Raw genomic sequence first — 112,486 nt, forward strand, 5'->3', positions numbered from 1 at the left:
GACGACGCTCCACCGGGGCAGCCGCGCCACCGAGCCCGCCCGCAGGGCTGAGCGAGGGGGTGAGGCTACTTCGGCCGCATGTACCACCGGCGTTGCTGACCCCCGTCATGAGGCCTCCCGCTCAGGTGTGCGTGACGTGTGCAGCCACTCGGCGGGACGGCCCCCCTGTTGGAGGCCCCGCCCTCTCACAGGGCGAGTTTGAAGCCCACATGGCTGGCGGTGAAGCCGAGCCGCTCGTAGAAGCGGTGCGCGTCCTCACGGGTGATGTCGGAGGTCAGCTGCACCAGTCGGCAGTCCTGGCGACGGGACTCGTCCACCGCCCATTGGATGAGCCGGGTGCCGAGGCCGTTTCCGCGTTCGTCGCCGTGGACGCGGACGCTTTCGATGATCGAGCGGGTCGTGCCGCGGCGGGACAGACCCGGGACGACGGTCAGTTGGAGGGTCCCGACCACGCGGCCCTCGCGCACTGCTACGACGACGTGTTGGTTCGGGTCGTCGGCCACCCGTTGGAAGGCCGCTCGGTACGGCCCGAGGTCGTCCGGGGACTCGCGCTGAGCGCCGAGCGGGTCGTCGGCGAGCATGGCGACCACTGCCGGCAGGTCGTCCTGGGTCACCGGGCGTATTTCAAGATCACTCATGAGCGGCATCCTAAGGCGGCGGCCCCAGCGCCCCGGGGCCTTGAGCTCTTCGACCGTCCTGCCCAGAGGGCGTGTCCGGGTTCCGCTCCGCTTCGTCCAGGGCCGCTCGCGGGCGCTGCCCCGGCTCGGCCGGGCCGCTTCGAGCAAGGTGCGCCCGGCCTCGGTGAGGCCGGGGCAGATGCCTCGCCGATCGGTACGTGCCAGCTCGTCCCCGTGATGCGGCCGCCCCGGATCGGCCCGCCTCGGTGAGCGCGGGGGAGCCGGTGACCGTCGCGACCCCGCGCTGAGGTCCTGCTGGCCAGGGGGTGGCGACGGCACAGGTGCGGCCGTGCGGCCGTGCGGCGTCAGCCTGCCGCGATGGTGAGAGGAGCGAACCGCCGACCGGTGTCGCCCGGGAGGTCCGGGATGCCGTACGTCATCGCGGTGTTCCAGGAGGTGGGCTTCAGCCCGCGGTCCGCCAGCCAGTCGAGCAACTCCACGTGCCGGGCGTCGACATCGGCACGCAGAGGCCGGTCCGTCGTCGCGGCCAGAGAGCTGACGAGCGCCTGCGCGGTGGCCGTGTCGCGCGCGATCAAGGGGCCGATCACATGGTCCTGGCCGCTCGGCCAGAGCGCCGCGTAACCGATCAGCGCGCCATGCTCCTCAGCGACCTGGAGCCGGTCGGAGAAGGCCGGCAAGCGGGCGAGCAGATGGGTCCGGTCCGCGCCGAACACGGACAGGTCGAGCCTGACCATGGCCTGCAGATCGTCCGCCGCCGCCGGGCGCGTGGTCACGGACCGGGGCGGGGAGGCGGCAGCTGCCCCGGGTGTGGAAGCGCTGCCGCCGACGGCATGGAAGCGGCCACCGACCCGGTCGGCCCGGCCCACGACGGTGAAGCCCAGCTTGTCGTACAGCGGCTGTCCCTGCGCGGTGGCGTACAGGAACAGCGGTGTGTCGCCCGCTGCCTCCATCACCTGCCGCATGAGCTGCCGGGCGAGCCCCCGGCCCGCGTAGCGTCCGGCGACGAGCAGCATGCCGACGGCGGCCGGGCCCGGCTCGTACGAGGTCAGCAGACAGGTTCCCGCCAGCCCCGCGCCGTCCGGGGCGTCGATCCCTAACCCCGTGCCCGCCGAGAGGAGCAGCCCCCACCGGCGCTCGTCGCGTGGCCAGCCGCGGTCCTCGCAGAGATCGGCGCAGGCGACCAGATCTCCTCGGTGCAGGCGTCTGATGGGCAGGTCGACGGAGAGGCGGGGAGAGGGGCTGCGCATGGGGCCAGGCTGTCCGACGGGATGATCGCCCGTCCACCGATTTGGCGGAACTGGCCGAGAACCGCAGCCCCCGCAGCGGTGTCCTGAGCGATCAGAAGCGCTCGACCTCCGGGGCGGGCCAGCTGTTTCACGTGAAACACGACCCCGAACGAGGTCTCTGGGCCGGCCGTCGTCGGGAGCGTTCGCGGGCGCCGTCCGGGGAGCGCGCACCGGGCGGGGACCCGGCACCCGGCCCCCGTGTGCGTCAGCCCAGGTCGGGCGCGTGCATCGCTCGTACGCCCTCGATGTTGCCGTCCAGGTAGTGGCGCAGGGACAGCGGTACGAGGTGCACGGCCGCGATCCCCACCCGGCTGAACGGCACCCGGACGATCTCGTACTTCCCGCAGGGCTTGTCGACCTCCGGACCGTGGCGCAGGGAGGCGTCCATCGCCGCCAGTCGGCAGACGAAGAAATGCTGGACCTTCACCCCCGTCACGCCGTCGTCCGTGATGTGTTCGACGGTGTCGACGAAGCACGGAACGACATCGATGATCTTGGCGCCGAGTTCCTCGTCGATCTCTCGGTGCAGGGCGTCGACGACGGTGGCGTCCTCCGGTTCGACCCCGCCGCCGGGCGTCACCCAGTACGGGTCGACCCCCGGCTTCGTGCGCTTGATGAGGACGAGATCGTCCCCGTCGAGCAGGATGGCGCGTGCGGTGCGCTTGACCACAGGACGTTCGGTCATGGCAAGAGAGTGGCCCGTGAAGCACAGTCTGAAACGCCCTCGGCACACCGGGTCATCGGTCGACGGCAGCGCGTCGAGGCCCGTGGGGTCCGTGCGGGCGGGAGGAGGGGAGAGAGCCGCCCCGCACGGGCTCGTAGCGGTGCGCTCCCGTCCTACCGGTGAGCCGCGTCCAGCGCCTGCCCGATGTCGGCCAGCAGGTCCTCGGGGTCCTCCGCACCGACCGAGAAGCGGATGAAGCCCTCTGCCACGGCGTCACCGCCCCAGCGGCCCCGCCGCTCGGCGGTGGAGCGGACGCCGCCGAAGCTCGTCGCGTCGTCGACCAGGCGCAGGGCGGACAGGAAGCTCTCGGCCTTCTCCCGGTCGGCCAGCTCGAAGGAGACCACCGAACCGAACCGGCGCATCTGTCGCTCGGCCGTGGCGTAGGACGGGTCGGTGGACAGCCCCGGGTACCGCAGCCCGGTGACCTCGGGCCGCAGGGCCAGCGCCTCGGCGACAGCGAGGGCGGTGGCGCACTGGCGGTCGATGCGCAGGGCCAGCGTGGCCAGCGAGCGGTGCGCGAGCCAGGCCTCCATGGGGCCCGGAATCGCGCCGACGACCTTGCGCCAACGCCGGACGTCGTCCGTCAGCCGGGGATCGCGGCAGCTCACATGGCCGAGCAGGATGTCACCGTGTCCGGTCATGCCCTTGGTGTCACTGGCGACCGAGAAATCGGCTCCCAGCTCCAGCGGACGCTGGCCGATCGGTGTGGCCAGAGTGTTGTCGACGGCTACCAGAGCACCCGCCGCGTGCGCGGCCGACACCAGCCGCCGGATGTCACAGACGTCAAGCCCCGGATTGGACGGGCTCTCGATCCAGAGCAGCTTCGCCCCCTCCAGCAGGTCCGCCTGGGCGTCCCCTCCGGTCGGTGCGGTCCGGACCTCGACGCCGTACGCCGCGAGTTGCTCCCGTACGAGCGGCAGTGCCTGGTAGCCGTCGTCCGGCAGGACCACGGCGTCGCCGGTGCGGACCTGGGACAGCAGTACCGCGGTGATCGCCGCCATGCCCGAGGCGAACACCGTTGTGCTCACCTGGACGCCGGGTGCTTCCAGCTCTCCGACGGCCTCCTCCAGATGGGTCCAGGTCGGGTTGGTCTCCCGGCCGTAGGTATAGGGGCCCACCGGTTCACCGGAGAGGTGGAAATGCGCGGCGAAGACCGGGCCGGGCAGGGTGGGTTCGAACTGCTCCGGTGCGGGAAGTCCGGCGCGTACCGCGCGTGTTCCGTCGCCCAGGGTGCTCATGCTGCTCCGTACGTGGTCGGACGGCCCGGCAGGTCCGGGCCGTGTACTGCGGGGGCCAGGATCAGTTCTCGTCGGGCAGGACGACATTGAGCGCCCAGGACACGACCGAGATGATGAGGCCGCCGAGCACCGCCGTCCAGAAGCCCTCGACGTGGAAGCTGAGATCGAAGACGCTGGCCAGCCAGGACGTCAGCAGCAGCATCAGGGCGTTGACCACCAGGGTGATCAGCCCGAGCGTCAGGATGAACAACGGGAAGGTCAGCAGCTGGACCACCGGCTTCACCAGGAAGTTCACCAGACCGAAGATCAGCGCGACCAGGATCACGGTGAGAGCCTTGCGGCCGGTGCTGCCGCCCTCCAGGGTGATGTCGCCGATCAACCAGATGGCCACGGCCAGCGCCCCCGCGTTGGCGATCGTCTTGACTACGAAATTCTTCATGTGTCTGATCGTGGCAGACACGGTCGGCGCTGGACACCGGCGGCGACGGCACAACCGGCAGCGTGGGCGACAAGGGGCGGACGGGCCATGAAGGCATTCAGACTGGACGAGCTGGAAGCGGAGCGGGCGGCCAACGACGGCGCGTATCTGCAGTTCGTGCGGGAACGCAACATGTCCGTCGGTCTGTACGCCCTGGACGCCGGAGCGCTCGACCCGCAGCAGCCGCACCGGCAGGACGAGGTCTACCTCGTCGTCAGCGGCCGCGCGTCGATCACCGTGGGGACGGAGACGACTCAGGTCGGCAGGGGGAGCGTCGTGTACGTGCCCGCGGGTGTGGCCCACAAGTTCCACCACATCACCGAGGACCTGAGAGTGATGGTCGTCTTCTCGCCGCCGGAAGGCTGAGGCCGCCGCCCGGTCGCGCTCGCGGTGGCAGGGTCCCTAGGGGCTCGATCAGGGGTCTCCAAGGGCTGCGGAGCCCCCGCCGGGCGCCCCCGCGCGCTTAGCATCGAGGCAGGAACCCAGAGAGACGAGGTAAAGGCGATGGCCGTGCGGGAGATATTCGCAGGAATGCCCTGGTGGGTGAAGTGGATCGCGGTGCCGGTCATGGCGCTCTTCGTGTTCGGCGGTCTGATCGCCAGTGTGGTCGGCTTCGTGATCGGCCTGCTGTTCAAGGTGTTGATGTTCGTGGTGCTGGTCGGCGGGCTGGTGTTCGTCGTCCGCAAGTTCATGACGTCGTCGTCATCGCGCGGTGACTGGTAGTACACCCCCGGGGGACCGGTGCGGGAAGCGGGAGGATTAGCCCAGCCGAGCTAAGTCCCGGAGGAAACCACCCGTCTGCCGGAAGCGGCCGATACAGTGCATACCGCTGCCGCCATCCGGAATGTGACCTTCTGTCACCGAGCTGACCGAACGGTCAGTGGTGGGGACGACAGTCCGGTCGTCGCCCTCCGATCACCGACGCCCGGCCCGGTCCTCACCGGTCGTGGGCCCGGTGCTCCGGTTCCCTCCGGTCCCCGGGATCGCGGCAGGCCCGTGGGGGCGGCCCCCACGGGAGGGCTGATGGCCCGTCACCATGCCTGGGGGTGACCTTTGACCACGGCATCGAGCACCGCTGTCCCGACGTTGATCGGTTCGGTTCAGCGGGCGTTGAGGCTGCTGGAGGCTGTGGGCACCCATCGGGACGGGGCGCCCGCCAAGCAACTCGCACGTGAGGCAGGACTTCCGCTGCCGACGGCGTACCACTTGCTGCGCACGCTCACCCACGAGGGTTATCTCCGCCGGGAGAACGGCGTCTTCCACTTCGGCGCGGCCGCCGAGAACCTGACCGCGGCCCCGGGGAGCAGGGGCCGGCCCGCTTCCGTCGCCGACTCCCTCGGCCACTGGCGGGACGCCATCGGGGCTCCGGTCTACTGCGCCGTCTACTGCGACGGCGAGATCGAACTCATCGGGGTCGCGGACGCCCCCGACACCCCGGCGGTCGAGGAGTGGGCCTCGTTCCGGGAGACCGGTCACGCCCACGCGATCGGTCAGTGCCTGCTCGCCCAACTCGATGAGAGGGCCCGGGAGGACCACCTCGACCGGCACCCCGTTCGGCCCCTCACTCGTTACTCAGTGCGAGATCGCGCGACCTTTCTTGAGCGATTGCGGTCACTCCGGAGAGGTGAACCGGTCATCGAACACCAGGAATACGCACTGGGGACCGTTTGCGCCGCGATTCCCGTCATGGCCGGTGCCACCATTGCCGCCATGGCCATTTCCGTACCCCTGGACCGCCAGGAACAGTTGCTCCCCGCAGTCGAACAGTTACGTGGCGAAGTCGCCAGCCTCTTGCGTTCGTTCGTGTTCTCTATCAGTATCTGAAAAATCACTCCTTGTGATCTGCTATCGCGTGCACCACGATGGCGTCAATGGGGCCATGGGGGATCATTCCTGGCCAGTTTCATCTACTGCGGGGTTGAACGATGCGCGAGTCGGTTCAAGCAGAGGTCATGATGAGCTTCCTCGTATCCGAGGAACTCTCCTTCCGTATCCCGGTGGAGCTCCGGTACGAGATCAGCGATCCGTATGCCATCCGGATGACATTCCACCTGCCCGGCGACGCCCCTGTGACCTGGGCGTTCGGCCGGGAATTGCTGTTGGACGGGCTCAACAGCCCGAGCGGCGACGGAGATGTTCACATCGGTCCGACCGAGCCGGAGGGATTGTCGGACGTCCATATCCGGCTCCAGGTCGGTGAGGACCGGGCGTTGTTCCGGGCGGGCACAGCACCGCTGGTGGCGTTTCTCGACCGGACGGACAAGCTGGCGCCGCTCGGTCAGGAGCACACGCTGGGTGACTTCGACGGAAATCTGGAGGACGCCCTCGGACGTATTCTCGCCGAGGAGCAGAACGCGGGCTGACCGGGAGAGCCCGGCGTCCGCCCACCGGCCCGTCCCGGTCGCGTCGGCACGCCTCCGTCGCTCCGTCCGAGCCACCCCGCACCCCGGGCCGGCCCCGAGGTCCGTCATCCCGCCTTGCGGCGACGGCCCCGGCCGGCCCGCGTGGGTGCGGCCGTCGCCGCCTGCGCGCCGTCGGCCTTCTGCCGGTCCGCGGAGACGACCAGGGCCGCGAGCACTGTGGTCACCGGCACAGATGCGACGAGCCCGATCGAGCCGACCAGCGTCCGCACGATCTCCTCCGCGACCAGCTCGCTGTTGGCCACCGCCCCCACGCTGCTCTGGGCGATGGAGAAGAGCAGCAGCAACGGCAGCGCCGCGCCCGCGTACGCCAGCACCAGTGTGTTCACCACCGAGGCGATGTGGTCCCTTCCGATGCGGATACCTGCCCGGTAGAGCCCCTTCCAACCCATTTTCGGGTCGGCCTGGTGAAGTTCCCAGACGGCGGAGGTCTGGGTGACCGTCACATCGTCGAGCACTCCGAGCGAGCCGATGATGACACCGGCCAGCAGCAGACCGCTCATGTCGATGTCCGGGTACAGCCCGTGGATGAGGCCGGTGTTGTCGTCGGTGTTGCCGCTGAGGCTCGCCCAGCCGATGAAGAGGGAGCCCAGCAGCCCGATCAGCAGCAGTGAGATCAGCGTGCCGATGACGGCGACCGAGGTGCGGGCCGTCACGCCATGGCACATGTAGAGCGCGCCCAGCATGATGGCACTGGCCCCGATCACTGCCACCACGAGCGGGTTCGAGCCCTGCAGGATCGCCGGCAGGATGAACAGGGTCAGCACGGCGAACGACACGGAGAGCGCCACCAGCGCCATCAGCCCGCGCAGTCTGCCCACGAGGACCACCGCCAGGGCGAAGATGCCGGCCAGCAGGGCCATCGGAATCTTCCGGTCCACGTCGGTGACGGAGTACTGGAGGTCGCGCGGGGCGTCGGGGGCGTACGCCACGACGACGCCCTGGCCCTCGCGCAGTTGGCGGGGAGCGTCCGGCTGGACCACCTCGACGAAGGTGCGGCCCCGGTCCTCACCGGTGGTCACCTCGATCGTGGCCTTCGCGCACTCCCCCTCCTGCTCGTTGACGGCCTCGCGGCCCGAGGGGGTCGAAGTGTCGCCGGTAGGGGGGACCTGCGCGGCGTTGACGTCCGCGCAGTCGACCTTGTCGACCCGGACGACCCGGCCGTCCTGGGTCTGCCGGTCGAAACCGACGCCGGTGCGCTCGTGGTCGGGCGCACCGCCCGGCCAGAACGCGATCAGCCCGACGACGACCGCTGTCGCGAACGGGATCAGTACGGCGGCGATGACCTTGCGCAGGTGCTTGGAGACCGGGGCGGCCGGCCCGTGACTGTGCGAGTGGCCGTGAGTGTGGCCCTGGGGCGGCTGGGGTGCGGGGTCGCTTTGGGGGGAGGTCACAGGGCGATCATCGCAAGAACCGGAGGGCCCTCTGGTCAGCTCGCCGGGAAGGACGCTAGCGTGGAGGCACCTTTTGCACACGCGGGAGCTCGGAGCACCGGGCTGAGAGGGCGCTGACCGCCGTACATCCGTACGGGACACGCTGCGCCGACCGCCGAACCTGTTACCGGGTAATGCCGGCGTAGGGAGTAGGTCTCATGACCACATCGGACGCACGCACGCCTGCCTCGCAGCAGAACGACGGGGCCGGGAAGTCCATCGGCTGGCACAAGGGATACGTCCAGGGCTCGCGCCCGGACCTCCGGGTGCCGGTCCGACAGGTGCACCTCACCAACGGCAAGGACGTGACGCTGTACGACACGTCGGGGCCGTACACCGACCCCTCCGTCGACACCGACGTCCGCCGGGGCCTCGCGCCCCTGCGGGAGAACTGGATCATCGCCCGCGGCGACACCGAGGAGTACGCGGGACGCCCGGCCCGCCCCGAGGACGACGGCCTCAAGCACACCTCTCCGCGCGGCGGCCTGCGCAACCTCGACGCCGTGTTCCCGGGCCGCCCGCGTCAGCCGCGCCGCAGCCGCGACGGTCGCCCCGTCACCCAGCTCGCGTATGCGCGGCGCGGCGAGATCACTCCGGAGATGGAGTACGTCGCGATCCGGGAGAACGTGGAGCCGGAGGTCGTCCGCGAGGAGATCGCCGCGGGCCGGGCCGTGCTGCCGGCCAACGTCAACCACCCGGAGATCGAGCCGATGATTATCGGTAAGCGGTTCCTGGTGAAGGTCAACGCGAACATCGGCAACTCCGCGGTCTCCTCCTCCATCGAGGAGGAGGTGGACAAGATGACGTGGGCGACGCAGTGGGGCGCCGACACGGTCATGGACCTGTCCACCGGGCGCAACATCCACACCACCCGCGAGTGGGTGCTGCGCAACTCCCCCGTGCCGATCGGCACCGTGCCGCTCTACCAGGCCCTGGAGAAGGTCGACGGCCGGGCCGAAGAGCTGACCTGGGAGATCTACAAGGACACCGTCATCGAGCAGGCCGAGCAGGGCGTGGACTACATGACGGTGCACGCCGGCGTGCGCCTCCCGTACGTCCCGCTGACGGCCCGTCGGAAGACCGGCATCGTCTCGCGAGGCGGCTCGATCATGGCGGCCTGGTGCCTCGCGCACCACAAGGAGTCGTTCCTCTACGAGCGCTTCGAGGACCTCTGCGAGATCCTCGCGGCGTACGACGTCACCTACTCCCTCGGCGACGGTCTGCGCCCCGGGTCGATCGCCGACGCCAACGACGAGGCGCAGTTCGCGGAACTGCGCACGCTGGGCGAGCTGAACACGGTCGCCAAGCGGTTCGGCGTCCAGACGATGATCGAGGGCCCCGGGCACGTCCCGATGCACAAGATCAAGGAGAACATCGACCTCCAGCAGGAGATCTGCGAGGAGGCGCCGTTCTACACGCTCGGCCCGCTGACCACGGACGTGGCGCCCGCCTACGACCACATCACCTCCGGCATCGGAGCGGCGATGATCGCCTGGTGGGGCACGGCGATGCTCTGCTACGTCACGCCCAAGGAACACCTCGGGCTGCCCAACCGGGACGACGTCAAGACCGGAGTGATCACCTACAAGATCGCCGCGCACGCGGGCGATCTCGCCAAGGGGCACCCGGGCGCGCAGGAGTGGGACGACGCGCTCTCCGACGCGCGGTTCGAGTTCCGCTGGGAGGACCAGTTCAACCTGGCCCTGGACCCTGACACGGCCCGGGAGTTCCACGACGAGACGCTGCCTGCCGAGCCGGCGAAGACAGCGCACTTCTGCTCCATGTGCGGGCCGAAGTTCTGTTCGATGAAGATCTCCCAGGACATCCGCCGTCAGCACGGCGGCTCGCAGGAGGAGATCGAGGAGGGCATGGCCGCGAAGTCCAAGGAGTTCGCGGCGAACGGCAACCGGGTGTACCTGCCTCTGGCGGACTGACCGGTTCGCGTCCCGGGCCGGGCGCGAGCGGCGGCGGGCCCGGGACGGGGCCGCCGCCCCGCGGCTCGGGGCGGCCCGCTGGGCGGTTGCACGAACTGTGCGTGACACCGGGGCGTGGGGAGGCGGGGCTGGACCACTGGTAAGGGCCGGATACGGGGGTCGTCCAGCGGTTTCGCTCGTACGCGCCGAACCGCCGGGGTGAGGTCGGGCTCGTGCGCCGGCTGCGCGTGGTGCTGCTGCGCTCCTTCGCCTGCCTCACCGCCGCGATGGCGCTTTCGTCGCGGTCGTCGAGCACGACGGGCTGACCGACCGGAAGGGGTGGACGATCGCCGCGGTGCTGCCGGCCACAGCGTCCTGGGTCTGGCGGTGCTCGCTCATCAGGGTCGTCCCGCGCCCCGGCGAGATGGTGCGGTTCGGCGTGTTCCGGCGGGCCGTCGTCCCCTGTGCCGCGGTCGCAGAACTGCACCGGGAGTCGTCCCGGGGCGGTCTCGTGCTGGAGACGCACCGAGGGGGCTCCGTCGACTCACTCTGGTTCGGGAACGCTCCGTGGGACCTGGCCTACGACTTCTCCGCGGTGTGCGAGGATGCCAAACGCCTGCATGGGCGCAGAACCGGTGCGACCCGGAGAGCGGCGGACGAGGCCGGCTGGAGCGTCGGTTCACGTGGTCGATCGGCGCGGAGGCGCTCCTGGCGGGCTCGGCCGTCTGCGCGGTCACCGGGCTCGTCGTGGCACTGCGCGGCTGACTCCGGCCGGTCCCCCCGGGGTTCCGCCGGGGCGCCGGAGGCCGGTGGTCGGCATGCCCGCGGAGGTTGTCGGGAAGCTCTGCCCTTGAGGCCGCCCACAGATACGTCGCCCTATAGGTGACTTCGGGCTGTCCGCTGTCATCTGGTCTGATTTGGCTGCTTGTTAAGCGACAGTATGGACACAGTCGTGTGGCGGCTCTATGTACGTTCTGCCAGCGGCTCGTCCCAGCTTGACCCCTTCCTTATCTGTCGCTTACTTTCCGGCGTGACTGGCTGAATCTTGTAGCCCTCGCACGGGGGCCCGGGGAGGGAACGCAGTGAACTGGTACCTGGCTGTACTCAAGAACTACGCAGGCTTCAGCGGACGCGCGCGCCGCAAGGAGTACTGGATGTTCACCCTCTTCAACGTGATCATCGCGGTGGTGCTCTCGGCCATCGGCACGGCGATCGACACACAGATCCCGTACTTCATCTACCTCGTCGCGCTCATCGTCCCGTCGCTGGCGGTCATGGTGCGCCGGCTGCACGACACCGGGCGTTCGGGCTGGTGGTTCTTCATATCGTTCATCCCGCTGGTCGGCGGCATCATCCTGCTCGTCTTCCTCGCCTCTGAGGGCAAGCCGGAGACGAACGAGTACGGAGCCAACCCGAAGCTGGCTCCGCAGGCCGGCTGAAGCACCGCTCCGGTCCGCCGGAGCGTCCACCGGGCCGGGCGCGGCACTCGCCGCCCCGGCCCGTGGCGTGTCGCGTCGCCCTGAATCCGCTCGCGTGCGGGGCGGCCCTCCGCCGACGGGTGCGGAGTTCTCACGGCACGGGGTGACAGGGTGCTCCCGGCAACAGTCCCGGAGACAGTCCCAACACCGGGTCCGCTCACCGGCGTGGTGGGAGCGGGTGGAGTCGGGCGTGCCTTCCCCGCTGGGGGTCAGTCATGCAGGGGCAGTTGGACGACCAGCAGCTTTCCGGCCATGGTCACGCCGCCGTCCATGGCGATCGCGAGCCCGTCGGCGTACACGTGCGGTCCGGTGACCACGGGCCCGGAACCGTCGCCCCCGTCCTCCGAGCCGACTTCACCCAGAAGGTACGGGATGGGGCTGTGACCGTGGACGACGCGCTGCCCACCGTAGGTCGCCAACAGCTCGCGCACCGCCTCGGCGCCTTCGTCCCGGAAGGCGAACCGCTTGGTGAGCTTGCGGAACAGGTCCCAGCACTCGTCGGCGTCGTGACGCGTGAGAATGGCGTGGACCGTGTCGTTGACGTCCTCGATGGTGGAGCCGTAGTCGAGGTAGGCCGTCGTGTCGGAGTGCATCAGCAGATGCCCGTCCTCCTCGACGACCGCGTCGAGCCGGGACATCCACTGGAGGTGGACGTCCTGGAGGCGGTCCATGTCGCTCTTCTGGCCGCCGTTGAGCAGCCAGGCCGCTTGGAAGGTGGCGGTGCCCGCACCGGAGTTGACGGGAGTGTCGGAGAAGCGCTTGGCGCCGATCAGCAGCAGTTCGTGGTTGCCCATCAGAGCCTTGCAGTAGCCCCCGGCGGCCGCGGCCTCTGCGGAGAGCCGCATGACGAGGTCGATGACCCCGATGCCGTCCGGTCCGCGGTCGGTGAAATCGCCGAGGAACCAGAGCCGGGCGTTGCCCGCGGCCCAGTTCCCCTCGGCGTCGACGAGGCCCTGCGCGGCGAGGGCGGCCAGCAGCTCGTCCAGGTAGCCGTGGACGTCGCCGACGACGAAGAGCGGTCCGCGTCCGTCCTTTGACCCTGCCTGCGGCTCGGGGACGGCCCGCACCTGGGCCGTGTCCCCGCGGTTGATGACGGGCAGGTCCCGCTCGGTCGGGGTATAGCCCTCCGGCGGCTCGTCGTCGGGGGCGACGTTGCCGGGGTGCGGAGGGTGGGGTGGAGTTGGCGTGTGCGGCGGCACGGACGTCTGAGGCAGCGGCGCCCGCTCGGGCGGCGCCGGATGCGGCGGCGCGCCGGGCGACTGAGGTGGTACGGGCGTCTGCGCATACGGCGGAACCCGGAAGTCACGCAACGTCGCCGTCCGCACCACGGGTTCCTGACTGGCCCCCTGAGTCATCGACCCCTCCACCACCGTCGCGCCGCCGTACACCTGACGGGCCCTGCCTGGTAGAGGTGGTCCGCGGTGTCGTGCGCCCATCATAGGAATGCGGATCGGTGTGTGTGACGCACCAGGGGTGGTGAATCCGGGCGCACGCGTGGTTCACCGGCCGGTTTGTCCGAAAAGGGTGGATCAGTCCCTACTGGGGGAGCGTGGCGCGCTGACGGTCGTGCGCGGCGGGCGGCGTTGCGAGGAGGTCCGGACGATGAGCTCCGTCGGTATGACCTGCTCGACCGGTCCGTCGTGCTCGACGCCTTCGATGGCGTCGATGAGGAGCTGGACGACGGCCGTGCCGATGCGGCGGGGCTTCAGGGAGAGGGTCGTGATGGGGGGCTCGGTGGTTCCGTAGACCGTGGACTCGCTGCAGCAGACCAGCAGCAGGTCCTCGGGGACCCGCAGTCCGTAGCGGCGGGCCGCCGCGAGGAGATCGGTCCCGTTGGGGTCGAAGAGCCCGTAGACGGCGTCGGGGCGGTCCGGGCGGGCCAGCAGCCGGTCGGCGGCGACCGCGCCCGCGCACGGGTCGTGGGCCGGGTAGGACTCGTAGACGGGGTCCTGGCCGACCCGCTCGCACCAGTGGAGGTAGGCCGTGGTGGACAGCCGGGTGTAGGTGTCGGTGGTGGTGCCGGTCAGCAGTCCGATGCGGCGGGCCCCGGCGGCGGCGAGGTGGTCGAGAAGGTCGAGCACGGCGGCCCGGTGGTCGTTGTCCACCCAGGCGGTGACGGGGAGCGTTCCGGCCGGCCGGCCATCCGAGACGACGGGCAGTCCCTGGCGTACGAGTTCGGTGACGACCGGGTCCTGGTCGGAGGGGTCGATGACGACGGTCCCGTCGAGCGCGACGTTCGACCAGACGTCGTGCCGGGAGGTGGCGGGAAGGATGACGAGGGCGTAGCCGCGGGCGAGCGCCGCGGAGGTCGCGGCTCTCGCCATCTCCGCGAAGTACGCGAATTCGGTGAAGGTGAAAGGTTCATCCCCGTAGGTGGTCACGGTCAGGCCGATCAGCCCCGACTTGCCCGTACGGAGGGTTCGGGCCGCGGCGGACGGGCGGTAGCCCAGGCGCTCGGCGACCTCGCGGACATGGCGGCGGGTGGCGTCCGGGAGCCTGCCCTTGCCGTTGAGCGCGTCGGAGACGGTCGTGATCGAGACTCCGGCCGCGGCGGCCACGTCACGAATTCCCGCGCGTCCTGGCCGGCCGCTGCGCCGGGGTGTCTCCGTCCGGCTCACCTGGTGCTTCCCTGCTGCTGTCATGGCGAGCCGATAGTAGGTGCCCGAAGGGTGGTCGGTCCGGTCGCATATGCACCAGTTGGCAGGCACGTTTCTGCATGGTCATTCGCCTTCAATACCCTTGTAAAGCAAGGGCGTTGAACCGTTCTGCTTCAGTGTGTCAGGTGCTAGTGGGTGGCAGCCTGCTAAATGTGCGATGTCTCGAAGAGGTCTCAACTCACCACTTCGAGGGACGCGCGCCAGGGAGTGAGCCACCGGCGTGCGGCAGAAGAGGAAAATGCGCCCCCCGGAGGCGCGGCCTTGAGCCCCCTTGCGGGGGCCATTACCGGGCACTGCGGTCGATATGCCGCTCGCGCCATTCGCAGCGGAGGCCAATCCTCATAAGGTGAGCAGTATTGCTGTGAACGGACGGTCGAGGAGGACCCTGCGGTGAGCGAGACGAGCCCCAAGCTGCGTGCGGAACTGGACGGCGTTCCCGCCTACGTGCCGGGCAAGCCGGCGGCGGCCGGCGGACCGGTCGCGTACAAGCTGTCCTCCAACGAGAACCCCTATCCGCCGTTGCCCGGCGTCCTGGAGTCGGCGCTCGCCGCGGCGGAGAACTTCAACCGCTACCCGGACATGGCGTGCACCGGCCTGATGAACGAGCTGGCCGACCGGTTCGGGGTGCCCGTCTCGCACATCGCCACCGGGACCGGTTCTGTGGGCGTGGCCCAGCAGCTGCTGCAAGCCACCTCCGGGCCGGGGGACGAGGTCGTCTACGCCTGGCGCTCCTTCGAGGCGTACCCGATCATCACGCAGGTCAGCGGTGCGACGTCGGTCAAGGTGCCGCTGACCGCTGGGGAGGTGCACGACCTCGACGCGATGGCGGAGGCGATCACCGACCGGACGCGGATGGTCTTCGTCTGCAACCCGAACAACCCCACGGGGACGGTGGTGCGCCGGGCCGAGCTGGAGCGGTTCCTGGACCGGGTGCCCAGCGATGTGCTGGTGGTCCTCGACGAGGCGTACAAGGAGTTCATCCGCGACGCCGAGGTGCCGGACGGCATCGAGATCTACCGGGACCGCCCCAATGTGGCGGTGCTGCGGACCTTCTCCAAGGCGTACGGCCTGGCGGGGCTGCGGGTCGGCTTCGCGGTGGCCCACGAGCCGGTGGCCGCGGCGCTGCGGAAGACCGCCGTCCCCTTCGGTGTCAGCCAGGTCGCCCAGGACGCGGCGGTGGCCTCGCTCCGTGCCGAGGACGAGCTGCTGGGCCGGGTCGGGTCGCTGGTCGCCGAGCGCTCCCGGGTGAGCGAGGGGCTGGTGCGCCAGGGCTGGACGGTGCCGGAGTCGCAGGCGAACTTCGTCTGGCTGCGGCTCGGTGAGCGCACCCTCGACTTCGCCGCGGCCTGCGAGCGGGCCGGTGTCGTGGTGCGGCCCTTCGCGGGCGAGGGCGTGCGGGTCACGATCGGCGAGAGCGAAGGCAACGACCTGTTCCTGAAGGCGGCGGAGGCATACCGCGCGGAGCTGTAGCGCGAGCGCTGTGGCGTAGCGGCGGCGGCGCCGTGGCCTCGCCGCCGCTACGCGGGTGCGATCCGGTGGCCCCGGACCTCGAACGACGAGGTCCGGGGCCCTTTGCGTGGGCCTCCGGAAGGAAAGGGGTACCCCCGGCGAAGGGTCCGAAAGTGTGTGCGCCATAATTGCTTGTGAATGTGAACGCGTTCACAAGCGTGCCCCGCTTTCTCCTGTAATCAGGCGGATCAAAGGGGCGAAGCCGGTGTGACCACGGCGATGTAAGGAGACTGACGACGTGGACCTCGCTCTGGCGCCGGAGACCCTGGCGCGATGGCAGTTCGGCATCACCACCGTCTACCACTTCCTCTTCGTCCCGTTGACGATCTCGCTCGCCGCGCTCACCGCGGGCCTGCAGACCGCCTGGGTGCGGACAGAGAACGAGAAGTACCTCAGGGCGACCAAGTTCTGGGGCAAGCTGTTCCTGATCAACATCGCCATGGGCGTCGTCACGGGCATCGTCCAGGAGTTCCAGTTCGGCATGAACTGGTCGGACTACTCGCGCTTCGTCGGTGACGTCTTCGGCGCTCCGCTCGCCTTCGAAGCGCTCATCGCCTTCTTCTTCGAGTCCACCTTCATCGGGCTGTGGATCTTCGGCTGGGACAAACTGCCGAAGAAGATCCACCTCGCCTGCATGTGGATGGTCTCGCTCGGTACCGTCCTCTCCGCCTACTTCATCCTGGCGGCCAACTCCTGGATGCAGCATCCGGTCGGCTACCGGATCAACGAGGAACGCGGCCGCGCCGAGCTCACCGACTTCTGGCGGGTGCTCACCCAGGACACGGCGGTGACCCAGTTCTTCCACACCATCACGGCGGCCTTCCTGGTCGGCGGGGCCTTCATGGTCGGCATCGCGGCGTTCCACCTGGCGCGCCGGAAGCACATCCCGGTGATGCGTACCTCGCTGCGCCTGGGGCTGGTCACCGTCGTGATCGCGGGCATGCTCACCGCCGTCAGCGGGGACAGCCTGGCCAAGGTCATGTTCCGGCAGCAGCCGATGAAGATGGCCGCCGCCGAAGCGCTGTGGGACGGGGAGAACGGCGCGCCGTTCTCGATCTTCGCCTACGGGGACGTCAGCGAGGGCCACAACTCGGTGGAGATATCCCTCCCCGGCGTGCTGTCCTTCCTCGCCAACAACGACGCCGACTCGTACGTACCCGGCATCAACGACGTCAACGAGGCCGCGCAGGAGAAGTACGGGCCCGGCGACTACCGCCCCAACATCCCGGTCGCGTTCTGGAGCTTCCGGTGGATGATCGGCTTCGGCATGGCCTCCTTCGGCCTCGGCCTGCTGGGGCTCTGGCTGACCCGGCGGAAGTTCCTGCTGCCACCGGCGCTGCGGACCGGTGAGAACGACGTGCCGAACCTGGTCCTCTTCCGGAACAAGGCGCTGAGTCCGCGCCTCACCAAGCTGTACTGGGTCGTCGCGCTCTGGACGCTGCTCTTCCCGCTGATCGCCAACTCCTGGGGCTGGATCTTCACCGAGATGGGCCGCCAGCCGTGGGTGGTCTACGGAGTGCTCCAGACCCGCTCGGGCGTCTCCCCCGGTGTCTCCCAAGGCGAGATCCTCACCTCGATGATCGTCTTCACCCTGCTCTACGCGGTCCTCGCCGTGATCGAGGTGAAGCTGCTCGTGAAGTACATCAAGGCCGGGCCGCCCGAACTCACCGCGGCCGACCTCGACCCGCCCACGAAGATCGGCGGCCACGACGAAGAAGACGCCGACCGGCCCATGGCCTTCTCGTACTGAGCGCAGGAGCTGAGAGATGGAACTCCACGACGTCTGGTTCGTGCTCATAGCGGTCCTGTGGACCGGCTACTTCTTCCTGGAGGGATTCGACTTCGGCATCGGCGTCCTCACCAGGCTGCTGGCCCGCGACCGCAAGGAGCGGCGGGTCCTGATCAACACGATCGGCCCTGTGTGGGACGGCAACGAGGTGTGGCTGCTGACCGCGGGCGGTGCGACCTTCGCCGCCTTCCCCGAGTGGTACGCCACCCTCTTCTCCGGGTTCTACCTACCCCTGCTGATCATCCTGTTCTGCCTGATCGTGCGCGGCGTCGCCTTCGAGTACCGCGCCAAGCGGGCCGAGGAGCGGTGGCAGGCGAACTGGGAAACCGCGATCTTCTGGACCTCCCTCGTCCCCGCCGTCCTGTGGGGCGTGGCGTTCGGGAACATCGTGCGCGGCGTGAAGATCGACGCGGACATGGAGTACACCGGGAACGTCCTCGACCTGCTGAACCCGTACGCGCTCCTCGGCGGCCTCGTCACGCTCTCCCTGTTCACCTTCCACGGCACGGTCTTCGCCGGTCTCAAGACGGCCGGCGACATCCGGGTCCGGGCACGCGCCCTGGCGCTGAAGCTGGGACCGGTGACCGCGGTGCTGGCGCTGGGCTTCCTCCTCTGGACCCAGGCCGACAACGGCGACGGGTGGAGCCTGGTGGCCCTGATCGTGGCGGCGGTGTCGCTCGTGGCGGCGATCGGGGCCGTCGCCAAGGGCCGCGAGGGCTGGTCGTTCGGGCTTTCCGGGGTGACGATCGCGGCCGCGGTGGCGATGCTCTTCCTCACGCTCTTCCCGGACGTCATGCCGTCCTCGCTGAACGACGCATGGAACCTCACGGTCACCAACGCCTCGTCGAGCCCGTACACGCTCACGATCATGACCTGGTGCGCGGGCATCGCCACGCCCGTCGTGCTGCTCTACCAGAGCTGGACCTACTGGGTCTTCCGCAAGCGCATCGGCACCCAGCACATCGCCGACGCGCACTGAGTCCGGTGGACCGCTTCGGCCCCGCGCCCTGTGCGGGACCGGGGCGGACACCGATCCCGCAGAGCTCACCGACCCCGCCGGGGGGATGTTTCACGTGAAACCGATCGATCCGCGCCTGCTCCGCTACGCACGGGCCACCCGCCTCTTCCTGGCGGCCGTGGTGGCTCTCGGCCTGGTCGGCGCCCTGCTGGTGATCGCTCAGGCGATGCTCATCGCCGAGGTGGTGGTGGGCGGGTTCGAGGGCGGCCTCACGGTCGCCGCGCTGCGCACCCCCCTGCTCCTGCTCGCCGCGGTCGCCCTCGGGCGGGCCCTGGTCGCCTGGCTCACCGAGCTGGCGGCCCACCGGGCGAGCGCGGCCGTCAAGTCCGAACTGCGCGGCCGGCTCCTGGAGCGGGCCGCCCGGCTGGGGCCCGGCTGGCTGGGCGGGCAGCGCACCGGGTCGCTCGTCGCCCTGGCGACCCGCGGGGTCGACGCGCTCGACGACTACTTCGCCCGGTACCTGCCTCAGCTGGGGCTCGCGGTCGTCGTCCCGGTGGCGGTGCTCGCCCGGATCGTCACCGAGGACTGGGTCTCGGCGGCGATCATCGTCGTCACACTGCCGCTCATCCCGCTCTTCATGATCCTCATCGGCTGGGCCACCCAGTCCCGGATGGACCGGCAGTGGCACCTCCTGTCCCGGCTGTCCGGACACTTCCTCGACGTCGTCGCCGGACTGCCGACACTGAAGGTCTTCGGCCGGGCCAAGGCCCAGGCCGAGTCGATCCGCACCATCACCTCCGACTACCGCCGCGCCACCGTGCGCACCCTGCGGATCGCCTTCCTCTCGTCCTTCGCTCTGGAGCTGCTGGCGACGCTGTCGGTCGCCCTGGTCGCCGTCACCATCGGCATGCGGCTCGTCCACGGCGAGCTCGACCTCTACACCGGTCTGGTGGTGCTGATCCTGGCCCCGGAGGCGTATCTGCCGATCCGGCAGGTCGGGGCGCAGTACCACGCGGCGGCCGAGGGGCTCTCGGCCGCAGAGGAGATCTTCGCGGTCCTGGAGACGGAACCCCCGGCCCCGGGCGGCCAGGGCCTCCCGGAGACGCTCCGTCTGGAGCTGGCGGACGTGACCGTGCGCCATGAGGGCCGCGCAGAGGCCTCGCTGGACGCGGCGTCGCTCACCGTGGAGCCGGGGGAGACGGTGGCCCTGGTCGGACCGAGCGGCGTCGGCAAGTCCACGCTGCTGAACGTGGTCCTCGGGTTCGCCGTGCCCGATGCGGGAAGCGTCCGGGTCGGCGGCCGGGACCTCGCGGACCTGGACCTCGAACGCTGGCGGAGCCGTATCGCCTGGGTCCCCCAACACCCTCACCTCTTCGCGGGGACCATCGCCGAGAACGTCCGGCTCGCCCGGCCCGGCGCCGACGACGAGGCGGTCCTCGCGGCCCTGCGGGACGCGGGGGCGTACGACTTCGTCGCGGCGCTGCCCGACGGGGTGCGCACGCGGCTGGGTGAGGACGGGTCGGGGCTCTCCGCCGGGCAGCGCCAACGGCTCTCCCTCGCCCGCGCCTTCCTCGCCGACCGACCGCTCCTGCTGCTGGACGAACCCACCGCGAGCCTCGACGGCGAGAGCGAGGCGGGCATCGTCGACGCCGTACGCAGACTGGCGGACGGGCGGACCGTGCTGCTGGTCGTCCACCGGCCGGCGCTGCTGTCGGTGGCTGACCGCGTGGTGACGCTGGACGCGCGCCCCGCGGGACCGGGGGGGCCGGAACCGACCACGGACGCCGCCGCCCCGGCCGTCCCGCTGCCGCTCGCCGGCGGCGAGCTCCTGGACGCCCGCCGGGTGAAGGAGCCGCGTGCGGCCGGCGGTTCGCCGCACGGGCCGCGCTCCGGGCGGGTCCTCGCCCGGGTCCGCGCGTCCGCCGGGGCGCAGCGCGGTCAGTTGGCGCTGGCCCTGCTGCTGGGCAGCCTGGCGACCGGGTCCGCCGTGGGGCTCATGGCGGTCTCCGGCTGGCTGATCTCCCGGGCCTCGGAACAGCCGCCCGTCCTCTACCTGATGATGGCGGTCACCGCGACCCGCGCCTTCGGCATCGGCCGGGCCGTGTTCCGCTACGCCGAGCGGCTGGTCTCCCACGACGCCGTACTGAAGCTGCTCGCCGAGTTGCGCGTCGCCGTCTACCGGGGCCTCGAACGCATCGCCCCCGCCGGTCTGCGCACCACGCGCCGCGGCGATCTGCTGTCCCGGCTCGTCGCCGACGTGGACGCGCTCCAGGACTACTGGCTGCGCTGGCTGCTGCCCGCCGGGACCGCCCTGGCGGTGGGAACGGCGGCCGTGGGGTTCACCGGGTGGCTGCTCCCGGAGGCGGGTCTGATCCTGGCGGCCGGGCTGCTGGCCGCCGGGGTCGGCGTACCGCTGGTCAGCGGCGTCTGCGCCCGGCGTACCGAACGTCAGCTCGCGCCCGCCCGCGCCGCCCTGGCCACCCGGGTCACCGATCTGCTCGGCGGTACCGCCGAACTGACCGTGGCCGGCGCGCTGCCCGCCCGGCAGGCTCACCTGCGGGCGGCCGACGCGCTGCTCACCCGGATCGCCTCCCGCGCGGCCGCGGCGACAGCGCTCGGCGGCGGGCTGACCGCCCTGGTCTGCGGGCTCACGGTGGTGGCCGCCGCGGCCGTCGCGGTGCCCGCGGTGGGCGACGGGCGGCTGTCCGGCGTCGCGCTCGCCGTCGTGGTGCTGACCCCGCTCGCCGCGTTCGAGGCTGTTGCCGGGCTGCCGCTCGCGGTGCGGTACCGCCAGCGGGTGGCGCGGAGCGCGGAGCGGGTGTTCGAGGTGCTGGACGCGCCCGTGCCGGTCCGGGAGCCCGCGTCCCCGGCGGAGGGGCCCGCCTCCCCGTTCCCGCTGGAGGTGCGGGGACTCACCGCCCGCTACCCGGGGGCCGGAAACGACGCCCTGGCGTCGCTCGACCTGACGTTGACGGCGGGGCGGCGTGTCGCGGTCGTGGGGCCCTCCGGCTCGGGCAAGACGACGCTCGCCCAGGTCCTCCTGCGCTTCCTGGACGCCTCCTCGGGGACGTACCGGCTCGGCGAGGTCGAGGCGGCCTCGCTGGAGTCGGACACCGTCCGGCGACTGGTCGGACTGTGCGCCCAGGACGCGCACGTCTTCGACAGCTCCATTCGGGAGAACCTGCGGCTGGCGCGCCCCGGGGCCACCGACGACGAACTGCGCGACGCGCTCTCCCGGGCCCGGCTGCTGGACTGGGTCCTGGCCCTGCCGCAGGGGCTCGGCACCCCGGTCGGCGAGCACGGCGCCCGGCTCTCCGGCGGCCAGCGCCAGCGGCTCGCCCTGGCCCGCGCGCTGCTCGCGGGCTTCCCCGTGCTCGTCCTGGACGAGCCGGCCGAGCACCTCGACCTGCCGACGGCCGACGCCCTCACCTCCGATCTGCTGGCCGCGACCCAGGGGTGCGCGACCGTACTGATCACCCACCGACTGACCGGTCTCGACGCGGTCGACGAGGTGCTGGTGCTGGACGCGGGCCGCGTGGTGCAGCGCGGGCCGTACGCGGAGCTCGCCGCCGAGGACGGGCCGTTGCGCCGCATGCTGGAGCGTGAACGGGAGACGGTGGGGGCGGGGGTCTGAGCAGCGCATCGCCGGCAGCGGGACCTTCCGGCAGGCGCACCGCCTGCAACGAGGCATCCCGACAGTCAAACGGAACATTTCCGACTTTCACCTCTTGCCGGCACTCATTAGGCTCGGCCCATGGCAGAGTCCGACCCGCAGGACGCACTCGACGCCGCGACCCGGGCCACCCGCGGCCTCCAGTGCCTGTCCGCCGAGCTGACGGCGCGGGTCCCGCGGCTCCTGGAGGCGATGCGCTCGGTCGGTGCGGGGCTGGAACTCCACTCCACCCTTGACCGGATCTGCGAGACGGCCGCCGAGCTCACGCAGGCCCGGTACGCGGCGATCGGCGTCGTCGACGAGCGGGGCCCGGGGCTCTCGGACTTCGTCACCCACGGCGTTCCGCAGGAGGTGGCCGAGGCGATCGGCCGATGGCCCGACGGGCACTGCAACCTGCTGGGGGCGCTGATCCACGACCCCGCCCCCGTCCGGTCGGCCGACCTGTCCGGAGATCCGCGGCCCGCGGGCTCCCCGCCCGGCCACCCCCGGATGCGGTCCTTCCTGGGGGTCCCCATCCAGGTGGAGGGGGAGGTCTTCGGCAACCTCTGTCTGGCCGAGAAGCAGGACGGGTCCGCGTTCACCGACGACGACCTCCACATGGTCCGCGTGCTCGCCACGGAGGCGGGAACCGCGATCGGCAACGCCCGGCTGTACGAAGCGGCGCGGCAGCGGGAGCGTTGGATCGACGGTTCGGTGGCGGTGACGACGGCGCTCCTGTCGGGCGGCGACGCCGACGACGCGCTTTCCGTGGTCGCCGAACAGGCGCGTCGGCTCGCCGATTCGGGCGCCGGGGTCGTGCTGCTGCCCGCGGAGGAGGGGGGCCTGGAGATCGCCGCTGTGTCGTACGAAGACCCCGCGTCCCTGCTCGGTGTGATCATCCCGGCCCGGAGCCCGGTGGTGCGCCGGCTGCTGGCCGGCCACGCGGTGTTCGTCGACGACGCGGCCACCGACGGCCGGATGGTCACCCAGCTCGCCCGCCGGTTCGGCCCCAGCATGCTGCTGCCCCTGCAGAGCGGCGGCCGGGTGCTCGGGGCGCTGGCGACGCCGCGGAGCCGGGGGGCGCGCCCGTTCACGAAGACCGAGCGGACACTGGCCGCCCAGTTCGCCTCCCAGGCCGCCCTCGCGCTGATGATGGCCGAGGCACAGCGCGACCGGGAGCGGCTGGCGGTGTACGAGGACCGTGACCGGATCGCCCGCGACCTCCACGACCTGGTCATTCAGCGGCTGTTCGCCACCGGGATGATGCTGGAGAGCGCCCAGCGCGGGTCACCGGTCCCCGAGGTGCGAGACGGCGTCGGCCGGGCGGTCGACGAACTGGACGTGACGATCCAGGAGATCCGTACCGCCATCTTCGCGCTCCAGCAGGAACCGGCCGAGGCCCCCACCGGGCTGCGCACCCGGGTGCTGCGGGAGATCAACATGGCGGCCGTCCCGCTCGGCTTCAAGCCCTCGCACCGCTTCGTGGGCCCGGTGGACTCCCTCGTCGGTGAGCTGGCCGGGAAGAATCTCGTCGCCGCGCTGCGGGAAGCCCTCTCCAACGCCTTCCGGCACGCCGCCGCCTCCCGGATCGACGTGGTCGTCGACGCGACGGTGACCCTGGGGGACGGGCGGGGCGCGGTACGGCTCTCGGTCGCCGACGACGGGGTGGGCATCCCGGAGGGCGGCCGACGCAGCGGTCTGCGCAACCTGGCCCGCCGCGCCGAGTCCCTGGGCGGGGCCAGCTGGTACGGGCCGGGTCTCGGGGAGGACGGCGGCGGTACGACGGTGGTGTGGCAGGCGCCGCTGTGAGGAGGCGGCGGGGGAGCCGGGCCGCTGCCCGAGGCCTCAGCGGCTCTCCGCGCGGGCGGCGAGGATGCGTTCGATGACGATCGCCACACCGTCCTCCTCGTTGGTCGCGGTGCGGCCCGAGGCGGCGGCCAGCGCGTCCGGGTGGGCGTTCCCCATGGCGTACGAGGCACCGGCCCAGCTGAGCATCTCGATGTCGTTGGGCATGTCGCCGAAGGCGACCACCTCGGCGGCCGAGACGCCGCGCTCGGCGCAGCAGGCGGCGAGCGTCGTGGCCTTGGAGACGCCGAGTCCGCTGATCTCCAGGAGCGCGGAGGGGCTGGACCGGGTGATGGCGGCCCGTTCCCCGGCCGTCGCACGGGCCAGGTCGAGGAAGGCGTCGGGGGCCAGCTCGGTGTGGTGGGCGAGGAGCTTGAGCACGGGGGCGCCGGAGCCCGGGGCGTCCTCGTGCAGCAGCTTCTCGGCGACGGCGACCGTCGCGCCCGGGTCCAGATGGAACGGCGGGTAGGCCGGCTCGTAGTTGATGCCGGTGGTCAGCTCGACGGCGAAGGAGGTGCCGGGAGCGGCCTCGCGCAGGGTGTGGACGACGTGGAGGGCGGCGTCGCGTTCCAGCGGCCGTACGGAGAGCAGCGCGCCGTCCGCCCGCAGGTCGGTGACCACGGCGCCGTTGGCGCAGATCGCCGTGGAGTGGCTGTGGACGTGGTCCCGGACGACGTCCATCCAGCGGGCCGGCCTGCCGGTGACGAAGAAGACCTCGATGCCCGCCTCCTCTGCTGCGGCGAGGGCCGCGACCGTGCGCGCGGACAGGGTCTTGTCGTCGCGCAGCAGGGTGCCGTCGAGGTCGGTGGCGATCAGCCGGGTCACGGCGGGAAGAGGCGTATCGGTCGCTGAGGTCACCCGCCCATTCTCGCCCACGAGGGTGCACGTGCGTGCGGAGGGGCGCACAGGTGAGTACGTACAGCAGTGAGCTGGAGAACATTCCTTTGGCATATGCCAGCGGGTTGAGGGTGGGTGCCAGGGGTTCGAGAGCGCGTGCGCCCGCGCGCTTAGGGGCGCGGGCGTCAGTCGCGGCCACCCTCCCGGGGCCGGATCGGACAGGAGACACGGCTCCGCCCCGCACCGCCAGGCCCCGGGCGGGACGGCGCCTGCTCCTGGCGCCCGCCGGGACAGCTTCCGCTCCTGGTGCGCTCGGGCAGTCCGGCGACCGCGGTCCCCTGCCGGTCACGGCTCCCTGCTCACGGGGCCACCGCGTCGGCCTCCGGGGAGGCGCGGCAGGGTGCGTGGCCAGTGCCCCGGTGGCATGTCCGTGGCAGCGGCAAGCGCGCGTATCGTCGGGGCATGCGTCTGAGCACGGTGATCCTCCCCGTCGACCGATGGGCCGAAGGACAGAAGAACTGGCGGCAGGCCGAAGACCTCGGATTCCACGCTGCCTACACCTATGACCACCTTTCCTGGCGGAGCTTCCGTGACGGGCCGTGGTTCGGTGCCATCCCCACACTGACGGCCGCAGCGAGCGTTACTCGGAGTATCCGTCTGGGCACCCTGGTCACTTCGCCGAACTTCCGCCACCCGGTGACCCTGGCCAAGGAGCTGATCTCCCTGGACGACGTCTCGGGCGGCCGGATCACGCTCGGCATCGGCGCCGGGGGCAGCGGGTTCGACGCCACCGCCCTGGGGCAGGAGGCCTGGACCCCGCGCGAGCGTGCCGACCGCTTCGCCGAGTTCGTACCGCTGCTGGACCGCCTGCTCACCGAGAACGCGGTGACGCATCAGGGCACCCACTACACCGCGGTGGAGGCCCGCAACATTTCCGGCTGCGTCCAGCGCCCGCGGCTGCCCTTCGCGGTCGCCGCGACCGGCCCCCGCGGTTTGAAGCTCGCGGCGCGGCACGGGCAGGCCTGGGTCACCACCGGCGACCCCAAGCTGTACGCGGAGGGCACCCCGGAGCAGTCACTGGCCGCGCTGCGGGCGCAGAGCGATAAGCTGACGGCTGCCTGCGCGGAGATCGGCCGGGACGCCCGGGAACTGGACCGGATTCTGCTCACCGGTTTCACCCCGGACCGGAACACCCCGCTGGAGTCGGTGGACGCCTTCGTCGACTTCGCGGGGCGCCACGCGGAGCTGGGCTTCACCGAGATCGCCCTTCATGCCCCGATCCCGGATTCGGACTTCGCCACCGACCCGGCCGTGTTCGAGCGCATCGCGGTCGAGGCGCCCGCTCAACTGGGCTGAGGCGCGGGCCCCGGCGTGCCCGCGGGCCGAGGCCGGGGCGTCCGGATTCCCGCGCCGCCTTTTCGCCGTCGCCGCGCGGTGTCCCCCGCCGTGTGCACGTCTCTGGATGTTCCCCTGTTCCTTTCCGGTTCTTTGCCCGGTCCAGGTTTGATCCACAGCCAACTCGCGTTATCCACAGAGGATTTGCTGGTTCTGTGGACAAGCGGCAGTGGATTCAGGGTGCGCGATCTGCTCCGGGGAGGCTGCCCCCGGGCGGCGCCAGGGCGTCCAACGTACGCGCCTGTACCTCGCGTTCGGTCGCCGCCGCGACGAAGGCCGCCACCTGCTCGGGTCCGACGAGTGCCTGCACGGCTCGCGTCGTCCGGGCCGGGAGCAGCACGGCGTGCGTCGCCGCATCATCGACCGCGAGCTGTTCCGCGCCGAGGTGGTGGTGCAGATGCCTGGTGGCGAACGTCCGCATGGCGCGGGCGAGTTCGGCGTCCACGGTCTGCTGGGCCAGCGGGCGGAGGCGGCGCACCAGGGATGCCGCCTCCGCCGCGTCGGAGTCGGTGGGCGGCCGGTGTCCCAGATAGCGGGCGAAGACATGCTCTGTGGTGAACTCCAGGAACCGGGAGGCTATGTGCTCGACCTGGACGCGCAGTTCTCTGAGGTGCCCGGATATCGCGGGCAGCGGCACTCCGGCGGCGTGCAACTCCACAGCCACCGCGAGCTCCTGGGGGCTCGGCACGAGGAACTCGTCCTCTCGTCCGGGGACGGGCTCCAGGACCCCGAGCTCCACGGCCTCGGCGATCGCCTCGTCGTCCTGCGCGCCCCCGAAGCGGGCGTCCAGCTCGCCGCGGGTGATCCGGCCGGCCTCCTCGTCCGTCCACGGGCCGTGCACCTCCGCGGCCAGCCCGAGCACACCGCCCAGCCCCCGCCCCGCGTCCCACGCCTCCAGCAGCTCCTTGATGCTCGCCAGGGTGTACCCGCGATCGAGCAGCTCCGCGATCTGCCGCAGCCGGGCCAGATGAGCCTCCCGGTACACATTGGCCCGCCCCCGCCGCTCAGGTCGCGGAAGCAGCCCCCGGTCCTGGTACGCGCGAATGGTGCGCACCGTGGCCCCGCTGGCGTGGGCCAGGTCCTCGATCCGGTACTCGGTGACGCCCCGGCCCTCCGGTGGCCGGGCCCCCGCCCCGCTCACAGCGGCGGCTTCAGCCGGGCGACGAAGCGCAGCGCCGCCGGGCTCACCCGCGACAGCAGCCGGGCGCCGCGCGCCTCAGGGGTCACCGGGACCACGGCCTGGTTGCGCACGACCGCCCGCAGGACCGCGTCGGCGACCTTCTCGGGCGGGTAGGCGCGCCGGCCGTAGAGCTTGCCGGCCCGCTTCCGCAGCCGCTCCTGCTCCGTCGCGTCCGCCCCCGCGAAGCGGGCGGTGGCGGTGATGCCGGTCGTGACGATGCCGGGGCATATGGCGCTCACCCCGATCGACCGCTCGGCCAGCTCCGCCCGCAGGCACTCGCTGAGCATCAGCACGGCCGCCTTCGAGGTGGCGTACGCGGGCAGGGCGCGTGAGGGCTGGAAGGCGGCCGCCGAGGCCATGTTGACGATGTGACCGCCCTGCCCGCGGTCGGCCATCTGCCTGCCGAAGATCCGGCATCCGTGGATGACGCCCCACAGATTCACGTCGAGGACCTGCTTCCACTCCTCGCCGGTGGTCTCCAGGAAGGAGCCGGAGAGCCCGATTCCGGCGTTGTTGACCAGGACGTCGACGACGCCGTACTCGGAGGCGACGCGGTCGGCGAGCTTCTCCATGGCGGCTTCGTCGCTGACGTCCACCGTCTCGGCCCAGGCCGCCGGCGCTCCGATCAGCCGGCACAGCTCCGCGGTCCGGGCGGCCCCCTCCGCGTCGCGGTCCACCGCCACCACCCGGGCGCCCGCCTCGGCGAACGCGAACGCCGTGGCCCGGCCGATCCCGGAGGCCGCGCCCGTCACCAGCACGAGCTGACCGGAGAACCGCTCCGCGTAGGGGCTCCTGGCCGGCTTCCGCGAGGGCGGGGCCTCCCGCCCGGAGGACTCGTTCGCGGCGACGAACTCGCCGATCCAGGAGGCCACCTGATCGGGGCGGGTGCGGGGCGCCCAGTGCTTGGCCGGCAGCGACCGGCGCACCAGCGTGGGGGCCCAGTCCTCCAGGCCGTCGTAGAGCCGCTCGGAGAGGAAGGAGTCCCCGGTCGGCGTGATCAGCTGGACGGGCGCGTGGGCGTAGGCGTCCGCGCGCGGTCTCCTCAGCCGGGCACGGACGTTGTCGCGGTAGAGCCAGGCTCCGTGCGCCGCGTCGTCCGGCAGCGAGGCGGTGGGGTAGTCGCCCGCCGGAACCCTCTCCAGCCGCTCCAGAACGCGCGGCCACCGCTTGCCCAGCGGTCCGCGCCAGGCGAGCTCCGGCAGGACCGGCGTGTGGAGCATGTACACGTACCAGGACTTGGCTCCCTGGCCGAGCAGCTGGGCGGCCCGGCGCGGGGTGGGCCGGGCCATCCGCTGCTTGATCCAGTGACCGAAGTGGTCCAGGGACGGCCCGGACATCGAGGTGAACGAGGCGATCCTGCCCTCGGTCCGCCCGACCGTCACGAACTCCCAGGACTGGACGGACCCCCAGTCGTGGCCGACCACGTGCACCGGCCGGTCCGGGCTGACCGCGTCGATCACGGCCACGAAGTCGTCGGTCAGCTTCTCCAGGGTGAAGCCGCCGCGCAGTGGTACGGGGGCGGTGGACGCGCCGTGCCCGCGCACGTCGTACAGCACGACGTGCCACTGCTCGGCCAGCCGCTCGGCGACCCGGGACCAGACCTCCTTGCTGTCCGGATAGCCGTGGACCAGCACCACCGTCGGCCGCGCCTCGTCCCCCAGCTCGGCGACGCACAGCTCGACGCCGCCCGTCCGCACACGTCGCTCACGTGCTGTCGACAGATTCACGCCGTCACCCTCTCGTTCGCCCAGCGCCGCACATGCGGCAGGTCGTCGTCCAGCCAGAAGGCGCTCTGTTCGGGGCCCCCGGAGTCGGTGACGACCAGGATCTCCTCGAACTTCGCGCCCGTACCCCTGAATCCGAGCTGGGGTTCGACCGCCCACAGCCACACCCGCTGCGTCCGGGCCGCCTCGCGCTCGGTCACCCCGGGTCTGAGCTGGCCCGACACCGCCTCCGCGCAGGCGTAGGCGAGGCGCTGCACCTCCCGAAATCCCCGCAGCTCGGGGGCCGTTCCGTCCTGGACTGCCACGACCATGCCACCGTCCGTTCCCTGCCGTGTGCGGTACGCGCTCGTAACGTGACACTGATGAATGTGACAATGCCCGGCGGCTGCGTCAAGGGGGTGCGCGGAGCCTGTGGAAAACCCGTCGCGGCCGCCCCGGGGCCCCCGCCGCACCCGCGGCGGCCGCCTGCGGCCCCCGCTCGCCGGAGGTTTACGCCCGGGGCGCCGTCCCCCGCGGCCGCCCCCGGACTTCGCGCCTCCTGCCGGGTGGCCCCCTACGGGCACGTACGCCTGGAGTCTGAGGCGCATCCAGCCGTCAGGGCTGACGACCGCAGGGGTTCGCGCCACTACCGTCGTCGACGTGACTGTGATCGCGACCGAAGCCCTGAGTATGCGGTTCCCCCGGGTGACCGCGCTTGACCGGCTCACGTTGGACATCGGACCGGGCGTGACCGGTCTGGTGGGTTCCAACGGCGCCGGCAAGTCCACACTGATCAAGATCCTGCTGGGTCTCTCCCCCGCCACCGAAGGCCGGGCCGCGGTGCTCGGGCTCGACGTCGCGACCAGCGGCGCCGCCATCCGGGAACGGGTGGGGTACATGCCCGAGCACGACTGCCTGCCCCCCGACGTCTCGGCGACCGAGTTCGTCGTGCACATGGCCCGGATGTCGGGACTGCCGCCGACGGCGGCCCGCGAGCGCACGGCGGACACCCTGCGCCACGTCGGCCTCTACGAGGAGCGCTACCGCCCCATCGGGGGCTACTCGACCGGCATGAAGCAGCGGGTGAAACTGGCCCAGGCCCTGGTCCACGACCCCCAGCTGGTGCTGCTCGACGAGCCCACCAACGGGCTCGACCCCGTGGGCCGCGACGAGATGCTCGGCCTGATCCGCCGCGTCCACACCGACTTCGGCATCTCCGTCCTGGTCACCTCGCACCTCCTGGGCGAACTGGAGCGCACCTGCGACCACGTCGTCGTCATCGACGGCGGAACCCTGCTGCGTTCCAGCTCCACCAGCGACTTCACCCAGACCACCGCCACCCTCGCGGTCGAGGTGACCGACAGCGACACCCACCCCGACGGCACGAGCGCGCTGCGCCGGGTCCTCACCGAAGCCGGGGTCACACTGGTCGGCCGCGACGGGATCGACGCGGAGGGGCTGCCGGGCGCGGGCCACATCCTCCTGATCGAGGCGGCCGGCGATAAGACGTACGACCTGGTCCGCGACAGCGTCGCCGGGCTCGGTCTCGGACTCGTCCGCATGGAACAGCGCCGCCACCACATCGCCGAGGTCTTCCGTACCGAACAGGGCGGGGCGCGTGACTCCGCAGCCCCGGCCGCGGCCGCCGCCCCCGGGGCCGTCCAGCAGAAGGGAAGCGGTCGCGATGAGCACTGAGACCGGGTCCGCGGCCGGGCGCGACGCCTCCCGCATCCACAACATCGGCTACCGCTCCTACGACGGGCCTCGGCTCGGCCGGGCCTACGCCCGCCGCTCGCTGTTCTCGCAGACCCTGCGGGGCTCCTTCGGGCTGGGCCGCTCCGCCAAGTCCAAAGTGCTGCCCATGCTGCTGTTCGGCGTGATGACGCTGGTCGCGGCGATCCTGGTGGCCGTCTCCATGGCCGCGCCCGACGCCTCCAAGCTGGTGATCGAGTACACCTCGTACGCCGTCTACCTCCAGGCCGTCATCGGCCTCTTCATCGCGGCCCAGGCGCCGCAGGCCGTCTCCAGGGACCTTCGCTTCAAGACCGTCCCGCTGTACTTCTCGCGGCCGATCGAACGCGTGGACTACGTTCTCGCGAAGTTCGCGGCGACCGCGTCGGCGCTGTTCATCCTCACCGGCGCGCCGCTGCTCATCCTGTACGTGGGCTCTCTGCTCGCGAAGTTCGACTTCGCCGAGCAGACCAAGTGGTTCGGCCAGGGGCTGGTGTCGGTGGCGCTGCTGTCCGTGCTGTTCGCCGGTCTCGGCCTCGTGATGGCCGCTGTGACGCCGCGGCGCGGCTTCGGTGTCGCCGCGGTGATCGCCCTGCTGACCATCACCTACGGCGCGGTCTCCACCGTCCAGGCCATCGCCTGGGAGACCGGGTCCACCGGGGCCGTGCAGTGGATCGGGCTCTTCTCGCCGATCACGCTGATCGACGGCGTCCAGACCGCGTTCCTCGGCGCGACGTCCGCCTTCCCCGGCGGAGAGGGCCCGGGGGCCGGCGCCGGCGTGGTCTATCTGATCGTTGTTCTCGCGCTCGTCGCCGGCTCGTACGCCGTCCTGATGCGCCGCTACCGGAGGGTCGGGCTGTGACCACCATCGAGATCGACCACACCTCGCGCTGGTTCGGCAACGTGGTCGCCGTCAACGACGTCTCCATGAGGGTGGGCCCCGGAGTCACCGGGCTGCTCGGCCCGAACGGCGCCGGGAAGTCCACCCTCATCAACATGATGGGCGGGTTCCTCGCCCCCTCGACGGGGAAGGTCACGCTCGACGGCCGGGCGATCTGGCGCAACGAGACCGTCTACAAGGAGATCGGCATCGTCCCGGAGCGGGAGGGGATGTACGACTTCCTCACCGGCGAGGAGTTCGTCGTCGCCAACGCCGAACTCCACGGCCTCGGTGCGGCCCAGGCGCGGAAGGCGCTGGCCACGGTGCAGATGGAGTACGCGCAGGACCGCAAGATCTCCACGTACAGCAAGGGCATGCGCCAGCGCGTGAAGATGGCGTCCGCGCTGGTCCACGAGCCCTCGGTGCTGCTCCTGGACGAGCCGTTCAACGGGATGGACCCGCGCCAGCGGATGCAGCTGATGGAGTTGTTGCGGCGGATGGGGGACGAAGGACGCACGGTCCTGTTCTCCTCCCACATCCTCGAAGAGGTGGAGCAGCTGGCCTCGCACATCGAGGTCATCGTGGCGGGCCGGCACGCCGCCTCCGGCGACTTCCGGAAGATCCGCCGGCTGATGACGGACCGGCCGCACCGCTATCTGGTCCGCTCCAGCGACGACCGGGCCCTCGCCGCCGCGCTGATCGCCGACCCGTCCACGGCGGGCATCGAGGTCGACCTGACCGAGAAGGCCCTGCGCGTCCAGGCCGTCGACTTCGGCCGGTTCACCGAGCTGCTGCCGAAGGTGGCCCGGGAGCAGGGCATCCGGCTGCTCACCGTGTCGCCGTCCGACGAGTCCCTCGAATCGGTCTTTTCCTACCTCGTAGCGGCCTGAGTAGTGGCCTGAAAGGAGCTGTGCACCGTCATGTACGACCCCACAGTCGCCCGGCTCACCTACCGGGCCCTGCTCGGCCGGCGCCGGGCCGCCATCCTGTTCGTCCTGCCCGCGCTGCTGCTGCTCATCGCCGCGGCCGTGCGCATGTTCGCCGGAGCCGACGACCAGGTCGCCGCGAACGTTCTCGGCGGGTTCGCCATCGCCACGATGGTGCCGCTGATCGGCGTGATCGCGGGGACCGGGGCGATCGGCCCCGAGATCGACGACGGCTCGATCGTCTACCTGCTCGCCAAGCCGGTGAAGCGGCCCACGATCATCTTCACCAAGCTGATCGTGGCCATCGCGGTGACCATGGTGTTCTCCGCCCTGCCGACACTCCTCGCGGGCCTGATCCTGAACGGCAACGGCCAGCAGATCGCCGTCGCCTACACCGTCGCGGCGCTGGTCGCCTCGATCGCGTACAGCGCCCTGTTCCTGCTGCTCGGCACGGTCAGCCGGCACGCGGTCGTCCTCGGCCTGGTCTACGCCCTGGTCTGGGAGGCCCTCTTCGGCAGCCTGGTGCCCGGTGCGCGGACGCTCAGCGTCCAGCAGTGGTCCCTCGCCGTCGCCCAGAAGGTGGCGGGCGACGGCGCGGTGACGTCGGACGTCGGCCTGACGCTCGCCACGGTCCTGCTGGTCGCGGTCACCGCCGCCGCCACCTGGTACGCGGGCCAGAAGCTGCGCGCGCTGAAGCTGGCGGGCGAGGAGTGAGGGCCCCGGCCTGAGCTCCGCGTTCCGAGGACCGCGCACACGACGGCCCCCGCCCGGGACAGGGCGGGGGCCGTCTGTCGTACGACCGGGCGGTCAGCGTACGGCGGCGCCCGCACCGGCGCCGGACCGGAGCAGTTCCTCCAGCACCACCGCGATGCCGTCGTGCTCGTTGGAGGCCGTGATCTCCTGGGCGACGGCCTTGAGGTCGTCGTGGGCGTTGGCCATGGCCACGCCGTGGTGGGCCCAGCCGAACATCGGGATGTCGTTCGGCATGTCGCCGAAGGCGATGGTCTCGGCGGCCTTGACGCCCAGCCTGCGGGCGGCCAGGGAGAGGCCCGTCGCCTTGCTCAGGCCGAGCGGGAGGATCTCCACCACGCCCGCTCCCGCCATGACCACGTCGACCAGGCTGCCGACGGCCGCCCGCGCGGCGAAGGCCAGCGCATCGTCGTCCAGCTCCGGGTGCTGTATGTAGACCTTGTTCAGGGGGGCGGTCCACATCTCGGCGGCGTCGTTCACGAAGACGTACGGGAGGGGCCCCTCCTGGACACGGTAACCGGGGCCCACCAGCACCTCGCCGTCCAGCCCGTCTCGGCTGGCCGCCAGCCGCAGGGGGCCGACCTCCGCCTCGATCTTGGCCAGGGCGAGGCCGGCGAGCTGCCGGTCCAGGGTCAGGGACGTCAGCAGCCGGCGCTCGCCCGCGTGGTAGACCTGCGCGCCCTGACCGCAGACGGCCAGTCCCTCGTAACCGAGGTCGTCCAGGATGTGCCGGGTCCAGGGGACCGCGCGTCCGGTGACGATGATGTGCGCGGCGCCGGCGGCGGTGGCCTCGGCCAGTGCCGCACGCGTGCGCTCGGAGACCGTGTCGTCGTCCCGCAGCAGGGTGCCGTCGAGGTCGGTGGCGACGAGCTTGTAGGGGAAGGTCACCTGGCGACCGGTTCCAGGGTCTCGCGACCGCCCAGGTACGGGCGGAGCACCTCGGGGACCCGGACCGAGCCGTCGGGGAGCTGGTGGTTCTCCAGGATCGCCACGATCGTGCGGGGCACGGCGCAGAGGGTGCCGTTCAGCGTGGCCAGCGGCTGGACCTTCTTGCCGTCGCGCATGCGGACGGAGAGGCGGCGGGCCTGGAACCCGTCGCAGTTGGACGCGGAGGTCAGCTCGCGGTACTTGCCCTGGGTCGGAATCCAGGCCTCGCAGTCGAACTTGCGCGAGGCCGACGAGCCGAGGTCACCGGTGGCGACGTCGATCACCTGGAAGGGCAGTTCGAGAGCGGTGAGCCACTGCTTCTCCCACTCCAGGAGCCGGCGGTGCTCGGCCTCCGCGTCCGACGGGTCGACGTACGAGAACATCTCGACCTTGTCGAACTGGTGGACGCGGAAGATGCCGCGGGTGTCCTTGCCGTACGTCCCGGCCTCGCGCCGGAAGCACGGGGAGAAGCCGGCGTACCGCAGGGGCAGCTTGTCGGCCTCGATGATCTCGTCCATGTGGTAAGCGGCGAGCGGTACTTCGGAGGTGCCGACCAGGTAGTAGTCGTCCTTCTCCAGGTGGTAGACGTTCTCCGAGGCCTGGCCGAGGAAGCCGGTGCCCTCCATGGCGCGCGGACGGACCAGCGCCGGCGTCAGCATCGGGACGAATCCGGCCTCGGTGGCCTGCGCGATCGCCGCGTTGACGAGGGCCAGCTCCAGGAGCGCGCCCACGCCCGTGAGGTAGTAGAAGCGCGAGCCGGAGACCTTGGCCCCGCGCTCCATGTCGATCGCGCCGAGCGCCTCTCCGAGCTCCAGGTGGTCCTTGGGCTCGAAGCCCTCGGCCCCGAAGTCCCGGACGGTGCCGTGCGTCTCCAGGACGACGAAGTCCTCCTCGCCGCCGACCGGCACGTCCTCGTGCACGATGTTGCCGAGCTGGAGCAGCAGCCGCTTGGCCTCGGCGTCGGCCTCGTCCTGGGCGACGTCGGCCGCCTTGACCTCGGCCTTGAGCTGATCGGCCTTCTTCAGGAGCTCGGCGCGCTCCTCCGGGGTGGCCTTGGGGATCAGCTTTCCGAGCGACTTCTGCTCGGAGCGGAGTTCGTCGAAGCGGACGCCGGACGACCTGCGCAGCTCGTCGGCGGAGAGCAGGGCGTCGACGAGGTCGACATCCTCTCCACGGGCGCGCTGGGAGGCGCGAACACGGTCGGGGTCCTCACGGAGCAGGCGAAGGTCAATCACCCCTCCAGGCTACCGGTGCGCGGTTCACGCACTCGAACCGATATTGCCGAGCGTGTCACTTTGACCGAATTGCCGGAATTGGTATTTGTGGGGAGTAACCCCGGGCGGCACCGGCGGGCGAGGCGTCAAAAGGGGCGACCAACTATCCCGAAACGGACAGAAGGTGCAGGAGGGCTGCCTCACCCGCCGCAGGTGCGGCGGGAGTTGGGAGTGGGGTGGCCATTGTTGTCCACAGGTGGGCGTTGCCGGAATAGTTATCCACAGGCTGTGTAGAAGTTCTGTGGATGCCGGAGGGGGGTGTTCCGGCGCGGGGGCGACTTCCATGGATTCCCCGTTCAAACCCAATCCGTACGCTCATTCGGGTGGGAATTGCTCGCCCTAAAGAGTTGATCAAGGGAATTGATGTGACGCGCGGCCCCTGCGTGCCTCACGTCGCTGTGGATGACTCCGGGCGGGCTGGGGCGATTTGTCGATGATGTCGCAAGGGGGTGTCGACTTATCCCCAGGCCAAGAGGTCATCCTGTGGATAACTCTGCGGGATGCGTGACTTTCTGTAGATACCACTGCTGCGGAACGCGCGGGCGCCAGCACCCGGGCCTGTGCGTGAGCGTGTGGCCCCAGCCCTCGCCCCCGGCCCCCCGGCCCCCCGCTCCTCCGCCTCGCCCTCCTCGCGCCCCGTGTGTCAGATCCGGCCGTCCTGGCTCCGGGCCAGCCAGTCCGAGGCTTCTGTGAACGCCGTGTCCGAGGTGCCCGCCCGCGGCGGCGTGACCTCGTCAGCGGACACGCCCGCCCGCGGGTAGGAGCCGAGGAACCGCACCTTCGGGCAGATCCGCTTCAGCCCCATCAGGGCCTCTCCGACCCGCCGGTCCGCGATGTGCCCCTCCGCGTCCACGGCGAAGCAGTAGTTGCCGATGCCCTCGCCGGTGGGGCGTGACTGGATCAGCATCAGGTTGACGCCGCGCACCGCGAACTCCTGGAGCAGTTCCAGGAGGGCTCCGGGGTGGTCGTCGCCGAGCCAGATCGCGACGGAGGTCTTGTCGGCGCCGGTCGGGGCGGAGGGCCGGGCTGGCCGGCCCACCAGGACGAAGCGCGTCTGGGCGTTCTCCGCGTCGTGGATCTCCGTCACCAGAGGTTCGAGGCCGTAGATGGCGGCGGCGAACTCCCCGGCGAACGCGGCGTCGTACCGCCCTTCCTGGACGAGCCGGGCACCGTCGGCGTTGGACGCCGCCGACTCCCAGGCGGCCTGCGGGAGGTGGGCCGCCATCCAGTTGCGCACCTGTGGCTGGGCGGCCGGGTGGGCGGTGACCGTCTTGATGTCCTGCAGTTTGGTGCCCGGGCGCACGAGCAGCGCGAACGTGATGGAGAGGAGCACTTCGCGGTAGATCATCAGCGGCTCGCCGCCGGTCAGCTCGTCGAGCGTCGCGCTGATGCCGCCCTCGACGGAGTTCTCGATCGGGACGAGCGCTGCTGCCGCCTCTCCACTGCGCACGGCGTCCAAGGCGGCCGGCACGGAGAGCATCGGGACCAGTTCGCGGGTGGCGGCTTCCGGGAGCGTGCGGAGGGCGACCTCGGTGAAGGTCCCTTCGGGACCGAGATAGGCGTAGCGCGTGGCTGACATACGGTCACCCTAATGCGCCGTACGGCGGCTGCCGCGCTGTCTCAGAATGCGGCCCGGGGCGGGGCCCGGGGCCGGGTGCGGGGCGACTCACGGGCGGCCCGCGGCCGGGCGGTGGCGCGGGCGCTGCCCGGGCCGCAGCCGGGCGGGAGCGTCCCGGCCCCCTTCAGGGGTCGCTGCCGCGCGCGCCTACGCCCCCTGGAGCCAGCAGGCTCTGGGGCCGGCGAACGGGGGCCGGCGAAGCCCGCCCCCTCAGAAACCGCTGCGTGCGCGCCCTGGCCTCGGGCCCCTTCAGGAATCGCCCCGGGCCCCTCAGGAATCCAGGAGCCGCTGCCCCACGTACTCCCCCTCCGCCGCGCCGCCCGGTACCGCGAACACGGCACTGGCCTCGTGCCGGATGAACGGTGACAGGGCGTCGCCCCGGTCGAGTTTGCGCTGCACCGGAACGAAGCCCCGGAACGGGTCGGCCTGCCAGCAGACGAAGAGCAGTCCCGCGTCCACCGTGCCGTCCTGCGCGATGCCGTCGTGGTACGAGAACGGGCGGCGCAGCATCGCGGCTCCGCCGTTCTCCTCGGGGGAGGAGATCCGGGCGTGGGCGTTGTCGGGGATCACGAGCCTGCCGTCGGGGCCCGCCTTGTCGAGGTCCATCGCGGTGGTCTCTGTCCCCCCGCTGAGCGGCGCCCCGTCCGCCTTCCGGCGGCCGATGACCCGCTCCTGGCGGTCCACCGGCAGCTTCTCCCAGTCGTCCAGCAGCATCCTGATCCGGCGGACGACCGCGTACGAGCCGCCCTCCAGCCACTCCTCAGGGGTGCCGGGGGAGGCGGGGACGAAGACGCGCCGGGCGAAGTCGTCGTCGGTCGGCTTCGGGTTGCCGGTCCCGTCGACCTGCCCCATCAGGTTGCGGGCGGTCATCGGCTGCGCGGTGGCGCCCGGAGTGCGGTTGAAGCCGTTCATCTGCCACCGCACCCGGGCCGTGCCGGCGGCCTCCTTCTGGATCGCCCGCAGGGCGTGGAAAGCGACGAGGGCGTCGTCGGACCCGATCTGCACCCACAGATCGCCGTGGGAGCGCTTGGCGTCCAGGTGGTCGGAGGAGAAGGCGGGCAGCGGGTCCAGCGCGGCGGGCAGCCGGTCGGCCAGGCCGGTGCGGGCGAAGAACGTACGGCCGAAGCCGAACGTGATCGTGAGGGACGACGGCCCGGCGTCCAGGGCGACGCCGGTGTCGTGCCCGGGGCCGTCGGGCCCGCCCGCCGCGGGGCGGCCCGCCATCAGCTCCTTCGCCACCGCCGACCAGCGCCGCATCAGCGCCGCCGCCTCCTTGCGCTCCGCGCCCTTCGCCAGGTCGAAGGCGACCAGATGGCCCCGGGCCTGAAGCGGAGTGGTGATCCCCGGTTGATGTTTCCCGTGAAACATCGCCTCGGTCGCACCGATGGCCGTCAGAGCGGTGGGCTCGTCGGGCCGGGTGGCGGCGTATCCGGCGGCTCCGCCCCCGGCCCCCAGGACCAGCCCGGTGGCGCCCGCCGCACCCGCGGTGCCCAGCAGCCGCCGTCGCGATACGCCGGCGCCGCTCTCGGCGGGGGCCGCGCTGCCCGGGGCTCCGGCGGTGTCTGTTCCGGCTCCGGTCGGGACCGGGGCCTGCCTCCTGGTGTTGCTCAACGTGCTCAGCCGATCTTCGCGTTCGTGTCGATGGTGACCTGGTCGATGTCGGAGGTCCGTACGGTCACGTCGACCTTCCAGTCCCCCGCCATCGGGATCTGCACGCCGCTCGCCGACCAGTGGCCCTCGGCCAGCCGGTCGGGAACGACCGGCAGCGGGCCGATCTCACGGGACTCCAGGGTGAGGGCCAGCTTCAGTTCGGGGACGTCCATCGGTTCGCCGTCGCTGCCGTCGATCCACACGTGGAGGTCGTTGGCGCCAGGGCGGCCGGGGTCGAGGTCGATGCGGACGGTGCCCTTGCCGTTCTGGCCACCGGTGTCGAAGGGCATGCTCAGGTTGACGGGGCCCCCGGCGCCGGGAGCGGCCGCCGCGGTGGAGCCGCCCGCGGCCTCCTCCGTGCGGGCGGGCTCTGTCGACGTCAGGAGGGTCGTGACGGCCAGCAGGACCGCGGCGACGGCCGCCTCTGCCAGCACCGAGCGGCGCAGCCCTGAGCGGCCGGGGTCGGCGTCCCGTATCCGCTTCTTCTTCGTCGCGGTCAGGACGGCTCGCTGACGGGCCAGCTGGGCGGCGCGCTCGGGTGCGACCCCGTCGGGAGCCGTGACCGTCGCGGTGTCCTCGGCCTCCTTCGGCCGCGCGGCGTCCTCGGCGTCCTCCGTTCCCTCGGCGGCGGGGTCCGTCAGCCGCCCGGTCCAGCGCCGGGAGAACCAGGCGACGGTGAGGAGAACCGCGATCAGCGCCACCTTGAGGATCAGCAGCTGCCCGTACCGGGTGCCGGTCAGGGCCGACCAGGAGCCGACCTGCCGCCAGGACTGGTAGATCCCGGTGGCCGCGAGGACCACGACGCTGCCGAACGCGACGGTCGAGAAGCGTTGGACCGCCGCGCTCCCGATGTCCGGTGTCCGGTACAGGGCCACCAGGAGCGAGGCGAGCCCGCCGAGCCACGCGGCCACGGCCAGCAGGTGCAGGACGTCCACCGGCATGGCGATGCCCGTCTGGATGCCGGTCGACGCGTGCTCGGACATCGCCCAGGTGGCGGCGATGCCCGCCGCGACCACGCCGCCGCCGACGGCCAGTCCGAAGGTGATGTCCTTCTTCTCCCGCTCGTCCTCGCGCCGGGCCCACGTGCCGAACAGGACGGCGATGAACAGCGCGGCGGCCCCGAGCAGCAGCAGCCGGGAGACCAGGGCGGCGCCGGGCTTGGTGTCCAGGACCGCCTGGAGCCCGTCGAGGTCGAAGGCGTCGGAGAACTTCCCGCTGCCGGTGTACGGGTTGCGCAGCAGCAGCATGAGCAGGGTCGCCGCGGTCAGGGTGACCCACCCGCGTACCACGAGCCGCTGCATCGGCAGGGCGGTCGCGCCGCGCTGCCAGCAGCAGAGGACGAAGGCGCTGCCGCCCGCGAGCAGGACGAACCCGGCGTACGCGGCGTACCGCGCGATGTCGTAGACGGCGCCGACCGGCCCTCCGCCCGCCTCCTGGGAGGGCAGGGCCACGGTCGTCTCGGACGGTGCGCCGATGGAGAACGTGAACGCCCCGGAGATCGGGTGGCTGTCGGCGGAGACGGCCTGCCAGGCCACCGTGTAGGTGCCGTCCGGGAGACCGGAGTGGAGCGCGACTCCGTACCGGACGACGCCGCCCCCGGTCAGGTCGCGCGGTTCCTCCTCGGTGTCGGCGCGCTTGCCGCTGGGGTCGAGGACCCGGATCGCGTCGTCGCCGACGGCGATGGCCTCGGAGAAGCTGAGGGTGACTTCCTGGGGCGCGGTGGCCACCACCGCCCCGTCCTGCGGGTCGCTCCCGGTGAGGGCGGCGTGCGCGGACGCCGGACCCGCGCCGGCCAGGGTCAGCCCGAACAGGAGGCTGACCAGGGCGGCGACGAGCACGGCGGCTGCGGGACGCCGTATCGGGGACGGTCCGAGGCGCGGGGCGGTGGCAGTCATGACAGTCGGTCCCTCACTGCTTCTTCGGGTTGTGGGTCGTTTCCTTCACCGGCAGGTCGACCGTGATGGGGTCGGCCTTCTCGAAGTGCAGCTCGACGGAGACCTTCTCGCCCTGTCGGGGCTTCTGCTTGAGCTTCATGAACATGATGTGGTTGCCACCGCGTTCGAGATCGAGCTCGCCGCCCGCCGGGACCTCGAAGGACGACACCTCACGCATCTTCTGGTTCTTCGTCTCGTGGATCGTGACGTCGTCGGAGAGCGGGGACGACACCGAGGTGAGCCGGTCGGGGGCGTTCCCGCTGTTTTGCACGACCAGGAAGGCGGCGGCCATGTCGCTGACGGGCTGCGGCATGAACGCGTCGACGACCTTGAGTTCGGGCTCGCCCTCCGCGGAGCACCCCGCCAGCGTCAGCCCCGTGGTGAGGGCGAGGACGCAGGCGAGGGCCGTGCGGTGGTTCACGGAGTCTCCCCCTTGAGCAGCTTCGGGAGGTCCTTCGTGTAGTCCTCTGCGGTGGTGTCCTCGCCGTAGAGCACGTACCCCTTGTCCGTCTTCGGGGAGAACGCGATGACCTGGGCGCCGTGCATCGAGACGACGGTTCCGTCCTTCTCCTTCGTCGGCGCGTCGATGCCGATGCCGATCTGCCGCGCCCCGGCCTGGATGGTCGGGAAGTCGCCGGTGAGGCCGGTGAAGGAGGGGTCCTGGGCGTCGAGCCACTTGCCGAGCGAGGCGGGGGTGTCGCGCTCGGGGTCGGTGGTGACGAAGACGACCTGGAGCTTGTCCTGGTCGGCCTGGGGCAGCTCCCGCTTGGCGAGGGAGATGTTGCTCATGGTCAGCGGGCAGACGTCGGGGCAGTTGGTGTAGCCGAAGTAGATGAGCGTCGGCTTGCCCTTGGTCGCCTCGCGGAGGTCGTACTCCTTGCCGTCCGTGTCGGTGAGGACGAGGTTCGGCTTGGTGAACGGCTGGTCGAGGACGGTGGCCGCCTTGTCCTTCGGCGCGGCGCTGATGTCGGCGACGGCGGAGGCGCCGGCCTTGTCGTCGCCGGTGCCGCAGGCGGAGAGGGCCAGGGCGGCCGCGGCGGCGAACGCCGCGGCCGTCACTGCTTTTCTGGTGCGCATGAAAGGGATGTCCTGAGTGGGGTGCGGGTGGTGGGACGGCGGTCAGGCCGTGGTGCGGCGACGCCCGGCGAGCACGCCGAACGCCATGCCGGCGACGCCGACGACGATGCCGATGATGCCGAGGGTGCGGGCGGTGGTGTCGCTGGAGGAGGAGGACGCGGCCGCGCTGGTCTCCTCGGACGACGTGTCCGCGTCCGCAGCCTTGGCGTCGTCGGCCGCGCCGCCGTGGTGGTCGTCCGACGCGTCGGCCAGCTTCAGAACGGGCGCCGGGCTGTCGGGCTCCTCGCCGTCGGCCGTGGGCTCCTCGATCCAGCGGACGACCTCCTTGTTGTCGTACGTCTGGATCGCCTTGAAGACGAGCTGGTCGGCGTCCTCGGGGAGCTGCCCGACGGAGACCGGGAACTGCTGGAAGTAGCCGGGCTCGATCTTGCCGCCGTCCGCGGTCCAGGTGACCTTGGAGACCGCCTCGGAGATCTTCTTGCCGTGCACCTCGAGCGGCTCGTCGAGCTTGCTCTTGGTGATGTCGATCTTCCAGCCGGGGACGGCCTGCGGGGTGACGGAGGACAGCGGGTGGCCGGCCGGGAAGTTCACCTCGACCTTGACGGTCGAGGCCTGGTCGCGCTCGTTGGGGACCTTGAAGGAGAGCGTCGCGTAGCCGCCCTTGGCGGCCTCGCCCTGCGGCTGGACGGTGACGTGCGCGGTGGCCGGGCCGGCGACCAGCAGGACGGTGGACGCGGCGACGCCGGCGGCGAGGGCGATACGGAAAGGCTTCATGGCGGGAATCACTCCACGGTGAGACGGAAGACGGTGGTCCGGCGCGCGGGTGCGCGACGGCTCACGACGCCTCTTCGTCCGGTACCGGGAGAGCTCGCTCCGTGCGGAGGTCGCTCGCCGGGGAGGGCCCGGTGAGGGGAGGCGTCGCGTCAGGCTGCGAGGGCGTACGGGGCCGGGGGCCCGCGCCTGATCACCAGGTGGTGCAGAGGGTCCTCGGTGGCCGGCGCCGGGTCGTCCTCCGCGGCGGCCGGGACGCGCGGTCCGGCCGTGAGCTGCTCGCGCGTGCCGGCCCGCAGCGCGCGGACGAGGGCGAGCGCGGCCCGCAGGGACCGCAGCCGGGCCCCGGCCGCCAGCGCTTGGGCGCTGTGAGCGGAGAGCCGGGCCAGCCGGAAGAGCGCGGCCTCGCCGCGCCGCAGCAGCCAGCCGGTGGCGAGCGCGGCGAGCAGGTGGGCCAGGAACATCGGCAGGCCCGGCAGCATCGCGGGTACCGACGCGAAGGCAGCCGCGATGCCGGACGCGTTCTCCGCGGCCGCCGCGGGGTGGCCGTGGCCCTGCGTGAGCGTCGAGGGGTCGATGCCCGCCGTGGAGACGATGCGGTGGGCATCGGCTGCGTTCAGCTGCGCCGGCCCGGCTCCGCAGACGAGTTCGGCGGCGAACCGGATGAGCGGGTTGCCGCCGCCCGTCTCCGCGGCGGCCGGCGCGGCCGGGGCCGAGCCGTGGCTGCCGATGGCGAAGACCGAGTGGAGGACGATCTGTCCGCCCGCCAGCGCGCCCGCGATCGAGGGCAGGGAGCGTTCCCGTCCGGCGAGGGCCGCGGCGATGGCGAGGATGCCGAGGAAACCGGCGAGCAGAGTCCACAGGGGAACGACCGCACCGTCGGCGAACGCGTGTCCGGCCGCGGACAGCACGACGCAGACCGCGGTGAACACCGCGGCCCTCATGAGCCGCAGACCGGCTCCGGCGCGTGCGAGAGGCGTGGACATGGCCAGGCCATCATCGCACTGAGCCCCCGCCCGCGGTATGGCAGGTCCAAAAGATCGCCCTCCGTCCGCAAGCGTGCTTGTTGCGCCTGTTCGCGGGGGATGTACGCACCGGGGTGTACGCCGCCGGCCCGCTCCCCGTACGAGTCCATACACCGGTCGGCCGTACCTCCGCATCCGCCGAACGAGCGCTCTCCGGGCCGATCCGTGCTTACGAAGTGCGACGCGGGCAATACGTATCGATACGTCGAGCCGCAGCCAGGAGGCTGGAAGATGAGCATCTGGTGGTCTCTCCATTTGCGGCGCGAAGCTGCGAGCGTTCCGCTCGCCCGTCGTTTTCTGCTCGGCACCATGGAAACCGCCGGGGTGGACCCCGACATCTCCTTCGACCTGTCGGTCGCGCTCAGCGAGGCCTGTGCGAACGCCGTCGAGCACGGCGGCGACCGGGCAGCTCGCGAAGAGCACGGGGATCTCGGGTACGCACGCCCCCCGGACTCCGGGCAGTACCGGGTCACGGCCTATCTGGACGGCGAGAAATGCCGTATCGAGGTCACCGACTCGGGGCCGGGCTTTCCCGCCCGGCGCGAGCTTCGCCCTGCCGCACCCTTCGAGCAGCACTCCGTGGAACCCGCACCGTCCTGCCGTGACGTCGGCGCCGAGAGCGGCCGGGGTCTCGACCTCATCGAACAGCTCTCCGACCACGTCCAGTTCGGCAACCGGCCGGGCTGCGGCGCGGTGGTGAGCTTCGACAAGGCCCTGAAATGGCGGGAGGACGCGCTGCTCACGGTGTCGTGAGCGGCGCGCCCTCCGGCGGCGTACGGGAAGGGGTCAGCCCTTCAGCCGCGCCATCCAGGCCTCGACCTCGTCGGCCTGCCGGGGCAGCTTGTCGGACAGGTTCCGGTTGCCGTCCTCGGTGACGAGGATGTCGTCCTCGATCCGGACGCCGATGCCCCGGTACTCCTCCGGCACCGTCAGGTCGTCGGCCTGGAAGTACAGCCCCGGCTCCACCGTCAGACAGACACCGGGCTCCAGCACGCCGTTGACGTAGGCCTCGGTGCGTGCGGCGGCGCAGTCGTGGACGTCCATGCCGAGCATGTGACCGGTGCCGTGCAGGGTCCAGCGGCGCTGGAGGCCCAGCTCCAGGACCTTCTCCACGGACAGGTCGCCGAGCAGGCCCCACTCGACGAGCTTCTCGGCGAGCACCCGCTGCGAGGCGTCGTGGAAGTCGCGGAAGTCGGCGCCCGGCTTCACCGCGGCGATGCCCGCCTCCTGGGCCTCGTACACCGCGTCGTAGATCTTGCGCTGGAGCGGCGTGAACGTGCCGTTGATCGGCAGGGTGCGCGTCACGTCGGCGGTGTAGAGGTCGTTGGTCTCGACCCCGGCGTCCAGCAGCAGCAGCTCGCCCGCGCGGACGGCGCCGTCGTTGCGCACCCAGTGCAGGGTGGTGGCGTGCGGGCCTGCGGCGCAGATCGAGCCGTAGCCGATGTCGTTGCCCTCGATGCGGGCGCGCAGGAAGAAGGTGCCCTCGATGAAGCGCTCGCTGGTCGCCTCGGCCTTGTCCAGGCTCTTCACGACGTCCTCGAAGCCGCGCGCGGTGGCGTCGCACGCCTTCTGGAGCTCGGTGATCTCGAAGGCGTCCTTCACCAGGCGGGCCTCTGAGAGGTAGACGCGCAGTTCCTCGTCGCGCTCCGCGGTGACCTTGTCGGCGAGGGCCGCCTCGATGCCGGCGTCGTGGCCGCGCACGGCGCGGCACGGGCCGGTGGCCTCGGCCAGCGCGGCGGCCACCTCGCGCACGTCCTTCGCGGGGATGCCCAGCAGCTGCTCTGCCTCGGTGAGGGAGTGCCGTCGGCCGACCCACAGCTCGCCCTGGCCGTCGAGCCAGAACTCGCCGTTCTCCCGGTCGGAGCGCGGCAGCAGGTAGATCGTCGCCTCGTGGCCGCTCGCGCCGGTCGGCTCCAGGACGAGCACGCCGTCGTGCGTCCGGTCGCCGGTGAGATAGGCGTATTCGGTGGAGGGGCGGAAGGCGTACTCGGTGTCGTTGGAGCGGGTCTTCAGATTGCCCGCGGGGATGACCAGACGCTCGCCGGGGAAGCGGGCGGACAGCGCTGCGCGCCGGGCGGCGGTGTGCTCGGCCTGGGCGATCGGTTCGAGGTCGCGCAGTTCCGTGTCGGCCCAGCCCGACTTCATGTTCTCGGCAAGCTCGTCGGAGACGCCCGGGTACAGGCCGTTCTTCCGCTGCTTGATCGGCTCCGCCGCTTCGTTTCCTTCGGTCTCCTGCTCCGGGGTCTCCGGGATGAGCTCCTCAGACACGATTTGTCTCTCCTTGATACGACACTGGACCATCGCCCATCGTACGGGCGTGCGGAAGGGGGCCCAGGGCCGAAGGGCCTGTTACCGGAGCGGGGAGCCTCAGGCGAAGCGCGCGGCGAGGATCACGACGTCCTCCGTGGCGTCGCTCCGGTCGAGCCCGCCGGGCAGCACCGTGCGCAGGACGTGGTCGGCGACGGCCGCCGGATCGTGCCGCGTGGCCCTCGGCACGGAGGCGGCGGCGGAGTGCAGGCGGGCGAAGGCGCGGTCCATGGAGTATCCGGTGCGGCGCAGCAGTCCGTCCGTGTAGAGGAGCACCGTTTCGCCGGGCGCGGGGCTGAACTCCACGCTCGGCGCCTCCCAGCAGGCGAGCATTCCCAGCGGCGCGGAGAGCGTCGTCTCGACGAACTCGCAGCGCCGGTCGCCGAGGATCAGCGGAGGCGTGTGCCCCGCTCCGGCCAGCACCACCTTGCGGGCAGCGGGCTCGCAGTAGGCGAACAGGGCGGTCGCGGTCCGTGCGGGCTCGGTGAGCCGCAGCAGCAGTTCCAGATCGGAGAGCACGGCGACGGGGTCCTCGCCCTCCATCACCGCGTACGCCCGCAGACCGGCGCGCAGCCGCCCCATGGCGGCCATCGCGCTCGGCCCGGACCCGCCCACGGAGCCGACGGCCAGGCCGAGTGTGCGGTCCGGCAGCGGCAGCGCGTCGTACCAGTCGCCGCCGCCGCGGGGCCCGGTGAGGCGGCGGGCCGCCAGCTGGACGCCGGGGACCCGGGGGAGCCGGCTCGGCAGCAGCTCCTCTGCGACGGCGGCGACGTCCGCGCGGGCGCGTTCCAGCTCGACCAGGCGCGCCAGGTGCGCGGTGGCGTACCGCGCGTAGAGGCCGGCGAGGTGGCGCTGCTTCTGCGAGGGCTCGCCCGGCTCGCCGTAGAACCAGACGGCCGCTCCGAGGGGGCCGGCGGCCTCCGAGGCGAGGGGGAGGGCGTGGCTCGCGGCGTGACCGAGCCGGGCGGCGACCTCGCGGTGCCGGGGGTCCAGGGCATCGTCGTCGAGCAGGTCGGGGCTGGTGACGCCGTCCGCCGTGGCCGGCCCCCCGTCGAGGACCCGGCCCAGGGCGGTGGCCTCACGCGGCACGGTCTCCATGAGCCCGAGCTCGGCGGGCGTGAGCCCGAGTCCGACGGTGGCGCGAGGGCTCTCGCCGTCCGCCGGTTCCAGAACGAGAAGCCCGCGATGGGCGCCGAGGAGGGCGGCTCCGGCGCGCAGCAGCTCGTTCAGGGCCTCGTCGAGGGTGTGCGTCCCGGCCAGTCGCTCGGTGAGTTCGTGGAGGGTGGTGAGGTCGGAGACCCAGCCCGCCAGCCGGTCCTGGATGAAGGCTCCAGGGGCTGCGGGGATCTGCGTCAGAGGGGTGGGAGTGTGCTGCGAAACCGCAACTTCTGGATTGATTCCAGCCACTTTCGGCAGGTGTGGGGCGCTCATGGCAGCCAGCTTTCCGACCGGTGAGATTCGTCGAATAGCATCGCAAACCCCTAGGTGATTCTGCGCCGCTATCAATGCATCCACATGTACACGTACAAGTCACCCGATGTCCAGCATTGTCCTTGCGAGGGTCGAGAGATTCGCGCGCTCCCAGTGTCGATGAACTTGGCCGAAAACTGCACCCCCTGGACGCTCTGCACGGTCGACTGGAGCCCCTCGAGAGGGGGCCTCCGGTGACAAGTCGCCGGGGGAGCGTCATCGAGGGCAAGCTGGGTACGTAAACGATGACGCGCGTGAGCGGTGGTGATCGCCCAGGAACCCGGCGGCGGGTTCGGGCGTCCTCACCCGTGAGGTGACGCCTCCGCCCCGGACGGCGGGGTTCGCACCAGGGACGGCAGGCACGAAGCACGCCGCCTTCTCTCCGCGGTGGCGCCCCCCGGCTCGACCCGCTCGGCTCGACCCGTACGGCTGTGCCAGGTCCGCACGGAAGCGCTCAGCCCGTTCGACCCCGTTCGGTACGACCCGCTCGACTCAGCTCAGCTCGGCTCCACCCAGATCGGTTCTATTCGGATCGGTTCCACTCGGCTCGGCACGGCTCACGCTCGGTACCGACGGCATTCCCGTACCGCAGAACTGATGAGTACGTACGCACAGCGAAGAGATACGCGCGCGGTCACACACGCGCGGTGTCATGTGGACTCGGCGTTCAACGGAAAGGAACGAGCGCTCATGCGCGAGATCCTCGGAAGGCGACGCAGGCTCCGGCTCCGGCGCAAGGAGGGAGCCGCCCGACTCGACGCGGCCCTGACCTGCGCCACGGTATGGCAGTGGCCCGTGCTCCCCGGCGTGGGGACGGCCCCGGCCGCCCAGCGCGGCGAGCGCGGCCCCGGCTGCGCCTGCCCCGAACCCGACTGCGCCGTACCGGGCGCACACCCCTTCGACCCCGGCCTGCTGGCGGCCACCACGGACGAGCGCATGGTGCGCTGGTGGTGGACCAACCGCCCGGCCGCCCCGGTGATCCTGGCGACCGGTGGCCGCGCGCCCTGCGCGGTGAGCCTGCCCGCGTCCGCCGCCGCCGGCGCGCTGACCGCGCTCGACGCACTGGGGATGCGGCTCGGCCCCGTCGTGGCGACGCCGACCCGGTGGTCGCTGCTGGTCGCCCCGTACACCTTGGAACGGCTCGGCGAACTGCTGTACGCCAAGGACTGGGTGCCCAGTTCCCTCCGGTTCCACGGCGCGGGCGGCTATCTCATCCTGCCGCCGTGCTCGGGGACCGGCGCGGGCCCGATTCGCTGGGAGCGGCAGCCTCTGCCTCCCGGAGCGGCCGCTTCCGCGCAGGCGTCCCGCCGCAGGCGTGCGAAGGGTGGCGCTCCGGAAGTCGCGGAGCCCTGGCTCCCGGATGTCGAAGCGGTCCTGGACGCGTTGGTCGAGGCGAGTACCGGTGCTCCGGGCGGCGGCAGCCGGCTCGCGTACTGACGGGCGGCGTCTGCGGGGCCGGGCGGCGGGGACGAGCGGCGGGGTGCGTGACGGCGCGTCGCCGCTCCGGCATGCCCGCGTGACGGCGCGGGGCCGCACGGCTCGGGTGGCGGGTGCGAACCGGGCGGCGGCTGGGCTTGGCCGACCGGAGCGCCGACGCGCGCTTCTGACACTCCGCCAGAAGATGCCGCGCAAGGGCATCTGACGGCCCGTCCGACGACGGAGTCGTCCTCCGCGTCGCTCTTTTCCTTCTTCGGCTTCTTCGGCCGCGCCGTCATCGCCGTCATCGCCGTCGTGGCGAGCACGCGGGCACACAAGCCGACGTCCGCCGCGACCAGACTGTTCGAACTCTCCCGGGGCAGCGATACGGGCCCTGGCGACGGCACGGGAGGTGGGAGCGCGGCTCGCGGTGGCTCGGCAGAGGGGCGGGACACCTCGGTGCGGGGCTGGGCTTCTGGGCGGGGCGGCCTCCGTGCCTGGAGGGTCACAGGGCGGGCCGCAGCCGGAAATGAGGACGCTCGGTCGCTGGCGACGGGGGATGCACCAGCGACCGAGCTTCTAGAACCGTAACAAGAGATCTGCCGTTCGCAAATTCGATCTCGCTTGCAGAACCCCCGATTTACTTACGAGTACGGCGAGTTGTGACGCGGGTCACCGTGCGGAGCGGCTCGTCGGCACTGTCAGCTGAGGGTGACCTGCCGGTTGGTGAGGCCGCCCCGGGCCCGACGCTCCTCCGCGGTCAGCGGGGCGTCGGACGCGAGAGCCGACGCCAGTCGCTCGGCGAACGCGACGGCGGGCTTCTCGCAGGCCTCTGCGCCCATCGAGGTCGGCAGGTCCCAGACCGGCACCACCAGACCGTGGGCCCGGAAAGAGCCGACCAGGCGGGTGTCCTCGCCGAGGGAAGACGTGCCCGCGGCGTGCAGCCGGGCGAGCGCGTCGAGCAGCTGCTCCTCGGGGTGCGGCATGACCCAGCGCAGGTGGTTCTTCTCCGGGGTCTCGCACCAGTACGCGGCGTCGACGCCGGACAGCAGCGTCGTCGGGATCGCGGCGGCGTTCGCACGCTCCAGGGACGCCGACACCTCGGGCGTCGCGTTCTCCGCGTCCGGCACCCAGAACTCGAACCCCGTGTGGACGTGCGGCTCGAACACCGCGTCGGGGGCGAGAAGGTCCTGGAGACGCGGCCCGTCGGCGGGCACGCGGCGTGCGGTCACCGGCGATCCGGGGGCGGCCTCCAGCGCGCGCTGGAGCGTGTCCGCGAGGTCGCGGCTGAGGTCACCGGAAGAGGTGTCGTTCTGCAGGGCGAGCAGGACGGAACCGTCGTCGCGGCGCAGCGCCGGCCATGCCATCGGCAGAACCGTCGCGAGGGTCACCGACGGTACGCCTTCGGGCAGCCCTTCCTTCAGGGTCAGCTCGACGGTGGCGGCGGGCACGAGTTCGCGCAGCGCGACCCAGTCGCACTCGCCCGCGAGTCCCTCGAAGGGGCGGTGCACGAGCTCGGTCACGGCCTGGGCGGCGGCCCGCCCGTGGCATGCCTTGTATCGGCGGCCCGAGCCGCACGGGCAGGGTTCACGAGCTCCGACGACCGGGACCTCACCCTCCTTGAGCTGCTGCTTCCCGGCCTTGGACTGAGGGCGCTTCTTGGCCATGGTGGGCATTCTCCCGAGTGCGACAGTGCGGTATCGGCGCGAGCCTAGCCGCCCAGGACGCTGCCGTGGCGCCGCGTGGGCGCCCGGGGGCGCATGCCGCTGCCGTCCGCCCCTGCCGGACGTCTCGGCCGCCGTGGCCCTGAGGATGCGGGGGCTTTGCGGGGCAGGGGCCGTGAGGGTGCAGGGGTGGTCGGGCCGGTCTCGGGCTCGTACCCCGGCTCGCGCACCGGTCGGTGCCTCGGCCGACGCATCAGTCGGCGCATCGGTCGTCCGTGCCCCAGCTCGCGCATCGGTCCGCGCCGTCGCTGCGGCAGCCGGGGCTCGGGCCTTCCGTGTTCAGCGAGTGCTCAACGTTCTGCGAGTGCTCAGCATCTCGTGGGCGCTCAGCATCTCGTCGGTGCTCGGCGCCTTGTGGGTGCTCAGCCCGCGTCGTCGAGAGCCGTGGTGTCGAGAGCCGTGGTGTCGAAGGCTCTGGAGAGGTCCAGGCCTTCGAACCCGGACAGGCCGTACCCACCGATGCCGGTCCCACCGATGCCGCCTTTGCCGATGCCGTTCGCGACCAGGTCCTCGGCGGTCAGACTGCCGTGGGCGAGGCCGTTGCGGTCGCCGTTGCGGTCGCCGTTGCGTCCGCCGGCCGCAGAGCGCTCGGCGTCGGGGGCGCCTCCGTCGACGCCGTCACCGTCGAGTCCCGGCGGCTTCTGCGAGGGCACCGTGGCCCAGACGGTGACCTCGCCGGACGTGTCGTCCCGGACGCCCCACTCCTGCGCCAGCGCGCTGATGATGTTGAGCCCCCGGCCGCCCCGGGCCGTCACCGAAGGAGTGGCCGGAACCGGGCGGGTCGGGCCGCCGCCGTCCGTGACCTCCACGGTCAGACCGCCGTTCAGGTCCACACGCCAGGCGGCACGGATGTCACCGTCACCGACGTCGGTGTGACGGCCCAGCGGCCTGCCGTGCCGACAGGCGTTGCTGAGAAGTTCGGAAAGGATCAGAACAGCGTCGTCGACGACCGCTTCCGCCACCCCGTTGCCGCGCAACTGCTCACGCATCCGGCGTCGCGCCTGCCCCACGCCGGCAGGGCCATGAGGAACGGCCATGCTCGACGAAGCGGGCACCTCTTGTGCCATCACCAACGCCACCCCCGAGACCTCCTTTGCCCCACGCCAGGGGTTGAATGCCCCACTGAGCTGCACCGGAAACCGGCCACTGCACTGTCGGTGACGCACTCGGGACGATCGAACGCGCACTGAGTGCGCCGGTGCACTCCCCGTATCAGCGCCGGTCACGCGACGCTTATCCGCTAAATGCGGCCGAGTTGGGACAGAACCTGCTTCGGGCGGTTGGTGATGATCGCGTCGACGCCGAGCTCCGCGCAGAGTTCGACGTCGGCCGGCTCGTTCACGGTCCAGACGTGCACCTGGTGCCCGGCGCGGTGCAGCCGTTCGATGTACGCGGGGTGGCTGCGTACGATCCGCATGCCGGGGCCGGCGATCCGGGCTCCGGCGGGCAGGCGTCCGTCACGCAGCCGGGGCGAGACGAACTGCATCAGGGAGACCGTGGGCAGAGCGGGCGCCGCCGTACGGACGCGGTACAGGGATCGGGCGGAGAAGCTCATGACGCGGATGGGCGACGGCTCCTCTGCGGGCGGCTCGGCCAGGCCGAAGCGGTTGAGCAGGTGCAGGAGCCGCTCCTCCACCTGCCCGGCCCACCGCGTGGGGTGCTTCGTCTCGATGGCCAGTTGCAGCGGACGCCCGCCGGCCCGCACCTCGGTGACCAGCTCCAGAAGCCGTTCGAGGGTGAGGACGGAGGTGAGCTCGCCCGGCGCCGGGTCCCAGTCGGGCGACTCCTCGCGGTCCTTCCAGGAGCCGAAGTCGAGGGTGGCGAGATCGGACAGCTCCAGCGCCGATACGGCGCCGCGCCCGTTAGACGTACGGTTCACACGGCGGTCGTGGACGCAGACGAGGTGCCCGTCAGCGGTCAGCCGGACGTCGCACTCCAGGGCGTCGGCGCCGTCCTCGATCGCCTTGCGGTAGGCGGCCAGGGTGTGTTCGGGGGCGTCGTCGGACGCCCCGCGGTGGGCGACGACCTGGATCGATGTGCGTGGTTTGCGCTGCCGTGCGTGGGTCACCCGGGTCATGGTGTCACCGCCACCGGGGTAGACGAGCACATGTCACCCTGGAGGTCTGTTTTGTCTGATGTAAAGATTGACGTGCGGATGCACAGGTCCTGCTTACAGTGACCCGACGGGCTGTGGGAAAAGCTGACCACAGACACGTGCACAGCGGATTTCTTGCCGAACGCCGACTGGATGCCGAGTGGAACCGAGGAGCAAAGAGCTGTGAGCACCGAGAACGAGGGCAACGAGGGCAAAGCGGTACCGGCCGTGCCGCCTGTTCCGCCCGCACCTCCCGTGCCGGCGGCCCCTCCCGAGTCGGCCCCTGACGGAACCACACCGCCGTCGACGGCGGCTCCGGCTGAGGAAACCGCGCACACCGCGGGCCCGCACGCCCCCGGCCCGCACCCCCCTGTGCCGGAGGCCCCGGCGCACGCGGAAGCGCCGCGTCACAACCCGACGCACCAGGGCTCTCCGGCCGCCCCCACGGCTGCCCGTCCGACCGCCTCCCAGCCGCCGCAGCACACCCCTTACGGCGCGGCGCCCGAACCGCCCGCCGGAGCCGCCGACTGGCCGCCACCCCCGCCCGCGATCCCGGCGTACGCCGGCGGGGGCCCCGGCCACTCGTCCGGCGGAACCGGGGACGGCAGCGGCCACGGCCCGGCCTGGGGCGCTCCGGCCCCGTCCGGGTCCCAGCCGGCGCGCGCCAAGCGCCGGGGCGGCGGGCTGGTGGCGGCGGTGGCCGTGGCCGCCCTCGTCGCGGGCGGTGTCGGCGGCGCCCTCGGCTATGTGGCGGCCGACCGCAACGACGACCGGTCCTCCGGAGGGTCGACCACCATCTCGGCGTCGGACACCCCCAGGGACCTGAAGCGCCCCGCGGGCACGGTGGCCGGAGTCGCGGCGGAGGCGCTGCCCAGCGTGGTCACCATCGACGCGCAGGGCGGCCGCGGCCAGGGCGGCACGGGCACCGGCTTCGTGTACGACAAGGAAGGCCACATCCTCACCAACAACCACGTGGTGGCCTCCGCCGCGGAGTCCGGCGAGGTGTCGGCGACCTTCTCCGACGGCAAGGAGTACGCCGCCGAGGTGGTCGGCCGGGCGCAGGGCTACGACGTCGCCGTGCTCAAGCTGAAGAACCCGCCCGCAGGTCTCGAGCCGCTGCCGCTGGGCAACTCGGAAAGCGTCGCGGTCGGCGACTCGACGATCGCGATCGGCGCCCCCTTCGGCCTCTCCAACACGGTCACCACCGGCATCATCAGTGCGAAGAACCGCCCGGTGGCGTCCGGAGACGGCTCCAGCAACAAGAACTCGTACATGAGCGCCCTGCAGACCGACGCGTCGATCAACCCGGGCAACTCCGGCGGCCCGCTGCTGGACGCGACCGGCGCGGTCATCGGCATCAACTCCGCCATCCAGTCGACCGGCGGCGGGCTCGGCCAGTCCCAGGCCGGCTCCATCGGCCTGGGCTTCGCGATCCCGGTCAACCAGGCGAAGAACGTCGCCGACCAGCTGATCAAGACCGGCAAGCCGGTCTACCCGGTGATCGGCGCGACGGTCACGATGGAGGAGAACGCGGGCGGCGCGGCCATCTCCCCCGAGGGCGCGGGCGGCACCCCGGCCGTCACCCCGAACGGCCCGGCCGACGAGGCGGGCCTGAAGGCGGGCGACGTGATCACCAAGTTCGACGACACCGTGATCGACAGCGGCCCGGCCCTGATCGGTGAGATCTGGACCCGCAAGCCCGGCGAGAAGGTGACCCTGACGTACGAGCGCGACGGCAAGACGGCCACGGCCGAAGTCACCCTGGGCAAGCGCGAGGGCGACAGCTGACCGGCTAGGCTGTCCCACGCGTCGAACCGAGCCCCACGCGGGCCGGACGACCCATCGGCCTGCGCGGCCCCGGGGTCGCCGACGCGGGGTGGGTTGCCCGAGCGGCCTAAGGGAACGGTCTTGAAAACCGTCGTGGCAGCGATGTCACCGTGGGTTCAAATCCCACACCCACCGCAGGTGTTGGCGGCCCCTGATCAGGTAGTTCGGTCAGGGGCCGTCCTTCTGTCCGCTCCCCCGTGATGGCCCTTCGCTCCCCGCTGTCCCCCGCGCGACCGGGCACGGGAGGGGCGCGAGGCCTTCTGGTGCGCAGCTCTGTGCGGATCGGTCAGCGACAGGCATGCCGGTCTTGCCCCGGCCCCGAGGGGACATCAGGCTCACTTGGGCCAACAGCGTAAAACGCATTCATGCCCGGCATTCCACACCTCTGCGCTGGTTTATATGGGGACAACGAACGCATTCGATTGGATGTAGGCGGATTTCCCGGGTGCCTTCGTAGAGGGTTCCGGCCAGTCTGGGATGGGAGCTGAAGGCCCGGTAACAGCCCTCGTCTTCAGGCGGGTGCCACGAAGCAGACGGCGTCGACCTGCTGGCCGCCGAAGGCGTGGACGGCCTCACCGATGCATTGCCAACCAAGGCGCTCATAGAGGCGGATCGCGGCCGCGTCCTTCGTCAAGACCTCCAGCACCAAGCGTAGGCGCCTCGCTCGGGCGTAGGCCGTAGCGGCTTCCACGAGACGTTTGCCGGCGGATTCCTTACGCGCTTCACGCGCCACGAAAAGTCGGGCCAGCACCCCGATGCGGGAGTCGTCGTCACCGCTCTTCTCTCTCCAGAGACGGGCCACTTCTTCACCCGGCTGCGGACTGTTGATGGCGACATGCCCCACCACACCCCCGTCGACCTCTGCGACCCACGCCGCCAGAAGCCCTTCTGGAGAGAGCCATGCCTGTGGGTCCTCCACTCCTTCGACCGGGTACCCATCGGATTCGTGTACGGCGGTGAGAACGGTCGCCGCCTCCGCAAGGTCGCGTGACTCGCGCGGGCGAACTGTGGCTGTTGGCATGGGTGTCCCCTCCATCGCGGTCTACTCAACCGGCAGTTCGTGGAGCAGTCCTGGTTGGTCGGCTCGGTGCATCTACCCGGAGACCTCGAACGGCTGCACGTCTTGATCAAGAATGGTGCGGGCAGACAACCCCGTGAAGAATCCCGACAGCCGCCCCATGGCGGAGCACGGCCGCCAGAGGCGGGGCGTATGCCAAGTTTGCCCGGTCACCGCGGATTGCCGTGCAACCAGCCGTGGCTGGGGCGGCCGGCCCACCGGAGCCGAGGGGCCGGTTCAACCAGCTCTGCGGTGTGCGTGCCAGGTGGCGGCGGCACTAGCGAGGCGCAGGGTCCACGGGCCGGGATCGGCGTTGCTGATCTCGGACCAGACGTTGGCGTTGGCGGCGGCGAAGGCGGTGATGCCCTCGGCTGGGGCGGTGGGCCAGGCGGGGATCTCGGCTGCCCACTCTTCGGCCGATGCGGGGGTGTGCCCGGAGGCGATGAGCCAGATGATCCAGTAGCCGGCGTCGAGCCAGGCCGCTCCGCGGGTGGCCCAGGCCCAGTCGACCAAGCGGGCCCGATCGCCCTGGGGGGCGTGATCGTCGACGAGAACGTTGGCGTCGTTCAGGTCGGTGTGGAGCAGGTGGGCCCCGGCGAAGAAGCGGAGGTCGTCGGGGTGGGCGGCGTAGTTCTCCAGGCGCTGTTCGGCATGGCGTAGCTCGGTGCCGGGGCAGGGGGTCTCGCCGAGGCGGCGCAGGAGGGCGGCGACTTCGGGGAGGTGAGGGGAGCCGGGGAAGTAGTCGGCGTGGTGGCCGTCCAGGGCCTCGAAGCCGAGGAGGTCCCAGCCGGCGGTCTCGACACGCCAGCGGAGGGCGGGGGCCAGGCCGGTGAGGAAAGGGGCGACGGTGGCCTCCCGGCGCTGGGTCCAGGCGCGGGGATGGTCGGTGCGCAGGCCCTTGATGTGCCAGGCGCCCGTGGCGGAGGTGACGCGGGCCGCGATCTCGCTGTTGAAGCCTTCGGCCGTCTCCTCGACCGTGAGGAAGGGTCCGGTGCGCTCTTCGACGGCGGCGCGAGCGGCGGGCGGCAGTCGGTCGAGGCCGATGCGGATGGTCGCCATGGGGCTTCACTCCTCCACGGGTTCGGGCATGTGGGTGCGCAGTGGTGCGGGGACTTCAGGTGGAAGAACGTCCCGAGGCCCGCGTGGTTCTGTGCGCCCGGTTGTCCACCGGTAGGGGTCGTCGTCAAAATGATCTTGCATTAGGGATCGCGAAGTCGTGATACGCCGCCATGAACTGTCCGATGCCGAGTGGGACCTCCTACGCCCGTTGCTGCCCCGGCCTGTGCTGGGGCGGCAAGGGCTGGACGACCGGTTGGCCCTCAACGGGATCGTGTGGAAGTTCCGCACCGGTGTCCCCAGGCGGGACGTGCCGGAGCGATACGGCCCGTGGACCAGCCTCCGTACCCGGTTCCGCCGCTGGGCGGCGGACGGGACGTTCGACCGGATGCTGCAGGCCGCCCAGGCGAAGGCCGACGCGGCGGGCGACATCGACTGGCTGGTGTCGGTCGACTCCACCATCGTCCGTGCCCACCAACACGCCGCCGGGGCCCGAAAAGAGGGCACCAGAGCTACAAAGCGGCCGCCACCTTCGCATCGATCCTGATGCGGGCCTGACACTTTGACGACAACTCGTAGTACGTCGTGGCAGCGTCACCACCGTGGGTTCGCATCCCACCGTCGGCCCGTCGGCCCGTCCTGCGGTCCGCCCCGCTCCACCGTGAGCCGGGCGGCGGAGGCGATCGTGGTGCGGGCCTCGTGGGCCGGCAGGCCGGTGCGTACGGCGGCTGCGGTGAGGGCGTCCGCCAGGGCGTCGCCCAGGCCGTGTTCGTAGGCGCGGCAGGCGGCCCAGAACAGGCGGGTGTTGCGCTGGCCCTCGTGGGCCGCCAGGACGAACTGCACCAGGCCCTCGCCCCGGCGGGTCCGAGCGCCTTTCGGGGCGTGGCCGGAGTGCGGGCCCGGGGCGGGGCCGGCTGTGGCGCCGGCGGCCCGGGGGCGGGCGGATGGCGGCGTGAGCAGGCGGAGGAGGGCGCGAGGGCAGGGGGCCGGGGCGAGGTGGGCGGTTCCGGGGGCCAGGCGGTAGCTGCCGTGGGCGGTCACCGAGCCGGGGCCGACCAGGTAGCCGCCGGTGCCGCGGACGTCGATGCCCGGGGCGAGGTGGCCGGCGGAGTTCGGGACCGTCATGTCGGCGGGGCCGGTCAGCCAGAGGTGGCGGCCACCGCTCGGGGTCAGCACGGTGACCGTCGGCGGGATGGTGAACAGGTGCTGGAGGGCCAGTTGCCGCAGTGCGCCCGTCGAGTCGCCGCCGTGCGCGGGGCCCACGTCCAGGTCGATGCCGATGAGGCGGTGCGGCGCCCGGCCGCAGGCGATGCCGTAGCCGGTGGCCCGGGGCGCGACGGCGAAGAGCGCGCGGACCACCGCGGGGTCGGTGGTGGCGTCGTGCACCCCGTGTCCCGGCAGCCCGCACTCGCCCCGGCAGCGCACGGGCTGCCGCTCACCGTGGTGCGGAGACCGCAGGGCGGGGAGCTTGGTGGCGGAGAGGGGGAAGACGGGAAGCCCGCGCCGCGCGGCGGCGAGCGCGTGGGCGAGGGCCAGGGCGGGGGTCTGCCGGTCGGTGGTGGCCATGAAGCCATTTTCGTATATGTGTTCGAGTTAAGGAAGGGAGGGTGGTCGAAGGGGGCTCGGTCGGTCGAGGAAGGCCGGCGGCGTACTTCTGGCGGAGCGCTTCCGCAACGCTTCCGGAGCGTGCCGGCGGGCAGCCGCCCCTGCACCGCCCCCACCCCGCCCCGCCCCCACCCCGGCTCTGCGCCTGGCTCCGCGCCTGGCGTCGGGCTCCGGTCGCGCGACGTCGCCACCGGCCGCCCCCGTAACCCGCCGGCACCACTCCCGGCGTCCCGTCGGCCGCCCCCGCGACCCGCTGGCCGCACCCCCGGCGTCCCCTCGGTAGCCCCCGCGACCGGTTCCGCGGCGGCCACGGCGGCCGGGGCCGCGGCCACGCCCCCGACCCCAGCCGCCCCCCACCCGGGCCCGGACCCTGACTCTCGGTGCGCGGCCCGTCCACCTTCAGGAGGTGGAGGGCACACCGCCCCTACAACCTGAGGCGGACGGTGCTTCGGGACCTGGGGCCGATCCGTGCGGCGGCGCCCGCTTCTAGCGTGGAGGTATGACCACGCCAGTCTGCACGGGCGCCTCCAGGGTGGCCTCTGCCACCGCCGCCGGCCTCCCTCACCCGCCCTACGCGTCGTTCTCCTCGTACGTACGGGCCCGGGGGCCGGTCCTGCTGCGTACCGCCCGGTCGCTCACCGCGAACCCGTGCGACGCGGAGGACCTGTTGCAGACGGCGCTCGCCAAGACGTACGTCGCGTGGGAGCGGATCGAGGACCACCGGGCGCTGGACGGCTACGTCCGCCGGGCCCTGGTGAACACCCGGACATCGCAGTGGCGCAAGCGCAAGATCGATGAGTACGCCTGTGAGGAGCTGCCCGAGCGGGAAGCTGCCCCGGCGCCCGACCCGGCCGAGCAGCAGGCGCTGCATGACGCCATGTGGCGGGCGGTGCTCAAGCTTCCGGACCGGCAGCGTGCGATGGTCGTCCTGCGTTACTACGAGGATCTCAGCGAGGCGCAGACGGCTGAGGTGCTCGGGGTGTCGATCGGTACGGTCAAGAGTGCCGTCTCCCGCGCCCTCGGCAAACTCCGTGAGGACCCGGAGCTGACACCTGCCCGCTGAAACCGGTTCGCTGACGCCGGCCCGCTGAGGCCGGTTCACTGTCGCCGGCCCACTGTGGCTGATTCGCTGATGGTGCCCCGCTGGCACCGGGCGGTCGGCCCGTCATTCCGGAACGGGCCCTCCCGCTTGGCTCCCCGACAGGAAAATCCTCCCGCGAGTAGTGACATACCGATCGGTATGTGCGCAGAATCAGCGCAACCTTACTGCCGCGTAGCGCCCATCGGGAGGACGCCGTGCTGAGCACCATGCAGGACGTACCGCTGACTGTCACCCGCATCCTGCACCACGGGATGTCGATCCACGGGAAGTCGCAGGTCACGACCTGGACCGGCGAATCCGAACCGCATCGGGCGAGCTTCGCCGAGATCGGGGCCCGAGCGACGCGCCTGGCCCATGCGTTGCGTGACGAGTTGGGAGTCGACGGCGACCAGCGGATCGCCACCCTCATGTGGAACCACGCCGCCCACCTTGAGGCCTACCTCGGCGTTCCCTCCATGGGCGCCGTGCTCCACACCCTGAACCCGCGGCTGCCCGTCGAGCAGTTGGCGTGGATCGTCAACCACGCGGACGACAAGGTGGTGCTCGTCGACGGGACGCTGCTGCCGCTCCTCGTGCCGTTGCTGCCCCATCTGCCGTGCGTCGAACACGTCGTCGTCGTCGGTCCGGGGGACCGCTCCGGCCTCGCCGACGTCACGCCGCGCGTGCACGATTACGAGGAGCTGATCGCGGGCCGCCCCACCACGTTCGACTGGCCGGAACTGGACGAGCGCCAGGCCGCGGTCATGTGTTACACGTCCGGCACCACGGGTGAACCCAAGGGCGTCGTCTACTCCCACCGCTCCATCTACCTGCACTCGATGCAGGTCAGTTTGCCCGAGTCGATGGGGCTCACCGACGCGGACACGACCCTCATCGTCGTGCCGCAGTTCCATGTGAACGCCTGGGGCCTGCCGCACTCCGCCTTCATGACCGGCGTCAACATGCTCATGCCGGATCGTTTCCTCCAGCCGGCGCCGCTCGCCGAGATGATCGAGCGCGAGCGCCCGACGCACGCCGCAGCGGTCCCCACCATCTGGCAGGGCCTGCTCGCCGAGGTCACCGCCAACCCGCGCGACCTCACCTCCATGGCGAACGTGACCATCGGCGGCGCGGCCTGCCCGCCCTCGCTGATGGAGGCGTACGACAAGCTCGGCGTCCGGCTCTGCCACGCCTGGGGCATGACGGAGACCTCGCCGCTGGGCACCGTGTCCCACCCGCCCGCCGGGCTGAGCGCGGAGGAGGCGTGGCCGTACCGCGTCGCCCAAGGCCGCTTCCCGGCCAGTGTGGAGGGGCGGCTGGTCGGCCCCGGCGGTGAGGCCCTGCCGTGGGACGGCGCCTCGGCCGGCGAGCTGGAGGTCCGGGGCCCCTGGATCACCGCCTCCTACTTCGGCGGCGCCGACGGCGAGAACCTGCGCCCGGAGGACAAGTTCAGCGAGGACGGCTGGCTGAAGACCGGCGACGTCGGCGTGATCAGCCCCGACGGCTTCCTCACCCTCACCGACCGGGCCAAGGACGTCATCAAGTCGGGCGGCGAGTGGATCTCCAGTGTCGAGCTGGAGAACGCGCTCATGGCCCACCCGGACGTCGCGGAGGCGGCGGTCGTCGCCGTGCCGGACGAGCGGTGGGGCGAGCGGCCGTTGGCCACCGTCGTGCTCAAGGAGGGCGCCACCGGGACCGACTACGCGGCCCTCCAGGCGTTTCTCGCCGAGTCGGGCGTCGCCAAGTGGCAGCTGCCGGAGCGCTGGTCGCTCATCGCGGCCGTGCCGAAGACGAGCGTCGGCAAGTTCGACAAGAAGGTGATCCGGAAGCAGTACGCGGAGGGCGAGCTGGAGGTCACCCACCTCTGACGCGCCCGCAGCGCCCCCATGCGCCTGAGGAGCTAGAGGGTCGGTACGGGGTTCCCGTACCGACTCTCCGGCGTTTCGGGCGGGCCCCGGCGCTCCGGACGTGTTCTGCCCGCGCCTGCCTCAGTTGGTGCCGATCTTCGCGAGCAGGTCGACGATCCGGGCCTGCACCTCGTCGCTGGTCGACCGTTCCGCCAGGAAGAGCACGGTTTCGCCCGAAGCGAGCCGCGGCAGCTCCGAGGGGTCCATCCGGGCCGAGGTGTAGACGACCAGCGGAGTGCGGTTCAGCTGCCCGTTGGCACGCAGCCAGTCGACGATCCCGGCGCGCCGGCGGCGTACCTGCATCAGGTCCATCACCACCAGGTTCGGCCGCATCCGGCCCGCCAGGTCGACGGCCTCGCTGTCCGTCGCGGCGCGTGCCACCTGCATGCCGCGCCGCTCCAGGGTCTCGGTCAGCGCCACCGCGATCGCCTCCTGCTCCTCGATCAGGAGAACCCTCGGCGGATGCTGCTCGCTGTCACGCGGGGCGAGCGCCTTGAGCAGGACGGCCGGGTCGGCCCCGTAGGCGGCCTCCCGGGTCGCCTGCCCCAGCCCGGCCGTGACCAGCACCGGAACCTCTGCGGCGACGGCCGCCTGGCGCAGCGACTGCAACGCGGTACGGGTGATGGGCCCGGTCAGCGGGTCGACGAACAGCGCGGCGGGGAACGCGGCGATCTGGGCGTCGACCTCCTCGCGGGAGTGCACGATCACCGGGCGGTAGCCCCGGTCGCTGAGCGCCTGCTGGGTCGGCACGTCGGGTGCGGGCCAGACGAGCAGTCGACGCGGGTTGTCCAGCGGCTCGGGCGGCAGCTCGTCGTCCACCGGGTACGGGTGCGGCCGGTTGGCGACCTCGACCGCGCCTCCGGGCCCGTCCAACGGCTCGGGCCCCTCCGCGCCCTCGTCGGGCGCCCCTATGGCGTAGGCGCGCCCCTCCGCGAGCGGCGGCGCGATCAACTGCCCGTCGCCGTAGCCGGGCGCAGGACCCTGGCCGCTGCTGGGGCCGGTCGGAGGGCTGTCGGCGGCCTCGGGCGCGTCGGCGGCCACGGGGCCGGGAGGGGGACTTGTCTGCTGTCCGCCCCGGGCCTGCTGGTGCGGGGCCTCGGGTCCGCCGGCCGGGCGGCCCGTCGTCGTGGGACCGACGTCCGGCGGAGTTGCGAGCTTACGGCGTCGCCCGGCACCGCCGAGGCTCTGGTGCTGAGGAGTCCGAGGGGCCTGCTGTGCGTGCGGAGCCTGGGGGGCGGCCGGGGGGGACACGTGGTGAGGGCTCTGCGGGTCCTGCGGCCCCTGCTGTGCGTGCGGAGCCTCGTGTGTCTGCTGGTGCGGGAGGTGGTGGGCGAAGGGCACGCCCTGGCCCAGCGTCCGCACGCTGAACGCCCGCCCCTGCGTCGAGTCCGGGTGGAAGCCGGACGTCGGCTCCTCGGCGGGCAGCGGTTGCCGCCGCGGGTTCGGAACGGGCACGCCCGCGTCACCGTCGGCCGGATGAGCGACGGGCGAGGGCGCGGCCGACGTGCCGGTGGTGTGAGCGGTCCGCCCGGCGGCAGGGCCCACGGCAGGCCCCACGGTGGGGGGCGCGCCGGGGGCGTGGGCGGCTTGGCCGGCTGCGCCGGTGTGCGTGTCGAGGGTGCCCTGTGGAGCCCGGGCGGCCTGGGGATCGTGAGCGGCATCGGGGGCGGTACCGGTGTACGCGGCCCCCGGGGCGTGGGCGCTCTGCTCGCCGCTGTCGTGGGGGGCGATGCCCGGCGCGGGGCGCTGGACCGGCCCCTGCGGTACGCCGCTGTCGTACGCGGCCGGGGCAGCCGGGAGGTGCCCGGCGGTCTCGGGGGCGGGGCGCCCGGGGCGCGTCGGGGCGACGGGGTGCGCCTGGGGCGGCGTGTGTTCGGCCTCCGGTGCGCTGCGTCCGTGCTGCGAGGCGTGCGCGCCACCGGGAGTGGCTGCGGGGCCCGGTGCCTGGGGGGCCCGGTCCGCGTCGGCGGGGGGCAGAGCGAAGGCGGTACGCGGACCGGCCTCCGCGGCGGTGCGCTCCTGGGCGGCGGCCAGCGCGCGCCGGGCCCGCCGCCCGCCGGGCTGCTGGGGCTGGGCCGCGTGCGGCTGCTCCGGCCCGGCGCTGCCGCTGCCGGACGCGAGGGCGGGGAGCGCCGGCTGGTCCTCGCCGTCCCGCCGGGCCCGCCGACCGGTGGGCGGCACGGGCTGCTGCGGGTCCGCTGGTACGCCCTGCGGCGGCACCGTCTGCCCGAGCTGCGGGCGCGCCCCGACCCCCTGAGCACCCTCGGCGGCGGTGACGACGGAGCCCTCGGAGGGCGGTGCGGCGGACGGAGCGGAGGTCAGGGCCAGTGCCTGCCGCTGCGGTTGCTGCGGCTGCTGCTCCGGCGAGACGGCCCGGGGCTCTCCCGGCTGCGCGCCCGCGCCCGGGGCCGCGTTCGCGGCCTCGGCCTCGAACGGGCTGGGGCGACCGCGCCGCCGCCCCGACCCCTCGCCCTGCTGCGCGGGGATCAGCTCGGGGGCCTGCTGCTCCTCCGGCGCGGCCGGCCCGCGGCGTGCCCTGCGGCGGCCGGTCGGCTCTGCGGCCGGACGGTCATGAGGCGACGGGGGAACAGCCCCGGCCTCGTCGCCGCCCAGGCCCTCGGGAGCTCCGCCCGGCCTTTCCAGGAACGCGTCGGTGGAGGACCGGCGAGCCCGTCGTCGGCCGCTGGGCACACCCGGCGCTCCGGGGCCTTCCGGTGCCGGTGCCGGGGCTGGCGTGCCGGAGGCGGCGGGGGCGTCCGCCGGGGCGGCCGTGAGGGACCCGGAGGGGCTCGCCGGCCCAGGCGCCGGCGCGGCCGCCGGTGCGGGGACGGCCACCGGGGTGGGTGCGGCCTCCGCGACGGGGGCGGCTTCCGCGGCGGGGGCGGCTTCCGGCAAGGGGGCGCGCGCCGACAGGGGAGCCCGCTTCGGCAGAGGGGCCTGGTCCGGCGTCGGGGCGCCCTCCGGCAGAGAGGCGTGCCCCGGCGCGGAGGAGTGCTCCGCCGTCCGTGGGGCCGCCCCCGTACCGGAGGCCGTCAACGTGCCGGAAGCGGTGCCGATCGGCACGTCGAGCACGTACGCGCTGCCGCTCGTTCCCGGCACCTGGTGGGTCTGGAGCACCCCGCCGTGCGCCCGGACGATGCCTCGCACGATCGGCTCGTGCACCGGGTCTCCTCCGGCGTACGGCCCCCGCACCTCGATCCGCACGACGTCACCGCGCTGGGCGGCGGCCACGACCACTGTCGAGTCGAGGTAGCCACCGCCGGGGACGGCTCGGGCCTTGCCCGTCGAGTCGACGCCGGCGACGTCCGCGACGAGGTGGGCGAGGGCGGTCGCGAGCTGCCGCGCGTCGACCTCGGCCTCGATCGGTGGGGCGTGCACGGCGAACTGGGCGCGCCCCGGACCGATCAGCTCGACGGCGCCGTCGATGCCGCCCGTCACGATCGCGTCGAGCATCGCGGGGGCCTTGACCAGGCCCTCCACGCCCGCGTCGAGGCGCTGGTAGCCCAGCACGTTGTCGACGAGCGTGGTCATCCTGGCGTACCCGGCGGCGAGGTGGTGGAGGATCTGGTTGGCCTCCGGCCACAACTGCCCCGCCGGGTCGGCGGCGAGCGTGCTCAGTTCGCCACGCAGTTCCTCCAGGGGACCGCGCAGCGAACCGCCGAGGACGGCGGTGAGCTGGGAGTGCTGGGCGCTCAGGGCGGCGAGGCGCTCGGCCTGCTCCTCCAGCTGGGCGGCGTACCGCTCGCTCCGGTCGGCCAGCTCGGCGGTGTGGGCTTCCCTGAGGGCGGCCAGCTCGGCGGCGTGTGCCTCCTTCAGCGCGCCGACCTCGGCCGAGTGGCCCTCGGTCAGTTCGGCGACGGCGTCCGCGTGCTGGGCGGAGAGCTCCTCGTACGGCCTGCGGTCGGTGAACGTCATCACCGCGCCGACGAGCTGGTCACCGTCCCGTACCGGCGCGGTCGTCAGGTCGACGGGCACCTGCGCGCCGCTCTTGGACCACAGCACCTGCCCGCGCACCCGGTGCTTGCGCCCGGACTTGAGGGTGTCGGCGAGCGGCGACTCCTCGTACGGGAACGGATCGCCCTCCGCGCGCGAGTGCAGGATCAGCGGGTGCAGCTCCTGACCGCCGAGGTCGCTGGCCCGGAAGCCGAGGATCTGTGCGGCGGCGGGGTTGACGAGGACGACGCGCCCGTCCGTGTCCGTGCCGACGACTCCCTCGGACGCGGCGCGCAGGATCATCTCGGTCTGGCGCTGCGAGCGGGCCAGCTCGGCCTCGGTGTCGACGGTGCCGGAGAGGTCCCGCACGACGATCATGAGGAGCTCGTCGCCGGTGTAGCTGGAGTGGATGTCGTTGTAGGCGGCCTGGCCGCTGTCGAGGCTCGCGCTGGTGACCTCGACGGGATATTCGCGCCGGTCGGTGCGCCGCGCGGTCATCCGCGCCGGCTTGGTCCTGCCGTGCTCGTCCGCGGCGTCGGGCCGGCGCATCGACCCCGGGATCAGCTTGGAGTCGAACCCCGGCAGCAGATCGAGCAGCCCGCGACCGACGAGCGCGGCGCCCGGGGTCTCGAACATTTCGAGGGCGATGGCGTTGGCGTTGACGACCGTGCCGTTGCAATTGACGAGCAGCAGCCCGTCAGGAAGGGCATCGAGGATGGCTGCGAGGCGAGCAGTGCCTCGGGACGGCCTGCTGCTCACGACGACGCTTCCTCCCTGATTACCGCACCTTGCCGACAGCGGGCCCATCTTGCCCCTCGGGCCGCGGCCTGTCACTGAAGGAGTCTAAGGGCAGGGGAGCCACTGGAGACGGCGGATGAGGGGCAGCTCTCACCGAGGTCAGGTGCGCGCCGGGTACGCCACCGGTCCACGATGCGAGCGCCCGCGCACGGTGTGACGTGCGCGTACGCGGTGCGACTTCGGCGCGTATCCGGCGCGTATTCGGCGTGAGGGGGCTCGCGACCGGCACCTGAAGTGAGCGCCTCAGCGCTCCCGCAGCGAGCGTCTCGATGACCCTGCCCGGCCGGACTACCGCCTACCGGACGTCGGGGAGCACCGGCACCAGGCTGTTCCAGCGCGCGATCTCGCACCCGTCCCGCCGGCTCGCGGTGGTGTCCACGGCGCGGCCCTCCCAGGTGCCCACGATGCGTGCGGTGGCGTCACCGCCGTAGATCATGGTGCACATGGCGCCCTCGGGGGTCGGCCGGAACAGCTCCTGCCTCCCGGACCGGGTGCTCCCGGCCTCCGCCAGTCGGTCACAGGCGGCCTCCCCCCGCGGGTGGCTCCCCCCGGTGGGCCCGCACGTCAGCTCGAACGTTCCGTCGGCCCCGGCGACCCCGGAGTTCTGCACGGTCACGGTGAGCCGGGTCCGTACGTCCTCCGCCTCCCCTTCTCCCGCACCCCGGCCGCCGCCCAGGAACTCCGGCAGCGGCGAAACCGGGAAGGGGCGCGGCCCGAGGGAGGGGCGGGCGGCGGCCAGGGGGCCGGAAGTGGGCTGAGCGGAGGGCACGGGGCCGGAGGCGGTGGCCGTCGGCACGGCGGTGGCGGACGGTACGGCGGTGGCGAGCGCGGCGAGCGAGACGACGGCGGTGAGGGCGAGACGGCGCAGCATGCGAAGACTCCAGGATCTCTGCGTCACGGGCGGCCACGGACGATCGCTGACGACCGTTGGTGGGCGCGGATGCGACGGGCGACGGGCGGTGGACGGCGACGGGCGGTGACGGGCGACGGCCGACGGAGGCCGCAGTCCCCGCCCCTCTCTAACGCGCGCAGCGCCCGAACGTTGCGCCACCACGCCGAACTGCTTTGCCCTGGCCCCCACCGGACGAGTAACGTGGTCGGCGATTGGTGGCACGACGCTCGACTGTGTCATCATCTGCACGCACCACTCGCGTCCGCGTGGGGTGTGCTGGAGGCGTCGCCTAGTCCGGTCTATGGCGCCGCACTGCTAATGCGGTTTGGGTCTTAAAGCCCATCGAGGGTTCAAATCCCTCCGCCTCCGCCCTGTGCATCGGGGAGTTCGGCCCATCGGGCCGAGCTCCCCGATGTGTTTTCCGCCCTCCGGGTGGCGCGCACACGCGCCGTCGGCAGTGCTTCCGAGCGCCCCCGGCACACGGCCGAGCGCCGCGGACCCCGCTGCCGGCCTCCCCCTACGATGACCGCCATCGAGCGGGACCGGTGCGCACGGGGAAGGGCCGGAGGATGGAGCCCGACGGGGGAGCGGAGCTCGCGGCGGCGCTGCGGGGCCTGAAGGAACGGACACCGCACAGTTACGAGAGCCTGGCCGCTCGGCTGGGCGTCAGCCGGTCCGCGCTGCACCGCTACTGCTCCGGGAAGTCGGTTCCGGCCGATTTCGCGACCGTGGAGCGCTTCGCCAAGCGGTGCGGGGCCCGCCGGGCGGAGTTGATGGATCTGCACCGGCTGTGGGCGCTGGCGACCGAACCGGAACCGGAAGCAGCGCCGGCCCCGGCCCCGGATCGGGCGTCGCTCCCGCCGACCGGCACCGCTGACCGCCCCCTGCGACGCGTCGGGCGTCTGACCGGCGCGGCGGCAGCCGCCGTCCTCGCCGGGGCTGTCCTGCTGGCGGGTGCCCGTGGCGGCACGGGGACGGCCGGCGGAGGACGACTTCTGCTCTCGGCCGTCTGCGAGGGTCCGATCGGCCTCGGGCAGCAGGGCGGATGTGTACGGGAGACCCAGCGCCTGCTGGCCGAAGCCGGCGCGGCGATCGACAGGGACGGACGCTTCGCGGCCGACACCCGACGCCGCGTCCTCGCCTTCCAGGCGCTGGCCGGGCTGCGGGTCAACGGAGTCGTCGACGAGGCGACCAAGCGGGCGTTGCACCTGCGCGGGGCCTCCCTGGCGGCCTGGGACGAGGCGCAGGTGGCGGACCGGATTCGCGAGGTCTTCGACCAGGCCCCGGAACAGGCCGTACGCGTGGCCGACTGCCAGTCCCGGCTGGACCCGCTCCACGTGGTGTCCGACAGCGCCTCCACCCGCACGTGGGGGGTCTTCCAGCTCTCCGAGGCCCGGCTGCGGACCGTGGACGCGACGCCCGGGGACGCGCTGGACCCGGAGTGGAACATCCGGTTCGCCCACCGGCTGTGGTCCCTGAGCGGGGGCTTCCACGCTTGGCCGGACTGCCTCCTGCCGCCGGAGCCGGGGCCGGAGCCGGAGCCGCGGTCGTGACCTGCGGGCCCTGGGTAGGGATACGTCGCCGAGGCGGCGGAGGCGGCGGGGGTGAGGGAATGCGGGACCAACGGGCCGAGGCCTGGATCACGGACTTCGCGCGGGCTCTGCGTGCTCTGAAGGAACGCACGCCGCACAGTTACGAGACGCTGGCCGTCCGGGTGGGCGTCAGCCGGTCGGCGCTGCACCGGTACTGCTCCGGTCAGGCGGTCCCGGCGGAGTTCGGGACGGTGCAGCTGCTGGCCCGGCAGTGCGGGGCCGACCGGGGCGAACTGACGGAGCTGCACCGGTCATGGGTGCTGGCGAGCGAGTCGATCGGGCACGTACCGGCGAGGGCGCCGATCGCGGAGCCGGAGGGAGGAGCCCCGGCGGCCGCGACGTGCGCCGGCCGGGAGCGGGCCCAGCCGGACGACGGCCGGCGCTCGCACCGTGGTGCATGGCTCACCGTGGCTGCCGCTGTCCTCGGGGCCGTCGCGCTCGTCACCGTCCTGACCGGGAAGAGGACCGGCGGCGAGGAGGTAGCGGTGGCGGCCGACGGGCGTCCCCTGTTCTCCGGCGAGTGCCGCGAGCCGGTGCACACCGGGCAGCAGGACGCGTGTGTGCGCGAAGTCCAGGAGTTGCTGGCAGGCACGGGGGCGGGGGTCGAGGTCGACGGGATCTTCGGCCTGGAGACTCGGCGCCGGGTCGAGGCCTTCCAGGTGCGTGCGGGCCTGTCCGTGGACGGCATCGTCGGCGACGCGACCAAACGGGCGCTGTACGACGGGAGCCTGTCCCTGACCACGTGGACCCCGGAACGGGTGGCCGACCGGGTCCGCGAGGTCTTCACCCAGGCCCCGGACACGGCGGTCAGGATCGCCCGGTGCCAGTCGTTCCTCGACCCGCTGTACATCCTGCCCAACACGGACGCCACCCGGAACTGGGGCGTCTTCCAGATCTCCGACGCCCGGCTGCGCGATCTGCGGGGCTCCCCGGCGGACGCGCTCGACCCGGAGTGGAACATCCGGGCGGCGCACCGGCTGTGGTCCCAGAACAAGGACTTCCACCACTGGCCGGCCTGCCTCGCCGCCATCGAGGACGAGGGCGGGGCGGACGGGGGCGAGGGCAGCGGCCCGTGAACGGTCCCGCCCCCGCCGTCCGGGGGGCGGGCGCCGGGCCGCCCGGGGCTCCGCCGTTCGGGGCTCAGCGGTCCGGTTGGCGGGAGCCCGGACCGCAGACTGTCCGGGTGGCGGGAGCCCGGACCTCAGCCCGTCCGGGCCGCAGGGCCCGCCCCACGGCCCGCAGTCCTCGGCGCGACCGGATCAGGCGGCGTACGAGCCGGTGGAACGGGAGGTGCTCTGGAAGTAGAAGACGAACTGCTGGGAGTTGCGCACGTTGGTCGCGATGACCTTCCAGGAGCCGGCGGAGGCCAGCTTGTAGCTGCTCTGGCAGTCGAAGTCGCCGTTGCTCAGCTTGAAGCACACCTTGACGTAGCGGCTGGTGTTCGTCTTGATGTTGATGTCGTTGCAGTTGGACGTCGTCCTGAAGACACTGGTCGTGTGCCGGCCGGCGGCCTTGGTGTAGGACTTCGCCTGGCCGTAGCAGCTGACCTGCACTCCCGTGTCGCCCTGCGGAGCGGCCGCCGCGGCGCCCCCCGTCGCGCCCAGCCCCAGCCCGGCCAGCAGGACCGTGCCCGAAACGATGGCCGCCTTGCCGCGCAGGCTCGTGATCTTGTTCATGAGTCTTCCCCTTCGTCGGCTCGAAGCCCGGCGCGTTCGTGGTCCGCCGCCGAGCCGTGAAGAGATGTCCCACGCCGCGTCCCAGGCGGGCAAGCGTTGTCGGACACTGAGGGACGCTGAGACGTCCCACCCACGGTGAGCTGGGGATTCTCCGGCCAAGGGGGTGCGGCGCGGGATGCCCCTGGGTGCGGGAGCACCGGGGGGTGCGGCGTTTCGCCAGGACTCGGCCGCCGTGCTGCTGCCGCACGCCGCAGGGGACGGGCGGTAGGCGGCGGCGCGCCCGGCCTCCCGGGGCGCGACGGCGGGCCGGAAAGCACCTGCTGTCTGCTGTTTCCGCAGGTCAGCGGCGGTGCGGGCAATGGATTTCGCGTCACGGCGGAGGTCATGTAATGTTGTTCTCGCAACGCCGACCGGGAAGAAAAAGCCCGGAACGCCAAGCACTCGTAGCTTAACGGATAGAGCATCTGACTACGGATCAGAAGGTTGCAGGTTCGAATCCTGCCGAGTGCACAGCAGGCCGGAGGCCCTCAGGAGAGATTCTGAGGGCCTCTGTCGTATGCCGTGGCGGCTGTGATTGACGGCAACCGCTTCGATCGCGTGGGTCCCCTTGAGGCGATGAACAGTGATCCGCCCCGTCGGCACCAGACGAGGCTCGCCTTCCGCACCCTGCCGGTCGAGGGTGCCGAAGGGGTGAGCTGTCCAAAGTTTCTTTACTGGGTCAAGGCGGCCCGCCTACGGCGGTCCGCGCGGCGCGGCGGCCCCAGACCGCCGCTGGCTTCATGTCTCCGCCACCGCCCGCGACGGCCCCCGCCCGCTCGCGCCGCAAAAGCCCGAGAAGCGGGCGGCCAGACCCGTGAAGAACCCCGACAGCCGACCCACGGCGAGCACGGCCAGCAGGAGCGGGACGCATGCCGAGTCCGCACCGGTCACTGCGGATTGCTGTTTAACCAACTGAAACCCGGTCCGCCAACTTCCTGCCCATGGCCGTCAGGCGAGGTCGACGGCAGCGCTCACGCTCCAATGTGGCCGAGGCCGTGACGGATTGGGGAAGCGTGGCTGGGGCTGGTGGGTGGTTGCTGGAGACACACGTGGCGGGTGCTCGTTCGGCGCACCCGCCGTCGTGGCTGACTTTCGGTGGCTCAGGTCGCCAACGGCCGGAGTCAGCTGGCCAGGGAGAGCGGGGCGACCGGTCGTGCGCGGTCGTAGAGGTCCCTCGCGGTCGTGTTTTTCAGGTGCGGCCGTAGAAGGCCGCACATGGTTCTGATCCGGTCGTCGGCTCGGCCGGACTGGACCATGGGGTAGTCGTCGAGCGCTTGGTGCCAGGTGTCGCAGGCCGCTTCCAGGTGGCCGACCTCCAGTTGCCGTTCGGCCAGCATGGCGCGGTGTCGGACGCGGGCGCGGCGGTAGACGCTGTAGCGCACCTTGTCGGACTGCTGCATGGCCTCAATGGCGCCGGAGACATCGCCGAGTTCGTAACGAACCTGGCTGATGTGGTAGTTGAGCGACGCCGGGTCGTACGAGCCGAACGCCTTGCCGCGCGACTCGGCACGGTCCATGGCGGTCTCGGCCTCCCGGATGTACCGCAGCGCCCGAGTCCGGTCGCCGGTCTGCGCGGCGGCGTGTGCTTGCTGGCCGGCCAGGAAGGCCAGCATGCGAGGGCCGGCCTTGGGGGAGGCGGCTGCCGCGGCGTTTGCCAGCTCCATGGCCTTTCCCCCGTGACGGAGGTCGATCGCCTGGACGCTCATGCCGCGCAGAGTGGTGCAGTAGGTCAGGTGGTCTTCGGCGGCGCCCGCCAGTTCCAGCGCCTTGACGTAGTAGCGCTGCGCGAGGCCGTGCAGCCCTTCGTCCACGGCCATGTAGCCGGTCAGGTACAGCAGGTCCGAGGCCGCGGACAGCATGGCCTTCCGTACGTCGTCGGGGGCGTCGGCGCGCAGGTAGGACGCCACGGTGTTCACCATGAACGAGGCGGCCATGGGGCGTGCGTGGCGACCGCCGAACTGGTCGTCCAGTTCCGAGACGCGCTCGGTCATGGCGATGACCATGTCCACTTCGTTCATGCCGATCCGGCGGGCGCGGCCGGACTGGACCGCTTCGGCACGGCCGATGACATCCGGCCACCCGGGAATCGTGAGGGCGACGGAGAACAGGCCGGCCCCCAGGACACTGCGGCGCGATGGGTCCATGTCCTGCCTCCCGAGGTCGATCAGCCCCTCCACGGTATCCGCGGCTGTCGGGGAGTGATCGCGGGGAACGGGCAGGCCGGCCTCGGCGTGTGTGACGGGCCGCCCCAGACGCCGTGAGAGGGCTTCCAGGACGCACGCCCGCACGGCTCCGCGGGGCACGGTGCCGCCCAGCCAGTGACTCACTGCCGACTCGTCGTATCGCAGGGGCGTGCCCGTCTCGGTGCCCACACGGTTCACCGCCCACGCGAACTGGCGGTAGGTCCAGCGGCTCTCGGCGAGCAGGCGCCCGAGCGCCCCGTTCGGTTCACGCTTGGCCACGTTCTCAACTCCCCGTGCTCTTGCGAACTTTCAAGGCTTTCAAGTCCCGGCGCCGCTGCAACGGTACCGCTGTGCGTGGTCACGCGGTTGCGTAGAGGCAGCAGGAAACGGCGAGGCCTCGCCGCAGCCATCGCCTGAGGGACTGAGGGATGAAAAGCGAAGCGCGGGCCCGACTGGCCCAGTTGACTGAAGAGCGGGGCGTGGGCGGGGTGCTGAGGATCGACACCTACGAGGGCGCGGACCCGCCGCCGGGCTCGAACCTGTTCCCGCCGTGTGAGTGCCCGCAGCACAGCCGTCCTGAGCCTCAGGACGCTGCGGCCGAGCTGAGCGCCGCAGTGCGCGAGGCGAACGAGCGCAGCCGCGGCGAGCGGCTGCGAGGCGGTTAGCCGCAGTCGTCGGCCGTTACGCCGGACTGCTGCTGATCATCACCATCTCTGCATCGAGCGGCTTCGTCCTGGGCGTGGCCGCCGCCTCCACCCCCATCTGACTTCCCCCTGCCACGTCCAACCCCACGTGTGGCGAGGGAGGGCCCACCGCCGGAAGCGGTGGGCACCCGTCCGGCCGCCTTCTTCGTAAGGGACCGGCAGCCGGAGGGGCTCAACTCCGCGGCATCAGCCGCGGGGTCCGTTTCAACCGTAAGAGGAGAACGCGATGAACGTGGACGAGCTGTTCACCGGCGACCTGACCACCGGCGTCCCGGCCGTCGAGGCCACGCTGCTCGACAAGATGCCCGGCGGTGGCGACAACAACGGCGACCACTGCTCCAAGTGATCCAGGGCTGACGCCAGGCGGGGCGGGGTCGTTCGCGGCCCCGCCCCGCCGCATGACTTCGGAAGGGGACGACATGCTGTCGATGCGTCTGCGCCTGGCCGATCTCCAGGAGCCCCGGTGGAGACCGGAAGGAGGTCGCTGGGTCAGCGGCGAAAGCTGGATCGAGCCCGCGAACGTGTCCACGCTGGTCATGGAGGTCCACGACGACCAGGCGCCGTGTGTGCGGATGAGGGTGAGGGAGTGCAAGCGGGGTGAGGCCGACTTCGTCGAGGTCGTCATGACGTCCGGGGAAGCCCGTTTCACGGCGGGCGTCTTCGGCACGGCCCCGCTGTACCTCCTGGAGAAGGCCGGCGAGCTGCACGCATCTTGGGATGTGGCGGCACTGGGGCCGCATCTGTCGACTGAGCGCCTGGTGCCGCGTGTCGTGGCGCGGACTCTGACGCGGCAGCATCGCTACACCTCCGAGACGGTGTTCGAGGGCGTCTACCGCCTGACTGAGCGGGCGTCTGCCACGTTCACCGCTGCCGGGCTCGGCATCCATTACCCGGAGCCCGCTGAACACGTCCTGGAGCCGCGCACGCTGCGGCCCGGTGTCGACCCACTCGCCTTGCTCGACGAGTTGCTGGCCGACGTGATTTGCGAAGCGCCGAGCGCCACGGGGTGCGTGGGCGTCGAACTGTCGGGCGGCGCGGACTCCGGGAACGTCGCCCTGGCCGTGAAGGCGGCGCGCATCCCGCAGGTGCACAGCTTCGGCTTACTGGTCGGGGGAAGTACCGGCAGGCAGCAGAGCGAGCGCCGCCAGGCGTACGCGGATCATTGCGGCTTCCGAGACACAGCCATTCCCGCCATGCAGCACCTGCCGTTCTGCCCCGGCGGCGTACGTGCCATGCGTCGGCCGCATGATCCGGCAGGGGCGTTCTACCAGGAAGCCTTCGACGTCGTACGCGAGGAGGCAGCCGCCCGACGGTGCGAGGTCATGTTCACCGGCAGTGGCGGGGACGAGGTCAACGCCCACCACTCCAGGACGGCCGTGGAACTGCCGACGCCGGAACCCGTTCCGTGGCTCGGTCCGAAGGCGGTCCGCGCCCTGACCGAGGTGAACGAGCACCTGGCGCCCATCCCCGTCCTGCCCGTGCCGACCCTGATGGCGTTCGGGATGCACAATCCGGGCTTCCTGCGGGTTGGAGTCTGGCCGGTGAGCCCGCTCGTACACCCGCGGGTCGTCCGGTTCATGGAGCAGCTGCCGCACGAGTACAAACGAGGCAAGGCGCTGTTCCGCGAGCGGATCATGCGGGCGGGACTGCCGAACTCAGTTGCGTCGCCGACGGAACCGGAGAACTTCCTGGCCGTCCTGGAGAAGGGACTGCGCTCCTACGGTTTGCCCGTGCTGGACGACATGCTGAAGGAGTCCGTCCTGGTCGATCTCGGCTACGTTGACGGCAAGGCACTCGTTCAGGCCCGTAAGGACGCCGACGCCGCCCCGACTGTCCCCGACTTGCTGTGCGATGTCCTCGCCCTTGAGGTCGGACTGCGGAGCCTCATGTGACCAGCGACGACACGGAAGCGGAACCAGTGGAAGCGACGAACCTCCTCTACCGGGACCCGGCCCTGTACGACGTGATCCAGTTCGACAGCACCGGTGCTGGGATGTGTCAGACCCTGATCGAGACGCACCGGCCGGAGGCCCGGACGCTGCTCGACTTCGGATGCGGCACCGGCAGGGACCTGGAGATCCTGGCCAAGCGCTTCGAGTGCATCGGCTTGGACCTCCAGCCGGGCATGGTCGACTATGCCCGTCACGTCCGCCCGGAGCTGGACATCCGTATCGGGGACATGCGCACCGCCCGACTCCGGCGATGCATGGACGTGGTGACCTGCATGGGCAACAGCCTCGCCTACGTCCACGGCAACAACGAGATCACCCAGGTCTTCGCCACCTTCGCGGCCCATGCCCAGAGGGGCAGTCTGCTCATCCTGTGCTCCCCCGTCGCGCCCATCACGGGGACCGAACCGATGACCGCCACGGTCGACACCCCAAGCGGTCCGGCAACCGTCACGATCCGCCACGAGTGGGACCTGCGGACGCAGATCAACACCATGCACCGGCACTGGGCACTTCCCGCCGGGGACGAGGCCCAGGACGAGATCCGCAGACGCGTCCTCTTCCCGCGCGAGCTCGAACACTATGCGGAGCGTGTCGGCTTCGAGATCCTGGACATGATCGACGGCTCCGGAGTCGGCCTCGTCGGGCCGACTGCGTACACCGTGGCCAAGTACGCCTGACGTGACCAATGCGTGGCGAGGAGCGTGACAGGGCCAGGCCGCTCGACGGGAAACCGGGCTTGGCCAGGGCCAGTATCCGTGGGAGGACCTTGCAGCGTGGATGACTGCCGTGGGCACGGAGTTCCGCTCCGGTTCACGGTAATCATTGAGCATGGTGTGTTCAGCGCTTGCTGATGCGGCGAGCCTTGGCCACGAGTCTCCGGGGCAGCTCCGGCCCCGCGCACGCGTAGTCGATCAGCAGGTTCCGGTACGAGGTGTTCGCGAGTTCCGGCGCCAGGTCGATCAGCGCCCGCAGGTCGTCGGACGAGCCGGACAGACGTGCGCGATAGGCGGCACCCGCTGCGCGCAGGGAGGCTTCATGGGGTTCGTGTCGCAGGCCCTGTTCGACGAGGGCCACCGCTGCGGCGAAGTCGGCCTGCAAGGCACGCACGTCGGCAAGGTCCAGGTAGAGGGACCAGTTGGTGGCGTCCAGCGCCAGGGCCTGTTCGAAGGCCGCCGCAGCCTGGTCCAGGTCGCCCATCGCCCGCCAAGTGTTCGCTCGCGCTACCGCAGTCCACATGACCCGATCGACGGCATCGGCGCGGTCACAGAGGGCGAAAGCCAGCTCGTAGCGGCCGCAGGCCCGGGGCAGCCGGGCCATAGCAGCCAGCGACTCCGGTACAGGACTGCGTTCGGAGACCATGTCGAGGGCATGGAACCAGGGCGTGAACCGCTCCTGCATCTCTTCGGTGTCCAGGTCGTGGCCGTAGTCCAACGCTCGCAGACACGCCTCCGTCAACGCCTCGGCACTCACCGCGCCGAGGAACCGCGGATCGCCGAACCAGGGGGCCCTGCCCCAGGCCACGTCGGGCCGCACCCCCCGTGACCGAGCCAAGGGCCATCACCGCGTCGTCCATGTCCCCGTCGAGGAACAGGAAGTACGCCTGTGCCAGCACAGCGCTCAAGGAGTTGTCTCCTTCGAGGCCCTCCTTCAGCTCTGAGCGCCGGTCCTGCCACAACTCGGCGAGGGCCGCATAAGGCTCCGGGGCCGCCGGCGCGGAGGCTATCGCTCCTACCAGAAACTCCACGGCGCCGACCGGGCTTCCGCCGCAGTGCGCCATTACACCGGCGAGAGTGACTCCCGCTGCCACTGACTGATTCGACATTGCCGGAGAATATCCGTGGCCAGAGGTTCTGTGAAACCTTCCGCTTGCACGGCGGTGCAGCCATCAGTGATCCGTAAGTGACGGCAACCCTGACGGCAACGACGGCACACAGAGGCCGATGATCACCGCCACCGGCGATCACTCCGGGAGGAGGCGGGCTACCCTCCCAACGCGCTGCCCGATCCTACGGATCAGAAGGTTGCAGGTTCGAATCCTGCCGAGTGCACAGCAGGCCAGAGGCCCCCAGGAGAGATCCTGGGGGCCTCTGACGTTGCCCGTACAGCAGCGAAGTTCAGCAACCGTGTCAGCCGGTGCCGCCCGTCGCTTCGGACAGTCGCGGGTGCTCCTGGGTGACGCGGCGTCGCCGGGTCGGGAGGCCCGCTGTGGGGTGGGCGACGCCCCAGGCCGCGCCTGTGCAGACCAGTTCCTTGTAGCGGGCGGCGAGCCGGCCGGTCAGGGCGGCGGAGACGGCGCGGTCGTCGGCGGTGACGTACTGGATCAGGCCTTCCCGGCGGCCCAGGGAGACGCACTGGTTGAAGTAGCGCAGGGGGGTGGTCGGGAGCTTGGCGCCGGTCAGGCGGGCCGCGATGGCGTCGGCGGCCTGCCAGGCGGTGGGGATGCCGGAGGCGCACGACATGCGCAGGGGCTTGTCGCGGGGGCCTGCCACCAGGGCCGCGTCGCCGATGGCGTACACGTTCGGGTGGGAGAGCGAGCGCATGGTCGCGTCGACCACGATCTGCCCGCTGTCGGTGGTCTCCAGGGTGGCGGCCTTCGCGATCGGGTGGACCGCGAAGCCGGTCGTCCACACGGTGGCCGCTGCCGGGATGTCGCCGTCGGCGGTGGTGAGGCGGTCGGACTCGACGGCCGTGACGGCCGTCTGCTCGTGGACGGTGACGCCCAGTCCGGCGAAGACCTTCCGCAGGTGCCGTCGGCCCTTGGGGGAGAGCCAGTCGCCCAGCCTGCCCCGGGTGGCCAGGGCCACTGCGAGGTCCGGGCGGGCCTCGGCGATCTCCGACGCGGCCTCCACGCCGGTGAGGCCGCCGCCGACGACGATCACGGGATCCGAGGCGCCCAGGGCAGCCAGGCGCTCACGCAGCCTCAGCGCTCCGGGGCGGCCGGAGATGTCGTGCGCGTGCTCGGCGGCCCCGGGGACGGCCTGGGGGTCCCAGCCGCTGCCGAGGGCGTAGACGAGGGTGTCGTACTCCAGCTCCAGGCCCGGCCCCTCGGCTCCGTCGGCCCCGGTCGTCGCCGTCACCGTCCGGCGGGCGGCGTCGACCGCGGTGACCTGGGCGAGCCTGAGGCGGACACCGGTCCCGGCGAACATGTCGCTGAGGGGGCGGGGCCTGAGCTCGTGGCCCACCGCCACCTGGTGCAGTCGGACGCGCTCGACGAAGTCCGGTTCGGGGTTGACCAGGGTGATGGAGACGTCCTCGCGGTGCAGCCGCCTGGCGAGGCGGCCGGCGGCGACCGCCCCGGTGTAGCCGGCTCCGATGACGATGATGCGGTGCTGCATGTCCTGGCTCCTGTCTCGCTCGGGTTCGCCCCTTGAACCGGGCAGCCCGCCGTTTCCTGACAGGGAGAGCGTGTGAGGCGCGTCACGCCGGGGTCAGAAGGCGCGGAACAAGGGTTCGCCGTGGTCGGTGGCCGCCCACTGCCGTGTCGCACGGACGAGCTTGTCGGGGTTGGCCTGGCTGCGGAACGCGGCGATGCCCTCGGCGTCGATCTCCAGGCACATGACGCCGAAGACCCGGCCGTCGACGACCACGACGACCGCCGGTCCGCCGTTGGCCGTGGCGACATGGATCTCGGCGGGGCCGCCGACGATGGCGCGCTGGGCCTTGCCGGGTTTGAACAGGCCCCGCATGAACCTCGCGACCGCGAGGGCCCCGGAGAACGCCTTGGCGCGGGCCGGAACCTTGCCGCCGCCGTCGCCGATCGCGACGGCGTCCGCGGTGAGCAGCTCCACGAGCGGCTCGGTCCGGCCGCTGGTGGCGGCCGCGAGGAACTCCTCCACGATCCGCCGCGCCGCCGCCTCGTCGATCTCGGTGCGGGCTGTGCCGTCCGCGATGTGCTTCTTGGCGCGGTGGAGGATCTGCTGGCTGGCGGACTCGGAGATGCCGAGGATCTCCGCGATCTTCCGGTGCGGGTGGTCGAAGGCCTCCCGCAGCACGTACACCGCCCGCTCGTTGGGGGAGAGCCGTTCCATGAGGGCGAGGACCGCGTACGAGACGGACTCCCGCTGTTCGGCCGTGTCGGCGGGTCCGAGCATCGGGTCGCCTGCGAGCAGCGGTTCGGGCAGCCACTGGCCCACGTAGGTCTCGCGCCGGGCACGTGCGGAGGTGAGCTGGTTGAGGCACAGGTTGGTGAGGACCTTGGTCAGCCAGGCCTCGGGGACCTCGATGCGGTCGACGTCGGCGGCCTGCCAGCGCAGGAACGTGTCCTGCACGGCGTCCTCCGCATCGCTCGCCGAGCCCAGGAGGCGGTAGGCGATGGCCTCCAGCCGGGGCATGGCGGCCTCGAACCGGTCCACCTGAGCCCGCGTCAGCGCCATGCCCGGATACTAACGGCAGCGGTGAGGACCGCGACGGCGCGGGGCGGGGGCGCGGAGGGGCCGGGCGGCGCCCGGCCGGTGGTGCCCGGCCGGGCACCGCGGGCGGGCCCGCCGTCGTGATCCGTCTCGGGCCCGGGCGCCCGTTAGCATCGGCGGGCGTGGTGCGCGGGCGGCTCCGGAGACGGTGCGGCCGGTGCCCGGGGGCCGAGGTGAGTGGGGTCGAAGTGGCCGGTGGGTGGCGGTGCGCCGGGGTGCGCTGGCCAGGTGAGGTGCCTGAGCTGGGATGGGGCAAGGGGGCCGAACGGCGGACGAGCGTGCTCGGGTACGGGGCCTGGCTCGGCTTCCGGGCTGTCGGGGAGCGGTCCTGCGTGGGCGCCCGGGGGAATGTGTGTCCGCTGGGGGCCGCGGTGCCCGGGCGCAGCACCGGCGGGCGGTGCGCCGAGTGCGCGCGGCTGGACCGGGCGCACTCGGTGGCCGCCGACACGTTGCTGGACGACCCCCGTCCGTACCGCGTGTACCTCGCCTGGTTCGGGCCCGGTCTGGTCAAGGTAGGGATCACCGGGGAGCGGCGGGGGGCCGCCCGGCTGCGGGAGCAGGGGGCCGTGGCGTTCAGCTGGCTCGGGCGCGGCCCTCTCATGGCGGCCCGGCGGAGCGAGGAGGTGCTGCGGGCCGCCCTCGGGGTGCCCGACCGGATTCCGTACGCCGGGAAGCGGGCCGTACGGGGGCGCCTGCCGGGGCCCGAGGAGCGGGCGGCGGAGGTGACGGAGCTGTACGGGCGGGCGGCGGAGCTGGCGGGGCGCGGGTGGCCCGAGTCGTTGGAGCGGCTCCCTCTCCACGTGGTCGATCAGGTAGGGGTGTTCGGGCTGGACCGTTCTCCCGCGCCCGACCGGTCGGTGCGGGAGCTGGTCGGCGGCGGGGTCGTGGCCGGGCGGCTCGTGGCGGCCGCCGGACCCGACCTTCACCTCGCGGTGGACGGCGGTGGCGTCGTCGTCCTCGACACGCGGCTGATCACCGGGTGGGAGCTGGTGGCGGTGACCGCCGGCGAGGGGGCCGGGGTGCGCGTGCCCCTGCTCGACATCGGCGGGGGCGGCGTGCAGGGCGGGCTCTTCTGACCGGGCCCCGTGGGCTCCGCCGCCGCCCGGTCGGCGTTTTCTCAGAGAATTCACAGGGACGGGTCAGGCTCCTCTCACGGGTGGCTCACAGAGTGGGGCCATGACGACGACCTCGCCCCTGGGGCGCACCGAACTGCTCAGGCCGGACCGCAGCCGCGTCCGGGTCCTGGTCGTGGACGACGAGGCTCCGCTCACCGAGCTGCTCTCGATGGCGCTGCGGTACGAGGGGTGGGAGGTGCGCAGCGCCGGGGACGGGGACGGGGCCGTACGCGCCGCCCGCGACTTCCGCCCGGACGCGGTGGTCATGGACGTGGTGCTTCCGGACACGGACGGGCTGTCCGTGCTGGGCCGGCTGCGCCGGGAGTACGCCGATGTGCCGGTGCTCTTCCTGACCGCCCGGGACGCCGTGGAGGACCGGATCGCCGGGCTCACGGCGGGCGGCGACGACTACGTGACCAAGCCGTTCAGCCTGGAGGAGGTCGTGGCCCGGCTGCGCGGCCTGATCCGCCGTTCGGGCGCGGCCGTCGCCGCCGGGCGGAGCGAGTCGACGCTCGTGGTCGGGGACCTGGTCCTCGACGAGGACAGCCACGAGGTGAGCCGGGGCGGGGACGCGATCCACGTGACGGCGACCGAGTTCGAGCTCCTGCGGTTCCTGATGCGCAACCCGCGCCGGGTGCTCAGCAAGGCGCAGATCCTGGACCGGGTCTGGAACTACGACTTCGGCGGGCAGGCCAACGTCGTGGAGCTCTACATCTCCTACCTCCGGAAGAAGATCGACGCGGGACGGACGCCGATGATCCACACGCGGCGCGGGGCGGGGTATCTGCTCAAGCCCGGGGAATAGGCGGCCACGTTCTACGACCCGGCCCAGCCGGTCGCGTGACGCCGTCGCCCCCGGCCCTCCGTGGGCGCCGCGCTCGCGGCGCGCTGGGCCGGGGCAGGTGCTCCCTTCCCGGCCCGTTCGGCCCGGCCTGGCCCGCCCCGTATGCCGCGCGTCACCTGCCCCGCCCCGGCAGCAGCAGGTCCGCTACGACCGCGCGGTGGTCCGACGCGACGCTCGGCGGGACCCACGCGGCCCGGACGAAGACGCCTGTGCGGGGCCGGTCGCGGGCCTTCGACACCGCCACGAAGTCGATTCGCTTGAGGGGGGCCTGCGCGGGGAATGTCGGCGCACCCGGGTCGGCGTCCGTCAACTCCTGCCACAGCGGGGTTAGTTCGGGGGCGTCGGGCTCCGCGTTGAAGTCGCCGAGCAGGATCTTCGGGCCCCGGTCCTCGGCCATGACGCGTCGGGTGTCGGCGACCTGGGCGACGCGTACGGCGGGGTCCGGGCGGTAGTCGAGGTGGGTCACATACACGTGCACCGGCAGCCCCCTCACCCGTACGACGGCCTCGCCGAACCCGGGGGCCAGGGCCGGCGCCGGGTTCGGGTCCTGGGTGGAGAGCCGGGTGATCTCGTGGTTCTCGGCGCTCACGACGGGGTGCCGGGACAGCACCGCGACGCCGAACTCCGGTCGTGGAAGGCCTGGTTCGGGCGGGTCGAGACTGTAGATGGGGGCGAAGAAGACGTGCATGCGCAGTCGGCGCGCCAGTTCCTTCGCGAGGTCCCGCCGTTCGCTGCGGGCACCCCAGTGCCGGTCCACTTCCTGAAGGCCGATCACATCGGCCTCCATGGACCGCAGTTCGCCCGTCAGGCGGTCCAGGTCGAAGACGCCGTCCGCGCCGGCTCCGGCGTGGATGTTGTACGTGGCGACGCGCAGCGGCACTCCGCCGCCGGGCCGTTCGGGTGTGTCGGCGGTGGAGGCGGCAGCGGGCGGAGCACAGAGCACGCCCAACAGGGCCGCGGTGGCGGCGAGGTGCGGGGAGCGGCGCATACGGCGTGTCGGTGACATGGCTCTCCAACCGGCAGGAAGCGCACAGGGCCAGGCCGGGCCGGATCGGGCGTCACCCTGCCGGACCGGATCTGCGTCGAGAACCGTACCGTTCCCGCGCCGCCCGGCCCACCGTCGCGGCAGGGGCGACGAGGGGCGCCGGCGGGGCGTGGTGCCGGACCCGGCGCTCCGCGAAAGGGGCTTGTACACCGTAGAGTGCTTGTTCTACGGTGTACAAGCACTCGCCTCCTGTACGCCGTAGAACACCCGAGCTCGACGGCCGGAGCGCCGAGAACCGAACGCCGAGCACACCCCGCACACCGGGAACCGCACCGGAGCTCAAGGAGCCCGCATGACGTCGCCCGCCGCCCAGCGGCATGACCCCGCCCCCCAGGCGCACCCGCAGCGCTGGCTGATCCTCGGCGTCATCTGCCTCGCCCAGCTCACCGTGCTGCTCGACAACACCGTCCTCAACGTCGCCATCCCCTCCCTCACCACGGAGCTGGACGCCTCCACCGCCGACGTGCAGTGGATGATCAACGCCTACTCGCTCGTCCAGTCCGGCCTGCTGCTCACCGCGGGCAGCTCCGCCGACCGCTACGGGCGCAAGAAGATGCTGGTCGTGGGCCTCGCCCTCTTCGGCATCGGCTCGCTGACGGCCGGGCTAGCGCAGTCCTCCGGTCAGCTCATCGCGGCCCGCGCCGGCATGGGCGTCGGCGGCGCCCTGCTGATCACCACCACGCTCGCCGTCGTCGTCCAGATCTTCGACGACACCGAACGGGTCAGGGCGATCGGCCTCTGGTCGACCGTCAACTCCCTCGGCTTCGCCGCGGGCCCCCTCGTCGGCGGGGTGGTGCTCGACCACTTCTGGTGGGGAGCGATCTTCCTCATCAACATCCCGGTCGTCCTCGTCGGCCTGGTCGCCGTCGTCCGGCTCGTGCCGGAGTTCAAGAACCCGCGCGGTGAGCGGCCCGACCTGCTCGGCGCCGTGCTGTCCACCATCGGGATGACGGCCGTCGTGTTCGCGATCATCTCCGGGCCCGAGCACGGCTGGGCGTCCGGCCGGGTGCTGCTGACGGCGTTCGCCGGGGTCGCCGTGCTCGTCGGCTTCGTCCTGTGGGAGCTGCGCATCCCGCACCCGATGCTCGACATGCACTTCTTCCGGAACCAGAAGTTCATCGGCGCGGTGGCGGGCGCGATCCTGGTCGCCTTCGGGATGGGCGGCTCGCTCTTCCTGCTCACCCAGCACCTTCAGTTCGTGCTCGGGTACGGGCCGTTGGAGGCGGGGCTGCGTACGGCTCCGCTGGCGCTCACCGTGGTCGCCCTCAACCTCACCGGGCTGGGGGCCCGCCTCGTGCCGAGGATGGGGACGCCCGCCACCATCGCCGCGGGCATGAGCTGCCTGGCGGCCGGACTGGCCGCCATCGCGGTGCTCGGCCGGGACGGGTACGGCGGGATGTTCCTGGGCCTGGTAGTGATGGGCGCGGGGATCGCCCTCGCGATGCCCGCGATGGCCAACGCCATCATGAGCGCCATCCCGCCGGAGAAGGCCGGGGTGGGCGCGGGGGTCAACGGCACGCTCGCGGAGTTCGGCACCGGTCTCGGGGTCGCGGTGCTCGGCGCGGTGCTCAACTCCCGTTTCGCCGCCCTCGTCCCGGCCGCCGTCGGAGCCGCGTCGCTGCCCGCGGCCCTGGCCGCCGCCGAGGGCCCGGGCGAACGCGGGCGCATCAAGGACGCTTTCGCCTCCGGACTGGAGACCAGCCAGCTGGTCGGCGCGGTCGCGGTGCTCGCGGGCGGGCTGCTCGCCGCACTGCTGCTGCGCCGGGCCGAACGGGTCGAGGCGGAGGGCGGGGCGGGGCGGCCCGCCGCCGCGGGCACGCCCCCCGGTGCGGAGCGGGCCGACGAGGCGGCGTCCGCCCGCGACGCGGCGGCCGCCGACGGCGTGGAGAGCGCCCCTGACGGAAAGGCGGCCGGCCAGGTGGAGACGACGGGGGAGCGGGCAGGCTCTTCCGGACCTGCGGCATAGCATCGGACGGGGCGCGTACCGGATCGTCAGCGTCCGGTACGCCGTCCTTCCAGCAGGGCCGCCCCGGCGGGGCGGCCCGCGCAAGACGAGGAGAGTACGCCATGGTGTCCGCGTCCGACCGTGGGAAGAGCGCCGCGCGGACCAGTGTGTGGCTGGACCAGCGGGCGCCTTCGCGCTCCCGCAGATCCGAGTCGCCGGCCGGCCTGGACCGCGACCGGATCACCGGGGCGACCGTGCGGCTGCTGGACGCCGAAGGCCTCGCCAAGTTCTCGATGCGCCGGCTCGCGGCCGAGCTGGACGTCACCGCGATGTCCCTCTACTGGTACGTCGACACCAAGGACGACCTCCTGGAGCTGGCCCTCGACTCGGTGTACGCCGAGATCACCCCGCCGAGCGAGGACCAGGAGTGGCCCGACCGGCTGCGGGAGGCCGCCCGCAGCTACCGCGAACTGCTCGTCCGCCACATCTGGATCTCCCCGCTGGCGGGCACCTTCCTCAACATCGGCCCGAACTCGATGCTGTTCTCGTACGCGGTCCAGGACATCGTCCGGGCCACCGGCCTCCCGCTGGAACGGCAGACGGGAGCGCTGGCGGCGGTCTTCCAGTTCGTCTACGGGTTCGGCACCATCGAGGGCCACTTCACGGCGCGGTGCGCCGCCACCGGGCTCTCCCAGGACGCGTACCACCAGCAGGCGATGGGCGCGATCCGGTCGCTGCCGCACCTGAGGAAGATCGTCGATTCCTCCGAGGACCTGATGGCGGCCCGGGGCGGGGACACCGTCGAGGAGATGCGCGAGCGGGACTTCGTCTTCGCGCTCGACCTGCTGATCGCGGGCATCGAGGCGATGCGCGACCGGCCGCGCCCCGACACGGGGCGCGGGGGCGCACCCGCGCGGGACAACGGCGACGCCAGCGGCTCGGCCGGGGGCGGCGGCGCGCGCCGGGGAGACCGGACGGCCCGTCAGTAGCCGCGGCCCAGGTCCACCGCCAGCTCGGGGCGGCGGCCCGCCGCCAGCGCCTCCCAGCACGCGGTGAAGTCCGCGACGACGTCCTCGTCGGCGGTGATCCCCGCGGAGTGCGAGGTGATCACCGTACGGGGCAGTCGCCAGACCGGGTCGTCGGGTGCGGCCGGTTCCTCCGGCAGGACGTCGAGCACCGCGCCCCGCACCCCGCCGCCCCGCAGCGCGGCCTCCAGCGCCCCCAGGTCCACGGTCGCCCCCCGGCCCACGTTGACGAACGTCGCGCCCCGCATCGCGCCGAACCGGCCGGCCCCGAAGAAGCCCTCGGTCGCGGCGGTCGAGGGGAGCGTCGAGACCACCCACCGGGCGGCGCCCAGCGCGGCGGCGTCCTCGTCGGCTCCGACCACCCGGTCGAAACCCGGCGCGGGCCCGGACCGTGCGGTGCGGGCGACGCCCACGGTGCGCAGGCCGCAGCCGCGCAGCAGTCCGCCGACGGCCGTGCCGATGCGGCCGGCGCCATAGACCAGCGCGGTCTGCCCGGCGGCCAGCTCCGAGGGGAGACGCCGCCACTGAGCCCGGGCGTGCAGGGCGGCGAACTCCGGTACGGACTGGCATTCGGCGAGCACCCAGGCCAGGACGTACTGGGCGATCCGCTCGCCCATCCTGCCCACGGTCCGGGTCAGCAGCGCCCCCGCCGGCCAGGGGGTGGCGCAGAGCAAGGCATCCGTCCCGGCGTTGACGCTGTGGAACCACAGCAGACGCTCCGTGCGCAGCGCTTCGGGCAGCGCTGACCCCACACAGAGGAGGGGGGCGTCCTTCGGGCCGCTCCGCGGGGCGTCGTACAGGGGCTCCGCGCGGCGGCCGGTGATCCGCTCCAGCTCCCGCACCAGCCCGCCGTCCAGCTCGGGGGCGGTCAGCAACCGCGCCCGCGCGAGGGCGGCGCGGCCGGGCAGACCCGCCGGGGCGGGCAGCGGTGCTCCGGAACCGGCGCTCGGGGGGCCCGGCACCTGGCTGAGGGGGGCCGCGGGGCCGGTGCTCCTGTACTCCACGGTCAGTTCCCCGGGGCGAGGCGGGCCGGGAAGCCGCCGGTCGAGACGGGCCCCCAGCGCTCCGGCGTGACACGGATGATCGACTTTCCCTGCTTCAGCATCGCCGCCCGGTACTCGTCCCAGTCCGGGTGCTCCCCCGAGATGTTCCGGAAGTACTCGACGAGCGGTTCCACCGAGTCGGGGGCGTCGATCACCTCGGCCGAACCGTCGATCTGCACCCACGGCCCGTTCCAGTCGTCCGACAGGACGATCACGCTGACCCGCTCGTCGCGCCGGACGTTACGGGTCTTGGCGCGCTCCGGATACGTCGACATGACGATCCGCCCCGCGTCGTCCACGCCGCAGGTCAGGGGGGAGCCCTGGGGGCGGCCGTCGGACCGGGCGGTGAGCAGGACCGCCCGGTGCCGGGGGCGGACGAACGCCAGCAACTCGTCGAGGGCCACGCGGGTGTTGGTCGCGATGTGGGGTGCCATGCCCACCACCCTACGACCGGGGCCGTTCACTGTTCCGGCAGCGCCTCGCCCCGCACCGCCTGGACGTCCAGCTCCACGCGCAGAGTCGTGCCGATCGCCGAGATGCCGGCCTGGACGACCTGGTTGTAGTTCATCGCGAAGTGGTCGCGGCGCAGCTCGGCGGTGGCGTGGAAGGCCGCGCGGACCCCGCCCCACGGGTCGGGCCCGGTGCCGAGGTAGCTGAGGTCCAGGTCGACCGGGCGGGACACGCCGCGCATGGTCAGGTCGCCGTGGACGGTCCAGCGGTCGGGGCCGGTCGGGGAGAGGCCGGTGGAGCGGTAGACGATCTCCGGGTACCGGTCCGTGTCCAGGAAGTCGGGCGAGCGCAGATGCTTGTCCCGCATGGTGTTGCCGGTGTCGATGCTCGCCGCGCCGATCACCGCGTCGACCCGTGAGCGGGCGATGTCCCCGGCGATCTCGATCCGGCCGCCGAAGTCGGTGAACCGGCCGCGCACGCTGGAGATCCCCAGGTGCTGGGCGACCGCGGCGACCGAGGAGTGCGCCGGGTCCAGCGACCACGCTCCGGGCGGGGGCAACTCCACCCCGCCCTGCCGGGTCAGCACGATCTGGCCCCCCTCGATCCGGCCGCTCGCGGTGACGAGGGCGGTGGACGCCGCGGGCGCGTACCCGACCGCTGTGACGATCACCGTGTACGCGCCGGCCGGCAGCGAACCGTCCGTGCGGACGGCCCCGTCCTCGTCGGCCGCGGTGCGCAGCACCTGGGCGCCGGTCATGTCGGTGACCGTCACGACGGCGTGCTGGACCGCCCAGCCGTCCCTCGTCCGTACCTGTGCGCGAATTCCCATCCCGTACCTCTCTCCTGGCTCGTTGTCCCGCGGGCGGTTCGACGGCGCCCCGGGCCCCTGTGCGGCGGGCCCCGGGGCGGGGCCCGTTCCTCCCGGCCGGGACAGACTCTCCGCCAGAAGTGCCGTCCGACCAGGGGTCTTCGCGATCCCTTCACGTGAACACGTGGTGACTCATGTGTTCACGCGTGCCCCCGCAGGCGCTCGTGTGCGCCCGTGGGGGCGGGCCGGTCACTCCCCCGGGTGGGCGAGTTCGATGTCGTGGCCGTCGAGGCCCGGCCCGGTCACGGTCACGGCGCCGGCCACCGGGGGGTAGCCGGTCGCGATGACCGAGTACTCGCCCGCGTCCAGGTCGGCGAAGGCGTACGCGCCGTCCTCGCCGGTCGTCGCGGTGGCGACCACGTTGCCCGCCGCGTCGATCAGCGTGACCCGGGCGTCGGTCAGCGGGTTCCGGGCGGCCCCGGCCCGTACGACGCCCCGGACCGTCGCGCCGGACCGCAGCACGGCCTCGACGCGGCTGACGCCCTGGCCGCCGATCTCCACCGGCAGCGCCAGCGGGCGGTAGCCGGACGCGTTGACCGCGACGGTGACCGATCCCGGGGTCAGCTCGCCGAACCCGAACTCACCGGTGGGGCCGGTCGAGCCGCTGGCCAGCACATCGCCCCGTACGTCGGTCACGATGACCATCGCGCCCTCGACCGGTGCACCGGACCCGTCGGCCCGCACGGTTCCAGCGAGCCCGCTGGTACCGGAGAGCAGGACGTCGAAGGCCAGCGGCTCCTCCCCGACGACCACCGTGGAGGCCTGCGGCTGGAAGCCGTCGGCGGAGGCGATCAGGACATAGCTGCCGGGCCCGGGCGCGTCGAGGGTGTAGCCGCCGTCGGCCCGGGCGACGGAACGCCCGAGCTGACGGCCGCCCAGCGAGATCAGCGTGACGGCCGCACGCCCCACCGGAGCGTTCTCCGCGCCGCGCACCACGCCGTGGACCGGTGTGCCCGGTGACGGCTCCGAGACGCCGGGGGCGCCGGGGGCGTCCAGCACGGTGTCGTGCGGGGCGTCCTGCACGGTGTCGACCGAGGTGACCCCGGCCGCGCCCTCGGAGACGAGCCCGGCGGCGGCCGGCGCCTTCGTCTCCAGGGGGGCGCTGTCGGGCTGCGGGAGGTCGTTCCCGGCACTGGTCTTGAGCGCGACCTCCTTGATGAAGAGGGTCACGACGAAGGCGACCAGCGCGCAGGGAGCGGCGTAGAGGAAGACGTCGCCGACGCCGTGCCCGTACGCGTTCTCCATGATCGTGCGGAGCGGCTCGGGCAGCGTGTCCAGGTCGGGGATGCCCCCGCCGGCCGCGCCCTGTCCGAAGGCCGCGCCCTCGGGGCCGAGGTCGGCGATGCCCTCCTTGACGTAGTGCGTGACCCGGTTGCCGAGCACCGCGCCGAGCGCCGAGACGCCGATCGCGCCGCCGAGGGACCGGAAGAAGGTGACGACGGAGCTGGCGGAGCCGAGGTCCTCCGGCGCGACCTGGTTCTGTGTGGCGAGGACCAGGTTCTGCATCATCATGCCGATGCCGAGGCCCATGACGAACATGTAGACGGCGACGTGCCAGTACTCCGTGTCGTACCGGATCGTGCCGAGCATGCCCAGCCCCGCCGTGACCAGGAAACCGCCGCTGACCAGCCACGCCTTCCACCGGCCGGTCTTGGTGATGACCTGGCCGGAGATCGTCGAGGAGAGGAACAGGCCCGTGATCATCGGGATGGTCATGACGCCGGACATCGTCGGCGACTTGCCGCGTGCGAGCTGGAAGTACTGGCTGAAGAAGACGGTGCCCGCGAACATGGCGATGCCGACGAACAGCGAGGCGACCGAGGCCAGCGTGATGGTGCGGTTGCGGAAGAGGCGCAGCGGGATGATCGGCTCGCTGGCGCGCGACTCGATGAGGACGAAGGCCAGGCCGAGCAGGACCGAACCCGCGACCATGACGTACGTCTGCCACGACAGCCAGTCGTACTTGTCGCCCGCGAAGGTCACCCAGACCAGGAGCAGGGACACGGCGGCGCTGATGAAGAAGGCGCCGGACCAGTCGACCTTGACCTCGCGCTTGACGACCGGAAGCTTCAGGGTCTTCTGGAGCACGATCAGGGCGATCACCGCGAACGGCACACCCACGTAGAAGCACCAGCGCCAGCCCATCCAGCTGGTGTCGGTGATGACGCCGCCGAGCAGCGGGCCGCCGACGGTGGCGACGGCGAAGACCGCTCCCAGGTAACCGCTGTAGCGGCCGCGCTCGCGCGGGGCGATCATCGCGGCCATCACGATCTGGGCGAGGGCGGCGAGACCGCCGACGCCGACGCCCTGGACCACCCGGCAGGCGATGAGCATGCCGCTGCTGGTGGACAGCCCGGCGACGACCGAGCCCAGGACGTAGATGAGCAGGGCTATCTGGACCAGCAGCTTCTTGCTGAAGAGGTCCGACAGCTTGCCCCAGAGCGGGGTGGTGGCGGTCATGGCGAGCAGCGAGGCCGTCACGACCCAGGTGTAGGCGCTCTGCCCCCCGCCCAGGTCGGAGATGATCTCCGGCAGGGCGTTGGAGACGACCGTCGACGACAGGATCGCGACGAACATGCCGAGCAGCAGCCCGGTCAGTGCTTCCATGATCTGCCGGTGCGTCATCGGCGTGCCGGCGGCGGCCTCGGGGGCGGCGTGGCCCCCCTGGCCTCCGTGCTTGGCGTGGCCGCCCCGCACACCGGGGGGTGTGGTCGTAGCCATTGAGTTCCTTATCCGTGCGTGTTTGCTTCTGTTACACAGGTGTACGGGTGTGCGCGGCGTCGCCGGACCGGGTCCGGCACTCACCGGTGTGGCTTCCGGGGGCACAGCCGCCGGCCCCGCGGCAGGCGAAGCTGTCGCGGAGCCGGGAGAGCAGCGCGTTGAGCTGCCCGACGTCCTCGTCGGACCAGTCCGCGAGGTTGTGGGCGAACATCTCGGTGGTCCGCCGGCTCAGCTCCTGGAGCTGGGCGCGGCCGCCGGGTGTCAGCCGGAGGATGCGGGACCGTCTGTCCGCCGGGTCCGGGGAACGTTCGATCCAGCCGTGCTCGGCAACATGGGCCACATGGCGGCTGGTTACCGACATGTCCACGGCCAGCAGCTCGGCGAGCCGGCTGATCCGCATCTCGCCGTACCGCTCCAGGAGCGTCAGCACGGCGGCGGAGCCGCCGGGACAGTCGGGGGGCAGTGCGCGGGAGAGCCCTCGCTTGACGGCCCCCACAGCGCTGAGCTGCCGGGCCAGCTCTTCGTACTGACTCCGTGCGGCCACGGGACCCCCAACGGGCTGACGCGGACGATGACGCCGATGTTGTTGCTTAGGGCAACCATAGAAGCCGTTGGTTGCTACAGGCAAACGAAAAGAGGCTTGCAGAAGTAAAGGAACGCCAAAGCCTCCGTAGGGCGGGGGTCAAGGCCCCGGGGTGCAGGGGCGCAGGGGCGCAGAGGCGGGCTCCGGGCGGGCGACGGCGGCGGTCCGGGGTGTGTCGGGGTGCGCGCTGCCCTCCGGTCCGGGGGCGATCCGGGGGTGTCGGGGTGCGCGCTGCCCTCCGGTCCGGGGGCCGGGGGCGCCTCGCGTACCCCCGAAGCGACGGGCTCCGGCGCGGGCCCCGGCGCCCCGCGGTGCGGGCTCCGGTGCTCCCCGGGGTCCGGCGTCCCGCGGTGCGGGCCCCGGGGGTTGGGCCGCAGGTCCGAGTTCGCTAGGGTCCTGCTCCATGGCACACAACCCCCACGCCCCTCAGCCGGGCCCCGAGGGCACCCCGGACCCGGCGGGCAGCACGCAGATGTTCCGCGCCTTCGTCGACGAGGGCGAGCCGCAGCGTCGGCAGCAGCCCGCGGCGACCTCGTCCGGTCCGAAAGTCGGAGTGATCGCGGCCGTGGTCGCGGTCGTCGTCGTCCTCGGCGCGGTGGCCTGGCTCGCCCTGGGCTGACCCGAAGAGGCACGACCGCAGGACCCGACCGCGCGGGGACGGGCGGCGGCACGGCGACCGCCGGCCGCGGCTCGGCCCCGCGCGGTTCTCGTGTGCCGCCGGGGCCGCCCGTCCGGGCGCCCCGCAGACCGGCTATGGCCCCGCTCGCGCCGCGTCGGCGGCCGACGTGCCGTCCGCGCGGCGTGCGCCCGCCAAGGCGGCGCTCAGGACGGCGCTCCGACCGCTGTCCGGGTCTCACGGCGGACGACGCGGTCCGTCCTCTCGCGGCTGCCAACGCGGCCCGGTGTTCCTGCGGCTGACGGCCCGTCCACTGGATGGCTCCTGTCCCGGCCTGCGGGCCGCTCTGCCCGGCAGCGGCCCGAGAGATCCGGCCGCCGGGCTCCCGGAGGGGGCAGCAGCCGGAGTGCCGGAGCCGGAGTCCCGTGACGCCGGTGGGCGGCGAGCGTCGGCTCAGTCGGAGATGAGTCCTTCTCTGAGCTGGGCCAGGGTGCGGGTCAGGAGCCGGGAGACGTGCATCTGGGAGATGCCGACCTCCTCGCCGATCTGTGACTGGGTCATGTTGGCGAAGAACCGCAGCATGATGATCTGGCGTTCGCGCGGGGCCAGTTTGGCCAGGAGCGGCTTCAGCGACTCGCGGTACTCGACCCCCTCCAGCGCGGCGTCCTCGTAACCGAGGCGGTCGGCCAGCGACCCCTCGCCACCGTCGTCCTCGGGCGAGGGGGAGTCGAGCGAGGAGGCGGTGTACGCGTTGCCGACGGCGAGACCGTCGACCACGTCCTCCTCGGAGACCCCGAGCGCGCGGGCCAGCTCCGGGACGGTCGGCGAGCGGTCGAGCTTCTGGGCCAGCTCGTCGCTGGTCTTGGTCAGCGCGAGCCGCAGCTCCTGGAGGCGCCGGGGGACCCGCACGGACCAGGAGGTGTCGCGGAAGAAGCGCTTGATCTCGCCGACGACCGTGGGCATCGCGAACGTCGGGAACTCGACGCCCCGTTCGCAGTCGAACCGGTCGATGGCCTTGATCAGGCCGATCGTGCCGACCTGGACGATGTCCTCCATCGGCTCGTTGCGGCTGCGGAACCGCGCCGCGGCGTACCGCACCAGCGGCAGGTTGAGCTCGATGAGCGTGTCGCGCACATAGGTCCGCTCCGGGCTGTCCGTGCCCTCGGGGCCCGAAGCGGGACCGAGTGCGGCGAGCCGCAGGAACAGGGAGCGGGACAGAGTACGGGTGTCGATGGCTTCCGGCGAGCTGGTGAGCACGGCGGGTGCCGGCACGCTCTTCGTGAGCGTGAGCACCTTCGAGCTGCCCTGTTCTGCGGACATGCCACCCCCTTGAGGTCGCGGACGGTCGCGGCGGCCACGACCATCGGAGGAACGCAGCCTCCACCTGAATACCGGAGGCGGGGCTGCGGCAAACGCGCTTCGAGCAGAATGTCACATGTCGGCAACACGCTGTAGTGACATGTCGACAAGTCTGTGGCGAATCCGCCCTGGAAACAGGGGGTGTAGGGCTTTTACACCGTCAGAATCGCTCTCCGCGTGGTCTACCCGTTCCGGCTACGCCTCGATCCTGTTTGCGGATCTCAGTCGAGCGAAACTTCGGGCCAGAAGCCTTGACACATGCATCTGGGAGACGCCCAGCTCCGCACTGATCTGGGACTGGGTCAGGTTGCTGTAGTAGCGCAGAAGGAGGATGCGCTGCTCGCGCTCGGGGAGCTGGACGAGGAGGTGCCGGACGAGGTCGCGGTGTTCCACGCCCGCCAGCGCGGGGTCCTCGTAGCCGAGCCGGTCGAGCAGCCCCGGCAGCCCGTCGCCCTCCTGTGCGGCTTCCAGTGAGGTCGCGTGGTACGAGCGCCCGGCCTCGATGCACGCCAGCACCTCGTCCTCCGAGATCCTCAGCCGTTCGGCGATCTCGGCGGTGGTGGGGGAGCGGCCGTGCGCGGTCGTCAGGTCCTCGGTGGCGCCGGTGACCTGGACCCAGAGCTCGTGGAGCCGGCGGGGGACGTGGACGGTGCGCACGTTGTCGCGGAAGTACCGCTTGATCTCGCCGACGACGGTGGGCATCGCGAACGTGGGGAACTGCACGCCGCGGTCCGGGTCGAATCGGTCGATCGCGTTGATCAGCCCGATCGTGCCGACCTGGACGACGTCCTCCATCGGCTCGTTGCGGCTGCGGAACCGTGCCGCGGCGTACCGCACGAGGGGAAGGTTCGCCTCGATGAGGGCGGCCCGGACGCGGCCGTGTTCCGGGGTGCCCGGCTCCAGGCCCTTCAGTCGGCCGAAGAGCACCTGGGTGAGCGCCCGGGTGTCCGCGCCGCGGGCCCGGGCGGGTGTGGCGGAGGGGTCCGGGGTCTCGGTCTGGATGTCCTCGGTCTGGACGTTCTGGGGAGGCACTTGAGGCGCTGTACTGGCCGGCACGGTGACGCCACCCCTTTGCGGTCAACTACGGTCAACTCATCCGTCAAAAGCGGTCATAGCATCACAAGACATGTCCACCGTGTGCAAGCACCGCAAAATGCCGTGTTGAGTCGCAAGAGCAGCGAAGAACACGACGAAACCCCCCGCCTGAACGGCGAGGGGTCGACGGAACCGGGGGCGACCGGTGACCGTGAAGGATCAGAAGGGGTAGTCCGCGATCACCCAAGTGGCGAATTCACGCCACTGTCCGGCGGCGGCCTGGTGCGCCGGGTGCTCGATGTAACGCTTGAGGGCGCCCTCGTCGGCGACCGCGGAGTTGATCGCGTAGTCGTACGCGATCGGCCGGTCGGTGATGTTCCAGGCGCACTCCCAGAACTCCAGCTCCGGGATCTGCCCCTCCAGCTCCCGGAAGGCCCGGTCGCCGGCCACGACTCTCGGGTCGTCCCGCTCGACGCCCTCGTTCAGCTTGAAAAGGACCAGGTGGCGGATCATCCGGGGTTCTCCTACCTCACCAGTTCTGACATGAAGTCGCCGACGCTCCGTGCGGCGCTGGAAATGCCTTCGAACCCTACCTGGACCAGCTCAGCGGCCCGCTGCGGAGACATGATGATCGTGTACAGCACGAAGACCACCACGACGTAGGTGATGATCGTCTTTGCCTTGGCCACGATCCTGCCTCCCCCTCGACCCCTTGTGTGATCGGGTGATTGTATCCGCACGGATGGCCGTATCCGGTGGCCGTTTCAGTCCACTGACGCGTCCTTTAAGGACCTACGACCCCGCCATCGAGGTCTTGCGCCCGGCCTCACGGCTCCTGTGGCCCGGCACGATGGATACCGAGCCCGACGGGACCAGACAGGACCCGAGAGGCCGGAACAGGGCCTCTCTGTGGGGTCACCGCCGCCGATTCCCCCCTGACCGCGGCGGACCGGACCAGCAGGTCCTGTTCTCACCGGGGGAAGCGGCTTGTCCCCCCGATGCCGCTTGGAACAACCCCGCACGCGCGTGGACGACGCGTGGCAGTTGAGCGGCGCGGCCCGCATGCAGGGAACAACCCCGCACGCGCGGGGACGACCAGTCCACGCGAAGGGGGCCGGAGCCACTGGCGGGAACAGCCCCGCACGCGCGGGGACGACAGGCCCCAGTGCAGATCCCTGCCGGGGTGCCCGGAATAACCCCGCACGCGCGGGGACGACGAGGAGACCATCGAGCCGGACGACACGGGGGTGGGAACGACCCCGCACGCGCGGGGACGACAACAGCTCGCCCACGGCGGCGGCCTGCTCCTCGGGAACAACCCCGCACGCGCGGGGACGACATCTGGAGGGGGGCCCGGTTCGTGGGGGAGTGGGGAACAACCCCGCACGCGCGGGGACGACGACTTCGTGGCCAACCGGCCCGAGGGCGGCGAGGGAACAACCCCGCACGCGCGGGGACGACCCGACGGCGATCTGCACACCGATGCCGCTCACGGGAACAACCCCGCACGCGCGGGGACGACCACGACATGACCTTCGAGACCCCGGCCGGCGCGGGAACAACCCCGCACGCGCGGGGACGACCGTGGGCCCGTTGACAGTGGAGGCGCGTGATCGGGAACAACCCCGCACGCGCGGGGACGACACCGTGGCGCCCCACATGTCGCGGGCGACCGCGGGAACAGCCCCGCACGCGCGGGGACGACCAGCCGTTCTTTCCGTAGGTGATCTCCCGCGAAGGAACAACCCCGCACGCGCGGGGACGACCGGACCGTCGTCAGCGGTTCCGGGCCTCCGTCGGGAACAACCCCGCACGCGCGGGGACGACGTTGACCGCGTGGAGCCGGGCCCGCTCATACGGGGAACAACCCCGCACGCGCGGGGACGACGGGGGTCATGCGCTTGCGGTCCTCCGCACCCAGGGAACAACCCCGCACGCGCGGGGACGACACCGTCGACTCCCCGCCGACGACGGACGGGGTGGGAACAACCCCGCACGCGCGGGGACGACGCCCTGTCGACGTACTGCGCGGCCTGGTCCAAGGGAACAACCCCGCACGCGCGGGGACGACGATTTCAGCTGCTCCACCGTGGTGCCGTTGATGGGAACAACCCCGCACGCGCGGGGACGACGAGCGGTACGACCGGAACGGCGAGAGCAGCGAGGGAACAACCCCGCACGCGCGGGGCCGACTTCGTCGCCGCGTACAGGCGGGACGCCACCGCGGGAACAACCCCGCACGCGCGGGGACGACTCCGCCAGGCCGCAAGACCGGATGGCGGGTCCGGGAACAACCCCGCACGCGCGGGGACGACCCCCTCGTTTGTTCTTCAGGCGGAGTTAGAACGGGAACAACCCCGCACGCGCGGCGACGACCTTGAAGCCGGCCGCGACCTCCGCGAGGGGCAGGGAACAACCCCGCACGCGCGGGGACGACGAGCGCATCCGGCACTCCGGGCCCGACACCCGGGGAACAACCCCGCACGCGCGGGGACGACGCCGACCTCGGCGGCTTCATCGGCGCGGTGGCGGGAACAACCCCGCACGCGCGGGGACGACCGCACCGCGACCGCCACCTCACCCGGCGCCAAGGGAACAACCCCGCACGCGCGGGGACGACCGCCCTCACCACCACGGTGGGGTGCGGGGCCGGGGAACAACCCCGCACGCGCGGGGACGACCCGCCGCGCCGGCTGCGGCTCCGGCACCGGAGGGGAACAACCCCGCACGCGCGGGGACGACGTGACTGATGCCGATGTACAGCAAGCAGCCGTGGGAACAACCCCGCACGCGCGGGGACGACGCACCACTTCGCGTGGGCGCGCAGGATCCGCCGGGAACAACCCCGCACGCGCGGGGACGACACTCATCTCGTGCGCTCATCGGTCTACTCCTCGGGAACAACCCCGCACGCGCGGGGACGACGCCCCCTTTGTTCGATACTGCGTGATCACTCGAGGAACAACCCCGCACGCGCGGGGACGACACCACCCGGTCGACGCGGGTCTTCCCGGACGCGGGAACAACCCCGCACGCGCGGGGACGACCTCGGCGGCTCCCGATCGACCTTCACCCGGTCCGGAACAACCCCGCACGCGCGGGGACGACTCGTCTCGGTGACGCCCGTGCCGATGACGAGGGGGAACAACCCCGCACGCGCGGGGACGACAGGCGGACCCAGCCGGGGCCGGTGGGGTCCTCGGGAACAACCCCGCACGCGCGGGGACGACACCTCCGGGCTCAGATCCCCATCAGCCCAGCCGGGAACAACCCCGCACGCGCGGGGACGACAGGAGCTGCCGGGCCACCGCCAGGGCAGGCCGGGGAACAACCCCGCACGCGCGGGGACGACGGCGACTGCGGGCAGGTCCACGCTGCCGAGGAGGGAACAACCCCGCACGCGCGGGGACGACTCGTCCGTGAAACGCCGCGTCGAGTCCCACTCGGGAACAACCCCGCACGCGCGGGGACGACGATGAGCGGGAGCTGATCGGGACCGCGATCACGGGAACAACCCCGCACGCGCGGGGACGACGTCGGCGCGGAGGTTCGTCAGAGCGCGAGCCAGGGAACAACCCCGCACGCGCGGGGACGACTGTGTCGTCTGCCCCTGCGGCACCGTCACCGGAGGAACAACCCCGCACGCGCGGGGACGACTAGGCGGTGTGCCGGTCGATGTCCGTGCGCCGGGAAACAACCCCGCACGCGCGGGGACGACGCAACTGACGATCGAAATCGGCTGAGCCCCGCGGGAACAACCCCGCACGCGCGGGGACGACCTCCCGCCGTGCTCCTCGTCGTCTTGGTCGTCGGGAACAACCCCGCACGCGCGGGGACGACATGCGGTAGGCGTGGCGTGCGGCGGCCGGAGGGGGAACAACCCCGCACGCGCGGGGACGACCACCCCTTTGGTGGGGTTGGCCGCGTGGAGGAGGGAACAACCCCGCACGCGCGGGGACGACGTGTTCGGGCTGCTGCCGGTGGCCGTGTGGTTGGGAACAACCCCGCACGCGCGGGGACGACCGCGGGCCCCGACAACTTCAGGTTGTCGGTCAGGGAACAACCCCGCACGCGCGGGGACGACGCCTCCGCCTGCACGGACGAAGACCCCGAGCTGGGAACAACCCCGCACGCGCGGGGACGACCTGGAACCGGCAGCAGTTGTCCAACCAGCTTCGGGAACAACCCCGCACGCGCGGGGACGACTCGCCGCCCAGCTGGTCCAGGTTCACGGTCTGGGGAACAACCCCGCACGCGCGGGGACGACACCGTCCGCGCTCGGGGAAATCCGGGGCGGGCGGGAACAACCCCGCACGCGCGGGGACGACCTCGACTCGGTCCTGGACGCGAGCGAGGGGCAGGGAACAACCCCGCACGCGCGGGGACGACGACCAGGTCGTTCGTCGTCATGGAGCCCTCACAGGAACAACCCCGCACGCGCGGGGACGACGGTGGGCCCGATGAAACTGACGTGCTCTCCCTGGGAACAACCCCGCACGCGCGGGGACGACATCGCGGACCCGATCGATAGAACCTTGTCGAGGGGAACAACCCCGCACGCGCGGGGACGACAACGAAATGCCGCGCCTGACGGCCTCGACGATGGGAACAACCCCGCACGCGCGGGGACGACAACGCCCCGGTGACAGCAGCTTTACGATGGGTGGGAACAACCCCGCACGCGCGGGGACGACAGCAGAGCGCGGCGTGTCGAGATCCAGGAGTCGGGAACAACCCCGCACGCGCGGGGACGACGATCTCCATGGGCATGTCCGAGGTCGCGGGCAGGGAACAACCCCGCACGCGCGGGGACGACAGTCATTGACGTGGTGTTTTACGCGGGCAGGAGCTTGTTTTTACCCACTTCTTTGAATTCGGACATAAGGGCCCTTCTGTCCCGTGGTGAACGCCGACCCGCCTCTGCCCTCATAGCCGCGCGCACCTACCTCCCGCCCCCGAACCTCCGTCGTTTCGACGCCTTGCTCCAGCCCTGGCGGGGAACATCGGCCGTCGCGCTCCCCGGGCTCCCCGCCCGCGGGGCGTGGGTGCTCGGGCGGTGGATCAGCGTGAGGCCCTCGTGGTCGGTTGGGTGCCAGGTGTGGTCGTGGGTTTCGAAGGCGTAGCCCTGCTCGTTGTCCGTCTGGTAGGCGAGCAGGGCGCGGCCCTGGCCGGCGTACTCGCGGACTTCGGCCCACAGGAGGTCGCGGATGCGGGTGGTCGGAGAGCCGAGGAAGACGCCCGGGGAGATTTCCAGCAGCCAGCGGGTGAGGAAGCCTCGGAGGCCGACCGGGCAGTTGGTGAGGACGATGACGGTCACCAGACGATCTCGTCTCCGTGGTTGCGCCCGCCCTCGACCATGACATCTCCGTCGGACTGGAGCGTGACCCGGTCCGACGACGTGCTGTCCGCCTGGGTCGTGTCTCGGGTGCCGTCGTAGCCGAGCAGGTCCTTGATGTCCTGGACACAGCGGTCGAGCAGGCCCATCCGATTGATGCGGTCCCGGAGCATCCGGCGGGTCCGGGCCGCGATGTCGTCCACCCCCTCGACTGCCGCGTCGAAGGCGGCGGGAATGGCGATGTCCGTCTTGTAGAAGTCTGCGACGTCCATGACGAACGAGCGTTCGTGGCCGGAGTGGACGAACCCCAGCCCCGGCGAGCAGCCAAGGGCCACGACGACGGAGTGGGAGACGCCGTACATGCACTGTGCGGCGGCGGTGATGGCCTGGTTGGGGGCATCCCCCGCCGAGAAGTCGTCACGGTGGTACTCCCGCTTGCGCCAGGGGACACCCGTACGCAGGGACTCCCGTTTGTAGCACTCCCGCAGCCGCGTGCCCTCCTTGCCGAGGAGTTCTTTGCGGGTGCGGCCCGTGGTGTCCTCGCCCGGAAACCGCAGGCGGTACATGGCGCGGGCCACATCCAGCCGCGTACGCCGGTTCGCCCAGGCGGTGGCCTGCGCCTCGATCAGGCCCGAGGAACGCGTCAGGGCCCGCCCGCCCGCGTAGTACCGCACCCCGTGCTCGCCCACCCAGGCCACGCCCGCACCGCTGTCGCCCAGGAGCGCCATCGCCTGGTGGGTGACGCGGGTGCCGGGGCCGAGCAGGAGGGTGCCGATGGTGGCGGACGGGATGTGCGTCACGCCGTCCGCGTCCTCGGCGGTGATCGCGTTGGAGTCCCGGTGCACGGTGCACCTCTCCAGGTACACGAACGAGAGCCGGTCGCCGATCCGGGTGAGCTCGCGGGGCGTGGACGCTCCCCTGCGGCCGACCGTGCTCACGCCTCCCCCTTGCCCAGCACCGGGGCCAGCGTCATCAGGCCGCAGCCGTACGCCTTGGCCTTGCCCAGGCCGTGGGTGAGTGTGCGGCGGAAGAGCTCCGGATCCGTGACGCGCAGGCGCCCGTCGAAGGTGACCTTGGTGATCTGCACGTCGCTGTTCCCGCGCGTCGTCTCCGATGCGCGTCGGAATTGAAGAGGGGTCTGGTCGCGGACGATCAGTTCGTGCACGTCGCCCTCGGGCAACAGGCGTCGCTCCTCCGGCTTACGGACGACCTCGAAGCCCGCTCCCTCCTCCCGCTTCAGCAGCCAATCCATCTGGTGACGGGGAGATTGGTGCGCGGCTCGTTTCGTTCGTTCACCCTCCTTGACGTGCTCGTGGCGGATGTTGTGCACGGGGTTCGCCGTGAGCCTGAACCCCCAGGTGTCGCCCGGGTGGAGGGCGGTGAGGAAATCGGTGTACGCGAACGTCGTCCACCCGGGCTCGTCCGAGGCAGGCCAGCCCGCCTGCTCGACCAGGTGGGTCAGGTCGGGGCGGCCGGGGCTGACGATGTACAGCAACGTCTCGGAGGTCCCGTTGCGGTCGACCCGCCACAGCACCCGGGGGCCCGAACCGTCGCGGGAGGGCGGCGTGGGGAAGGAGGCGTTCACCGCGCCGTGTACGCGGTGCGGCGAGCCGAGCAGCCGGCGGGCATCGGCTCGTGCGGTGTTCACACGGAAACGGGTGAGGTACATCAGTCGGTCCTCGGTGTGACGGGCGTGAGCAGGGCGGTGGGCTCGTGGGGCGGCGGTGACGGCCGCGCTGCCCCGGCCGCGACGGGCACGCGGGTCTCGGTGGTCCGCACACCCCGCAGCCCGTAGCGACGGTGGCGCGCGTCGAAGCTCAACGGGAGGTCCCGCAGGGTGATGTCCGGCAGCCGGTCGGGGTCGGGTGGGCTGTCCAGCAGGAGGTCCAGGCGTACTTCGTCGGGCGATGGCACCCCTCGGCGACGGAACGAGGCGGCACGGTGGTTCCGGTACCAGCCGGACGCCTCCCACGGCGCTTCCCGCAGGGCCGGCTCCAGCTCCCCGTCCAGCGGCTCCGCGACGGTCACCGGTCGCGACGGCGGGCAGGAGCGGCGGCCCAGGTACGGCAGGAACACGGGCTCCAGCAGCGCTTCGTACAGCCGCTGTACGAGTCCGGGGTCGCCGCTCACGCCTGCCACGAACACCGCGTCGGCGAGGTAGAAGCGCTCCGACAGCGGCATCGCCTTGAGCGTGTCACTGTGGTGCGCCGTCTGGAAGTCGCGCAGCCGGGTGCCCGGCTGGTCGACGCGTACGCCGAACTCCAGCGCCGCGAGGTCGGTGAGGTCGGCGTCCCGCCTGCGTCCCTGGGCCGCGGCGAGGAGGCCGATGACGCCGCTCTTGGTCGGAGCGTTCTCCGTGGTGCGGCGGGTGAACCGGGCCGCCGATCCCCACGACTGGAGGGGGCCCGCGAGCCGCAGCAGCAGCACGCTCATGCGCCGGGCTCCGGCGCGACGCCCGGCCCACCGTCCGTACCGCTGGTACCAGTGGCCTGCCCCGCGTCAGAGTCCTCCGGCGCCAGCCGGGTGACCACCGCGTCGCCCACGGAGGCCAGCAGCTCGGCCAGGCTCACGGACTTCCCCAGCGCCCCCAGGGACTCCGTCCCCTTGCCCACGCGGAGGACCCACCCCTCCGGGCCGTCGGAGAGGCCGAAGCTCGTCTCCAGGTCCGGCACGAACTCGGCGAGCCTCTCGCAGCTCCCCTTGAGGAAACCGCCCTCCCGACCCACGCCGACGGGCTCCTCGAAGGCCGCGACGTAACTGACCGGGCGGCGGGAACGGACCTTCACCACCACCGCGGCGGGCAGGGTCTGGTTGCCGAAGGTGTTGATCTTCCCGGTGGGGAGGGAGGTGATGAACCCTTCGAGGAACGCCGTGACGGCCCGCCGTGTGGGCTCCGCCGGCTGGGCGTCGTCGTGTCCGGCGCCCAGGTTCTCCTGGAGGCGGTTCACGTCGAGCGCGGCATACCGGTAGAGAGTCGCTGAGTTGAAGTCGATCGTGCCGATCATCCCGGCGCCGGTCTCGGCGTCCGTGTTCTTGTCGTCCACCGCCGTGTAGTAGTCCGACTCGACTTCCACGGCGTGCACGCTCAGCGCATGAGCGACCTGGGCCGCCGCGTCCACGTTCAGGTCGGTCGAATCCGCGACCATGCGGCCGAACAGGGCGATGTCCACCGAGTGCTCGGTGAGGACGAGCTGCTTGGCCCTGGCCTTGTTCTCCTTGTCCTTGAAGAAGTCCTTGAGCGCCTTGACGTCACCGCCCTTCCCGCCTTCGATCGTCATCGCGGCGAGGGCGTCGTATTGCCGGTCGCTCAGGAACATCAGGTACGTGGACTCGGCGGCGGGGTCCTCCACGTCCTGCTTGCTCTTCCGGGCAGGGACGACGACCTTCGACCCGGTCGCCGCGGTGATGGTCTCCGCCGCCAGGCTCTGCGCGGCAACACGGGACAGCGACGGGTCCAGGCCCACGACCCTGTCGGCGAGGACTCCCACGACCTTCTTCGTGCGGACGCCGAGTTCGGACGGGTCCAGCAGTTCCGCGAACGCCTTGCGGGTCGCCCTCTTCCACGCCTGGCTGGACACCCGGGAGCGCCGCACGCCCCCGTACGTCGCCGACTTCGGCGTCCCCGTGTCGTCACGGTTCAGATTGCTCGGCGGAACGGTCTGGAGGATGTGGATATCGAGAATTGTCCGGTTCAGGGTCACGCGTGCTCAAATCCTCTGTTCGTCGTCGTGTGCGGAAGGTGTTCTACGAGGGGAGGGCGAAAGCGGGGCCGTCGCGACGGCGTGCGGGCGCGGGGCGTCATTCCCCGGCCGCGTAACCGCCGAATTCCTCGTCCGGGGCCAGCGTCCGGTCGATCGCGTCACCGGTCTCGCCGTCGGAGGCCGACTTCGCCCTCCTCGCGGCGGAGGCGGCGGCCAGATGGAACTCGCGCCCCCACTCCCGCTGGACCCCGGCCCGGTCGGGGCGGTGCTGCCAGCGGTAGAGCTGCCCGGCCAGGCGCGCGTAGTCGAGGGGCTCCCGCGCGCCGCGCAGGAGCAGCACGATCTCTCTGAGCCGTACGGCGACCGAGTCGAGGGACTCGGCCGTACCGACCCGCACCAGGCGCTTACGCAGCGGGGAGTCCTCCTCGTCTTCGCCGGAGGCCCCCTTCAGCCGGATCAGCGTGCGGACCGCCCCGCCCAGGTTCTGCCTCCGGTCGTGCATGCCCTTGTCGCGGCTGGACTGCTGGTGCAGGGCCCACAAGGTGGTGGCGAGGAAGACCGCCTCCTCGGCGTACTCGGGGCGGAAGAAGCCCTCCTGGTCGTCGAGCAGCCGGGCCAGCTCCTCCGTCCCGCCAACGCCCCACAGGCCCTGGACCTGGTGAGCCCGCTTCCCCGCTCCGCGCCGCAGCCGGGCGAGCTCCGCCACGGCGGCCGACGTGTCGGACAGATACTGGGGCTGGATCCGTGCGATGTACGTGCCCGTCGCGCGGGCGACCAGCCGATGGGCGGGCAGCCGCTCGGCCGCCGGCACGCTGTCCCGGGGAGGCGGCGAGGCGTCCGTGACGCCGGTCGTCGTAGGGGTGGTGGTCATGCGGTTCCCTCCGGAGGAGCTTCGTCGGCGCGGCCGACGGCGGTCGGAGCAGGCTTTTCTGGGGGCGGCTTGGGCAGCACCTTGTTGATGCGGGTCCGGAACCACAGGTCCGCCCGTGAACTGTCGATCCAGCGCTTGCCGACGCCCGGCAACTCGACCACGCGGCCCTCCGCCGCGCTTCCGCCCGCGGAGTCGAGGAGCCCACGCCCCAGGTCGAGCACGATGAGCCGGGCGGTGGAGCGCCACTCGGCGCGCGCCCGCTCCAGGTCCATGTCCTCTTCGAGGCCCGCCAGCCAGCGCCGGTACGGTCCGTCCAACGCACCGAATCCCTGGTCGCGGGCGGTGGATGTGGCCGGCCCGGCCTCCGATCCGGCCGCCCGCGCCAGATTCCCGGCCAGGTGCCCCAGTGCGGACACGGCACGCTCGGCGTCGGCGACCGCGTCGACCGCGAGCGCCCCGTGCAGGGGGCGGTCCTGGTGGAGCAGGACGACCGGCAGCGCGATGGAGTCGTCCACCACCTCGTCCACCACGGACTGCTGTGTCCCGTAGACCGCGCCGACGAGCCTCGTACGGATCAGTGAATCCTTCGGGAGCACGCCTTCCGTGCTGAGGAGGGCCAGCCACCGCACGACTCCGGGCGGTTGGCTCCGGTCCGTGCCCCGTCCGGTGGTGGCGTCGTCCTGCCTCTGGGCGTACAACAGGCTCGCCAGACCGCGCCACGCCGACCGGGCTGGGTCGTGCTGACGCGGCAGGTAGATCAGCGACCGGCCGAGCTTCTTCTCCTGCGCGGGGCTGCGGCGCCACCCCGTCATCGGTTCCGTCCTCTGCCGGTTCGCGGGGGCGAGCGGGTCCCCGTAACCGAGGACGACGCCGGTGGCGTCGGGGCCCACCACGTGCAGGAGCAGCCGCCGGGACTGCCAGGTGTAGAGGTCGCGGGGCCCTGCGGGGCGGGGCACGGAAGGATCAACGTCCACCACGCCGGGGCCGGGGGGCGTATCGCGGCGCCATACGGGGAGGTCGGCCTTCGGATCCGACTTCAGAACGTCCTCATCCGTCGGAATCAGATTCAGCAGGAGCGTCTCGCGCAGGGACGCGCCCTCCGCGTGGACGCCTCCGAGGCCGCCCATCCAGCCGACGCCCTGTGGGTAGACCTTTCCGCCCTTGACCCGGTCGTCGCCCTCCATTCCGGACTTGATGCCGGACGAGTCGTACGCATGGGTGTGGACGAGCCAGCGAGCCGCTTCCGCGAGTCCGAGCCGCTCCACACCGGGCCGGCGCATGGAGAAGAACGCCTCGCCGTTCGGCACGTCCGCCACGATCCGGTTCAGCGAGGCGACTTCGTGCTTCTGCGTGTGCAACCCCGCCACCTGGTAGAACGGGCGCTCCGGGTGGAGAAGGTCGAAGCGGTCCCGGTGCCGGTCGAGATAGTCGGCGACGACGTCGAAGGAGCCCGGAGCGTCCCGGAGCGCCTCCCAGTCCTCCAACTGCGCCGGCGCACCGCCAGATCTGCCGTCGGCCTCGTCGAAGGCGTCGTACAGAATCGCCAGCAACAGCCTCAGCAGGGCGAACTCCTGGGTCGGAAGGTCGCCCACCAGGCGGCGTATGTCGCCCGCCCGCGCGAAGACGTCGTGCAGCGAGAGCTCGCCGGTGGAACCGTCCTTGTACTGCACGGGCAGCCATGGCCGGGAGACCAGGTCGAAAGAAGGCACTGTGGACGCCACCGCTACGAGCCCCTTTGCTCTGCTTGCGCTGCGCGCGCCGACAGGACCCACCCGGAGTCCGTCGTCGGCGCTGTAGTGGACTTCCCACCCTGACAGGTGGGTCTGACAGTCCTCGTCCAGAACAAGCAGCAGCTCTCCTGCCAGCCAGGGGCACTCCTTCACCTGCCAGGCCGGTACGACGAATCGCTCCAGCTCCGCGATGGTCCGGTCGATCACCCCCGGATGCGTGAGCGCCCGGGGCAGCGTCAACGCGCAGGCGGCGACGATCTCGGCGGCCCGGTGCGGTGGAGGCGCGTGTTCGGGCAGGTCCAGCCCGCCCCGACCGCCGTCGAGCCAGCTCACGGTGGTCAGCCGGCCGTCCGCGCGGCGCTGGACGACCAGCACCTCAAGGCTCTCCTCACTGTCCCGCACCTGCGCGCGCCCGCTTCGGCTGTCGTCCGCGTCTCCGGCGTTGCCGGCGAGCCAGCCGAACAGGGGCCGCCCGGCCCGCCGGACCGGCCCCAGCCGGAACACATCCGCCCGCTCCCGCTTCTCGGCCAGCCGGCCCAGGTAGTGCTTACGGGCTTCGGCCAGCCCGGGGGCCCAGTCCGCCGGTCCGACAGGCCGTTCGTCGTAGGCGGCCTGCACCAACGGGCTGATGTGGTCCGGCAGCACCAGCGGTACGCCGTCGAGATGCGGCCCCAGCACGGCGAGCGCGCGCAGCAGGGTGTGCGGCCCCTGGTACACGGCGAGGGAACCGCGTACGGGCACGGGCTGGTCCGCGTGCCAGTCCTCCACTCCGGTGACCAGGCAGCGGGCCCGCGCGAGGCGGGGCGGCCGGGTACGCGGATGGCGGTGCAGCCGTCCCATGCGCTGGAGCACCAGGTCGACGGGGGCGAGATCGGTGACCAGCAGGTCGAAGTCGATGTCCAGGGACTGTTCGACGACCTGACTGGCCACGACGATGTGCGGCCCGGCAGGGCGGTCGCCGCCGGGCCCGAACCGCTGGCGCAACTCGGTGTCCTTGCGCGCCCGGTCGGCGGCTACGAACCGGGAATGCGCCACGGTGACGGCCTCGGCCCCGAAGTGCGCGCGGAGGTGCTGGGCCGCTTCCAGGGCCCGGTCGACGGTGTTGCGTACGACGAGGGCGCAGCCGCCGTCCCGCAGCTCGTCCTCCAGCCGTGCCACGAGCGAGGGCAGTGCGTCGTCCAGCCGCTCCAGCGCCACTTCGGTACGCCGCCCGGAGGCGGGCTCGGGCCGGGCCGTCAGGACGGTGTCGCCGGGTGCGACGGCGGTGATCAGCGGATAGGCGTCATCGGGCAGATCGAGGGCGGCGGCGAGCTCGGGGGTCTCCTCCCCGGCGTACGCGGCGGCCAGCTCGCGCCTGCGGCGCGCGGGCAGGGTGGCGGAGAGCATTACGACGGGCACCCGATAGGCGGCCAGCCACTCCAGTACGCGGTCGAGGTAGGCGTTCATGTACGCGTCGTAGGCGTGCACTTCGTCGATGATGACGACCTTGCCCGCGACGGCGAGATGGCGCAGCGCCAGGTGACGGCTCTTGAGTCCGGCGAAGAGCACCTGGTCGATGGTGCCGACGGCGAAGGAGGAGAGCAGCCCCTTCTTGCGGCCGCGGAGCCACTGGTGGGCGTGGAGGGAGGCGGGGTTGACCCGGTTCGCGACTCCGGCGCGGGAGACCTCCTCGTGCGGTCCGTCCAGATCGACGGCCGCGATCGTCCGCCGGTCGGCCTTCGTCATCCCGGCCCACACCTCGTTGAGGGCGGCCTTGGCGTGGGCCAGCACGACGGATCGGGGCCCGTCCGCCGGAAGGCGCTCCAGCCAGCTCAGCAACCGGGGGAACATGGCGTCCCCGGTGGCACGGGTCGGCAGCGCTACGAGACACCCCCCGGCACCCGACCCGGCCGCCATGACCTCCGCCGCGGCGAAGGCCGCCTCGGTCTTGCCCTCCCCCATGGGCGCCTCGATGATCAGGAGGCCGGGGGCGGGCAGCTGCCGGGCGACGCGTACGGCTTCCTCCTGTACGGGCCGGATCTCGGCGCCCTCCGGAAGGTCGAACCGGGCACGGAACAACTCGGCGGCGCTACCGGTCGGTTGCTCGGCCCGCCAGGGGCCGGGGAGGTCAAGCCCGGCCCAGGCGGCCGTGAGGCGACGGCTTTCCCCTTCCTTCCCCACGGGCGACCAAGAGGCGGGATCGTACGGGAACAACTCTGACGAGCTGGCGATCCAGTCGGAGACGATGACGATCGCGGTGAGCACGACCTGGACGGGCTGCGGCAACCGGACGCTCTGCCACTCCGCGAGCCGCCCTTCCACCCCTGCCCGCAGGGCACAGGCGTCCATCAACTCGTACTGGACCGCCCGCCAGACGGCCTCGCTCTCGCCCCCGGTGCGCAACAGCCGTGGTCGGGCCCCGAGATCATGGATTTGCTGGTGATCCGGCGGCGTGCCGTGATGCCCACCGGCGACCACGGCGAACTGCCCGGAGGCCCGCTCACTCCACCCGAACCGCTCGCCCAGCCACTCCTGGATGAGAAGCTGCCCGGCCAGCCCGTGCGGCGCCATCCTGCGGTCCAGCCCGAACTGCTTCTGGTACGGCATGTCGAGCGCGGCCGCACGCATCCGGTCGGCCAGCCCGTCCACCTGGCAGGCGAAGGCGGGGGTGGCCTTGCCGATATCGTGCACGCAGGCGAGGTAGACGGCGAGTTGCCGAGCGTCGTCCGCCCCTGCGGGCATCACCTCCGCGACGAGCGCCTTCACGTTGCCGGGCACCCACATGTCCCAGAGCCGACCCGCTACGGCGGCACTGTCGGCCATGTGACGCCAGAGGGGGAGCCACTGTTCGGTCGGCCGGTCGTGCTTGCCCCAGGCGGTTCGGGATGCGGGGGACAGGCGGGCGAAGGCCGAAAGGCTTTCCGGTTGGTCGCGGCTCATGGGCGTATTGGACATCTTCGGAGTCGCTGGCGGACGCGATGTCTGAGAATGAATTTAGATGCACTTATTTGATCGAATGTGACCGCGAGAAGCCCCGACCTGCTGACGTATGCCTCGCTTGGTGGTGCCTGGGAGGTTTCCAGACAGGTTCGGGGTGGGCGGCAGGCCGCTCGGCACCGCTGGCGGTGTGTCCGGTTGCTGGGCCCTGAACCCTGAACCCTGGGCCCCGTGAGCTGACTCGCAGCGCTTGGGGCGGTGAGAAGGGGGCCGCGAGGGCGCGCGTACGCAGCGGGCCACGTAGCTCGGCCCGTTGCCGGACAGGGCCGCGGGGCTCGCCCCGCGGCCCAGTCCGGGGTGCCTGCTCCGCGGGGCGACTCGGCCGGGGCCGGGGCCCGCGCGAGGGGACGACGCCTACGCCCCCGGCCGCCCGCTCTACCTCACGGGGGCAGCCCCGCATGCGCGGGGACCACTCGGTCGGCTGGACCGCTTCGAGCGCGGAGACGGGACCTCCCCCGCACGCGCGGGGACCACCAGTACCCGAAGGTCGATGTCGTCCCGTCCCGGGGACCACCCCCTGACGCGCGGGGACCACCTGCTGCCCACGGTGCAGGAGTACTCCACCCAGGGACCACCCCCGCACGCGCGGGGACCACGCCACCGTGCAGAACATCGAGCGAGGCAAAGCGGGACCACCCCCGCACGCGCGGGGACCACGCTCACTCCTTCGAGACAGGAGGTGGCGACGTGGGACCACCCCCGCACGCGCGGGGACCACGATCGCTCAGGTTGAGGAGTACCACCGGCAGGGGGACCACCCCCGCACGCGCGGGGACCACACCGAGTACGACGAGGCCTTGGCCAACGCGGCGGGACCACCCCCCGCACGCGCGGGGACCACACCGTGCTTCCCAGCCGTCTTGTAGACGGCGAGGGACCACCCCCGCACGCGCGGGGACCACGGCCTGGCCACCTTCGCAATCAGCGTCGGGCTGGACCACCCCCGCACGCGCGGGGACCACGGGACGTCCGGCCAGTGGTGGGCGAGGATCGCGGGACCACCCCCGCACGCGCGGGGACCACGCTCGGCCAGGTCCAGCAGCAGTTTCTGCATGGGGACCACCCCCGCACGCGCGGGGACCACGGTCCGTCATGCGCGCCACCGGATACACCATCGGGACCACCCCCGCACGCGCGGGGACCACGTCGTAGAGGTGGGTGAGCGCGTCCCAGATCGGACCACCCCCGCACGCGCGGGGACCACGCCGTCCGCCATCAGCTCATCGCCTTCCAGTAGGGACCACCCCCGCACGCGCGGGGGCCACACTCCGTACTTCAATGACGGGGACACCTGTGAGGGACCACCCCCGCACGCGCGGGGACCACCGGATTGGAGGCCCTCGGCGCGCCGGGCGTGCGGGACCACCCCCGCACGCGCGGGGACCACCGACAACAACCGCGACGCCGCGAGTCGTCGCAGGGGACCACCCCCGCACGCGCGGGGACCACGCGATGCGTAGGGGTTGAAGGAGTTGGCGCAGGGGACCACCCCCGCACGCGCGGGGACCACAGAAGTGGATGTCTGGCTCTCAGCGTAAGGAAGGGACCACCCCCGCACGCGCGGGGACCACATCGACGTCAACGGCGCACCGGTCGTCGGCCCGGGACCACCCCCGCACGCGCGGGGACCACCAGGTTCATGGGTCGGGTCCCCCTTTCGGGGTGGGACCACCCCCGCACGCGCGGGGACCACCCCGTCGCGGGTATTCACGTAGAGAGCGTGATGGGACCACCCCCGCACGCGCGGGGACCACGCGGTCCCCTTCGATCCCCGGTCCCGTTCGTCGGGACCACCCCCGCACGCGCGGGGACCACCGCTCGCTTCACCCGAAGCAAGCCCGGTCCCCGGGACCACCCCCGCACGCGCGGGGACCACACCGTACTACGGATGTTGCGTAACTTCCGCATGGGACCACCCCCGCACGCGCGGGGACCACGGGGCCTACCAGCGAATGCTGACCGACCCCGCGGGACCACCCCCGCACGCGCGGGGACCACTCGTAGACCGTGATGACCATGGCCGTGTACTGGGGACCACCCCCGCACGCGCGGGGACCACCCGCTGTCGGAGCTGATGCGTCCTGGCGAGGAGGGACCACCCCCGCACGCGCGGGGACCACCGTCAACACCCTGACCTTGATCACTCGTTGGTGGGACCACCCCCGCACGCGCGGGGACCACGCTCGACTCGGTCCTGGACGCGAGCGAGGGGCAGGGACCACCCCCGCACGCGCGGGGACCACAAAGAGTTCCGTGACCTCGGCGTCGGCGTCGGAGGACCACCCCCGCACGCGCGGGGACCACACGTCCGCGATCCGGGCGGCCCGTACGGAGTCGGGACCACCCCCGCACGCGCGGGGACCACCCGTCGACGGGCCGCAGGTCCACAGCTGCGCCGGGACCACCCCCGCACGCGCGGGGACCACAGTTCGTGACCTGCGGGTTTACGCGGCGGTGGGGCTGTTTTTACCTACTTCTTGAGAAGCGGACATATTTCTCCTGTGGTGCAAATGGCCTTGTTCGAAGCTGTGTGCGTCAGAAGGGATTCTGCCCTTCGCCGGCCGCGAGGGGGCGATCTTCTCCGAAAGGGACGAGCAGTCATCGCCGTGTCCGGGGTGGTTCGGAAGTGAATTGATCCTGTGCGGGCGTTCTGCTCCCGCTCAATGCGCTCTGTCGGCAATTGCTGTCGGCCGGGGCCCGCGCGCTGAGCCACGAGCGTCGAGCTCAGACGGACTTGAGCAGGTCGCGGAGGTTGGTCATGTGTGCCTTGACGTCGGCGACCTCGGCCGGACTGGGCGGGTTCTCGTCGGCCCCGGAATGGGTCGTGTGGCAGGGGCGGCAGAGGCCGTCGGGGAGGGCTTCCGGGGGGCCGGGGCGGCCGCAGTCGGTGCACTCCATGAGGAGGCGGCGGGCGGGGGCCGGGGTGTCGGGTGAGGTGTTCTCGGTGGGCAGCCGGGGTGGCATCTTGTCGGCGAGGCGGCGGCGGAGGAACCCGACGGGGGAGTCGACCTTGGCGGGGAGCCCTGCTGTGAGCGTGCTGGTCAGGTAGCTGACGGTCACACCTCGGGTGAGCCATTGCGCCGCCTGCGCTTCCAGGTTCGCGCAGTCGTCAGCGGAGAGGGCCAGTCGGTGGTCGTCTCGGCCGAGGCGGGCCAGGGCGAGGTAGGCGGGAGAGGGGCTGGCCTCGGAGGCGTGAGGCGTAGCGGTGGCAGTGCCCGGGGCGGGGGGTGCGGGCACGGCGTCCGGGGCCGCAGGGCGTGTGGGCACGGTGTCCGGTGCCTGGGCCGGGATGCGTCGGTGCGGTACGGCGGTGGGTTCGGGGGCCCCTTCCGCACCGGGGCCCTCCGGTGCGGGTGGCGGCGCTTCCTCGACCGAGGCCCAGGGCGGCGGGGGAACGGTGTCGGCGGCCGAGGTGACCGGTGCGGAGCTGACGGTCTGGGCGGCCTTCTCGGTGGCGAGGTAGGTGTTCCACCACTCGTTGTCGCGCGCTGTGCGGGACCAGAACGTGCGGAAGGCCCAGCGCATCTCGTCGCCCACGCCGACCGCGCGCCGGACGCGCCGCAGGTGGCCGGCGACGGACAGGGCCGTCAGGGCGGTGGAGATGGCCTGCTGCCCGTAGAGCGGGAGCTGTTTGGCCAGGTGCTTGACGCTCATGGCCGCCCCTTCGGGGAGGTGGTCGACGAACCCGGCGACGTACCGCTCACGCGTCGGCAGGAGGGCGAAGTCGTGACGTGTACGGGGGTGTTGGTCCGGCGCGGAGCGTTTGCCGTACCCGGGCTTGGCCATCGGGTACGCGGCGGAGTGT

General features: G+C 72.0%; 86 protein-coding genes, 3 tRNA genes and 2 CRISPR repeat arrays. Of the genes, 35 read left to right on the plus strand and 54 right to left on the minus strand.

The features are described 5' to 3' along the window. Positions 1–185: 185 nt before the first annotated feature. From V9U70_RS24720 to V9U70_RS24740, 5 genes are all read right to left on the minus strand, one after another. A complete protein-coding gene (locus V9U70_RS24720) occupies positions 186–638 on the minus strand; it encodes a GNAT family N-acetyltransferase (protein WP_336678652.1) in 453 nt (150 codons plus the stop codon). A 344-nt stretch (positions 639–982) separates the two neighbouring features. Further along, complete coding sequence (locus V9U70_RS24725; protein ID WP_336678654.1) at positions 983–1,885, minus strand: GNAT family N-acetyltransferase; 903 nt, start codon at positions 1,883–1,885, stop codon at positions 983–985. Between the two features lie 244 nt (positions 1,886–2,129). Beyond that, positions 2,130–2,609, minus strand: coding sequence for an NUDIX domain-containing protein (locus V9U70_RS24730; protein ID WP_336678655.1), 480 nt, complete (start codon positions 2,607–2,609; stop codon positions 2,130–2,132). A gap of 152 nt (positions 2,610–2,761) precedes the next feature. Further along, a complete protein-coding gene (locus V9U70_RS24735; protein ID WP_336678656.1) occupies positions 2,762–3,886 on the minus strand; it encodes a cystathionine gamma-lyase in 1,125 nt (374 codons plus the stop codon). Between the two features lie 61 nt (positions 3,887–3,947). Then, on the minus strand, positions 3,948–4,325 hold the full coding sequence (locus tag V9U70_RS24740; RefSeq protein WP_336678658.1) for a phage holin family protein: 378 nt from the start codon (positions 4,323–4,325) through the stop codon (positions 3,948–3,950). An 87-nt stretch (positions 4,326–4,412) separates the two neighbouring features. Between V9U70_RS24740 and V9U70_RS24745 the strand changes: the two genes are divergently transcribed. From V9U70_RS24745 to V9U70_RS24760, 4 genes are all read left to right on the plus strand, one after another. Further along, a complete protein-coding gene (locus V9U70_RS24745) occupies positions 4,413–4,730 on the plus strand; it encodes a cupin domain-containing protein (protein WP_336678660.1) in 318 nt (105 codons plus the stop codon). A 144-nt stretch (positions 4,731–4,874) separates the two neighbouring features. Further along, positions 4,875–5,087, plus strand: coding sequence for a DUF5326 family protein (locus V9U70_RS24750; RefSeq protein ID WP_336678661.1), 213 nt, complete (start codon positions 4,875–4,877; stop codon positions 5,085–5,087). Between the two features lie 330 nt (positions 5,088–5,417). Further along, positions 5,418–6,188, plus strand: a complete 771-nt coding sequence (locus V9U70_RS24755; protein WP_336678662.1) for an IclR family transcriptional regulator — start codon at positions 5,418–5,420, stop codon at positions 6,186–6,188. 101 nt (positions 6,189–6,289) lie between these two features. Beyond that, entirely contained in the window at positions 6,290–6,727 is a 438-nt protein-coding gene (locus tag V9U70_RS24760) for an SsgA family sporulation/cell division regulator (protein WP_336678664.1), read from the plus strand. Positions 6,728–6,831: 104 nt separating this feature from the next. Here V9U70_RS24760 and V9U70_RS24765 read toward each other — a convergent pair whose 3' ends face one another. Further along, complete coding sequence (locus V9U70_RS24765; protein ID WP_336678665.1) at positions 6,832–8,178, minus strand: YibE/F family protein; 1,347 nt, start codon at positions 8,176–8,178, stop codon at positions 6,832–6,834. Between the two features lie 197 nt (positions 8,179–8,375). On the opposite strand from V9U70_RS24765, the gene thiC reads away from it, so the two are divergent. Both thiC and V9U70_RS24775 read left to right on the plus strand, forming a co-directional pair. Further along, entirely contained in the window at positions 8,376–10,151 is a 1,776-nt protein-coding gene (thiC, locus tag V9U70_RS24770; protein WP_336678667.1) for a phosphomethylpyrimidine synthase ThiC, read from the plus strand. A 1,061-nt stretch (positions 10,152–11,212) separates the two neighbouring features. Next, complete coding sequence (locus V9U70_RS24775) at positions 11,213–11,569, plus strand: DUF805 domain-containing protein (RefSeq protein ID WP_336678669.1); 357 nt, start codon at positions 11,213–11,215, stop codon at positions 11,567–11,569. A 248-nt stretch (positions 11,570–11,817) separates the two neighbouring features. Here V9U70_RS24775 and V9U70_RS24780 read toward each other — a convergent pair whose 3' ends face one another. Together V9U70_RS24780 and V9U70_RS24785 are read right to left on the minus strand one after the other, a co-directional pair. After that, a complete protein-coding gene (locus V9U70_RS24780; RefSeq protein WP_336678671.1) occupies positions 11,818–12,963 on the minus strand; it encodes a metallophosphoesterase in 1,146 nt (381 codons plus the stop codon). 174 nt (positions 12,964–13,137) lie between these two features. Further along, complete coding sequence (locus tag V9U70_RS24785) at positions 13,138–14,250, minus strand: LacI family DNA-binding transcriptional regulator (protein WP_336678673.1); 1,113 nt, start codon at positions 14,248–14,250, stop codon at positions 13,138–13,140. Between the two features lie 405 nt (positions 14,251–14,655). On the opposite strand from V9U70_RS24785, the gene hisC reads away from it, so the two are divergent. From hisC to V9U70_RS24810, 5 genes are all read left to right on the plus strand, one after another. Next, complete coding sequence (hisC, locus tag V9U70_RS24790; protein WP_336678674.1) at positions 14,656–15,735, plus strand: histidinol-phosphate transaminase; 1,080 nt, start codon at positions 14,656–14,658, stop codon at positions 15,733–15,735. Between the two features lie 277 nt (positions 15,736–16,012). Continuing rightward, a complete protein-coding gene (locus V9U70_RS24795; protein WP_336678676.1) occupies positions 16,013–17,524 on the plus strand; it encodes a cytochrome ubiquinol oxidase subunit I in 1,512 nt (503 codons plus the stop codon). A gap of 16 nt (positions 17,525–17,540) precedes the next feature. Next, entirely contained in the window at positions 17,541–18,542 is a 1,002-nt protein-coding gene (gene cydB, locus V9U70_RS24800) for a cytochrome d ubiquinol oxidase subunit II (RefSeq protein WP_336678677.1), read from the plus strand. 94 nt (positions 18,543–18,636) lie between these two features. Continuing rightward, complete coding sequence (cydD, locus tag V9U70_RS24805) at positions 18,637–22,155, plus strand: thiol reductant ABC exporter subunit CydD (protein ID WP_336678678.1); 3,519 nt, start codon at positions 18,637–18,639, stop codon at positions 22,153–22,155. Between the two features lie 120 nt (positions 22,156–22,275). Further along, on the plus strand, positions 22,276–23,982 hold the full coding sequence (locus V9U70_RS24810) for a sensor histidine kinase (protein WP_336678680.1): 1,707 nt from the start codon (positions 22,276–22,278) through the stop codon (positions 23,980–23,982). Between the two features lie 36 nt (positions 23,983–24,018). Here V9U70_RS24810 and V9U70_RS24815 read toward each other — a convergent pair whose 3' ends face one another. Next, positions 24,019–24,876: an HAD family hydrolase gene (locus V9U70_RS24815; RefSeq protein ID WP_336678681.1), complete on the minus strand. Its 858-nt coding sequence runs from the start codon at positions 24,874–24,876 to the stop codon at positions 24,019–24,021. A 441-nt stretch (positions 24,877–25,317) separates the two neighbouring features. Between V9U70_RS24815 and V9U70_RS24820 the strand changes: the two genes are divergently transcribed. Further along, positions 25,318–26,211 carry an LLM class flavin-dependent oxidoreductase gene (locus V9U70_RS24820; RefSeq protein WP_336678683.1) on the plus strand — a complete coding sequence of 298 codons (894 nt, stop codon included), beginning with the start codon at positions 25,318–25,320 and terminating at the stop codon, positions 26,209–26,211. Between the two features lie 214 nt (positions 26,212–26,425). Here the strand turns inward: V9U70_RS24820 and V9U70_RS24825 are convergent, their stop codons facing one another. Genes V9U70_RS24825 through V9U70_RS24835 form a run of 3 tightly spaced genes read right to left on the minus strand, consistent with a single transcriptional unit; the run spans position 26,426 to position 29,465 of the window. After that, entirely contained in the window at positions 26,426–27,391 is a 966-nt protein-coding gene (locus tag V9U70_RS24825) for a MerR family transcriptional regulator (protein WP_336678685.1), read from the minus strand. Beyond that, positions 27,388–29,157 (minus strand): SDR family oxidoreductase, encoded by a 1,770-nt coding sequence (locus V9U70_RS24830; protein WP_336678686.1) that lies wholly within the window; start codon positions 29,155–29,157, stop codon positions 27,388–27,390. Before V9U70_RS24830 ends, V9U70_RS24825 begins: the two co-directional genes overlap by 4 nt. Next, positions 29,154–29,465 (minus strand): hypothetical protein, encoded by a 312-nt coding sequence (locus V9U70_RS24835; protein ID WP_336678688.1) that lies wholly within the window; start codon positions 29,463–29,465, stop codon positions 29,154–29,156. The genes V9U70_RS24830 and V9U70_RS24835 overlap by 4 nt, the downstream gene beginning before the upstream one ends. A 358-nt stretch (positions 29,466–29,823) precedes the next feature. Between V9U70_RS24835 and V9U70_RS24840 the strand changes: the two genes are divergently transcribed. From V9U70_RS24840 to V9U70_RS24855, 4 genes are read left to right on the plus strand one after another with little or no spacing between them, the layout of a single operon-like run. Beyond that, positions 29,824–30,828: an ABC transporter ATP-binding protein gene (locus tag V9U70_RS24840; RefSeq protein ID WP_336678808.1), complete on the plus strand. Its 1,005-nt coding sequence runs from the start codon at positions 29,824–29,826 to the stop codon at positions 30,826–30,828. Continuing rightward, positions 30,818–31,726, plus strand: coding sequence for an ABC transporter permease (locus V9U70_RS24845; protein ID WP_336678690.1), 909 nt, complete (start codon positions 30,818–30,820; stop codon positions 31,724–31,726). The genes V9U70_RS24840 and V9U70_RS24845 overlap by 11 nt, the downstream gene beginning before the upstream one ends. Then, entirely contained in the window at positions 31,723–32,634 is a 912-nt protein-coding gene (locus tag V9U70_RS24850) for an ABC transporter ATP-binding protein (RefSeq protein ID WP_336678692.1), read from the plus strand. Before V9U70_RS24845 ends, V9U70_RS24850 begins: the two co-directional genes overlap by 4 nt. A 30-nt stretch (positions 32,635–32,664) precedes the next feature. Then, complete coding sequence (locus V9U70_RS24855; RefSeq protein ID WP_336678694.1) at positions 32,665–33,384, plus strand: ABC transporter permease; 720 nt, start codon at positions 32,665–32,667, stop codon at positions 33,382–33,384. Between the two features lie 93 nt (positions 33,385–33,477). Here the strand turns inward: V9U70_RS24855 and V9U70_RS24860 are convergent, their stop codons facing one another. The 9 genes from V9U70_RS24860 to V9U70_RS24900 form a co-directional block, all read right to left on the minus strand. Next, positions 33,478–34,308, minus strand: a complete 831-nt coding sequence (locus V9U70_RS24860) for an HAD family hydrolase (protein WP_336678696.1) — start codon at positions 34,306–34,308, stop codon at positions 33,478–33,480. Beyond that, complete coding sequence (gene serS, locus V9U70_RS24865) at positions 34,305–35,582, minus strand: serine--tRNA ligase (protein WP_336678698.1); 1,278 nt, start codon at positions 35,580–35,582, stop codon at positions 34,305–34,307. Before serS ends, V9U70_RS24860 begins: the two co-directional genes overlap by 4 nt. Before the next feature lie 682 nt (positions 35,583–36,264). Beyond that, entirely contained in the window at positions 36,265–37,200 is a 936-nt protein-coding gene (gene pheA, locus V9U70_RS24870; protein ID WP_336678700.1) for a prephenate dehydratase, read from the minus strand. 309 nt (positions 37,201–37,509) lie between these two features. After that, a complete protein-coding gene (gene efeB / locus V9U70_RS24875; RefSeq protein WP_336678703.1) occupies positions 37,510–38,850 on the minus strand; it encodes an iron uptake transporter deferrochelatase/peroxidase subunit in 1,341 nt (446 codons plus the stop codon). Positions 38,851–38,855: 5 nt separating this feature from the next. Next, on the minus strand, positions 38,856–40,784 hold the full coding sequence (locus V9U70_RS24880; protein WP_336678705.1) for a copper resistance CopC/CopD family protein: 1,929 nt from the start codon (positions 40,782–40,784) through the stop codon (positions 38,856–38,858). 13 nt (positions 40,785–40,797) lie between these two features. Beyond that, complete coding sequence (locus V9U70_RS24885) at positions 40,798–41,244, minus strand: copper chaperone PCu(A)C (protein ID WP_336678707.1); 447 nt, start codon at positions 41,242–41,244, stop codon at positions 40,798–40,800. After that, complete coding sequence (locus V9U70_RS24890) at positions 41,241–41,900, minus strand: SCO family protein (protein ID WP_336678709.1); 660 nt, start codon at positions 41,898–41,900, stop codon at positions 41,241–41,243. The genes V9U70_RS24885 and V9U70_RS24890 overlap by 4 nt, the downstream gene beginning before the upstream one ends. A gap of 42 nt (positions 41,901–41,942) precedes the next feature. After that, a complete protein-coding gene (locus V9U70_RS24895; protein WP_336678711.1) occupies positions 41,943–42,674 on the minus strand; it encodes a YcnI family copper-binding membrane protein in 732 nt (243 codons plus the stop codon). A gap of 149 nt (positions 42,675–42,823) precedes the next feature. Beyond that, the gene (locus V9U70_RS24900; protein ID WP_336678712.1) at positions 42,824–43,657 is read right to left on the minus strand and encodes a hypothetical protein; all 834 of its coding nucleotides are present in this window, start codon (positions 43,655–43,657) and stop codon (positions 42,824–42,826) included. A gap of 270 nt (positions 43,658–43,927) precedes the next feature. On the opposite strand from V9U70_RS24900, the gene V9U70_RS24905 reads away from it, so the two are divergent. Next, positions 43,928–44,449 carry an ATP-binding protein gene (locus tag V9U70_RS24905; RefSeq protein WP_336678714.1) on the plus strand — a complete coding sequence of 174 codons (522 nt, stop codon included), beginning with the start codon at positions 43,928–43,930 and terminating at the stop codon, positions 44,447–44,449. Positions 44,450–44,482: 33 nt separating this feature from the next. Here V9U70_RS24905 and V9U70_RS24910 read toward each other — a convergent pair whose 3' ends face one another. Together V9U70_RS24910 and V9U70_RS24915 are read right to left on the minus strand one after the other, a co-directional pair. Continuing rightward, positions 44,483–45,964 (minus strand): aminopeptidase P family protein, encoded by a 1,482-nt coding sequence (locus V9U70_RS24910; RefSeq protein WP_336678715.1) that lies wholly within the window; start codon positions 45,962–45,964, stop codon positions 44,483–44,485. Between the two features lie 99 nt (positions 45,965–46,063). Beyond that, positions 46,064–47,434, minus strand: a complete 1,371-nt coding sequence (locus tag V9U70_RS24915; protein ID WP_336678716.1) for a PP2C family protein-serine/threonine phosphatase — start codon at positions 47,432–47,434, stop codon at positions 46,064–46,066. 729 nt (positions 47,435–48,163) lie between these two features. Here V9U70_RS24915 and V9U70_RS24920 point away from each other — a divergent pair. Next, positions 48,164–48,910: a bifunctional DNA primase/polymerase gene (locus tag V9U70_RS24920; RefSeq protein WP_336678717.1), complete on the plus strand. Its 747-nt coding sequence runs from the start codon at positions 48,164–48,166 to the stop codon at positions 48,908–48,910. A gap of 680 nt (positions 48,911–49,590) precedes the next feature. Here the strand turns inward: V9U70_RS24920 and V9U70_RS24925 are convergent. The 3 genes from V9U70_RS24925 to V9U70_RS24935 all read right to left on the minus strand — a co-directional run bounded on the left by V9U70_RS24925 (position 49,591) and on the right by V9U70_RS24935 (position 52,690). After that, positions 49,591–50,556: a DUF5926 family protein gene (locus V9U70_RS24925; protein ID WP_336678718.1), complete on the minus strand. Its 966-nt coding sequence runs from the start codon at positions 50,554–50,556 to the stop codon at positions 49,591–49,593. A 419-nt stretch (positions 50,557–50,975) separates the two neighbouring features. Beyond that, positions 50,976–51,650, minus strand: a complete 675-nt coding sequence (locus V9U70_RS24930) for an ATP-binding protein (protein ID WP_419724022.1) — start codon at positions 51,648–51,650, stop codon at positions 50,976–50,978. Between the two features lie 203 nt (positions 51,651–51,853). Further along, the gene (locus tag V9U70_RS24935; RefSeq protein WP_336678721.1) at positions 51,854–52,690 is read right to left on the minus strand and encodes a glycerophosphodiester phosphodiesterase; all 837 of its coding nucleotides are present in this window, start codon (positions 52,688–52,690) and stop codon (positions 51,854–51,856) included. 201 nt (positions 52,691–52,891) lie between these two features. On the opposite strand from V9U70_RS24935, the gene V9U70_RS24940 reads away from it, so the two are divergent. Together V9U70_RS24940 and V9U70_RS24945 are read left to right on the plus strand one after the other, a co-directional pair. Continuing rightward, entirely contained in the window at positions 52,892–54,496 is a 1,605-nt protein-coding gene (locus tag V9U70_RS24940) for a S1C family serine protease (protein WP_336678723.1), read from the plus strand. Positions 54,497–54,583: 87 nt separating this feature from the next. Then, positions 54,584–54,670: transfer RNA gene (locus tag V9U70_RS24945), tRNA-Ser, on the plus strand. Between the two features lie 376 nt (positions 54,671–55,046). On the opposite strand, the gene V9U70_RS24950 is transcribed toward V9U70_RS24945, so the two are convergent. Both V9U70_RS24950 and V9U70_RS24955 read right to left on the minus strand, forming a co-directional pair. Beyond that, entirely contained in the window at positions 55,047–55,556 is a 510-nt protein-coding gene (locus V9U70_RS24950; RefSeq protein WP_336678725.1) for a GNAT family N-acetyltransferase, read from the minus strand. 273 nt (positions 55,557–55,829) lie between these two features. Continuing rightward, the gene (locus V9U70_RS24955) at positions 55,830–56,651 is read right to left on the minus strand and encodes an aminoglycoside phosphotransferase (RefSeq protein ID WP_336678726.1); all 822 of its coding nucleotides are present in this window, start codon (positions 56,649–56,651) and stop codon (positions 55,830–55,832) included. A 157-nt stretch (positions 56,652–56,808) separates the two neighbouring features. Here V9U70_RS24955 and V9U70_RS24960 point away from each other — a divergent pair, with 157 nt between their 5' ends. Next, on the plus strand, positions 56,809–57,195 hold the full coding sequence (locus V9U70_RS24960) for an IS5 family transposase (protein ID WP_419724023.1): 387 nt from the start codon (positions 56,809–56,811) through the stop codon (positions 57,193–57,195). 47 nt (positions 57,196–57,242) lie between these two features. On the opposite strand, the gene V9U70_RS24965 is transcribed toward V9U70_RS24960, so the two are convergent. Next, entirely contained in the window at positions 57,243–58,214 is a 972-nt protein-coding gene (locus V9U70_RS24965; RefSeq protein WP_336678727.1) for a bifunctional DNA primase/polymerase, read from the minus strand. Positions 58,215–58,752: 538 nt separating this feature from the next. Here V9U70_RS24965 and V9U70_RS24970 point away from each other — a divergent pair. Both V9U70_RS24970 and V9U70_RS24975 read left to right on the plus strand, forming a co-directional pair. Beyond that, positions 58,753–59,316: a SigE family RNA polymerase sigma factor gene (locus tag V9U70_RS24970; protein ID WP_336678729.1), complete on the plus strand. Its 564-nt coding sequence runs from the start codon at positions 58,753–58,755 to the stop codon at positions 59,314–59,316. Positions 59,317–59,549: 233 nt separating this feature from the next. Next, complete coding sequence (locus tag V9U70_RS24975; RefSeq protein ID WP_336678731.1) at positions 59,550–61,202, plus strand: long-chain fatty acid--CoA ligase; 1,653 nt, start codon at positions 59,550–59,552, stop codon at positions 61,200–61,202. A gap of 120 nt (positions 61,203–61,322) precedes the next feature. On the opposite strand, the gene V9U70_RS24980 is transcribed toward V9U70_RS24975, so the two are convergent. Then, the gene (locus V9U70_RS24980; protein ID WP_336678733.1) at positions 61,323–65,933 is read right to left on the minus strand and encodes a PAS domain-containing protein; all 4,611 of its coding nucleotides are present in this window, start codon (positions 65,931–65,933) and stop codon (positions 61,323–61,325) included. Positions 65,934–66,267: 334 nt separating this feature from the next. Then, positions 66,268–66,843, minus strand: a complete 576-nt coding sequence (locus tag V9U70_RS24985) for an SSI family serine proteinase inhibitor (RefSeq protein ID WP_336678734.1) — start codon at positions 66,841–66,843, stop codon at positions 66,268–66,270. Positions 66,844–67,142: 299 nt separating this feature from the next. Here V9U70_RS24985 and V9U70_RS24990 point away from each other — a divergent pair. From V9U70_RS24990 to V9U70_RS25000, 3 genes are all read left to right on the plus strand, one after another. Then, positions 67,143–67,233: transfer RNA gene (locus V9U70_RS24990), tRNA-Ser, on the plus strand. A 200-nt stretch (positions 67,234–67,433) separates the two neighbouring features. Continuing rightward, positions 67,434–68,417: a helix-turn-helix domain-containing protein gene (locus tag V9U70_RS24995; protein WP_336678736.1), complete on the plus strand. Its 984-nt coding sequence runs from the start codon at positions 67,434–67,436 to the stop codon at positions 68,415–68,417. 59 nt (positions 68,418–68,476) lie between these two features. Next, positions 68,477–69,532 carry a peptidoglycan-binding protein gene (locus V9U70_RS25000; RefSeq protein ID WP_336678738.1) on the plus strand — a complete coding sequence of 352 codons (1,056 nt, stop codon included), beginning with the start codon at positions 68,477–68,479 and terminating at the stop codon, positions 69,530–69,532. A 183-nt stretch (positions 69,533–69,715) separates the two neighbouring features. Here the strand turns inward: V9U70_RS25000 and V9U70_RS25005 are convergent, their stop codons facing one another. Continuing rightward, positions 69,716–70,132: a hypothetical protein gene (locus V9U70_RS25005; RefSeq protein WP_336678740.1), complete on the minus strand. Its 417-nt coding sequence runs from the start codon at positions 70,130–70,132 to the stop codon at positions 69,716–69,718. 437 nt (positions 70,133–70,569) lie between these two features. Between V9U70_RS25005 and V9U70_RS25010 the strand changes: the two genes are divergently transcribed. Then, positions 70,570–70,642 (plus strand) — tRNA-Arg (locus V9U70_RS25010). 650 nt (positions 70,643–71,292) lie between these two features. Here the strand turns inward: V9U70_RS25010 and V9U70_RS25015 are convergent. Continuing rightward, positions 71,293–72,633 carry an NsdA family TPR-like regulatory protein gene (locus tag V9U70_RS25015; protein ID WP_336678742.1) on the minus strand — a complete coding sequence of 447 codons (1,341 nt, stop codon included), beginning with the start codon at positions 72,631–72,633 and terminating at the stop codon, positions 71,293–71,295. Positions 72,634–72,782: 149 nt separating this feature from the next. Between V9U70_RS25015 and V9U70_RS25020 the strand changes: the two genes are divergently transcribed. The 3 genes from V9U70_RS25020 (at position 72,783) to V9U70_RS25030 (ending at position 75,687) form a co-directional block, all read left to right on the plus strand. Beyond that, the gene (locus V9U70_RS25020; protein ID WP_336678744.1) at positions 72,783–73,019 is read left to right on the plus strand and encodes a hypothetical protein; all 237 of its coding nucleotides are present in this window, start codon (positions 72,783–72,785) and stop codon (positions 73,017–73,019) included. Between the two features lie 458 nt (positions 73,020–73,477). Continuing rightward, positions 73,478–74,950, plus strand: a complete 1,473-nt coding sequence (locus V9U70_RS25025) for an asparagine synthase-related protein (protein WP_336678745.1) — start codon at positions 73,478–73,480, stop codon at positions 74,948–74,950. Continuing rightward, positions 74,947–75,687, plus strand: coding sequence for a class I SAM-dependent methyltransferase (locus tag V9U70_RS25030; protein ID WP_336678747.1), 741 nt, complete (start codon positions 74,947–74,949; stop codon positions 75,685–75,687). The genes V9U70_RS25025 and V9U70_RS25030 overlap by 4 nt, the downstream gene beginning before the upstream one ends. 160 nt (positions 75,688–75,847) lie before the next feature. On the opposite strand, the gene V9U70_RS25035 is transcribed toward V9U70_RS25030, so the two are convergent. The 3 genes from V9U70_RS25035 to sigJ form a co-directional block, all read right to left on the minus strand. Next, positions 75,848–76,531 (minus strand): tetratricopeptide repeat protein, encoded by a 684-nt coding sequence (locus tag V9U70_RS25035; RefSeq protein WP_336678749.1) that lies wholly within the window; start codon positions 76,529–76,531, stop codon positions 75,848–75,850. A gap of 605 nt (positions 76,532–77,136) precedes the next feature. Beyond that, positions 77,137–78,345: an NAD(P)/FAD-dependent oxidoreductase gene (locus V9U70_RS25040; protein WP_336678751.1), complete on the minus strand. Its 1,209-nt coding sequence runs from the start codon at positions 78,343–78,345 to the stop codon at positions 77,137–77,139. A gap of 93 nt (positions 78,346–78,438) precedes the next feature. Further along, positions 78,439–79,383, minus strand: coding sequence for an RNA polymerase sigma factor SigJ (sigJ, locus tag V9U70_RS25045; RefSeq protein ID WP_336678752.1), 945 nt, complete (start codon positions 79,381–79,383; stop codon positions 78,439–78,441). 224 nt (positions 79,384–79,607) lie between these two features. Between sigJ and V9U70_RS25050 the strand changes: the two genes are divergently transcribed. Both V9U70_RS25050 and V9U70_RS25055 read left to right on the plus strand, forming a co-directional pair. Further along, complete coding sequence (locus tag V9U70_RS25050; protein ID WP_336678810.1) at positions 79,608–80,495, plus strand: DUF2797 domain-containing protein; 888 nt, start codon at positions 79,608–79,610, stop codon at positions 80,493–80,495. A 100-nt stretch (positions 80,496–80,595) separates the two neighbouring features. Continuing rightward, entirely contained in the window at positions 80,596–81,339 is a 744-nt protein-coding gene (locus tag V9U70_RS25055; protein ID WP_336678754.1) for a response regulator transcription factor, read from the plus strand. Between the two features lie 151 nt (positions 81,340–81,490). Here V9U70_RS25055 and V9U70_RS25060 read toward each other — a convergent pair whose 3' ends face one another. Continuing rightward, positions 81,491–82,384 (minus strand): endonuclease/exonuclease/phosphatase family protein, encoded by an 894-nt coding sequence (locus tag V9U70_RS25060; RefSeq protein ID WP_336678755.1) that lies wholly within the window; start codon positions 82,382–82,384, stop codon positions 81,491–81,493. Positions 82,385–82,715: 331 nt separating this feature from the next. Here V9U70_RS25060 and V9U70_RS25065 point away from each other — a divergent pair, with 331 nt between their 5' ends. Both V9U70_RS25065 and V9U70_RS25070 read left to right on the plus strand, forming a co-directional pair. After that, positions 82,716–84,389, plus strand: coding sequence for an MFS transporter (locus V9U70_RS25065; protein WP_336678756.1), 1,674 nt, complete (start codon positions 82,716–82,718; stop codon positions 84,387–84,389). A 101-nt stretch (positions 84,390–84,490) separates the two neighbouring features. After that, on the plus strand, positions 84,491–85,357 hold the full coding sequence (locus tag V9U70_RS25070; RefSeq protein WP_336678758.1) for a TetR/AcrR family transcriptional regulator: 867 nt from the start codon (positions 84,491–84,493) through the stop codon (positions 85,355–85,357). On the opposite strand, the gene V9U70_RS25075 is transcribed toward V9U70_RS25070, so the two are convergent. The 5 genes from V9U70_RS25075 to V9U70_RS25095 form a co-directional block, all read right to left on the minus strand. Continuing rightward, positions 85,351–86,319, minus strand: coding sequence for a D-2-hydroxyacid dehydrogenase (locus tag V9U70_RS25075; RefSeq protein WP_336678812.1), 969 nt, complete (start codon positions 86,317–86,319; stop codon positions 85,351–85,353). The genes V9U70_RS25070 and V9U70_RS25075 overlap by 7 nt on opposite strands. 80 nt (positions 86,320–86,399) lie before the next feature. Next, on the minus strand, positions 86,400–86,870 hold the full coding sequence (locus V9U70_RS25080; protein WP_336678760.1) for a PPOX class F420-dependent oxidoreductase: 471 nt from the start codon (positions 86,868–86,870) through the stop codon (positions 86,400–86,402). Positions 86,871–86,896: 26 nt separating this feature from the next. Then, positions 86,897–87,715 carry a YceI family protein gene (locus V9U70_RS25085; protein WP_336678762.1) on the minus strand — a complete coding sequence of 273 codons (819 nt, stop codon included), beginning with the start codon at positions 87,713–87,715 and terminating at the stop codon, positions 86,897–86,899. Between the two features lie 228 nt (positions 87,716–87,943). Next, positions 87,944–90,379, minus strand: a complete 2,436-nt coding sequence (locus V9U70_RS25090) for an MFS transporter (protein ID WP_473828708.1) — start codon at positions 90,377–90,379, stop codon at positions 87,944–87,946. Positions 90,380–90,506: 127 nt separating this feature from the next. Beyond that, a complete protein-coding gene (locus tag V9U70_RS25095) occupies positions 90,507–91,019 on the minus strand; it encodes a MarR family winged helix-turn-helix transcriptional regulator (RefSeq protein ID WP_336678765.1) in 513 nt (170 codons plus the stop codon). 442 nt (positions 91,020–91,461) lie between these two features. Here V9U70_RS25095 and V9U70_RS25100 point away from each other — a divergent pair, with 442 nt between their 5' ends. After that, positions 91,462–91,677, plus strand: a complete 216-nt coding sequence (locus V9U70_RS25100; RefSeq protein WP_336678767.1) for a hypothetical protein — start codon at positions 91,462–91,464, stop codon at positions 91,675–91,677. Between the two features lie 450 nt (positions 91,678–92,127). Here the strand turns inward: V9U70_RS25100 and V9U70_RS25105 are convergent, their stop codons facing one another. The 12 genes from V9U70_RS25105 to V9U70_RS25160 form a co-directional block, all read right to left on the minus strand. Beyond that, a complete protein-coding gene (locus V9U70_RS25105) occupies positions 92,128–92,994 on the minus strand; it encodes an RNA polymerase sigma factor SigF (protein ID WP_336678769.1) in 867 nt (288 codons plus the stop codon). A gap of 234 nt (positions 92,995–93,228) precedes the next feature. After that, entirely contained in the window at positions 93,229–94,089 is an 861-nt protein-coding gene (locus tag V9U70_RS25110) for an RNA polymerase sigma factor SigF (protein ID WP_336678770.1), read from the minus strand. 198 nt (positions 94,090–94,287) lie between these two features. Beyond that, positions 94,288–94,581 carry a Dabb family protein gene (locus V9U70_RS25115; protein ID WP_336678772.1) on the minus strand — a complete coding sequence of 98 codons (294 nt, stop codon included), beginning with the start codon at positions 94,579–94,581 and terminating at the stop codon, positions 94,288–94,290. A gap of 11 nt (positions 94,582–94,592) precedes the next feature. Further along, the gene (locus V9U70_RS25120) at positions 94,593–94,757 is read right to left on the minus strand and encodes a hypothetical protein (RefSeq protein ID WP_336678773.1); all 165 of its coding nucleotides are present in this window, start codon (positions 94,755–94,757) and stop codon (positions 94,593–94,595) included. Positions 94,758–95,074: 317 nt separating this feature from the next. Further along, positions 95,075–98,884: direct repeats of the CRISPR family, unit length 29 nt; unit sequence GGGAACAACCCCGCACGCGCGGGGACGAC. Positions 98,885–99,010: 126 nt separating this feature from the next. Continuing rightward, entirely contained in the window at positions 99,011–99,385 is a 375-nt protein-coding gene (gene cas2e / locus V9U70_RS25125) for a type I-E CRISPR-associated endoribonuclease Cas2e (RefSeq protein ID WP_336678775.1), read from the minus strand. After that, complete coding sequence (cas1e, locus tag V9U70_RS25130) at positions 99,382–100,341, minus strand: type I-E CRISPR-associated endonuclease Cas1e (RefSeq protein ID WP_336678777.1); 960 nt, start codon at positions 100,339–100,341, stop codon at positions 99,382–99,384. The genes cas2e and cas1e overlap by 4 nt, the downstream gene beginning before the upstream one ends. Then, complete coding sequence (cas6e, locus tag V9U70_RS25135; protein WP_336678779.1) at positions 100,338–101,072, minus strand: type I-E CRISPR-associated protein Cas6/Cse3/CasE; 735 nt, start codon at positions 101,070–101,072, stop codon at positions 100,338–100,340. The genes cas1e and cas6e overlap by 4 nt, the downstream gene beginning before the upstream one ends. Continuing rightward, entirely contained in the window at positions 101,072–101,836 is a 765-nt protein-coding gene (cas5e, locus tag V9U70_RS25140; RefSeq protein WP_336678780.1) for a type I-E CRISPR-associated protein Cas5/CasD, read from the minus strand. The genes cas6e and cas5e overlap by 1 nt, the downstream gene beginning before the upstream one ends. Then, entirely contained in the window at positions 101,833–103,098 is a 1,266-nt protein-coding gene (gene cas7e / locus V9U70_RS25145; RefSeq protein WP_336678814.1) for a type I-E CRISPR-associated protein Cas7/Cse4/CasC, read from the minus strand. The genes cas5e and cas7e overlap by 4 nt, the downstream gene beginning before the upstream one ends. A 103-nt stretch (positions 103,099–103,201) precedes the next feature. Continuing rightward, on the minus strand, positions 103,202–103,975 hold the full coding sequence (gene casB / locus V9U70_RS25150; RefSeq protein ID WP_336678782.1) for a type I-E CRISPR-associated protein Cse2/CasB: 774 nt from the start codon (positions 103,973–103,975) through the stop codon (positions 103,202–103,204). After that, positions 103,972–108,624 (minus strand): type I-E CRISPR-associated protein Cse1/CasA, encoded by a 4,653-nt coding sequence (gene casA / locus V9U70_RS25155; RefSeq protein WP_336678784.1) that lies wholly within the window; start codon positions 108,622–108,624, stop codon positions 103,972–103,974. The genes casB and casA overlap by 4 nt, the downstream gene beginning before the upstream one ends. A gap of 441 nt (positions 108,625–109,065) precedes the next feature. Continuing rightward, a CRISPR array of direct repeats spans positions 109,066–111,107; the repeat unit is 29 nt; unit sequence GGGACCACCCCCGCACGCGCGGGGACCAC. Between the two features lie 298 nt (positions 111,108–111,405). Further along, a complete protein-coding gene (locus tag V9U70_RS25160) occupies positions 111,406–112,467 on the minus strand; it encodes a MarR family transcriptional regulator (protein ID WP_336678816.1) in 1,062 nt (353 codons plus the stop codon). Positions 112,468–112,486: the final 19 nt, after the last annotated feature.

It is taken from the genome of Streptomyces pratensis (assembly GCF_037137275.1).
In the GTDB taxonomy this organism is placed as follows: domain Bacteria; phylum Actinomycetota; class Actinomycetes; order Streptomycetales; family Streptomycetaceae; genus Streptomyces; species Streptomyces pratensis_B.

What these genes read in the sequence shown, in the direction of transcription:
- V9U70_RS24900 (WP_336678712.1), bottom strand. Translation starts at nt 43,657, where the DNA reads ATGTCCACGCCTCTCGCACGCGCCGGAGCCGGTCTGCGGCTCATGAGG.
- pheA (WP_336678700.1), bottom strand. Translation starts at nt 37,200, where the DNA reads ATGTCAGCCACGCGCTACGCCTATCTCGGTCCCGAAGGGACCTTCACC.
- V9U70_RS24740 (WP_336678658.1), bottom strand. Translation starts at nt 4,325, where the DNA reads ATGAAGAATTTCGTAGTCAAGACGATCGCCAACGCGGGGGCGCTGGCC.
- V9U70_RS24840 (WP_336678808.1), top strand. Translation starts at nt 29,824, where the DNA reads ATGCGGTTCCCCCGGGTGACCGCGCTTGACCGGCTCACGTTGGACATC.
- V9U70_RS24995 (WP_336678736.1), top strand. Translation starts at nt 67,434, where the DNA reads ATGGAGCCCGACGGGGGAGCGGAGCTCGCGGCGGCGCTGCGGGGCCTG.
- V9U70_RS24985 (WP_336678734.1), bottom strand. Translation starts at nt 66,843, where the DNA reads ATGCTGCGCCGTCTCGCCCTCACCGCCGTCGTCTCGCTCGCCGCGCTC.
- casA (WP_336678784.1), bottom strand. Translation starts at nt 108,624, where the DNA reads ATGAGCCGCGACCAACCGGAAAGCCTTTCGGCCTTCGCCCGCCTGTCC.
- V9U70_RS25055 (WP_336678754.1), top strand. Translation starts at nt 80,596, where the DNA reads ATGACGACGACCTCGCCCCTGGGGCGCACCGAACTGCTCAGGCCGGAC.
- casB (WP_336678782.1), bottom strand. Translation starts at nt 103,975, where the DNA reads ATGACCACCACCCCTACGACGACCGGCGTCACGGACGCCTCGCCGCCT.
- V9U70_RS24735 (WP_336678656.1), bottom strand. Translation starts at nt 3,886, where the DNA reads ATGAGCACCCTGGGCGACGGAACACGCGCGGTACGCGCCGGACTTCCC.
- V9U70_RS24955 (WP_336678726.1), bottom strand. Translation starts at nt 56,651, where the DNA reads ATGGCGACCATCCGCATCGGCCTCGACCGACTGCCGCCCGCCGCTCGC.
- V9U70_RS24820 (WP_336678683.1), top strand. Translation starts at nt 25,318, where the DNA reads ATGCGTCTGAGCACGGTGATCCTCCCCGTCGACCGATGGGCCGAAGGA.
- V9U70_RS24935 (WP_336678721.1), bottom strand. Translation starts at nt 52,690, where the DNA reads ATGACCCGGGTGACCCACGCACGGCAGCGCAAACCACGCACATCGATC.
- V9U70_RS25000 (WP_336678738.1), top strand. Translation starts at nt 68,477, where the DNA reads ATGCGGGACCAACGGGCCGAGGCCTGGATCACGGACTTCGCGCGGGCT.
- V9U70_RS25020 (WP_336678744.1), top strand. Translation starts at nt 72,783, where the DNA reads ATGAAAAGCGAAGCGCGGGCCCGACTGGCCCAGTTGACTGAAGAGCGG.
- V9U70_RS24920 (WP_336678717.1), top strand. Translation starts at nt 48,164, where the DNA reads ATGCGCGAGATCCTCGGAAGGCGACGCAGGCTCCGGCTCCGGCGCAAG.
- V9U70_RS24895 (WP_336678711.1), bottom strand. Translation starts at nt 42,674, where the DNA reads ATGAAGCCTTTCCGTATCGCCCTCGCCGCCGGCGTCGCCGCGTCCACC.
- V9U70_RS24905 (WP_336678714.1), top strand. Translation starts at nt 43,928, where the DNA reads ATGAGCATCTGGTGGTCTCTCCATTTGCGGCGCGAAGCTGCGAGCGTT.
- cas5e (WP_336678780.1), bottom strand. Translation starts at nt 101,836, where the DNA reads ATGAGCGTGCTGCTGCTGCGGCTCGCGGGCCCCCTCCAGTCGTGGGGA.
- V9U70_RS24880 (WP_336678705.1), bottom strand. Translation starts at nt 40,784, where the DNA reads ATGACTGCCACCGCCCCGCGCCTCGGACCGTCCCCGATACGGCGTCCC.
- V9U70_RS24890 (WP_336678709.1), bottom strand. Translation starts at nt 41,900, where the DNA reads ATGCGCACCAGAAAAGCAGTGACGGCCGCGGCGTTCGCCGCCGCGGCC.
- V9U70_RS24950 (WP_336678725.1), bottom strand. Translation starts at nt 55,556, where the DNA reads ATGCCAACAGCCACAGTTCGCCCGCGCGAGTCACGCGACCTTGCGGAG.
- V9U70_RS25080 (WP_336678760.1), bottom strand. Translation starts at nt 86,870, where the DNA reads ATGGCACCCCACATCGCGACCAACACCCGCGTGGCCCTCGACGAGTTG.
- V9U70_RS25005 (WP_336678740.1), bottom strand. Translation starts at nt 70,132, where the DNA reads ATGAACAAGATCACGAGCCTGCGCGGCAAGGCGGCCATCGTTTCGGGC.
- V9U70_RS24925 (WP_336678718.1), bottom strand. Translation starts at nt 50,556, where the DNA reads ATGGCCAAGAAGCGCCCTCAGTCCAAGGCCGGGAAGCAGCAGCTCAAG.
- V9U70_RS24725 (WP_336678654.1), bottom strand. Translation starts at nt 1,885, where the DNA reads ATGCGCAGCCCCTCTCCCCGCCTCTCCGTCGACCTGCCCATCAGACGC.
- V9U70_RS25090 (WP_473828708.1), bottom strand. Translation starts at nt 90,379, where the DNA reads ATGACGCACCGGCAGATCATGGAAGCACTGACCGGGCTGCTGCTCGGC.
- sigJ (WP_336678752.1), bottom strand. Translation starts at nt 79,383, where the DNA reads ATGGCGCTGACGCGGGCTCAGGTGGACCGGTTCGAGGCCGCCATGCCC.
- V9U70_RS24760 (WP_336678664.1), top strand. Translation starts at nt 6,290, where the DNA reads ATGCGCGAGTCGGTTCAAGCAGAGGTCATGATGAGCTTCCTCGTATCC.
- V9U70_RS25160 (WP_336678816.1), bottom strand. Translation starts at nt 112,467, where the DNA reads ATGGCCAAGCCCGGGTACGGCAAACGCTCCGCGCCGGACCAACACCCC.
- V9U70_RS24965 (WP_336678727.1), bottom strand. Translation starts at nt 58,214, where the DNA reads ATGGCCACCACCGACCGGCAGACCCCCGCCCTGGCCCTCGCCCACGCG.
- V9U70_RS24855 (WP_336678694.1), top strand. Translation starts at nt 32,665, where the DNA reads ATGTACGACCCCACAGTCGCCCGGCTCACCTACCGGGCCCTGCTCGGC.
- V9U70_RS24930 (WP_419724022.1), bottom strand. Translation starts at nt 51,650, where the DNA reads ATGGCCGTTCCTCATGGCCCTGCCGGCGTGGGGCAGGCGCGACGCCGG.
- cas6e (WP_336678779.1), bottom strand. Translation starts at nt 101,072, where the DNA reads ATGTACCTCACCCGTTTCCGTGTGAACACCGCACGAGCCGATGCCCGC.
- V9U70_RS24845 (WP_336678690.1), top strand. Translation starts at nt 30,818, where the DNA reads ATGAGCACTGAGACCGGGTCCGCGGCCGGGCGCGACGCCTCCCGCATC.
- V9U70_RS25065 (WP_336678756.1), top strand. Translation starts at nt 82,716, where the DNA reads ATGACGTCGCCCGCCGCCCAGCGGCATGACCCCGCCCCCCAGGCGCAC.
- V9U70_RS24745 (WP_336678660.1), top strand. Translation starts at nt 4,413, where the DNA reads ATGAAGGCATTCAGACTGGACGAGCTGGAAGCGGAGCGGGCGGCCAAC.
- V9U70_RS24810 (WP_336678680.1), top strand. Translation starts at nt 22,276, where the DNA reads ATGGCAGAGTCCGACCCGCAGGACGCACTCGACGCCGCGACCCGGGCC.
- V9U70_RS24915 (WP_336678716.1), bottom strand. Translation starts at nt 47,434, where the DNA reads ATGAGCGCCCCACACCTGCCGAAAGTGGCTGGAATCAATCCAGAAGTT.
- V9U70_RS25100 (WP_336678767.1), top strand. Translation starts at nt 91,462, where the DNA reads ATGGCACACAACCCCCACGCCCCTCAGCCGGGCCCCGAGGGCACCCCG.
- V9U70_RS24970 (WP_336678729.1), top strand. Translation starts at nt 58,753, where the DNA reads ATGACCACGCCAGTCTGCACGGGCGCCTCCAGGGTGGCCTCTGCCACC.
- V9U70_RS25040 (WP_336678751.1), bottom strand. Translation starts at nt 78,345, where the DNA reads ATGCAGCACCGCATCATCGTCATCGGAGCCGGCTACACCGGGGCGGTC.
- V9U70_RS24785 (WP_336678673.1), bottom strand. Translation starts at nt 14,250, where the DNA reads ATGACAGCAGCAGGGAAGCACCAGGTGAGCCGGACGGAGACACCCCGG.
- V9U70_RS24780 (WP_336678671.1), bottom strand. Translation starts at nt 12,963, where the DNA reads ATGACTCAGGGGGCCAGTCAGGAACCCGTGGTGCGGACGGCGACGTTG.
- V9U70_RS25025 (WP_336678745.1), top strand. Translation starts at nt 73,478, where the DNA reads ATGCTGTCGATGCGTCTGCGCCTGGCCGATCTCCAGGAGCCCCGGTGG.
- V9U70_RS24720 (WP_336678652.1), bottom strand. Translation starts at nt 638, where the DNA reads ATGAGTGATCTTGAAATACGCCCGGTGACCCAGGACGACCTGCCGGCA.
- V9U70_RS25070 (WP_336678758.1), top strand. Translation starts at nt 84,491, where the DNA reads ATGGTGTCCGCGTCCGACCGTGGGAAGAGCGCCGCGCGGACCAGTGTG.
- V9U70_RS24730 (WP_336678655.1), bottom strand. Translation starts at nt 2,609, where the DNA reads ATGACCGAACGTCCTGTGGTCAAGCGCACCGCACGCGCCATCCTGCTC.
- V9U70_RS25105 (WP_336678769.1), bottom strand. Translation starts at nt 92,994, where the DNA reads ATGTCCGCAGAACAGGGCAGCTCGAAGGTGCTCACGCTCACGAAGAGC.
- V9U70_RS25115 (WP_336678772.1), bottom strand. Translation starts at nt 94,581, where the DNA reads ATGATCCGCCACCTGGTCCTTTTCAAGCTGAACGAGGGCGTCGAGCGG.
- V9U70_RS25085 (WP_336678762.1), bottom strand. Translation starts at nt 87,715, where the DNA reads ATGGGAATTCGCGCACAGGTACGGACGAGGGACGGCTGGGCGGTCCAG.
- thiC (WP_336678667.1), top strand. Translation starts at nt 8,376, where the DNA reads ATGACCACATCGGACGCACGCACGCCTGCCTCGCAGCAGAACGACGGG.
- V9U70_RS25060 (WP_336678755.1), bottom strand. Translation starts at nt 82,384, where the DNA reads ATGTCACCGACACGCCGTATGCGCCGCTCCCCGCACCTCGCCGCCACC.
- V9U70_RS24835 (WP_336678688.1), bottom strand. Translation starts at nt 29,465, where the DNA reads ATGGTCGTGGCAGTCCAGGACGGAACGGCCCCCGAGCTGCGGGGATTT.
- cydB (WP_336678677.1), top strand. Translation starts at nt 17,541, where the DNA reads ATGGAACTCCACGACGTCTGGTTCGTGCTCATAGCGGTCCTGTGGACC.